Raw genomic sequence first — 112085 nt, 5'->3', positions numbered from 1 at the left:
GGTATGACCCCCGCTGACCGATCCCCGCTAGAGCTCTAGAGCTACGGAGCAGGAGTCCACGTCCCTAGCCGAGGGGACGTGGCGGATACCGCTGGGGCGACACGTTGTCCTGATCTTTGTCCAGTACGCCGGAGGACGTGAATGTCCGTGGCTGTCCGCCCGCCCACTTAAACGACCGCGTGGACGCCTACAGACGTTCATGAACGATGGGGCGGATAGTTGGAAAGCGTGTTGGGGGCAACCCCTCACGAGTTCGAATCTCGTATCCTCCGCCAGTGCCTCACCGGGCACGTTGTCGAAGGGCCCCACCGTTCGCGGTGGGGCCCTTCGACGTTCCGCCGGCCTGACAGCGTGGCCGGGGCCGGGAGAGCTGGATCACACGGGGCAGGGGCGGTACTCCAGGCTCAGTTCGCGGTCGACCGCGTAGCTGGTGCGCATGGAGGCGTCGACGACCTTCGGCCAGGAGCCGTACTTGGCGTGGAGCTGGTCGGCGGTGGGGCCGAGGGGGTTGCCGTACTTCTCCTGGTTCCGGGCCTCCAGGACGCGTACCTCCTCCTCGGTCATCCCCGCGCGGGTGATCGCCTTGGCCTGGTTCCGCATGTCGACCATCTCCCGGGCGATCTCCTCGTCGCTCGCGCCCGCCTCGCGCATGCGGGCCTCGGTGCTGCGCATGTCCTCCAGGAGCCCGTGGTACCGCATCCGGGTCCGCTGGGCCTCCACCTTCTCGTCCATCGGCATCACCCGGATCCGGCACACCACCGGGTCGGTGCTCGGACAGGGGTCGTCCGCGGTGACGGGCCGCTCCAGCGGCGCGGTGATCACGGACCCGCACGCCTCGGCCGCCGAGGCGACGGAGGCGGCGCCCGTGCCGAGGAGGGCGAGGGAGGCGGCGAGGGGGACGAGGGCACGGCGGAGCGTGCGGCGGGGGGCGTGACGGGGAGTGAGGTCGATGCGCATGCGCGCATCCTTGGGGGCGGTGTGGATCACTTCACGCAGGCGCACCGGTGATCACTCCTACGGGCCCGCCGAGGCCCGCCCCTCGCCTGCGGAACCGGCCTGACCTGGCCTTTCGTGGCGCCGACGGCGTCTCCGACGAGATGCTTTTTCGACGTTCCGTTCACCGGATCGGGCGGTGATCGGACGGAGGCACGTTCCTGCGGCACACACCCTGCAGCGGAGGCGCTACTTTCTGTCACGACCAGTCGGCTCTTCAAGCAAACAGGGGCAACTCATGGGGAAGTTGAGGAAGTCGCTCACGGCGGCGGTCGCCGCGGGGCTGTTCTTCGGTGGGGCGGGGGTGGCGGTGGCGGACTCGTGGAAGGGCCTGCAGATGCGCTCTTCGGGCGTCTTCTTCAAGGGCTCCTACAAGTGGGAACCCAGGTTCGTACACCACGGCGGGTTCCACGTCGACGGGAACCTGAAGGACTCCGACCCCGGCGACGGGCACAACGTCTACCTCCGCGCGAGGGTCGAAGCCTACGGCTGGACCCGGGTCAAGGGCGTCCAGAAGAAGACGGTCCACGTCGACCACGTCTTCTTCGACGGCGCGATGCTCGAGACCGGTCAGGCGCGGATCCAGGCGTGCCGGGACCGTGGCTCACTGCGGCCGGACAACTGCTCGAAGCTTCGAGAGTTCCACCGCTGACCTTGACCGACCGGGGGAGCCGCGCTCAGCGGCTCCCCCGTTTTCAGAGAGCCCGGCATCATGGACGTCATCCTCCGCGCTGAGGGCGTGGACTTCTTCTACGGCGAGCAACAGGCGGTCGACAACGCCGATTTCGTGCTCGCGCGCGGCGAGGTCGCCGCCATCATGGGGAGCAGCGGCTCCGGCAAGTCGTCTCTTCTGTACTGCCTCGCCGGCGTACTGCCGCCGGCGCGCGGGACGGTGACGTTCGACGGCGTCGAGCTGTCGTCCCTTCCCGACGTCGAGTTGAGCGCCTTACGCCGGGAGCGCATCGGGTTCGTCTTCCAGTACGGGGAGCTGCTCGACGAGCTGACCGTCGAGGAGAACGCCGCTCTGCCCCTGCGCCTGGCGGGCGTCGCCAAGGACCGGGCCCACGCGGCGGCGGCACGCGTCCTGGGCCGGCTGGGCCTGGGCGACCTGCTCCGCCGCAGGGCCTCGAAACTGTCCGGCGGACAGCGCCAGCGGATCGCCGTCGCGCGGGCGCTCGTGCACCAGCCGGACGTGGTCTTCGCGGACGAGCCGACCGGGGCACTCGACAGTGCCAACGCCTCGGCGGTCCTGGAGGAGTTCCTGCGCCTCGCGAGGGACCAAGACACCGCGGTGGTCATCGTCACCCATGACCCGGATGTCGCCGCCCGCGCCGACTCCCAGTACGCGATGGTGGACGGCGTGCTCACCCAGCGGGTGGCCGTGTGAACCCCTTCCTGCTCGGGCTGCGCCTGCTGTGGGGCAGCGGGCGCCGGGGGCGCCTCCGCTTCCTGCTGATGGCCTTCGGCTCCGGGCTGGGGGTGGCCTGCCTCGCGGCGGTCCTGACCATCCCCACGATCCTCTCGGCCCACGACACCCGGACCACGGCGCGGCAGCCCGTTCCCGCCGAGCGCGGTGCCGTCGCCTTCCAGAAGTTCCTCGATCCGTATGGGTCGAGGCCGCTCCGGCGGGTCTTCCTCGCCCGCACCGGACCGGGTTCGGTTCCGCCTCCCCCGGGCGTCGCCGCGCTCCCCGGGCCGGGCGAGGCCGTCGTGTCGCCGGCGCTGCGGAACATCCTCACGGCGCACCCCGGTGTCTCGGGTCTCGTCCCCGGCCGGGTGACGGCCACCATCGGATCCGAAGGTCTCGGCGGCCCGGACGAGCTCTACGCCTACGTCGGCACCACCCCCGACAAGCTGACCGAGCCACAGGCGCTCGCCCGTTTCGGGGGCGGAAGGCTCCACGACGAGGTCATCGACCCGGAGACGCTGGACATCCTCCGCTTCACCCTCGGGTGCATCGTGCTCCTCCCCCTCGGCATCTTCCTGTCGGTCTGCGCGCGTCTCTCCGGGGAGTCCCGCGCACGACGGCTGGCGGCGCTGCGGTTGGTAGGTCTCAGCATCAAAGACACCGTGCGGGTCAACGCCGGGGAGACCGTCGCGGCGGCGGGCCTCGGGGCGGTGCTCGGACTCGTCGGCTATCTCGGCGTCAACGAGATCGCGGCGCGGATCGGCCTGCCGGGGCTGCGGTGGTATCCGGCGGACGGGCGTCCCGAGTGGTCGACCGTGGCGGTGTGTCTGGTGGGATGCCCCGCGCTGGCCTGGGTCGTCGGGCTGTTCAGCGCCCGGCGGGCCGCGCTCTCGCCGATCGCCGTGCGCCGGACGGCGGAGCGCAGGCCGCCGCGGACATGGGGGGCGCTGCTGCTGGTTCCGGGGCTGGGCGTGATCTGCGGTTACTGCGTGATGAGCGTGATGGGGCGGGACCCGTCCGGCGGATCCGCCAGTTCCACGCTCGTTCCCGGTGCCGTGCTGCTGACCGGCGTCGGGCTCGTCCTCGGGCTGCCGCCCGTCACGGCCTGGCTCGCCCGGCGTCTCGCCGGAGTCCCCAGGTCCCTTCCGCTGACGCTGGCGATGCGGCGTACGGAAGTGGATCCGGGCTCCTCGCTCCGGGTGGTCACCGGGCTCGTCCTGCTGGTGTTCGGGGCGTCGCTCACGCAGGGCGTGCTCATCGAACTGGACCAGGTGAGCCGGCGTACGGCACCGGTGCAGGAGTACCAGCTCCCGCTGAGCGGGCTCAGCGCGGCGCAGCAGCGGGAACTGGCGCGGCTGCCCGGCGTACGGGCCTATCTGGCCTCGTACAGCTCGTGGAGCGCGCCGGACGCTCCGTACAGCACCGGGCTCGACGTGGTCGTCGGCACGTGTGAGCAGGTCGCCGCGTTCGCGGTCTCGGTGCGGGGCTGCGTCGACGACCGGGTCGTGCGACTGGGGGACGGCAACCCGCCGTCCGAGTACGACCCGAAGCCCGGGGACCGCTTCCCCTTCGCGCTCCGGGACGGACGGAAGTCCGTCGTCACCGTGCCGGAGGGCAGCACGGAGATGCTTGCGTACCAGCCTTCCGTCCTCCAGCCCCACAGCGTGCTCGTGCCTCCTTCGATGGCACCGGCCGGACTCGCCGCAGGGGCGGGGACGCTGACGCTGGTCTCGGGGGCCGACGCGGGGACCGTGCGGGCCGTGCTCGACGGGATCGGGACCGTGGCACCGACCGTCGAGGTGGACGCGGTGGGGATCGTCATCGACGCGCTGGCGCAGCTCACCGTCGTCCGGAGCCTGCTGGTCGTCGGCATGGTGCTCGGCCTCGTCGTCGGGGTGGCCGCGTTCGTGGTTTCGGTGGCGGATCGGGCCTTGGAGCGGCGGGGGCAGGTGGCTGCCTTGGGGTTGTTGGGGGCGCGGGGTGGGACCTTGCGGGTGGTGCAGGTGGTGCAGGTCGTGGTGCCGTTGGGGGTGGGGCTGGGTGGGGCCGTCGTCGCGGGGTGGCTGGCCGAGTCCAGTTATCTGATCACCGGGGGCGGGGCCGTGCACTGGGACTGGGCCGGGTTGCCGCTGCTCGTCGGGAGCGCGGTGGGGGTGCTCGTCGTCGCCGGGGTCGCCTCCGTACCGATGGTGCGGCGGCATGTGGATCCCGAGCACATCCGGAGAGATTAGTTTCGGGCGTGGGCGGGGTCTGTACGGGGGGAGACAGGGCGTCTCCCTTGTCGTACCGACTGTCGGAGGTCACCGTGTCCAGCACCCCCAAGGGTCCCGCCAGCTACTTCCCCTCCATCGAGGCGAAGTACGGGCGGCCCGTGTCCGAGTGGTTCGAGATGATCCGCTCCTCGCCGCTCACCCGGCACATGGAGCTCGTCGGATGGCTGAAGGGCGAGTACGGGCTCGGGCACGGGCATGCCAACGCGCTCGTGGCGGCCGTCCGGGCCGAGGACGGCCGGATGGAGGGTTAGTCAGGGGTCAGGAGAACTGGCCCGGGACGTAGTCGCCGGCCGGCATCTGGGTCATGACGTTGATGCGGTTGAAGGCGTTGATGATCGCGATGAGCGAGACCAGCGCGGCGAGCTGCTCCTCGTCGTAGTGCTTCGCCGCGTTCTCCCAGGCGGCGTCGGTGACGCCGGTGTGGTGGTCCGCGAGGCGGGTGCCCTGCTCGGTCAGTTCGAGGGCCGCGCGCTCGGCGTCCGTGTAGACCGTGGCCTCGCGCCAGGCGGCGACCAGGTTCAGGCGCAGGGCGGTCTCGCCGGCCGCGGCGGCGTCCTTGGTGTGCATGTCGAGGCAGAAGCCGCAGCCGTTGAGCTGGCTCGCGCGGATCTTCACCAGCTCCTGGGTGCTGTGCGGGAGCACGGCGTCCGGGATCGCGAAGCCGGCCGAGGCGAGGTGCTTGACGACCTTGCCGGCGACGGGGCTGGCGAAGAGGTTGAGGCGGGGATTCATCCGGTTCTCCCTGAGGGTGTTCGGTGTGGGGTGTTCGGTGGGGGGTGTTCGGTGTCCGTGTGGTTCGTGCGTTCGTTCTTGGCTTTCATGGGACTGACGGAGCCGCGACGGGGTGTGTGACAGGACGGGGGCGGAGATGGGTGTGAGCTGGGTCACTCGGGAGTTCGAGCGGGACGGGACGGCGCTGTCGCTGCGCGACTGGGGCGGGGACGGGCCCGGTGTGCTGCTGCTGCACGGGCTCGCCGGGCACTGCGGAGAGTGGGACGGGCTCGCCCGGCCGCTGAGCGCCGACGGGTACCGGGTGCTCGCGCTCGACCAGCGGGGGCACGGGGCGAGCGAGCGGAAGCCGCGGGACGTCTCCCGGGCCGCGTACGTCGAGGACGTGCTCGCGGTCGTCGAGGCGGAGCCCGGGCGGCCGTTCGTGCTCGTCGGGCAGTCGTACGGCGGGGTCGCCGCGCTGCTCGCCGCCGCACGGCGGCATCCCCGGATCGCCGGGGCCGTACTCGTCGAGGCCGGGCCCGACGCGTCCTCGCCCGAGGACGTGGCACAGGTCGTCGGGTGGCTGAGCGGGTGGCCGGTGCCGTTCGCGGACCGGGCCGCGGCCGTCGCGCACTTCGGCGGCGGGCCGGTCGGCGAGGGGTGGGCGGCGGGCCTGGAGGAGCGGGACGGGGGATGGTGGCCGCGGTTCGACGCCGCCACGCTGGCGCACTCCCTCGCCGAGAACGCCTTCCGCGCCTGGTGGGAGGAGTGGGAGGCGATCGACGTGCCGCTCCTCGCCGTCCTCGGGCAGCACGGGATCATCGGCGACGGGCAGTGGGACGGGATGGTCCGGCGGCAGCCGGGGCTGCGCGGGGTCTCCTTCCCGGGCGCCGGACACGACCTCCATCTGGAGCGGCCGGAGGAGCTGCACGGGGTCGTGGCGCCGTTCCTGCGGGAGACGACGCGGGAGAGGTGACGCGGGGGAGGTCACGCGGGGAGGTCACGCGGGGAGGTCACGCGGGGGATGGGGGGCGCGTACGTGGAGAAAGACGTCTCGCGGGCTTGCGTTGGAGTCCGCTCCACGTCCTAGGGTGCCGGGCATGCGCTATCGGGTACTCGGCGGGACCGGGATCGAAGTCAGCACCTACTGCCTCGGCACCATGATGTTCGGGTCGGTCGGGAACGCCGACCACCAGGACGCCGTACGGATCATCCACTCCGCCCTCGACCGGGGCGTCAACTTCGTCGACACCGCCGACATGTACTCGGCGGGCGAGTCCGAGGAGATCGTCGGGAAGGCGCTGCGCGAGCCGCGCCGCCGGGACGAGACCGTGCTCGCCAGCAAGGTGTACTTCCCCGTCGGCGGGGACGGGCCCGCGCGGGGCGGACTGTCCCGGCGGTGGATCGTCCGGGCCGTGGAGGACAGTCTGGCGCGGCTCGGGACCGACCGGATCGACCTGTACCAGGTCCACCGGCCGGATCACCGGACCGACATCGAGGAGACCCTGGACACCCTCGGCGACCTCGTCTCCCAGGGGAAGATCCGGGCCTTCGGCTGCTCGACCTTCCCCGCCGAGCGGATCGTCGAGGCGCACGCGGTCGCCGAGCGGCGCGGGCTGCGCCGGTTCCGGACCGAGCAGCCGCCGTACTCGCTGCTCGCGCGCGGGGTGGAGACCGCGGTCCTGCCGGTCGCGCAGCGGTACGGGATGGGTGTGCTGACCTGGGCGCCGCTCGCCTCCGGCTATCTCTCGGGGGCGTACCGGAAGGGGCGGGCGGTCGACCTCTCGCGCGGCCGGGCGGCGATCACGCCGCACCGCTTCGACCCGGCCCTGCCGGAGAACGTGGCGAAGCTCGACGCCGTGGAGGAACTGGCCCTGCTCGCCGAGGAGATCGGGTGCTCGCTGCCCGAGCTCGCGGTCGCCTTCGTCGCCGCGCACCCGGCGGTGACCTCGGTGATCCTCGGGCCGCGGACCATGGAGCAGCTGGACGGGCTGCTGAAGGGCGCTCCGCTCGTCCTCGACGACGAGGTGCTCGACCGGATCGACGCGATCGTGCCGCCCGGGACCGACCTCTACCGGGCCGACGGCGTCTGGCGGCCGCCGGCGCTGGTCGAACCGGCGCTGCGGCGGCGGCCGTTGGGCGAGCGGGCCGCGTCCGACGCCTGAGGGCGGGGCGTCCTCAGGGGGTGAGCCGGTCGGCGCCGGCCACCGCGAGCGGGGCCGGCCGGTCGACCGTGTCGGTGCCCGGCGGCGGGGTGGCCCTGGGGAGCTGGTCCAGGAGGTGCACCAGGCCGGGGGCGACGTGGTCGCCGGCGGGTGGTGGTCGGCCGGCCGGCCGGTGGAGGTGGGCGCGCTCGTCGGCGTCCAGGCGGAGGGCGCGGGCGCGGCGCGGGCGGCGAGCATCGGCGGCGAGGGCTGCGGGCCGCGGGCCAGTTCCAGGCGGATGCAGGAGTCGGCCGACATGCCCGCGAGCTGGGCGACCTCCTCGCGGCACGGGCCGGGGTGCGGCGGCGGGGGCCGCGGAGTGCCCGGCGTCGGCGGCATGTCGGGGATCAGCGCCTCGACGCCCCTGCGGCCCTGCGGCCGTGCGCCCCCTGCGGCCGTGCGCCCGTGCGGCCGTGCGCCCGTGCGCCCGTGCGGACAGTGACCGGCTTCCTGGGCGCGTGAGCGCCCGGCCCGGGACTAGCGCTTGGTGAGGCCGGGGACGCCCAGGTCGGAGAGGCCGTCGAGGAGCAGGTCCACGCCGACCGCCGCGAGCAGCAGCCCGAGGAGCCTGCCGAGGAGTTCGATGGTGGCGTGGTGGGTGCGGCGCAGGATCGGGGCGAGCAGCAGGACGCAGATCAGGTCGAGCGCGACGACCGCCACGTACGCCCCGACCACCGTCGAGCGCCAGCTGAACGAGGAGCGGTCGGCGGCCTCGATGAGCAGGGCGGTCATCGCGAGGGGGCTGACGATGTACGGCATGAGGAGTTCGGTGACGCCCCTGCGGACGTCGGGGGCGTCGTCGTGCGGGCCGTCAGAGCCGAGGTGCACGCCGAGGACGAGCCCGACGGCGTAGATGAAGAAGATGACGCCGCCGGCGAGCTGGAGCGCGGGGGTGCTGATGTGGAAGAGCTCGAGCAGCCAGGGGGCCGTGCCGCCGGTGACCATGCCGACGAGGACCGCCGCGCCGGAGGAGGCGAGGGCGATCGTGCGGAGCTGCCGGACGGGGTGGACCTGGGCGAGGCCGCCGAAGGCGAGGAGCACCTTCGGCGGGCCGACGACGGAGAAGAAGGTGATGAAGGCGCCGGCGAAGGTGAAGGTTTCCATGGCGGACATCATGGGTTGTTCGGGTGATTCGTGACGTATTTCACGATTCCGCCCGCGCGGTGTCGAGATCCCGGGGCCGGCCCCGCCCCACCTTCGATACGGGGGAATCCATCGCATCCCCCTCCCCCCACCCCCACACACGACACGGAGACGCCATGAAGTACCTGGTGATGGTGCAGGGCTCGCACGCCGACTACGAGGCGATGTCCGGGCGCGGCTCGGCGCAGAGCCCGGCCTGGGACCAGGAGTCCCTGACCGCGATGTTCGACTTCATGAACACGCTCAACGAGGAGCTGACCGAGAGCGGCGAGATGCTCGACGGGCAGGGCCTGGCCGACCCGGGCGAGACCCGGTTCGTGACGGTGGACGCCGACGGCCGCCCGGTGGTGACGGACGGCCCGTACGCGGCGACCACGGAGGTCCTGGCCGGCTACTGGGTGCTGGAGTGCGCGTCCCTGGACCGCGTCACGGAGATCGCCGCCCGCGTGGCCCGCTGCCCCCAGCCGCCGGGAGCCCCGGAGTACCCGGTGGTGATCCGCCGGATCGACGAGACGGGTCCGTCGCTGGACTGAGGTGCGGCCGGGCAGGTGTCATCCTTGGTGGTCGTAGGCCCCCCGGATCCGGGGAGGTGATGACCCCGCGGGGTCGGTGCTGGAGGAGTGGTTGTGGAACTCGATCTCGCGGGCGCGGAGCTCAAGGCCGTGCTGAACCGGCTGCGCCGGGCGCAGGGCCAGATCTCTGGCGTGATCCGGATGATCGAGGAGGGGCGCGACTGCGAGGAGGTCGTGACCCAGCTGGCCGCCGCCTCGCGGGCGCTGGACCGGGCCGGGTTCGCGATCATCGCGACGGGGCTCCAGCAGTGTCTGGCCGAGATGGAGAACGGGAAGCGGGACGGCGAGGACCCGGACCGGATGCGGGCGCGGCTGGAGAAGCTGTTCCTGTCGCTGGCCTGAGGCGTACGCGGACGCAGGACGAGGACGCAAAACGCAGGACGCAGGACGCAGGACGCAGGACGCAGGACGAGCAGAAAAGCACCCCCGGTGGAATCTCTCCGCCGGGGGTGCTTCGTGTCGTGCTTCGTGTCGTACGGGGGGTCAGTCGACCGCGAGGCCCTTCAGGCGCTTGGCGATCGTGGCGAGGCGGGTGCCCTGGTAGCGGGCGGCGGCCAGGACGTTCTCGGCGGGGGCGCCGTTGGCGCCGGGGTGCGCGGTGCCGTACGGGTTGCCGCCGGCCGCGTAGACGGCCGGGTCGGTGAAGCCGGGGGAGACGATGACCGAGCCCCAGTGGTGGAAGGTGTTGTAGAGGGCGAGCAGCGTGGACTCGTTGCCGCCGTGGACGTTGTGGGCGCTGGTGAAGGCGGTGGCGGGCTTGTCCGCCATGACGCCGCGCTGCCACAGGCCGCCGGTGGTGTCGACGAACTGCTTGAGCTGGGCCGCCACGTTGCCGAAGCGGGTCGGCGAGCCGAGCGCGTACGCGTCCGCCCACTCCAGGTCGTCGAGGGCGGCGACCTCGACGTCGGTGGTGGCGTCGACGTGGGCCCGCCAGGCCGGGTTGGCGTCGATCGCGGCGTCCGGGGCCAGCTCGGGGACGCGGCGGAGGCGCACCTCGGCACCGGCCTTCTCCGCGCCCTCGGCGACGGCCTGGGCGAGCTGGTGGACGGCGCCGGTGGACGAGTAGTAGACGACGGCGACCTTCACGGACATGACGGGCTCCTCGCTGCGTACGACACTCAGGTGGATTGATATCCGGTTAACTGGACACACCTTAAGCGGATAGCAATCCGGATGGCAAGGGAGGCGGGTATGCTCGAAGGACAGGACACCGACGGGCGGGGGCGCGACGAAGGGCAGGGCAGGCCGATGAGCAGCACGAGGACACCGGGGACCGGCGACGGGTCCGCACCGCTGCTCACCGTGCTCCCGACCGCGCCCGGCACCGGCCCGGCGCCCGCCCCCGAGCGCGCCGACGCCGCCCGCAACCGGCGCAAGATCCTCGACGCCGCCGGCCGGATCGTCGCCGAGAAGGGCCCCGACGCGGTCACCATGAACCAGGTCGCCCACGCCAGCGGCATCGGCGTCGGCACCGTCTACCGCCGCTTCGGCGACGTCTCGCAGCTGCTGTGGGCGCTCCTGGACGACCGCGAGCGCCGGTTCCAGGAGGCGTACATGAGCGGTCCGCCGCCGCTCGGGCCCGGCGCCCCCGCCGAGGAACGGCTCGACGCCTTCCTCGACGCGCTGGTCGACCGGGTCGCCGAGCAGCGCGCCATCCTGCTCGCCGCGCACTCCGCCGCGCCCCGCGCCCGCTACCACAGCGGCGCCTACCAGGTCATGCACACGCACGCGGCGATGCTGGTCTCCCGGCTGCGGCCCGACGCCGACGCCGCCCTGCTCGCCCATCTCGTCCTCGCGCCGTTCGCGCCGGACCTGCTGCACCACCTCGCGGTGGAGCAGGCGCTCCCGGCGGACCGGATCAAGGCGGGCGTACGGGAGCTGCTGACCCTCCGGGCCTGAGCGGGCGGGCCGTCCGCCCCTCGAAACGCCCTGGACCCCGGCCCCGGCCGCACTCCACGATGCGGCCCATGACCGCACCGAAGACCTTCCTCATCCTGCACGGCTTCCAGAACCACCGGCCCGTCGGCCACTGGCAGCACTGGCTCGCCGGCGAGCTGCGCGCCCGGGGCCACGAGGTCCGCTACCCGCAGCTGCCCGAGGCGGACGCGCCCGTCCTGGACGACTGGCTGGACGCCCTGGAGGAGCACGGCAAGCGCCCGGCCGAGGGCGAGTTCGTCGTCCTCGCGCACAGCCTCGCCGTGCTGCTCTGGCTGCGGGCGGGCGCGCGCCGGCCCGACGCCGACCGGGTGCTGCTCGTCGCCCCGCCCTCCCCCGGCGTCACCGCCGGCATCCCGGAGATCGCCGCCTTCGCCGACGGCCTCGACCTCGCCGAGGAGGGCGTACGGGCCCGGCTCGTGTACGGGGACGGCGACGCGTACTGCCCCGAGGGCGCCGGCCGTCACTACGGCACCCCCCTCGGCCTCGACACCGACCTGGTGCCGGGCGGCGGCCACCTCACCCCCGACAGCGGGCTCGGCCCCTGGCCGGCCGTGCTGCGCTGGTGCGAAAACCCGGAGACCCGGATCACCGGCACCGAGTAACGTCGGCCGGATGCGATCCGAGACCCCGCCCCCGGCCCCGTACGCCTCCGGTCTGCTCGACGTCGGCGACGGCAACCGCGTCCACTACGAGGTCCACGGCAATCCGGCGGGCAAGCCCGCGCTCGTCGTGCACGGCGGGCCGGGCTCCGGGTCCTCCCCGACCGCGCCCCGGCTGTTCGACCCGGAGAAGTACCGGGTCGTCCAGTTCGACCAGCGCGGCTGCGGGCGCTCGCTCCCGCACGCGAGCGACCCGGCCGCCGACCTCTCCGTGAACACCACCGCCCACCTGGTGGCCGACATGGAGCGGCTCCGCGTCCACCTGGGCATCGACCGCTGGCTGCTGTACGGCGGCTCCTGGGGCTCGACGCTGATCCTGGCGTACGCGGAGGCGCACCCCGAGCGGGTCAGCGAGATCGTCATCACCGCCGTCACCACCACCCGCCGCTCCGAGACGGCCTGGCTGTACGAGGGCGTCGCCCGTTACTTCCCCGAGGCGCACGAGCGGTTCCGGGCCGGGGTGGACCACGCGGAGGACCTGGTGGGGGCCTACGCGGCCCGGATGAACCACCCCGACCGGGCCGTCCGGGAGAAGGCGGCGGCCGACTGGTGCGCCTGGGAGGACGCCGTCCTGTCCGGGGAGGGCATGGGGACCCCGTACACCGACCGGGTCGACGACGCCCGGCTCGGCTTCGTCCGGATCTGCTCCCACTACTTCGCCCACGGCGCCTTCCTGGAGGAGGGCGCCCTGATCAGGGACGCGCACCGGCTGGCCGGCATCCCCGGCGTGCTGGTGCACGGGCGGGCGGACATGGGCGGGCCGCTCGTCACCGCCTGGGAGCTCGCCCGGGCCTGGCCGGACGCCGAGCTCCACGTGGTGGAACAGGCCGGTCACCTCGGCGGGGGCGAGAGCCGACGGCTGGTCGTCGAGGCCCTGGAGCGCTTCGCGGACACGTGAGCCCGGGTGATCCCGCCGGGCGGCCCCGGCCGCCCGGCGGGATCATCGGAACATGAGCCCCGAGATCCACCTCGCCCAGCAGCCCGACGCCGACGCGCTCCTCGGCCGGTCCCCGCTCGCCGCGCTCGTCGGCATGCTGCTCGACCAGCAGGTCCCGATGGAATGGGCCTTCTCCGGCCCGCACACGATCGCCGTCCGCCTGGGGCGGGAGGACCTGGACGCGCACGAGATCGCCGCGGCGGACCCCGAGGCGTTCGCCGCGCTGCTCTCCGAGAAGCCGGCCGTGCACCGCTACCCGGGGTCGATGGCCCAGCGGATCCAGCAGCTGTGCGGGTACCTCGTCGAGGAGTACGACGGCGACGCCGAGGCCGTCTGGCGGACCGCCGCCACCGGCAAGGAGCTGCTCGCCCGGCTCCAGGACCTGCCCGGCTTCGGGAAGCAGAAGGCGCAGATCTTCCTCGCCCTCCTCGGCAAGCAGTACGGCGTCCACCCCGAGGGCTGGCGGGAGGCGGCGGGCCCGTACGGCGAGGAGGGCGCCCACCGCTCGGCCGCCGACATCACCGGCCCGGAATCGCTCGCCAAGGTCCGCGCCCACAAGCAGGAGATGAAGGCCGCCGCCAGAGCAGCGAAAGCGGCGAAACCCGCCAAGGACCGCAAACCGTCCGGGAACTGAGAATTCCAGATGTCAATCCTGTTCGACGTGACAGGAATTGTGCCGAACGTGTTCACAGAAGGCCCTCAAGGTGGCTAACTTCCCCTCAACCTCGTCCCCCTCGGGAAGGACTTCTGTGAACGCATCGCAGCGTCGCGCCGCGGCCATCCTCGCCGCGGCGGCCCTCGCCGCCCCCCTGGTCCTCGCCTCGCCGGCCACCGCCGTCAAGGACCCCGCCGCCGCGCCCGCCCGGGACGCGGCGAAGCTGGCGAAGAAGCTGGTCCGGGAGACCACCGGCCAGGACGCCTTCAAGCACCTGCAGAAGTTCCAGGCGATAGCCGACTCGGCCGGCGGCAACCGCGCGGCCGGCACCCTCGGCCACGACGCCTCGGCCGCGTACGTCTACACGCAGCTCAAGAAGGCCGGATACGACGTCTCGTACGAGAAGTTCGACTTCATCTACACCGAGACGCTCGCCGAGAAGGCGTCCGTCCTCGGCGCCGCGCCCCGCGCCCTCGACATCAAGGCGATGACCTACACCAAGTCCACCCCGGTCGGCGGCATCACCGCCGAGCTGGCGGCCGTCCCCGTGGACGCCGACGGCACCACCGGATGCGAGCCGGGCGACTTCGCCGCCGGCGCCTTCACCGGGAAGATCGCCCTGATCAAGCGCGGCGGCTGCAGCTTCGCGATCAAGCAGCAGAACGCGGGGGCGGCCGGCGCGGCCGGCGCGATCGTCTACAACAACGTCGCGGGCGCGCTCTCCGGCACCCTGAGCGACCCGGCCAACGGGGCGGTCCCGACCGGTGGCATCAGCCTCGCCGAGGGCGAGAAGCTGGCCGCGGACCTCGCCAAGGGGCCGGTGAACCTCTCCTTCGAGATCCGCCAGCTCCAGGAGAAGCGTTCCACCAACAACGTCATCGCGGAGACCCGGGGCGGCAACGCCGCCAACACCGTGATGCTCGGCTCGCACCTCGACTCCGTCACCGCCGGCCCCGGCATCAACGACAACGGCTCCGGCTCCGCCGGCCTCCTGCAGACCGCCCTGGAGCTCGCCGAGTCGAAGGCCAAGGTCCGCAACAAGGTCCGCTTCGCCTGGTGGTCCGCGGAGGAGAACGGCCTCCTCGGCTCCGAGCACTACGTCGCCAACCTGACGGAGCTCGACAAGAAGGAGATCAAGCTCTACCTCAACTTCGACATGATCGCCTCGCCGAACTACGGCCTGTTCGTGTACGACGGCGACAACTCGGACAACGTCGGCGCGGGCGCCGGCCCCGAGGGCTCCGCCCAGCTGGAGCGCGACATCACCGACTTCATGGACAAGCAGGGGCTCCCGCACGAGGGCACCGACTTCACCGGCCGCTCCGACTACGGCCCGTTCATCGAGGTCGGCATCCCCTCCGGCGGCACGTTCACCGGCGCCGAGGGCATCAAGACCGCCGAACAGGCCGCCAAGTTCGGCGGTGAGGCCGGGGTCGCGTACGACGTGAACTACCACGCGGCCGGCGACGACATCGACAACGTCAACATGACGGCCTTCGACGCCAACATCGACGTCATCGCCAACGCCGTCGGCACCTACGCCCACGACATCTCCTCGCTGCGCAAGCCGGTCGTCTCGGTCCCGACCGAGGGCGACGCGGGCAGCGGCGGCGGCCTGCACGACGACCACCACGAGGTCACCGAGTAGACCCCGGTCACCTGCGGCGGCGGGCCGTCCCGAAGATCGAGCGGCCGATCTCCCGGCCCAGCTGGGTGCCGATCGACCGGGCGAGGGACGTGAACATCCCGCTGCCGACGACCTGTTCGACGAGCGAGGGCTCCTCTTCGGGGGCCCTCGCCCGGGTCGTTCTCCCGGCCGCCTTCGCCTCCGCCGCCCGGACCGCCTCCGCCGCCCGGGCCTCCTCGTCCGCGGACAGCCGCTCGTACGCCGACTCCCGGTCCACCGCCCGCGCGTACCGCCCGTACAGCGGCGAGCCCTCGACCGCCGCGTCCAGCGCGGCCGCGTCGACCGGCCCCATCAGCGACTCAGGCGCCCGCAGCCGGGTCGCCGCCACCGGGGTCGGCGCTCCCCGCTCGCCCAGTACGGTGACCACCGCCTCGCCCGTGCCGAGCGTGGTCAGCACCTCCGCCAGGTCGTACGCCGACTCCGGGAAGGTCCGCACCGTCGCCTTCAGGGCCTTGGCGTCGTCCGGGGTGAAGGCGCGCAGCGCGTGCTGGACCCGGCTGCCGAGCTGGGCGAGGACGTCCGCGGGCACGTCCTTCGGGGTCTGGGTCACGAAGAAGACGCCGACGCCCTTGGAGCGGATCAGCCGGACCGTCTGCGTGATCGACTCCAGGAACGCCTTCGAGGCCCCCGTGAAGAGGAGGTGGGCCTCGTCGAAGAAGAAGACCAGCTTCGGCTTCTCCGGGTCGCCGACCTCCGGCAGGTCGTGGAAGAGGTCCGCGAGCAGCCACATCAGGAAGGTCGAGAAGAGCTGCGGCCGCTCCCGCACCGCCGGCAGCTCCAGGACCGAGACGATCCCCCGCCCGTCCTCGGCGGTCCGCAGGAACTCCGCGGTGTCGAACTCGGGCTCCCCGAAGAAGCCGGCCGCGCCCTGCTGCTCGAAGGCGGTCAGGGCGCGCAGGATCACCCCGGCGGTCGCCGTGGACAGACCGCCGATCCCCTTCAGTTCGGGCTTGCCGACGTCCGAGACGAGGAAGGCGACCACCGCCCGCAGGTCCTTCAGGTCCACCAGCTCCAGGCCCTTGGCGTCGGCGTAGTGGAAGATCAGGCCGAGCGACTGCTCCTGGGTCCGGTTCAGCTGGAGCACCCTGGAGAGCAGCACCGGGCCGAAGCTGGTGACCGTGGCGCGGACGGGGATGCCGGGGCCGGTGCCGCCGAGGCCGTAGAACGCGCAGGGGAAGCCGGTGGGGGTCCACTCCTGGCCGGTCTGCGCGGCCCGCTCCCGCACCTTCCCGCCGTCCTCGCCGGGGGCGGAGAGGCCGGAGACGTCGCCCTTGACGTCGGCGAGGAAGACCGGGACGCCGTGGGCGGAGAGCTGTTCGGCGATCAGCTGGAGGGTCTTGGTCTTGCCGGTGCCGGTGGCGCCCGCGACGAGCCCGTGCCGGTTGAGGACGGCCAGCGGGATCCGTACCGGCGCGTCCGGGTGACAGACGCCGTCCCAGAGCGCCGCCCCCAGATCGAGGGCTTCTCCCCCGAAGGCGTACCCGGCGGCGATCTCCGCGACCGGGCCGGGGAGCGCGGGCGCGGACACCGGCGGCTCCGGGGTCGTCGGCTGCTGCTCCGTCTCGGCCATGCGGCACCCCAATGTCGCTTATGTCACGGTCTGCACCAGCATCCCATCGGTTCCGCGTGGCTGCGCCGGGAGCCGCTCGCCCGGTAGGCTTTCCGTGTGATCTTCAAGCGCATCGGAAACGGCCGGCCGTATCCCGACCACGGCCGGGAAAGCACCCGGCAGTGGGCGGACGTCGCCCCGCGCCCGGTCCGCCTCGACCAGCTCGTCACCACCAAGGGCCAGCTGGACCTGGAGACCCTGCTCGCCGAGGACTCCACCTTCTACGGCGACCTCTTCGCGCACGTCGTGAAGTGGCAGGGCGACCTGTACCTCGAGGACGGACTGCACCGCGCCGTCCGCGCGGCCCTCCAGCAGCGCCAGGTGCTCCACGCCCGCGTGCTGGAACTGGACTGACCCCACCGCCGGGACCTCGCGCGCTGATCCTTTCGGGGGCAGTTCGCGCCCATCCGGCCGCGATCACATGATCATCAAGTAGGCATCGCGCACGGGCGGCATTACGCTGCGCCCATGAGCATGCTCACTCCCCCCGGCATGGGCGGAAAGTACCGCATCACGGGGGATGTCTACCCGCGCATGCGCCGACCCCACCGCCGGCGCAGGATCGTCCTGGCCTCCGCCGCCGCCGTGGTCGTGCTCGGCGCGGCCGGCTGGGGCACGCTCCAGCTCGTCGACGTCTTCACCGGCGACGACGGGACGAAGAAGACCACCGCCGGCCGGCAGACCGACTGCAAGCCCGCGCCCACCCCCAGCGCCGCCGCCGCCAAGCCGCCGAAGCCCGCCCAGGTCACGGTCAACGTCTACAACGCGACCCCGCGCAGCGGACTCGCCAAGACCACCGCCGACGAGCTCAAGAAGCGCGGCTTCGTCATCGGCAAGATCGGCAACGCGCCCGCCGCCTACGACAAGAAGGTGAAGGGCTCCGGGCTGCTGCTCGGCGCCCCCGCCGCCGCCAAGGGCGCCTTCGCCGTCCTCGGCACCCAGCTCGCGGGCACCACGACGAAGGTCGACGCCCGCACCACGGCGGACGTCGACCTGATCATCGGTACGGCGTTCAAGACCCTGTCGCCCAAGGCGACGGCGGACGCGGCGCTGGCGGCCCTGAACAAGCCCAAGCCCGCGCCGGCCCGCTGCTGACCCCTTCCGGGAGCTACTCGGCGGCGCCGTACATGCGGTCGCCGGCGTCGCCCAGGCCCGGGACGATGTAGCCGTGCTCGTTGAGCCGCTCGTCGACCGAGGCCGTCACGACCGTCACCGGCGTGCCCGCCAGCTCGCGCTCCATGACCTCGACGCCCTCCGGGGCGGCGAGGAGCACCACGGCCGTCACGTCGTCCGCGCCGCGCCGGATCAGCTCCTGGATCGCCGCGACCAGCGTGCCGCCGGTCGCCAGCATCGGGTCGAGCACGTACACCTGGCGGCCCGAGAGGTCCTCCGGCATCCGGGTGGCGTAGGTCGACGCCTCCAGCGTCTCCTCGTTCCGGATCATGCCCAGGAAGCCGACCTCGGCCGTCGGGAGCAGCCGCACCATGCCGTCCAGCATGCCGAGCCCGGCGCGCAGGATCGGGACGACCAGCGGACGCGGGTACGACAGCTTCACGCCGGTCGTCGGCGTGACGGGGGTCTCGATGTCGACCTGCTCGGTCCGCACGTCCCGGGTCGCCTCGTAGGCGAGCAGGGTGACCAGCTCGTCGGCGAGCCGGCGGAAGGTCGGGGAGTCCGTGCGCTTGTCGCGCAGGGTGGTGAGCTTGTGGGCGACCAGCGGGTGATCGACGACGTGGAGACGCATGACCCAACAGTAGCCCGCCGCGCACTGGCACCGACCCACACCGCTGCGGCAAGGTGGACGCACAGGGACCCAGCGATGGGGTGGTGTGGCCGATGCCCGACCCGCAGAACACATCCGGCCAGGTCCGGGGCGACACGGAGCCCCGGGAGCCGGAGACACAGCCGGAGACCGACGCGGAGCGCCGCAGGCGCCGCGCCCAGTTCCTCCGCGAGCTCGGCGAGGCCAAGGCGCTGCGCGACCGGGTGCAGCCGCGGCGCGCCCGGGCGGCCCGGATGAGACAGGCCATGCGCATGCGCACCTTCCGTTGGTGAGGGCCCCGGCCACGGCCGACGCGCTCCCTCCGTGCGCCGGGGTCGCACGCCCACCCGAACGCGGTGTGGTTCAGACTGATGCACGACGCAAGAGCCGAAGACCTCTCCTGAGGCCGTCGTTTCTGTCACGATGCCGATTGGGCGGGGCTCAGGAGCGCGCCGCCGGATCATCACACCTCTGATCAGTGGGAGAGTCAGGTGTACTTCGCCGCACTGCTCGCGCGCACCGAAGACGGGTGGGAAGCGAGCGATACGGAGCTCGACGACGTGGAGACGCTGGCGGACCTGGCCGATCTGGCCCGCGAGGCGGCGGCCGACGAGGGGGAGACCGTCCTCGTCTTCATCGAGCAGGAGGACGCGTGGTTCGGCATCGTCCGCGTCGACGGGGAGGACGACCCGCGGGTCTACGTCTCCGACGCGGCGGCCGCGGCCCGCTCCTCGTACGGGGAGATCCTCACCTCGGAACTGCTCGGCGACGACGACCCGGACAGCGAGCTCGACGAACTGGTGAACCTGGACGGCACCGAGGACGGTGAGCCGGAGCACGCGGCCGACGAGGACGAGGACGCCGCCGCGGGCAGCGCCGGCATCGCGCCGGCCGGTCCGCTCGGCGAGGGCCGGATCCTCGCCGACCTCGGCATGCCGGAGCGGACCCTGCTCGCCGTGACCGACGACGCCCTGGGGGAGATCGCCGACGCCATCGGCGCCTCCGACATCCTGGAGGCCGTCCGCTAGTGCAGGCCGCGGTACCCGGCCCCGTGCCGGAGCTCTGGCGGGACGCCATGCGCCTCGCCCTCGCCGAGGCGGCCGCGGCCGTGCCGGCCGGTGACGTACCGGTCGGCGCGGTCGTGCTCTCCCCCGTCGGCGAGGTCCTCTCCCGGGGGCACAACGAGCGGGAGGCGACCGGCGATCCGACGGCCCACGCGGAGGTCCTGGCGCTGCGCCGGGCCGCCGCCGCCACCGGCGAGTGGCGGCTGACCGGCTGCACCCTCGTGGTGACCCTGGAGCCCTGTGTGATGTGCGCGGGCGCCCTGGTCCAGTCGCGGGTCGAGCGGGTCGTCTACGGCGCCGACGACGAGAAGGCGGGCGCCGCCGGCTCCCTCTGGGACCTGGTCCGCGACCGCCGGCTCAACCACCGCCCGGAGGTCGTCCGGGGCGTCCTCGGCGAGGAGTGCGCCGAGCAGCTCACCGGCTTCTTCCGGACCCGCTGACCCCCGCCGTGACCTGCGCGGGGATACGGATTTCTTCGCTGGGCCGGTTTGGGCTAAGCTCTCTCTCGGTAGCGTGTCCGAGCGGCCGAAGGAGCTCGCCTCGAAAGCGAGTGTGGCGCAAGTCACCGAGGGTTCAAATCCCTCCGCTACCGCTGAAGACGCCCCTCCCGCCAGGCAACTGGCCGGAGGGGCGTTCTGCATGTCGGACGCGGTGCGCGGGGGTCAGTAGTAGGCGCGCATGATCTCGGTGGCCCACTCCGGCTGGGTGGTGGCGCCGCGCGGGCCGAACTCGGCCATGTAGGGCTTGATGTCGAGCACGGGCGTGCCGTCGACCGCGTCCAGGCCCTCCACGTGGACGTCACGCCCCTCGACGCGCAGCAGCCGGCAGCGGGAGACGCCGAGCCGGTTGGGGCGGTTCTTGCCGCGCTGGGCGAAGATGCCGACGAGCGGCCAGTCGGTGTTGCCGCGCGGATGCCGCGCGCCGGTCTCCACCTTCTCCGCCGGCACCCGGTCGAAGTGGTAGACGACCTCGACGTGCGAGAAGGAGTCCAGGCCGGCCAGGGCCTCCGGCGCGAAGCGGTCGTCCAGCCGGATCACCGCCGCCACCCCGCCCCACTCGTCGTCCCGGACCTCCGCCCGGCCGCCGACCACCCGGCCGACGGGAGCCGAGACGATCTCCACGGGCGTGCTGCTCTCGGACATGCGCTGCGCCTTTCGCGTGACGGAGACGATCACCGGACACCGTACGCCGGACGGTGGGTGACGTTGCGTCATACGGCGGGGAGGGGGCGCGGGGGAAGAGGACGGGGGGAGCGGCATCGGGGGGACAAGCCGCTCCCCCCGATGAGAACCGGTCCGACAAGTCCTGCGCCGCAGTCAGGGGGGAAGCTCGCGGCGCGGACCCCGCAGTGCGGGCCGGTTCCATGTGCCCCGCGGATTCCTGCCAGATCCGCCGGGCTCGCTCTCCATCCTGCTCCCCCCGCACCCGTCCGGGGGACGGCGAAAGACCCCGAAGCACAGGCCCTTGGTCCATAAAGGCTCGGTTAGAGTGGGCCACCGCCGAGGCCGAAACCCGGCGCCGGGAGGGGGAGGACGGATGTCCCAGGCGAGGAAAGTCGCGGTCTACGCGTTCGGGGTCTTCGTGCTGTACGCGATCATCACGTCCCCGGACCGCTCCGCGGACCTGGTCCAGATAGGCTTCGAGGGCCTTTCCAGCGCCGCCAAGGGTGTCGGAGAGTTCATGACAGAACTCATCAACTAGGAGACCCCAGTGATCCGCCATCTGGTCCTCTTCAAGCTGAACGAGGGCGTCGAGCGCGACGACCCGCGCGTGGTCGCCGGCGTCGAGGCGTTCCGCGCGCTCGGCGGGCAGATCGACGAGCTGCGCTTCTGGGAGTGCGACTGGAACGTGTCGGACCGGCCGATCGCGTACGACTTCGCGATCAACTCGGCCGTCGAGGACCTGGACGCGCTCCAGCGCTACCTCGACCACCCGGCGCACCAGGCCGGGGTCGCCCTGTGGCGCGAGTTCTCCACCTGGGTGATCGCGGACTACCCCTTCTAGCCCCTTCCGCGTCCGTATGTCGCCGAGACCCCCCGCCGTCCGGGCGGGGGGTCTCGCGCGTTGCGGCGCCGCGCGCCCCTGGCCTCCGGTTCTTCCTCCACGATGCCTTCAACACGTGGTTATGCGGTGCTTGCACACAGTGGACATGTCTTGTGATGCTATGACCGCTTTTGACGGATGAGTTCACCGTTTGACCGTAGTTGACCCAGTCGACCAGCTACACCAGCCAAAGGGGTGGCGTGAACGTGCCGGCCAGTACAGCGCCTCAGGTCCCGCCCCAGCACGAGGCGGGCGGCGCCGCGGACACCCCGCGCCCCCGGCCGCAGAGCAGCCGGGGCGCCGACACCCGGGCGCTCACCCAGGTGCTCTTCGGGCAGCTCAAGAACCTGGAGCCGGGCACCCCCGAGCACGACCGGGTGCGCGGGGCGCTCATCGAGGCCAACCTCCCGCTCGTCCGGTACGCGGCGGCCCGCTTCCGCTCGCGCAACGAGCCGATGGAGGACGTCGTCCAGGTCGGCACCATCGGCCTGATCAACGCGATCGACCGCTTCGACCCGGACCGGGGCGTGCAGTTCCCGACCTTCGCCATGCCCACCGTGGTCGGCGAGATCAAGCGGTACTTCCGCGACAACGTCCGCACCGTGCACGTGCCGCGCCGGCTGCACGAGCTGTGGGTGCAGGTGAACGGCGCCACCGAGGACCTGACGACGGCTCACGGCCGCTCCCCCACGACCGCCGAGATCGCCGAGCGGCTGCGGATCGGCGAGGACGAGGTGCTCGCCTGCATCGAGGCCGGACGGTCGTACCACGCCACCTCCCTGGAGGCGGCGCAGGAGGGCGACGGGCTGCCCGGGCTGCTCGACCGGCTCGGCTACGAGGACCCGGCGCTGGCCGGCGTGGAGCACCGCGACCTGGTCCGGCACCTGCTCGTCCAGCTGCCCGAACGCGAGCAGCGGATCCTGATGCTGCGCTACTACAGCAACTTGACGCAGTCTCAGATCAGCCAGGAGCTCGGGGTCTCGCAGATGCACGTGTCAAGGCTCCTCGCCCGAAGCTTCGCCCGCCTGAGATCCGCAAACAGAATCGAGGCATGACCGGATCGGGTAGACCGGTTCGGAGGAGTTCCCTGGCGCCCCAATTGCCGTACACCCCTTGTTTCCTGCGGATATGCGGCCTCTCCTTGTCGACAAGTCACTACAGCGTGTTGCCGACATGTGACATTCTGCTGGGGACGCGTTTGCCGCAGCCCCACGGCCGGTATTCAGGTGGAAGCTGCGTTCCTCCGATGGTCGCGGCCCACCGCGACCGTCCGCGACCTCTAGGGGGTGGCATGTCCGCAGATCAGGGCAGCTCGAAGGTGCTCACGCTCACGCCCGTCCCGGTCCACGTGCCCGAGCCCGTGCCCGTGCCCACGCAGACGACGGCGCCGACCGCGGCCGAGAGCGGGGCACTGCCCGCTCCGGAGCCCGCCGTCGCGCCGGCGGCGCTCGACACCCGCACCCTCTCCCGCTCCCTGTTCCTGCGGCTGCGGGCACTGGACGCCGAGGGCGCGGGGGCGGACAGCCCGGAGCGGACCTACGTCCGCGACACCCTCATCGAGCTGAACCTCCCGCTCGTGCGGTACGCGGCGGCCCGCTTCCGCTCGCGCAACGAGCCGATGGAGGACATCGTCCAGGTCGGCACCATCGGCCTGATCAAGGCGATCGACCGCTTCGACTGCGAACGGGGCGTGGAGTTCCCGACGTTCGCGATGCCGACGGTCGTCGGCGAGATCAAGCGCTTCTTCCGCGACACCTCGTGGTCGGTGCGGGTGCCGCGCCGGCTCCAGGAGCTGCGGCTCGCGCTCACCAAGGCCAGCGACGAGCTCGCGCAGAAGCTGGACCGCTCGCCGACCGTGCCCGAACTCGCCGCGGTGCTCGGGGTGTCGGAGGAGGACGTCGTCGACGGCCTCGCGGTGGGCAACGCGTACACGGCCTCCTCGCTCGACTCGCCGTCCCCGGAGGACGACGGCGGCGAGGGCTCCCTCGCGGACCGCCTCGGCTACGAGGACGCGGCTCTGGAAGGCGTCGAGTACCGCGAGTCGCTGAAGCCGCTGCTCGCCAAACTCCCGCCCCGGGAGCGGCAGATCATCATGCTCCGCTTCTTCGCGAACATGACCCAGTCGCAGATCGGCGAGGAGGTCGGCATCTCGCAGATGCACGTCTCGCGGCTGCTCACCCGCACGCTCGCCCAGCTCCGCGAGGGCCTGATCTCGGACTGACTTCCGCAAAGCCGCCCCCTGGTGACAGACCGTCAGCCACACTGGGGCGCATGAGGCGCAGGAAGCAGCCGGTACTCGTGGCGGTGGCGCTCTGCCTCGGCGGAGCGCTCACCGCATGCGGAGGCGGAGGAGACGGCGAGGGGTTCACGGCGGTCGGCGCCGGTCCCTCGCCGGGCGGCGCCGTCGGCCCCTCGGGCGCGGTCACCCTGGTCCCGCTGGAGAGCCCCACGGCGAGCGGCATCACCTCCAGCACCTCCTCCCCACCCCCGGCCCCCGCGTCGGAACCCCCGCCGGGCGCCTCACCGACGCCCACCACCGGTTCGGGAGCCGCGTCCGCACGCCCGAGCGCCACGGGCCGGGCCGACGGTTCCGGAGGGGGTACGGAGTCGGGCGCGCCGCCCGGCGGTGGCTCTTCCGGCGGCGGTGGTTCCGGCGGCGGTGGTTCCGGCGGCGGCTCGCCCTCCGGCGGCCCCGCGCCCGGCGCGACGACGCCCCCGCCGCGTACCCCGGTCCCCACCCCGGCGCCCACCACCTCCTCGCCCCGGCCGACCACGGCCACGCCGCCGCCCGGGCCGGCCGTGCTGACCGTCTCCGAGCCGGTCACCGCCGACGCCGACGAGCGCTGGTGCGAGCGGGTCACGGTGACCTTCCGGAACACCGGCGGCTCCCCCGCCGCCTCCGGCACCGCCACCTTCGAGACCCATGTCATCGGCGCGCTCGGCATCGACTGGGGCACGGTCACCACCAGCCAGCCGCTGCCGGCCCCGATCGCCGCCGGGGCGGCGCGGACGCGGACGTACACGGTGTGCGTGGAGTCCTGGCGGGTGCCGCTGGGCATGCGCGTCGACACCCGCGAGGTGACCGCTACCTGGCGGTGAGCCCGTACCCCCACCCCGGCCCCGGCCTCCGGCGCTGGACGCCGTACAGGGGTGAACGACGGAGGGGGCCGGTTCCGTACGGGTACGGAACCGGCCCCCTCCGTCGTTCCGGGGGACAGCGGGTCAGGCGACGGCGAGCCAGACGACCGCCGCCACCACCGCGATCCCGGCGATCACGGCGGCGATCACGCCGACGCGCGGGCCGCCCTGGACCGCCACCTGCTGCGGCTGGTGCTGCTGGGGGGTGCCCTCGTCGACGAAGGCGCGGAACATCTGGGTGCTGCCGGCGGGGTCGTAGCCCTCGGGGCCCTGGGCGCCCTGGCCGTACGGTGCTTGCGGGTTGTGTGCCATGGGCCAGGACCCTAGCGAAAGCGGGGTGACGGGCCCAAGCCCTGGCACCCCGCCTCCCCCGAGCCTCCCCCGCGCCTCCCCTTTGCCGATTCTTTAGCGCCGTTTGACCGATTTAGTTTGCCTGGAGCAACCATCCATCTCTATGGTTGCCCTAAGCAACAAGTTGGAAGGGGTCCGCCGTGGAACCGAGCAGCCGCTACGAGGACCTCGCCCGCGCCATCAGCGCCTTCGGCGCCGTGAAGCGCGGCCTCGCCCGGGTCCTGCCCGGCGACTGCCAGGGCGGCTCCGCCGCCGTGCTCGCCCTGCTCAAGCACCACGGGTCCATGCGGACGAGTCGGCTGGCCGAGCTCATGGCCGTGGACATGTCGGTGTGCAGCCGCCACGCGGCCCACACCGTCTCCCGCGGCTGGGTCGAGCGCCTGCCCGACCCCGGCGACGGCCGCTCCCGCATCCTGCGGCTGACCGACGAGGGCGTCGCGATGCTCGCCGAACTCGACCGGCGGGTGACCGAAGCCTTCGCCCGCCACCTCGCGGAGTGGTCCGACGACGACGTCGCACTGCTCACCACCCTGCTCGCCCGACTCCGCGACTCCTTCGGGGACTGCCGGGCCACCCACGCCTGACCACGCACGCCCGACCACCCACGCCTGACCCACCGCGCACGAGACCGCTCGGCCACGCCCCACCCCGCCCGAGCGCGCCCCGCCCCCCGCGCGGACACGCTGGAAACCAGAGGAACCTCATGGCTACGACCACACCCGACACCGGTGTGCGGAGCGCCCCGGCCGACACCGGAGACACCGCCGCTCCGATGACACACCGTCAGATCATGGAGGCGCTCTCCGGGCTGCTGCTCGGCATGTTCGTCGCCATCCTGTCCTCGACGATCGTCTCCAACGCCCTCCCCCAGATCATCACCGACCTGGAGGGCACCCAGTCCGCCTACACCTGGGTCGTCACCGCGACCCTGCTCGCGATGACCGCCACCACCCCGCTCTGGGGCAAGCTGGCCGACCTCTTCTCCAAGAAGCTGCTCATCCAGATAGCCCTGACCATCTACGTGGCGGGCTCGATCGTCGCCGGCCTCTCCCAGTCCACCGGCATGCTCATCGCCTGCCGCGTCGTGCAGGGCATCGGCGTGGGCGGCCTCACCGCCCTCTCCCAGATCATCCTCGCCGCGATGATCGCCCCCCGTGAGCGCGGCCGTTACAGCGGCTACCTCGGCGCGGTCTTCGCCGTCGCCACCGTCGGCGGCCCGCTGCTCGGCGGCGTCATCACCGACACCGAGTGGCTCGGCTGGCGCTGGTGCTTCTACGTCGGTGTGCCGTTCGCGATCATCGCCCTCTTCGTCCTCCAGAAGACCCTCAAGCTCCCCGTCGTGAAGCGCGAGGTCAGGGTCGACTGGGCCGGCGCCTTCTTCATCAGCGCCGCCGTCTCGCTGCTCCTCATCTGGGTCACCTTCGCCGGCGACAAGTACGACTGGGTGTCCTGGCAGACCGGCGTCATGGTGGCCGGTTCGGTGCTGCTCGGCGCGCTCTTCGTGCTCGTCGAGTCGAAGGCGTCCGAGCCGATCATCCCGCTGCGCCTCTTCCGCAACCGGACCATCACCCTGGCCTCGCTCGCCTCGCTCTTCGTCGGCGTCGCGATGTTCGCCGGCACGGTCTTCTTCAGCCAGTACTTCCAGCTGGCCCGCAACGAGTCGCCGACGATGTCCGGCGTCCTCACCATCCCGATGATCGCCGGCCTCTTCGTCTCCTCGACGGCCTCCGGCATGATCATCACCAAGACCGGCCGCTGGAAGGCGTGGCTGGTCACCGGCGGCGCGCTCGCCACCGCGGGCCTCGGCCTCCTCGGCACCCTCCGGTACGACACCGAGTACTGGCACATCGCGGTCTTCATGGCGGTCCTCGGCCTCGGCCTCGGCATGATGATGCAGAACCTGGTGCTCTGCACGCAGAACCAGGTGGCCCCCGCCGACCTCGGCGCCGCCTCCTCCGTCGTCACCTTCTTCCGCTCCCTCGGCGGCGCGATCGGCGTCTCGGCGCTCGGCGCGGTCATGGCCCACCGGGTCACCGACTACGTCAAGGAGGGCGTGGCCGAGCTCGGCCCGAAGGCCGCGGCGGCGATGGGCCAGGGCGGCAGCGGGAGCACCATCCCCGACATGGACAAGCTGCCCGCCCCGATCCGCACGGTCATGGAGAGCGCGTACGGGCACGGCGTCGGCGACGTCTTCCTCTACGCGGCGCCGTTCGCGCTGCTCGCCTTCCTGGTGACGCTCTTCATCAAGGAGGTCGCGCTGAAGAGCAACACCGTCACGGCGGACGACGCCTGAGAGGACTCCCGGCCGCGCTTCGAGCGGAGGCGCGGCCGGGTCGGAACGGAGCGGCGGGCAGGGGACGGCCCGCCGCTCCGTCATGTTCCGGGGGTCTACCCGTCCTTCCGGGCCTCGGGAGCCTCGCGGGTCTCGTGGGTCTCGTGGGTCTCGTGGGTCTCGTGGGTCTCGCGGGTCTCGCGGGTCTCGCGGGCCACCATCGCCTCGATGCCGGCGACCAGGATGTCGAGGGCGTAGGCGAAGTCCCGTTCCCAGATGGTGCTGACGGAGCCGTGCGAGGCCCGCTCGTCGAGGATCTCCGTCATCGGCTCCAGCACCTCGCGGAACTGCGGGTCCTCGCGGAAGGCGGCGACGGAATCGGTGTAGAAGGCGTCCTGCGTCATGCCCGCCTCGGCCGCCCGCCGCTCGAACTGCGACTCGATCGTCCCGTAGCCGTACACGAACTGGAAGACCGCCGACATCGCGCCCGGCTGGCCGCTCAGCGGCAGCCCGGTCTCCCGGATCGCCTCCTGGATCTTCGCGCCGACGGCGATCGCGTGCGGCCCGATGTTCAGGTACTGGCCCGCGCACGGCGACATCCACGGGTGGCGGACCAGCATCCGGCGGTAGTGCAGGGCGAGCGTCCGGATCCGCTCCCGCCAGTCGGCCCCCGCGGCGACCGCGTCCAGGTCGATCTCCCCGTACACGGTGTCGATCGCGTACTCGATGATGTCGTCCTTGGTGTCCACGTACCAGTACAGGGACATCGCCGTGACGCCGAGCTCGGCCGCGAGCCGCCGCATCGACAGCTTGGCGAGCCCGTCCCGGTCGAGCATCCGCACCGAGGCGGCCACGATCCGGTCGCGGTCGAGCCCGGCGGGGCCGCCGCCGCTGCGGGCGGCCCGCTGCTCCAGCCAGACGCTGGAGCCCGTCGGGTTCCTGGTCCGGTCCGCGGCCTTGACCATGCTCGTCCTCCGTCCGTCGGCGCTCGTGACCATGCTAGGCAGCGACGACGGGCTCGGCCGCCACGGACTGCTCCGCCCGCTCGGCCCGCTTCAGCAGGAAGGCGGCGAGCAGACCGCCGACGAGGACGGCGACCGCGCCGACCAGCTGGCTGGTCTGCAGCCCGGAGGCGAAGGCGTCGGAGATCCGGGCCCGCTCGGCGTCGTCGCCGGCCGCCGCCAGGGCCGCCGGGAGCGAGGTGGCGGTGACGGTGACGAGGGCGGCGAAGCGGGCGTTGAGGACGGCGCCGAGGACCGCGACGCCGAGGCCGTTGCCGAACTCGGCGAGGGTGCCGTTGACGCCCGCGCCGACGCCCGCCTTCTCCGGCGGGATCGCGCTCATGATCGCGTTCGCCATCGCCGGGTTGGAGACCGCGAGGCCGGTGCCCATCAGGACCAGGCCGAGCAGCATGCCCCAGTAGGTGCCGTCCGCGCCGCCGCCGAGCAGGGCGATCGAGGCCAGACCGGCCGCGACCAGCGTCATGCCGACCGTCACGGTGAGCGGGGTGCCGAGCTTCATCACGATCCTCGGGCCGATGCCGCTGAGGTTGAGGACGACGACCGTCAGCGCCAGCGGCGCCATCCGCAGCCCCGCCTCCAGCGGCTCGTACCCGAGCACGAACTGGAGGTGCTGGGTGAGCAGGAACAGCGAGCCGCCCATCCCGAACATCACCAGGATCGCGCCGGCCACCGCGCCCACGAACTTCTGGTTGCGGAAGAAGTGCATGTCGAGCATCGGGTACGGGGTCCGCAGCTCCCACAGCGCGAAGGCGGCGAGCACCACGACGCCGGTCGCGGCCGGGACCAGCACCTCGGTGGAGGTCCAGCCGTGCTCCGGGCCGGTGATGATCGCGTACACGGCGGCGGTCATGCCGATGGTGGAGAGCAGCGCGCCGAGCAGGTCGGGGCGGTCGCCCTGGGGGTTCTTCGACTCGGGGACCAGCTTGAGGACGGCGACCAGGCCGATCACGGCCACCGGGATGTTGATCAGGAAGATCATCCCCCACCAGTAGTGGTCGAGGATCACGCCGCCGATCAGCGGTCCGGCGGCGAAGCCGAGCGAGCTGACGGTGGCCCAGAGCGCGATGGCCTTCACGCGCTCGGAGTCGTCGAAGATCTGCATGACGACGGCGAGCGTGGTGGTCATCAGGAGCGCCCCGCCGACGCCCATGCCCGCGCGGGCGGCGATCAGCTGGCCGGTCGAGTCGGCGAGTCCGGCGGCGAGCGAGCCGAGGCCGAAGAGCGCGAGGCCGACGGCGAGCAGCTTCTTGCGGCCGTAGCGGTCGGCGGCGTTGCCGGCGGTCAGGAGCAGGCCGGACTGGACGAGCGAGTAGGCGTTGATCATCCACTGGATGTCGCTGGTGGAGGCGTGCAGCTCCGTGGTCAGCGAGGGGATGGCGACGCTGAGGACGGTGTTGTCGAGGAGCACGGTGAGCTGGGCGAGACAGATGACGCCGAGGATCAGCCAGCGCTGGGGGTGGCCGCCTGTGGCCGGCGGCGTGGCCGTGGGCGTGGCCGTCATGGACACTCCTTATACGGTGTACGAGGCTGGGACTCGTACACCGTATAGGAGGTCTCGTACGCTGTATAGGGCTTTTTATTTCGGGCTGGTCAGGTCGTAGAAGGTGGCGTTGCCGACGGTGGTGGAGGTGAAGTTCTCCTGCACCCACGTGCTGATCTGGGAGCCGCTGCCGGCCCCGCCGCCGGGCCCGCCCATGCCGCCGCCTCCGATGAAGTAGTGGATCCTCCCCTCGGCGACGTACCGCTTGAACTGGGCGAGGGTCGGGGACGGGTCGCTGCCGTTGAAGCCGCCGATCGCCATCACGGGCTTCTCGGTGGCGAGCTGGTAGCTCGCCGCGTTCTGCGCGCCGATCGCGGCGGCGGCCCAGGTGTACGCGTCGGCGTCCTGGAGCAGCTTCGCCTTGGCCTCCGTACCGACGCCGGCGCCGTTGAGGAGCCCGCCGAGGCCGCCGCCGCCCAGGCCACCGCGCTCGTCGGCGCCCGGCATCTGGCCCGCCTGGCCGGTGGGGGGTTGCTGGCCGCCCTGGGGCTGGCCGCCTTGTGCCTGGCCGCCGCCGGGGAAGCCGTTGGGGGGCTGCATGCCGTTCGGGGGCTGCGTACCGTTGGGGGGCTGCATGCCGTTCGGGGGCTGCATGCCGCCCACCTGGCCGCCGCCGTCCGTGCCCCGGCCGCCGCCGTCCATCCGCGCCATCCCGGCCGGGAGCTCGCCGCCGCCCGGGAAGCCGCGGCCGCCGCCGCCCGGGCCACGGCCGCCGAAGCCGGCGCCCGCCGGGCCCGCCGTGACGATGGAGCCCTGGTGGCCGGTGGAGAGCGTCTCCAGGGTGTACGCGAACGGGCCCGCGAGTCCCGCCGCCAGGCCGAGGCCCGCCACGGCGAGGCCGAGCCGCCGGTCCGTCCGGCCCGCGGCGAGCAGCCCGAGCGCGGCCACCGCTCCCGCGCCGAGCACGGTCCAGCGCAGCCACGGCAGGTAGTCCGGCGTACGGCCGAGCAGCACCCAGCCCCACCAGGCCGTCACGCCGGCCGCGACCGCGAGGCCGGCGGAGGCGGGCAGCCGGGTCCGCTCCTCCCACAGCACGCCGGCGCCCATGCCGATCAGGGCGGCGAGGTACGGGGCCAGGGCCACCGTGTAGTACTCGTGGAAGATGCCGGCCATGAAGCTGAAGACGGCCAGCGTCATCAGCAGCGACCCGCCCCACACCAGGAACGCGGCCCGGGCCGTGTCCGTGCGCGGCGCCCGCCAAGTGACGACGAGCCCGGCGAGGAGCAGCACCAGCGCGGCCGGCAGCAGCCAGGAGATCTGGCCGCCGACGGAGTCGTCGAACATGCGCATCAGGCCGGTCTCGCCCCAGCCGCCGCCCTGCCCGCCGCCGCGGCCACCGCCGCCGACGCTGCCGACCTCGTTGCCGTTGATCCGGCCGAGGCCGTTGTAGCCGAAGGTCAGCTCCAGGAAGCTGTTGTTCTGCGAGCCGCCGACGTACGGGCGCGAGGCCGCCGGCCAGAGCTCGACGAGCGCCACCCACCAGCCGCCGGAGACGACCAGCGCGAGTCCGGCGAGACCCAGCTGGCCGCACCGCTTCAGCGGCCGGGCCGGGGCGCACACCGCGTACACGAGCGCGAGCGGCGGCAGGATCAGGAACGCCTGGAGGGTCTTCGTCAAGAACGCGAAACCGAACGCGGCGCCCGCCGCGACCAGCCACGTCGTCGAACCCTCGGCGCGCTCCAGGGCCCGCAGCACCGCGTACACGGCCACGGTCATGAGCAGCGCGAGCAGCGCGTCCGGGTTGTTGAAGCGGAACATCAGCGCGGCGACCGGGGTCAGCGCGAGCACGACGCCCGCGAGCAGGCCGGCGCCCGCGCCGAAGCGGCGGCGGACGGCCGCGTACAGCACGGCGACCGTGGCCACGCCCATCAGCACCTCGGGCAGCAGGATCTGCCAGGAGCCGAGGCCGAAGAGGCGGACGGAGAGCGCCATCGGCCAGAGCGCGGCCGGCGGCTTGTCGACGGTGATGGCGTTGGCCGCGTCGAGCGAGCCGAAGAAGAACGCCTTCCAGCTCTCGCCGCCGGCCTGGACGGCCGCCGAGTAGAAGGAGTTGGCGTAGCCGGAGGCGCTCAGGTTCCACAGGTAGAGCGCGGTGGTGGCGGCGAGGAGGCCGAGGAGCGCGGGGCGCACCCAGGGGGCGTCCTCGGGCCGACCGCGCCACAGCCGGGCGAGCCGCCCGGGCCGGGCGGGCACGGCGGGCACGGCGGGCGCCGCGGCGGCGGGCGGCACGGCGGGCGGGGTCGGTGCGGTCATCGGGGGTCCCCCGTGGGGTGTCGGCGGTCCGGGAAGACCCAGAGCCGGAAGAGCAGGAAGCGCAGCACGGTCGCGGCGAGGTTGGCGACGACGAGCACGGCGAGTTCGGTGGAGTGCGCCGGGTCGCCGGTCGCCGCGCCGAGCGCGGCGAGCGAGCCGCTGGTGAGGGCGAGGCCGATGGCGAAGACCACGAGCCCCTGCGCCTGGTGGCGGACGGCCCGGTCGCGGCCGCGGACGCCGAAGGTGAGCCGGCGGTTGGCGGCCGTGTTGGCGACGGCGGAGACGAGCAGGGCGGCGGCGTTGGCGAGCTGGGCGCCGGCGCCGAGCCGGAAGAGCGAGTAGAGCGCGAGGTAGAAGAGCGTGGAGAGCACGCCGACCACGCAGAAGCCGACCAGCTGGCGGGCGAGTCCGCCGGGGACGCCGGTCAGGTCGCGGTCGCGCGGGTCGTCGCCGAAGGGCCGGGCGAGCCGGTCCAGCGGCAGCGAACCGGTGGCGAGGGCCCGGCCCACCCGCCAGACGCCCTTCAGGTCGTCGGTGGCGGTCCGCACGATGTGCACGGTCGAGTCGGGGTCGTCGACCCAGTCGACGGGCACCTCGTGGATCCGCAGCCCGGCCCGCTCGGCGAGCACCAGCATCTCGGTGTCGAAGAACCAGCCGGTGTCCTCGACCATCGGCAGCAGCCGCTCGGCGACATCGCGCCGGATCGCCTTGAAGCCGCACTGGGCGTCGGAGAAGCGGGCGGCGAGCGAGCCGCGCAGGATCAGGTTGTACGCCCGCGAGACGAACTCCCTCTTGGGCCCGCGCACCACCCGCGAGGAGCGGGCCAGCCGGGAGCCTATGGCGAGGTCGGAGTGGCCGGAGATGAGCGGCGCGACGAGCGGGAGGAGCGCGTTGAGGTCGGTGGACAGGTCCACGTCCATGTAGGCGAGGACCGGTGCGTCGGAGGCCGACCACACGGTCCTCAGGGCCCGGCCGCGGCCCTTCTGTTCGAGCCGTACGGACCGCACCTCGGGCACCTCGGCGGCGAGGGCGGCGGCGATGGCGGGGGTGGCGTCGGTGGAGGCGTTGTCGGCGACGGTGACGCGGAAGCCGTACGGGAAGGTGCGCTTCAGGTGCGCGTGGAGCCGGCGGACGCACGGCTCCAGGTCCTTCTCCTCGTTGTAGACGGGGATCACCACGTCCAGAACGGCCCGGCCCGCTTCGCTCACCGGCAGGTGCTCCCGGGCGGGAAGGGTGCCGGGGGCCTGCGTCGCGGGCCCCGCGAGGGTGTGGGTTCGCATGTCCACGACCCTCGCCGGGCCCGCTGTCACGCCTGTGTGATCAGCCTGTGGCGGGCCTGTGAGTCCGTGACCGCCGGCAGCGTGACCGCCGGCAGCGTGACCGAGAAGACGGTCCGTCCGGGGACGGAGTCGACGGCCACCTCGCCGCCGTGGGCGGTGACGACGGCCCGCACGATGGCGAGGCCGAGCCCGGTGGACCCGGCGTGCCGGGAGCGGGAGGCGTCGCCGCGGGCGAACCGTTCGAAGACGGCGGGCAGCAGCTGCGGCGGGATGCCGGGCCCGTCGTCCTGGACCTCGACGACGACGGCCGCGCCCGCGCCCCGGACAAGGGCCGTGACGGTGGTCCCGGGCGGGGTGTGGGCGCGGGCGTTGGCGAGCAGGTTGAGGAGCACCTGCTGGAGCCGTGCGGCGTCGCCGCGGACCGCCGCCGGCCCGCCGTCCCCGGGCAGTTCGAGGCGCCAGTGGTGGTCGGGTCCGGCGGCGCGGGCGTCCCCGAGGGCGTCCACGACGAGGGGGACGAGGTCGGTGGTCTCGTCCGAGAGGGGGCGTCCGGCGTCGAGCCGGGCGAGCAGCAGCAGGTCCTCGACCAGGCCCGTCATCCGGGTGGCCTCGGACTCGATCCGGCCGAGCGCGTGCCGGGTGTCGGGCCCGCACTCCTCGCGTCCGCGCCGGGTGAGTTCGGCGTAGCCGCGGATGGAGGCGAGCGGGGTGCGCAGTTCGTGGCTGGCGTCGGCGACGAACTGCCGGACCCGGGTCTCGCTCTGCTGGCGGGCGTCGAGGGCCGCGTGGACGTGGTCGAGCATCCGGTTGAGCGCGGCGCCGACCTGCCCGACCTCGGTCCGTGGATCGGCCTCGGCCTCCGGAACCCGCTGGTGGAGCGCCACCTCGCCGCTGTGCAGCGGCAGCCGGGCGACCTGGGCGGCGGTGGCGGCGACCCGGCGCAGCGGCCGCAGTGCGATCCGTACCAGCGCCGTCCCGGCGAGGGAGGCGGCGACGAGGGAGGCGCCGGTGAGGCTGAGCTCGACCAGGACGAGGGTGGAGAGGGCGCTCTCGACCTCGTCGAGCGGGATGCCGGTCAGGACGGCGTGGCGATGGCCCTCGGTGTGGACGACCCGGTACGAGCCGAGTCCGCCGGGCAGTTCCACGGTGTGCGCCCGACCGTCGCGGGGCACGGCGGAGAGCGCGCGCACCTGCGCCGCGTCCAGCTTCTCGACCGGGAACGGCTCGCCGGTGTCGTCACCGGCCGTCGGGGTCTCGGTCTCCGTCCGCGTATCCGTCTGAGTATCCGTCTCCGTCTCCGTCGAGCGGCCCGCCTCGGTGATCTCACCGCCCTCGACGACGGCGACCAGCGCGCCGATCGGGGAGCCCGGGTCGCCGAGGACGGCGAGCGGCGGGCGCTCCCGGACCCGGCCGCCCGGCGGCGGACCCGGCGGCCCGGCCGCCCGCTGGCCGAGCGCGGTCAGCTGCTCGTCGGCCCGGTCGTACAGGTAGGAGCGGTACGCGATGGTGGTGACCGTGCCGATGACGGCCGCGACGACGGCGATCAGCGCGACGGCGGAGACCACGAGCCGCGTCCGCAGCGACCAGGGCCGCCGGGAACGGAGACGCATGCGGGGCTACTCCCCCGGCTTGATGAGGTAGCCGGCCCCCCGCCGGGTGTGGATCATCGGCGAGCGGCCGGCGTCGATCTTCCGCCGCAGGTAGGAGATGTACAGCTCGACGACGTTGGCCTGGCCGCCGAAGTCGTACGACCACACGCGGTCGAGGATCTGCGCCTTGCTGAGCACCCGGCGCGGGTTGCGCATGAGGTACCGCAGCAGCTCGAACTCGGTCGCGGTGAGGTGGATGGAGTCGCCGCCCCGGGTGACCTCGTGGCTGTCCTCGTCGAGGGTGAGGTCGCCGACCGTGAGCAGGGACTCGCTGCGGGCCTGGGCGGCCCCGGAGCGCCGGATCAGGCCGCGCAGCCGGGCGACGACCTCCTCCAGGCTGAACGGCTTGGTGACGTAGTCGTCACCGCCGGCCGTGAGCCCGGCGATCCGGTCCTCGACGGCGTCCTTCGCCGTGAGGAAGAGGACCGGCACCTCGGGCAGCTCGCGCCGGATCGAGCCGAGCAGGCTGAGCCCGTCGACGTCCGGGAGCATGATGTCCAGGATGACGACGTCGGGCCGGAACTCCCGCACGGCCCGCAGGGCACCGGCCCCGTCGGCGGCGCTGCGGACCTGCCAGCCCTCGTAGCGCAGGGCCATGGAGAGCAGTTCGGAGAGGGACGCCTCGTCGTCGACGACGAGGACGCGGACGGCGCTGCCGTCGGCACGGAGCAGATCGGCGCGGGTGCCGCGGCGGGCTGACGTGCTGCGAGTGGTGACGGTCATGGCCCCACGCTCGCCGCCGCCGCTGAGATCCCCCTTGCGCTTTCCTGTGAATTCCCTGAGAAACGGGGAGCCGGTCCGGTCAGGGCTCGGTCCGTCAGGGTTTCACGTGAAACATCGCGGCCCCGTTGTCGTGCAGGACCGCCCGGAGCCAGTCGTCGCCGAGCCCGAGCCGTTCGAGGGCGTGGAGCTGGTGGACGTACGGGTAGGGGATGTTGGGGAAGTCGGAGCCGAGGAGCACCCGGTCCTGGAGGTCGGCCAGCCGCTTGAGCGCGTCGCGCGGGAAGGGCGCGAGCCGCTCGCTGAAGTCGGTGAAGGCCATGGTGGTGTCCAGGTGCACGCCCTCGTACCGCTCCGCGAGACCGAGGAAGTCCTCGTACTCCGGCATCCCCATGTGCGCGACGATCATCCGCAGCCGCGGATGCCGGGCGAGCAGCTTCCCGGCATGGCCCGGTCCGGTGTAGGCGCCGGGCGCGGGCCCGGAACCGCAGTGGACGACGACCGGCGTGCCGCTCTCGGCGAGCAGCCCCCACACCTCGTCGAGCTGCGGATCGTTCGGGTCGAAGCCGCCGACCTGGACGTGCACCTTGAAGACCCGGGCCCCGTCGTCGAGGGCCCGCCGCACGTACCCGGCGGCCCCGGGCTCGGGGAAGAAGGTCGCCGTGTGCAGGCAGCCGGGCGTCCGCGCGGCGAACTCCGCGGCCCAGGCGTTGAGCCAGGCGCCCATCCCGGGCCTGTGCGGGTAGAGCATCGAGGTGAAGGCCAGCACGCCGAAGCCGCGCAACAGCTCGACCCGCCGGTCCTCCTCCTCGCGGTAGGTGATGGGCCAGGGCTGCCCGGTGAGCGGTCCGACGGCGTCGAAGTACGCCCAGACCTTGTCGAGGACGTTCTTCGGCATGAAGTGGGTGTGCACGTCGACGAGCCCGGGCAGCCCGAGCCGCGCGGTCATCTCCCTGACGACGTCACTCTCGCTCAAAGCCGTAGCTCCGCTCGACCTTGCCGATGTGGCAGCTGTACGCCTCGTACCAGTGCTCGCGCCCGTGCCTCTTCGCCGCCAGGTGCTCGGTGTCGAGACGCCAGGCGTCGAGGGCCTCCAGGTCACGGAAGTAGGCCACGGTGATGCCGAGGCCGCCGGGGGTGCGGGCGGACTCGTAGCCGAGGAAGCCGGGGACGTCGGCGACCCGCCGGCGCAGCTCGGCGGCGGTCTCGGCGTACCCCTCGGGGGCGTCGGGCCGCAGGGAGGTGAAGACGGCGGTGTAGTAGGGCGGTTCGAGACCGGAGATCGGTTTCTGCGTCATGGGAGCACCCTCGCGGGGCGGACCGGACGCTGTCCACGGCCGCCGCTCAAAGGGATCCAAGACTTTACGATCAGAGGCGCCCGGGACTTCGCGGTCAGAACAGCCCGCCCTGCTCACTCCTGGCGGCGACGACGTCCACGGGCACGCTCCAGGCGTCGTCCGTCTCCCCGCACCGCTCCAGCCCCCAGCCGCCGAGCAGCCGCCCGTCGAGCACGAGGTGGCGTCCGCCGGGGTCGCGCAGGTGCAGATCGGGGCCGGCGGCGGCGAGCACCCGCCCGGTGACGACCCCGCCCTCGACGAGCTCGGTGACGGTCCCGTCGAGCGGCGGCAGCGCCCCCAGGCCGAAGAGCTCCCCGTGGTCGTACGCGGTGAAGGGCAGCGCCTCCAGGGTGTCGCCCCAGCCGCCGACGCCGAGAGCCCGCCCGTACAGCTCCTCGATCTCCGCGGCCCGCGCCCCGGCGTCCGGCAGCCCGACCCGCAGCGCCCGCTTCCGCTCGTACGACACCCGGTCGGGCACGCCGAGGGCCTGCCGCAGCACCTCCTCGGTCCGCCGGGCGGCCATCAGCGGGCCGCGCCCGAGCCAGCAGAAGGCGACGGCGCCCTGCTCGCGCAACCGGGTGTCCCCCCGGTGCTCGCCGGTGATGCCGACCTTGACCGTGCCGGTCCCGAACCAGGCGAGGTAGACCCGGTAGGGCCGGGGGTCGTCGGCGAAGGTGTCGGCGGCGACGGAGTGGGCCCGGTCGAGGCGCGCGCAGTCGGGGCAGAGCCCGCCGGTCGACCGCCCCGGCACCGCGGCGCCGACGGGGCAGGCGTTCCCCCGCGCCCCGGCGCAGGCCCGGCCCCCGACGGCCCGGAAGGCGAGCGGCCGCCCGTACCCGACCGGGCTGACCCGCCCGCCCCACCAGCGCAGTCCGGCCGAGCCCCCGCTCCACCCGACGCCACCACTCCGCCACACGGCCGGACCGCCTCCCATGTCTCTGTCCTCCCCCCATCCTCCTCCTCAGGGCAGCACGTAGATCCGGGTCCCGTCCGGGCCGGGGTCGCCGACCTCGCGCATGCAGCCCCGCTCGATGAGCAGCCGGACGCAGTCGCGGACGCGCTCGCCGGAGAGCCCGGTGCGCCGGGTGACGTCCTGGGGCCGGCAGCGGACGCCGCCGCGGACGAGGGCGGGGGCGAGGAAGCTGGCGACGGCCCGCATGTCGCCGCTGATCTCCCAGGACTCGACGAGCTCCTGCGCGCTGAGCCGGGGCCGGTCCTCGGTGCCGCGCTGCCGGGGGACGGCGAAGGTGCGCTCAAGGGAGTCGGCGACCCTTGAGAGGCTGAGCCGGGTCTCCCGCAGCAGCTCCGCGTACCCGGCGTGCCCGGTGAGGCCCGCGGCGGTCTCGTCGAACCGGCCCTCCAGCCGGACGAGGACGTCGACGAGCTCGGGCGGCAGCACGAACCCGCCGTGCGCCGGGGCCGGTTCGAGTCCGTAGCCGCCGTGCCGCTGCACCTCGGCCACCAGCTCGCCCACCCAGGCCCGGAACGGCTGGGCCTCGGGCGCGCGGCAGGCGGTGACGAGCTGCACGAGACCGGCGAGGCTGACCATCCGCGCGGTGCCGCGGATGCCGCTGCGCGCGAGTATGTCCGGGCTGGGCGCCAGTTCCCGCGCGGGTGCCAGGCACCAGGCGGGCAGCGCCACGCTCCGCAGCGCCTCGCGCGGCCCCGCGTACCCGAGCCGCCGGGCCACGTCCACGACGGGGAACCAGTGCGCCCCGTCGATCGCGGTGAGCCGCCTCAGCCGGCCCCCGGCGGCGGCCCGAACGAAGTCATCGATGTCGATCGCGTCCAACGATCATCACCTCCACCCGCACGTTAGGCCGAAGGCATATTCAACTGACATGCAAATCAGATGGGTTCACCCAAAAGGGGAAGGCCCCGGGCAAACCCGGGGCCTTCGTAGTAATCTCCGCGTCCGCGACCGGACGGTCCGTCAGCGGGCGACGAACTGCGTGAGGATCGCCTGCACCTCGTAGATGTCCACACCCTTGGTGAAGGTCTTGGTGACCGGCAGCGCCTGGCCCGAGATCCAGATCTTCAGCTCGGCGTCGAGGTCGAAGGTGCCGGCCGTCTCGACGGCGAAGTGCGTGATGCTCCGGTACGGGATCGAGTGGTACTCGACCTTCTTGCCGGTGATGCCCTGCTTGTCGACGAGCACGAGCCGCCGGTCGGTGAAGAAGATGACGTCGCGGATCAGCAGGTACGCGGCGTGCACCTGCTCCCCCTGGCCGAGCAGCCGCGCGTAGTCCTGCTGCGCCTGCGCCGGATCGATGGCGTGCGCGTTCCCGAAGAGCGCCATGGCCCCCACCCCCACTTTTCAGTCAAAAAATACGATCATGCGAACCTAACCGCACGCCGCCCGCTCCTGGCAACGCCCGATCACCCGGCGACCGTCAGCTCGTACACGACCCCGACGCCGAACTCCCCGCTGCGCCCGTTGATCTCCAGTACGTGCCGGCCCTCCGCCGGCGCGGGAACCTGCACCCAGATCCCGCAGCCTTGCGCGAGGACGCTGCCCGCCTCCCCGGTCACGGCGTTGCCCTCCAGCCCCGTCACCACGATCGGCGCCGCGTCGATCCGCCGGGCGGCGAGCTCCTTCCCGTCGAGCGTGGCGGAGCCGGCGGCGTCGACCATGAACCCCGCGCAGCCGGACTTGTCCACGGCGTACGAGTTGACCAGCGGAAACGCGAGGGGCACCCCGGCCGGCACCGTGCACCTCCGCTTCGCCTCGGTCCCGAACGTCCCGGCCAGGAACCACACGTCCCCCGGCTGCCGCCGCGCGCAGTCCCGCCCGTCCTCGTCACTCACCGGATTGGTCCCCTCCGGCTCGGAGGCGGCCCAGCTCCACCACCGCCCCTGCAGCTCCGAGTCCCCCAGCGGGGCCACCCCAGAGGCCGAAGCCGAAGCCGAGGCAGAGGCAGAGGCAGAGGCCGAGGCCGAGGCCGACCCAGAAGCCGACCCCGAAGCCACAGCCGAGGCCGACCCAGAAGCCGACGCCGAGACCGAGGTCGACGCACCGCCGGCTCCCCCGCACCCCACCAGCACCGCCCCGACCACTGCCAGCAGCCCCGCACTCCCGTAACGCCTCACGCGCCCACCCCTCCAGAAAAAACGACCCCGGACAACGCAAGAGGCCCGGACTCTCGTCCGGGCCTCTCGTCTGTGTGCACTCGGCAGGATTCGAACCTGCAACCTTCTGATCCGTAGTCAGATGCTCTATCCGTTAAGCTACGAGTGCTTGTTCTTTTGTTCTCGTCTCCGTTTCCCGGCCCTTTCGGCCCGCTGTCCCGGCGACAGGAAGAACATTACATGACTGCCGCCGTCCTGTGAAATCCGATTAGCCCACCCCCTCTGACCTGCGAAAACGCGCCTGGAGGGTGCGGCGGGCGGCGGGGTGGACCCGGGGGTTCCGGGGGTGGAAAGGGGGCTGGAGGGGTGGAAAGAGACCGGGGTCACACTGCGTCACGCGCGCGGGGAGAAGATCAGGGGACCGCGGCCGGAAACGACGGAAGGGGGACCGCGGGGGCGACCCGAAACGGCGGAAGCCCGGGCCGCGGGGGCGATACCGGAAACGGCGGAAGCCGGACCGCGGGGGCGGCCGGAAACGGCGGAAGCCCCGGCCGTGGGGCCGGGGCTTCCGTGAGCGCGGAGGCGGAGGGATTTGAACCCTCGATGGACGATAAAGCCCAAACCGCATTAGCAGTGCGGCGCCATAGACCGGACTAGGCGACGCCTCCTCGCTCCCCGCGCATGCGCGGGGTGCGTGCAGATGATGACACAGGTGAGTCTCGTGTCACCAATCGCTTTCACCGTACTAGGCGGGCGGGGCCCAGGGCAAAGCCCTCGGCGCGTTGGCGCACCACGCACGCCCCCTGCCCGGCGCACCCCGCCCGGTGCCCCGCCCGGCGCACCCCGGTTGCGCAACGCACGCCGGGCCGGAGCGTTAAGAGGGGCGGGGTCGCGCCGGCTCGTCCCGGGACCCGGCCCCGATCGATCCCCGCCGGCACGACACCGCCTTCCACTCCCCGGAGTCCCTCCATGCTGCTGCGCCGTCTCGTCCTCGCCACCGTGCTCGCCACCGGTCTCGCCGGCGCCTCCGCCGGGGCCTCCTCCGCCGTACCGATGCCTCCGCTGCCGCCGCTGCCGCTGCTCTCGTCGCCGGACTCGCTGACGGTGACCGTCTCCGGCAGCGGGATCCCGGAGGCCGACGGCAGCTGGAAGCTGACCTGTGACGGGCGGGCCGGGGGCGACCACCCGGCGGCGGAGCGGGCCTGCGAGCGCCTGGAGGGCTTCGCACGCGCCGGGGAGAACCCCTTCGCGCCGGTCCCGGCCGACCGGATGTGCACCCAGATCTACGGCGGACCGGTCACCGCCCAGGTGACCGGCACCTGGCAGGGGCGCCGGATCGACGCCCGTTTCTCCCGGTCGAACGGCTGTGAGATCGACCGATGGGAGAACGTGGAACCCCTCCTTCCGAGCGTCCGGGCCTGACGGACGGGGGCGCCGTTAGACTCCCTCAGTGACAGGGCCGCCGCCCGAGGGGCAAGATGGGGCCGGCCCGCCGTCACGGCACATGCCGGGCGGCGCACACCGCGGGCACGGCTCGCGGGCAATTGCAGGGCGTCAGGGAGGAAGCGTCGTCGTGAGCAGCAGGCCATCCCGAGGCGCTGCTCGCCTCGCAGCCATACTCGACGCCCTCCCCGACGGTCTCGTGCTCGTCAACTGCAACGGCACGGTCGTCAACGCCAACACCATCGCCCTCGGCATGTTCGAGACCCCCGGCACCGCGCTCGTCGGGCGCGGGCTGCTCGATCTGCTGCCGGAGTTCGACTCGCGCCTGATCCCCGGCTCGATGCGCCGCCCCGACCCGGCGGACGAGCGGGGACGCACCAAGCCGATGCGGATGGTCGCCCGCCGCACCGACGGAAGCGAGTTCCCCGTCGAGGTGACCAGCGCCAGCCTGGAGGACGGGCGCGAGGCGTACGACTCGTACAGCGGCTACACCGGCGACGAGCTGCTGATGCTCGTCGTCCGCGACCTCACCGGCACCCTCGACACCGAGGCCGAGCTGGCCCGCTCGCAGCGGCAGACCGAGATGATCCTGCGGGCCGCCGCCGAGGGCGTCGTCGGTACGGACACCGACGGCCGGGTCGTGCTGGTGAACCCCGCCTTCGCGCAGATCCTCGGCTACCGGGCCGGCGAGCTGGGCGGCGCCGAGCTGCACCCGCTGATCCTCCCCAAGCGCGCCGACGGCACCCCGTTCCCGTACGAGGAGTCCCCGCTCGCCGACACCCTCAAGTCCGGCCGCAAGCACCGGGTGCGCGGCCAGGTGCTGTGGTCGAAGAGCGGCGAGCGCGTGCCCGTCGACCTGACGACCGCGCCGGTGCGCGACGGCGACCAGCTCGTCGGCGCCGTGATGACGTTCACCGACCGCAGGCCGTACGAGGAGCTGGTCGAGAAGCACGCCGTGGAGCTGGCCGACCGGGCCGAGCGGCACGCGGCCGAGCGCGAGGCGCAGGCGGAGAAGTACGCGGCCCTCGCCTCCCGGCACGCCCAGCTGACCGCCGTCCTCGCCGAGTCGCTGCGCGGACCCCTGGAGGAGCTGCGCGGCGAGCTGGGTTCGCTCGCCGCCGACGACGGCGTGCAGTTGTGGCCCGAGGCCAACCAGGTCCTGCACCACCTGGTCGCCGGGTACGCCCGGATGACCGCGCTCGTCGACAACGTCCTCGGCTACCAGCGCCTGGCCGCCGGCGAGGAGGAGCTGGACCGGAAGGTCGCGCTGCTCGACGGGATCGTGGCCGGCGGCATCGACGCGGCCGTGGAGCTGATCGGCCCCGGCCGCGCGCAGTTCGCCGTGCACGCCCCGCCGATCGAGGCCGAGGTCGACGCCGGCCGGCTGACGACCGCGCTCGCCCATCTCATCGCGGACGTGGCCGGTGTCGACGCCACCGGCAAGACCCGCGCCTCGGCGCAGGGTGCCCCCGCCGACTCGACGATCGTGGTGGCCGCGGCGCAGCGCGGCGAGGTCGTCCGCATCGAGGTCCGCGGCCCGTACGCGGGCGGCGACCCGGTGCACGGGCCCATCGTGCGCGGGATCGTGGCGGCGCACGGCGGTGTCGTGCAGACCCATGAGGTGCCGGGGACGAGCGGCGGCGCGTACGTCCTGGAGGTGCCGATCGGCGCGGGCCGGGGAACCGTTCCCGCCGCCGAGCCGAAGCCCGCGCAGGAGCGGGCCGGCTCCGGCGCGAAGGAGCTGGAGTCCCCGAAGGCGGCCGCGGAGGCCCCGGAGCAGGGCGGTGTTCCGGCGCTGCCCGCGCAGGCGTCCGGTCCCGCGCAGGCGTCCGGTCCCGTACAGGCGTCCGGTCCCGTGCAGGCGTCCGGTCCCGCGGACGGCGGGACCTCGGGCGGCGGGACCTCGGGCGGTTCCGGCCGTCGCCGTGCCCGGCGCGCCTCCACCGACGCCTTCCTGGAGAGCGCGACGGCCCCGGAGGGCGGTGCCGGGGCGGTGGCCCTGCCGGCCACCGGTGGCGGACGCCGCCGCGCCCGTACGGAGGAGGCCGCCGGCCCCGCCGAGCTGATCCCCGCCCAGCAGTCCAACGCCCAGCAGTCCACCGGCGTCGGGCCGACCGGCCGTCGCCGGGGCCGCCCGGCGGAGGGCTCCGTGGTGACCGCCGCCGAGGGTGCCCAGGAGCGGGCCGCGCTCGGTGCCGCCGTGCCCCCGCAGGGCGTCGCCGTCGGGCAGGCCGCCCCGGCCCCGGCCCTGCCGGCCGCGCCGCAGGGCACGGTCGCCGTGCCCGGCGAACCGGCCGGGGGCGAGCGGCCGACCGGGCGTCGGCGGCGGGCGCTGGCCGCCGCCCAGGAGCGTGCCGCCGCGGCCGAGGCGGGGCCGCGGACCCCGTTCGCGCTGCCGCCGGCCGGCGCCGACCGCGAGGACGGCCCGGAGGCCGGGTCCGAGGAGAACGCGCACGGGCACGCGGCGGTAGGGGACGTCCCCGCCGGCGCCGACCACACCCCGCCGCAGCCGCACCCCCTGCCGGCCGCGCCGGTCCCGGCCGCCGGTCCCGCACCGATCGCCACCCCCGCCCCCGCACCCGCCCCCGTGGTCGTACCGCCGACGCCTCCGGCGCCCGTGCCCCCCGCGCCGATGCCTCCGGCGCCGCCCGCCGCGACGGCGTCGCCGACGGCGACGCCCGCGAACGGGACCGGAACCGGCTCCGTACCGCTGCCCCCCGAGCTGCCGATGCCGACCCCGGCGCCCGCACCGGCGCCCGCCCCCGCTCCGGCGCCCGCCCCCGCTCCGGCTCCCGTCCGGGTCCCGTCCGCCGGTCCTGCTCCGATTCCTGCTCCCGCGACGCTGCCGAAGGACTCCACGCAGGGGCGGGCGTTCAGCGTGCGCACGCTCGGGCAGGGGGTGCCCTTCGCGCCGCCCGCGCAGGCCGGGACGCCCGTGGCCGCGCCTTCGAGCGGTTCGGGCCGGCGCCGCAAGCTCGCGACCCCGCCGGAGCTCGATCCGCCGGCCACCACCACCCCGCCCGTACCGGCGGCGTCCGTGTCCGCGCCGATGCCGCTGCCGGTGCCCGCCGCGCCTCCCGCCGTCCCGCCCGCCGCCGAGTCCGAGGGACGCGGGCGCGCGTACGCGATAGGGGCGCCGGCCGAGGGTTCCGCCGAGGGACCCGAGCCGCTCGACGGGCCCGGGGGCGCGGTCGAGGTCGTCAACCGGCCCACCCCGCTCCCCATCGACGACGAACTGCCCCCGGAGCCGCTCGACAACCCGCGCCGGCTGCTCGTCTGGCCCGCGCCGGACGTCACCACCCAGCAGGCGCTGAGCGACCGCGGCTACCGGCCGGTGATCGTGCACTCCCGCGAGGAGGTCGACGCGCAGATCGCCGCCTTCCCGGCCGCGCTCTTCGTCGACCCGCTGACCGGGCCCATCACCCGGACCGCGCTCCAGTCGCTGCGCCAGGCGGCCGTCGCCGCCGAGGTGCCGGTGCTGCTCGCGGCCGGACTCGGGCAGGCGGGCCGGGAGGAGGCGTACGGCGCCGATCCCGCCGTCCTGCTCAAGGCGCTCGCGCCGCGCGACAGCGAGCAGCACCCCTCGCGGGTGCTGGTCATCGAGGAGAACGAGCACATCGCCGCCGCGCTCGCCGCCACCCTGGAGCGGCGCGGCATGCAGGTGGTGCTGGCGGCCGCGGACACCGAGGCGGTGGCCCTGGCCGCCGAGACCCGGCCGAACCTGGTGGTCATGGACCTCATGCAGGTACGCCGCAGGCGGGCCGGGATCATCGACTGGCTGCGGGCGAACGGGCAGCTCAACCGCACCCCGCTGGTCGTCTACACCTCGGCCGGCCTCGACGAGGCGAGGCTGCCGGAGCTGTCCTCCGGCGAGACGGTCCTCTTCCTGGCCGAGCGCTCCAACAGCGCCGAGGTGCAGGCCCGGATCGTCGACCTGCTGGCGAAGATCGGCACCAACTGAGCGGAGGGGGAGGGCGCCCACAGCCGCCCTCCCCCTCCTTTTCACCCGCAGGCTCTACAGCTGGGTGACGTCCAGCTCGCCCTCCGCGTACTGCTTGCGGATGACCTTCTTGTCGAACTTGCCGACGCTTGTCTTCGGGACCGCCGGCACGATCGCCCAGCGCTCCGGCAGCTGCCACTTGGCGATGCCGCCCTCGGTGGCGAGGAAGTCCCGCAGGGTCGTGTAGTCGGCGGTCTCGCCCTCCTTGAGGACGACGGTCGCGAGCGGGCGCTCGCCCCACTTCTCGTCCGGGACGGCGACGACGGCGGCCTCGGCGACGGCCGGGTGGGCCATGATCGCGTTCTCCAGCTCGACGCTGGAGATCCACTCGCCGCCGGACTTGATGACGTCCTTGGCCCGGTCGGTGAGGGTGAGGAAGCCGTCGGGGCTGATCACGCCGACGTCGCCGGTCTTCAGCCAGCCGTCCTCGCTGAACTTGTCCTCGGGCCGGAGCGGTTCCGCGCCGACGCCGCCGAAGTACGCGCCCGCGATCCAGGTGCCGCGCACCTCCAGCTCGCCGGCGGACTCGCCGTCCCAGGGCAGGTGCTCGCCGGAGGGCCCGACGAGCCGGGCCTCGACGCCGGCCGGGAACCGGCCCTGCGTGACGCGGTACGGCCACTCCTCCTCGGCCGTCAGCCCGGCCGGCGGGTGCGCCATCGTGCCGAGCGGGGAGGTCTCCGTCATGCCCCAGGCGTGACAGAGGCGGACGCCGAGCCGGTCGTACGCCTCCATGAGGGAGGGCGGGCAGGCGGCGCCGCCGATCGTGACCTGCCGCATCGAGGAGAGGTCGCGCGGGTTGGCGGTGACCTCGGCGAGCAGGCCCTGCCAGATGGTGGGGACGGCGGCGGCGTGGCTCGGCTTCTCGCGCTCGATCATCTCGGCGAGCGGGGCCGGCTGGAGGAACCGGTCCGGCATCAGCATGTTGATGCCGGTCATGAAGGTGGCGTGCGGCAGGCCCCAGGCGTTGACGTGGAACTGGGGGACGACGACCAGGGTCGTGTCGCTGTCGGTGAGGCCCATCGACTCGGCCATGTTCACCTGCATGGAGTGCAGGTAGATGGAGCGGTGGGAGTAGACGACGCCCTTCGGGTCGCCGGTGGTGCCGGAGGTGTAGCACATGGCGGCGGCCGCGCGCTCGTCCAGCTCGGGCCAGTCGTACGTGGTCGGACGGCCGGCGATCAGCTCCTCGTACTCGTGGACGCGCGGGGCGGCGCCGTCCAGGAGGGAGCGGTCGCCGGGGCCGGCGACGACGACGTGCTCGACGGTCGGCAGGTGCGGCAGGAGCGGCGCGAGGAGGGGGAGCAGCGAGCCGTTGACGAGGACGACCCGGTCGGCGGCGTGGTTGACGATGAAGACCAGCTGCTCGGGGGGAAGCCGCAGGTTGAGGGTGTGCAGGACGGCGCCCATGGACGGCAGCGCGAAGTACGCCTCGACATGCTCGGCGTTGTTCCACATCAGCGTCGCCGTCGGCTCGCCCGGCTGGACCCCGAGCTCGTCGCGGAGCGCGTTGGCGAGCTGCGCGGCGCGGTCGCCGATCTCGGCGTAGGTGCGCCGCTGCGGCTCCGGCTCACCGGTCCAGGTCGTGACGGTGGACCCGCCGTGGACCCGCCGGCCGTGCTCGAGGATGCGGCTGATGGTGAGCTGTACGTCCTGCATGGTGCTGTACACGGGGCGTCCTCCCGGTGGGCGCTACGTGGCAGTAAGGATGTGCAGATTCTGCGCACGTACCGCGCGGTATGTCACTACCCGGGAGTACCGAAATTGCCAGTGATCACTGGCGGATGTCAACGACCGGCGGTAACAGCGCCCGTCGGCGGCGGGTCGAAGGGCCCGCCGCCGCCGGCGACGGGGGACGTGCCCTTGCGGCCGGTCGATCAGGCGTGGACGCCCGCGGTCAGTTCCGGGTCCTCGCGGAGGCGGCCCAGGGCGCGGGAGACGGCGCTCTTCACCGTGCCCACGGAGACCCCGAGCAGCTCGGCCGTCTGGGCCTCGCTGAGGTCCTCGTAGTACCGCAGGACGACCATCTGCCGCTGCCGCTCGGGGAGCTTCATCACGGCCCGCCACATGGCGTCGTGCAGCACCTGGCGCTCGGCCGGGTCCGGCTCGGGCAGCCCGGCGGGCTCGGGCAGCTCGTCGCAGACGAACTCCTCGACCTTGCGCTTGCGCCACTGCGAGGTGCGGGTGTTCACCAGCGCCCGGCGGACGTAGCCGTCGAGGGCCCGGTGGTCCTCGATCCGCTCCCAGGCCACGAAGGTCTTGGTGAGCGCGGTCTGGAGCAGGTCCTCGGCGTCGCTCGGGTTCGCGGTGAGCGAGCGGGCGGTCCGCAGCAGCAGCGGCCCGCGCGCCTTCACGAACGAGGAGAACGAGGGGTACGCGAACGGGCGCGGGCCCGTCCGCGGCGAGGTGCGCGGGGCCGTGCGCTCTACGGGCCGGGTGGCGGCCGTCGAGGCGCCGGCGCAGACGGGGCCAGTGGGTGGCGGAGTCATGGCTCCACGCTAGGAGCGGAGGGGTGCCGGGGGGATCGGCCCCAGGTCCCGAACCGTGCTCCCCCTCAGGTCGGAGGCGTCGGGGTGCCCCCACCTCCTCTGGGTGGAGCCGCCGTCACCCCCGGGTCAGGGTCGCCCGGAGGAACCGCACCCTCCGCATCCACGCCGGGCATCCGCCACCGGGCACACGCCGCCAGTCGCCCGCCACCGCCCGCCCGCCCGCCGCCGACCGCCAGCCACCGACCGCCCGCCGCCGACCGCCCGTCGGCGGCCGCCCGCCGCCGACCCGGGCCCGCCACGGCCCGTCAGCCGTCCGCGCCCAGGACCAGGCCCGAGGTCGGCACGCCCGTGCCGGCGGTGACCAGCACCCGGGCCGCGCCGGGTATCTGGTTCACCGAGCTGCCCCGCACCTGCCGTACCGCCTCCGCGATGCCGTTCATGCCGTGCAGGTACGCCTCGCCGAGCTGCCCGCCGTGGGTGTTGAGCGGCAGCGCGTCCGCCGCGACGAAGTCGCCGCCCTCGCCCGGCGCGCAGAAGCCGAACTCCTCCAGCTGCATGAGCACGAACGGGGTGAAGTGGTCGTAGAGGATGCCCACGTCGATGTCGGCCGGCCGCAGCCCCGACGTCCGCCACAGCTGCCGGGCCACCACCCCCATCTCGGGCAGTCCGGTCAGCCCGTCCCGGTAGAAGCTGGTCATGGCCTCCTGTCTGCGGCCCGCGCCCTGGGCCGCGGCGAGCACGACGGCGGGCGCGTGCCGCAGGTCGCGGGCGCGCTCGGGGGTGGTGACGACGATCGCCTGGCCGCCGTCGGTCTCCTGGCAGCAGTCGAGGAGGCGGAGCGGCTCCGCGATCCAGCGGGAGGCCGCGTGGTCGGCGAGGGTGATCGGCTTGCCGTGGAAGTAGGCGGCGGGGTTGTTCGCCGCGTGGCGGCGGTCGGTGACGGCGACGTGTCCGAAGACCTCCGGGGTGAGCCCGTGGACGTGCAGATAGCGCTGGGCGGCCATCGCGACCCAGGAGGCGGGGGTCAGCAGCCCGAACGGCAGCTGCCAGCCGAGCGCCGCGCCCTCGGCGGACGGCTCGCGCTGCTGCACCCCGGAGCCGAAGCGGCGCCCGGAGCGCTCGTTGAAGGCCCGGTAGCAGACGACGACCTCGGCGACGCCGGCGGCGACGGCGAGCGCGGCCTGCTGGACGGTGGCGCAGGCGGCGCCGCCGCCGTAGTGGACCCGGGAGAAGAAGGAGAGCTCGCCGATGCCGGCCGCCTGGGCGACGGTGATCTCGGGGTTGGTGTCCATGGTGAAGGTGACGAGCCCGTCCACGTCCCCGGGGGTGAGCCCGGCGTCGTCGAGGGCGGCCCGCACCGCCTCGACGGCGAGGGAGAGCTCGCTGCGGCCGGAGTCCTTGGAGAACTCGGTCGCGCCGATGCCGGCGACGGCGGCCCGGCCGCCGAGGCCGTCGGGGTGGCGCAGGCTCATCGGGGCACCTCCACGGTGACCGTGCCGGTGACGTGGTGGCCGAGGCCGTTGGCCCCGGCGATCCGGACGAGGGCGGTGGCGGTGCCGTCCGGGCCGTCCGTCACCTCGGCGACGGTGCCGGTCAACACCATGGTGTCGCCCGGGTAGTTGGGGGCGCCGAGCCGGATGGCGACCTTGCGGAGCACCGCGTGCGGGCCGAAGTGGTCGGTGACGTACCGGCCGACGAGGCCGTTGGTCGTGAGGATGTTCATGAAGACGTCCGGGGAACCCTTGGCGCGGGCGGCCTCGGCGTCGTGGTGCACGTCCTGGTAGTCGCGGGAGGCGACGGCCCCGGCGACGACGAGCGTGCGGGTCACCGGGATCTCCAGCGGCGGCAGCGCGTCCCCGGCCCTCATGCGGTCTCTCCCTTCGCAAGCAGATCGCCGAGCTCGGCGAGGAGTTCGGTGCCGGCGCCCAGGTAGGCGTCGAGCTGTCGGCCCCACAGGAAGTGACGGTGGACGGGGTGGTCGAGGTCGGCGCCCATGCCGCCGTGCAGGTGCTGGCCGCTGTGCACGACCCGCTTCCCCGCCTCGGACGCCCACCAGGCGGCCGTCAGGGCGGCCCCGGCGCAGTCGAGTCCCGCGTCGGACCGCCAGGCCGCCTCGTAGGCGGTGACCCGGATGGACTCGGTGTCCATGTGGGCGTCGGCGGCCCGCAGTTGCACCGCCTGCCGGGTGGCCAGCGGCCGCCCGAACTGCTCGCGGACGGAGGTGTACGCGACGGCCCTGGCGAGCGACCCGGCGCAGACGCCCGCCTGGAGCCCGGCGAAGGCGGTCCGGGCGGCGGCGAGCACGTCCTCGTACGCGCCCTCCCCGGCCGCGTCCCCGAGCCGCTCCGCGGGGGTCCCGTCGAGCACCAGCCGCCCCGCCGACCAGGGCGCGGTCAGCTCGACGGGCTCGGCCCCGGCGTCCTCGGCCCGCACCAGCCACAGGGCGCGGTCCGCGTCCGGTACGAGGACGTGGGTGGCGTCCCGCAGCCACGGCACCCAGGTGACCGTCCCGGTGAGCCGCCCGCCCCGCGCCGTGACCGCGCCGGTCGCCGGGAAGGCCCCGGTCGCGACGGCCGTCCCGTCGCGCAGCCCCGGCAGGAGGCGGGCGCGCTGCTCGTCGGTGCCGTGCCGGGCGACGGCGAGGATCCCGTACACCGCGGTCGCGGCGAGCGGCACCTGGGCCGTCACCCGGCCCTGCTCCTCCAGGAGGAGGACGAGGCCGAGCAGGCCGATCTCCTCGACGGCGGCGGGCAGTCCGGCGGCGCACAGCGCCTTCCACAGCTCGGCGTCCGTGCCGCCGCCGGCGGCGGTCAGCCGCTCGTGCGTGGAGAGGTCGCCGAGGATCCGGGCGGCCAGCTCCCGCGCGGCCTCCTGCTCCTCGGTGGGCGTGAAGTCCATGTCAGCGCTCCCCTTCCGCTGTCTCCGGCCCGTCCACGGCGCGGAAGACGGGCAGCTCCTGCTCCTCGTCGACCCGCTGGAACTCCAGCCGGACCGGCATCCCGATCCGGACCTTGTCGTAGGGCACCCCCACCACGTTCGCGATCATCCGGACCCCCTCGGCCAGTTCGATCAGCCCGACCGCGTAGGGCGGGTCGAAGGCGGGGAAGGGCGGGTGGTGCATGACCACGTACGAGAAGACCGTGCCCTCGCCGCTCGCCTCGACGGTCTCCCACCCGGGCGCCCCGCACGCGTGGCACCCCGGCAGCCAGGGGAAGCGGAGCGTCCCGCAGGCCGTGCACCGCTGGATCAGCAGCCGGTGGGCGGCGACGCCCTCCCAGAACCCGGCGTTGTCCCGGTTGATCACCGGGCGGGGCCGCCGGGGGCGCTCCGGCGGCGGCGCGGGGCGGGCGGCGGGGGCGTACTTGAGGATCCGGAAGCGGTGGGTGCCGGCGAGCTCGCCGCCGGCCCGCACGTCCATCCGGGTGGTCACGAAGTGCCCGGTGCCGAGCCTGGTGGTCTTGCGCGGCGACACGGACTCGACGACGGCGTCGAAGGTGATCTCGTCGCCGGGCCTGAGCGGGCGCAGGTACTCCTGCTCGCAGTCGGTGGCGACCACCGAGGTGTACCCGGCCCCGTCGAGGAGGCCGAGCAGCTCCCCGTACGCCTCCGAGCGGTCCTCGTGCCCGGAGAGCCCGCCCATCGTCCACGCCTGGAGCATGGTCGGCGGCGCGACCGCCTCCGGTCCCCGGTACGCCGGGTGCTCGTCCCCCATGGCCTCGCACCAGTGCCGGATCATCGGCAGGTTCACCGGGTCCTTGCCGCGCCCGCCGGTGGCCGCCGGCCGCCCCTCGTACGCCTTCAGCCGCTCGTAGAGCCGGTCCTGTCCCTCCCCGCTCATCGCCGTCCCCTCCCCTTCATGCCGAGCCGTGCCCGCGCGACGATCTCCCGCTGCACCTCGCTCACCCCTCCCCCGAAGGTGTTGATCTGGGCGGCGCGGTTCATGCGCTCCAGCTCGCCGCCGTCCCGCTCCCCCGGCGATCCCGCTCGGACCGTCCCCGTGTCACCCGTGATCTCCTGACATATCCGGTACACCTCCACCGCCGATTCGGTTCCCGCGAACTTCACGCCGCTGGCGTCTCCGGGGGTCAGCCGGCCGGCCCCGACGTCCCCCACCAGACGCCAGTTGAGCAGGCGTGTCGCCGCCAGCCGGGCGTGCGCCTCGGCGGCCCGGATCCGCACCCACGGCTCGTCAATCCGACGCCGCCCGGTCACCGGATCGGGTGTACGGGCGCGGTCGAGGGCGGCGGCGAAGAAGTCCTCGGCCTGCATGCCGATCGCGGCCAGCGCGACCCGCTCGTGGTTGAGCTGCTCGGTGATGAGCCCCCAGCCGCCGTTCTCCTCGCCGACGAGGTTCCCGGCCGGGACCCGGATCCCGTCGTAGTAGGTCGCGGTGGTGGTGAGACCGCCGACGGTCTCGATCGGCGTCCAGGAGAAGCCGGGGGCCCCGGTGGGGACGAGGAGGATGGAGATGCCCCGGTGCGGGGACGCCTCGGGGTCGGTGCGGCAGGCGAGCCAGATCCAGTCGGCGTGCTGTGCGTTGGAGGTGAAGATCTTCTGCCCGTCGACGACCCAGGAGTCGCCGTCGCGCACCGCCCGGGTCCGGAGCGACGCCAGGTCCGTCCCCGCCTCCGGCTCGCTGTAGCCGATCGCGAAGACGCACTCGCCGCGCAGGATCCGGGGCAGGAAGGCGGCCTTCTGCTCCTCGGTGCCGTACCGCATGAGGGTGGGGCCGACGGTGTTGAGGGTGACCATCGAGACGGGGGCGCCGGCCCGGTACGCCTCGTCGAAGAAGACGAACTGCTCGTCGGGGCCGCGGCCCTGGCCGCCGTACTCCTCCGGCCAGCCGAGGCCGAGGAGCCCGTCGGCGCCGATCCGCCGCAGCAGCCGGCGCTGCGCGGCACCGTCGGCCGCCGGGGGCGGCCCGTCGGGCATCGTCTCGCGGAAGTACGCGCGGAGTTCGGCGCGCAGCCGGAGCTGCCGCTCGGTCGGGGCGAGGTGCACGGGACGGCCTCCCGGGGGAACGACGAAGGTTTCTGACTGTCCGTCAGATACGGTCGTCGTGTCAAGGACGCGGCGGATCGGTCCGGCACACGCGAAGGCGGCCTGCGCGGGCGGTACCGAAGTACCGCCGCACAGGCCGCCGTTCACACCGCGGTCACGCCCCCTCGGGCCGGCCCCGTGGGGTCGTCACCACCACGGGAGGAAGTTGACCGTGTTGTTCGCCTGCGAGATGTGGGTGAACGCGGAGCCGTTCACGCTCGCCGTGTTGTTCTGGTTGGAGGCACCGGAGCCGGTCGCCACCTGCTGCGTGGTGGTCGAGTTGCCGTTGTTGTCGCCACCCACGCCGCTGCCGATGATGGTGGCGACGCTCGTGTTCGATCCGTCGTCCGCGAAACCGCCGTTGTCGGCCTGCGCCACTCCGCCGAAGAGGGCGGCGGCGAGCGGCAGGGCGGCGACGGCGGCGACGATGCGGGCGGTACGGATGCTTGCCATGTCTGTTCCTCCGGGAACTGAAGCCAGTCTGCTGTGCACGGAATGATCGGTCTCTGAAGGCAGGCCGTGAACTCCGGCCCTGACCAGGGAAGTTGGCCGACCGCCCCGGTCGTTTTCTGCTCGACGTCGCGAATCCAGAGTTGCCCACCGAATCCCCGGCGAACCACCCCGGAGCGGCTGATTCCCCCGCAAGCGTGAGGACAAGCCGATAAACCCTTCGTAGCCGAGAAACCCCCAGCTCACAGCGGACGACCTCCGCGAAACCACCCCGGATCCGTTATGCCGCAAGGGAGGAAGCGTTCCGCCAGAACCCCCGACAAACCGGACGCGAAGCGGCACCATCCGCCCAGCCGGACTCGAACGGAGACAGGAAAGAGCACAGGGATTTTCGAATCGGGAGGCAGGGGCGAAGAGCCACCCCCGACGACTCCGGCCCGGCGACACCGGCCGGCGACACAGGGGCCCGGGACTCCGGCCCGCCGACACCGGCCCGGCGGCTGCGTCCCGCCGACACCGGGGCCCGCCGGCACCGGCCCGGTTACCCCTCGGCCGCGACCGCGGCCTCGAAGGCGGCGTACGCGGTCGCGTCGAAGAGCACGAACCGCACCTCCTCGACCTCCGTCCCCGCCGCCTCGGCCGCCCGGACCGCCTCGACCGCGATCCGCGCACCGTCGTCGATCGGCCAGCCGTAGATGCCCGTGGAGATGGCCGGGAAGGCGACCGTACGATCCCCCAGCCCGTCGGCCACCGCGAGGGACTCCCGGTAGCAGGAGGCCAGCAGCTCGGAGCGGTCCTCGTCCGCCGACCAGACCGGGCCCACCGTGTGGATCACGTGCCGCGCCGGCAGCCGCCCGGCCGTGGTCGCGACCGCCCGCCCGGTCGGCAGGCCCTTGCCGTAGTGCGAGCGCCGGAGGTCCTGGCAGGCGGCGAGGATCTCGGGTCCGCCCTTCCGGTGGATGGCCCCGTCGACCCCGCCGCCACCGAGCAGCGAGGAGTTCGCCGCGTTGACCACCGCGTCCGCCGCCTCGGCGGTGATGTCCCCCCGGACGAGCACGATCCTGACCACGACACCCTCCTCGGCCGCACGACTCCCGGCCCATCATCCCGCCGCACGCCCCCGGAGGCGCGCGAAATACGCCCGCCCTACCCGCCCGGCGACTCCCCGGCGGCCACGACCACCTGATAGGCGTCCTCGTACAGGATCCGCCCCGGATCCGACGACTCCAGCCGCCGGCACTCGACGCCGTGCGCGGCGAGCAGCTCCAGATACCCGTCCACGCGCGCGATGAGCTCGTGCGCCGACGCCTTGAACCAGGCCACCGCGCCGGGATGCACGGCCGGGTCGTACACGGTCGGGTCGACCCGCGTCGGATTCGGGTAGTGGGCGTCGTACCAGTCGTTCGCGGCCCGCCAGAAGCGGTACTGCTCCTCGCTCAGCCTGCCCTGCGCCGCGAGCTCGTTGGCGAGGACGAAGACCCCGGGGAAGTGCCCCCGCGGATGCCTGACCACACCCTGGAACCTGACGAACGCCCCGCTCTCCCCGGACACACGCCCTCCCCACGACTCTCCGTAGGCCCCGGAACGACCCGAGAGCCCCCGTCCGGGCTTGCCGGACGGGGGCTCTCGCACTGCGGTGGGTGTGGGATTTGAACCCACGGAGACATCGCTGCCTCGACGGTTTTCAAGACCGTTCCCTTAGGCCGCTCGGGCAACCCACCCTCGCTCTCGTCCGCTTGGGGCGGAGCGGGCACCAGCGTACCGGGTGGGACGGGGGCGCGTGCGTCAGCTGTCGCCGGTGCGCTCGCCGAGGACGACCGTGGTCTTCGCCTCCTTGCCGTCGCGCTCGTAGGTGATCTCCACCGAGTCGCCCGGCTTGTGGGTCCAGATCTCGCTGATGAGGGACGGGCCGCTGTCGATCGGGTGGTCCCCGAAGCCCGTGATCACGTCACCGGCCCGCAGACCCGCCTTGGCCGCCGGGCCGTTCGGCGTCACCGACGCCGTGCCGCCCGCGCCCTGCTGGGCGATGGTCGCGCCCTCGCCCTTGTCGTTCATGTTCACGGTCGCGCCGATCACCGGGTAGACCGGCTTGCCGGTCTTGATCAGCTGCTCGGCCACCGCCTTCGCCTGGTTGACCGGGATCGCGAAGCCGAGGCCGATCGAGCCCGCCTGCGACTGGCCGAAGCCGCCGCCGGTGGACTGGATCGCCGAGTTGATGCCGATCACCGCGCCGCCGGCGTCCAGCAGCGGACCGCCCGAGTTGCCCGGGTTGATCGACGCGTCCGTCTGCAGGGCGCTCATGTACGAGTTGCTGCCGCCGCCGTCGCCGGAGGCCACCGGACGGTTCTTGGCGCTGATGATGCCGGTCGTCACCGTGTTGGAGAGGCCGAAGGGCGCGCCGATCGCGATCGTCGAGTCGCCGACCGCCACCTTGTCGGAGTCGCCGAGCGGCAGCGGCTTCAGCCCCTTCGGGGCCTCCTTCAGCTTGAGCACGGCCACGTCGTAGCCCTCGGCCCGGCCGACGACCTCGGCGTCGTACGTCCTGCCGTCCGAGAAGGTCGCGGAGAGCGTGCCGCCCTCCGCCGCCGACGCCACCACGTGGTTGTTGGTGACGATGTGGCCCTCCTGGTCGTAGACGAAGCCGGTGCCGGTGCCGCCGTCGCCCTGCGCGTCGCCCGACTTCGCCTGGATGGTGACCACGCTGGGCAGCGCCTTCGCGGCGACCGCCGCGACGGTGCCCGGCTCCCTCTTGAAGGAGGCCGGGGCCTCACCGGAGGAGACCGTCGTCGACGCCGGGCCGGCGTCCTCGCGCTGGGCCGCCCAGTAGCCGATGCCACCGCCGATGCCGCCCGCCACCAGCGCCGCCACCAGGACGGCCGCGACGAGACCACCGGAGCGCTTGCGCGGGGCGGGCTCCACGGGCGGAGCCGGTACGGGCTCGCCCCAGGCCGGTACGGCCGGCGGAGCCGGCGGCCAGGCACCGCCGCCGGCGGCCGCCACCGCGGGCTCGGGCGCCGGGGCCGCGGCGGCCGGCGTCGGGGGGACGGGCGGCAGCGGCGGCTGGACCTGGGTCGGGGCCTCCGGCGCCGGCGCCACCGGCGGCTGCGGGGCCGGCGCGGCCGGCTGCGCCGCGGGCGGCTGCGGGGCCGGCGCGGCGGGGGCGGGAGGCGTGGCGGGGGCGGACGGGGCAGTCGGGTCCGCCGGAACCTCGGTGCCCTCGTTCTCGGTGCTCACAGCTCGCTCTCCTCGTTCACAGCGCGGGGACGGTGACAGTCGCTCCAGGGTGCTGGACCCAGCTTTTCCCACATGGCGTCAGGCCAGGGTAAGGCGGAGCTGTGCGTCCGCACCCCTTCCTTTATAACCGGGCAGAACGGACAGGTTTCGTGTACCCCGGCCGCCCGCCAATGGCACCATGACGCGGTGACCCACGCACGGCAGCAACCACACCCCGGCCCCGTCCAGGTCGTCGCCCACCGAGGGGCTTCGGAGGACGCGCCGGAACACACCCTGGCCGCCTATGTGAAGGCCATCGAGGACGGCGCCGACGCGCTGGAGTGCGACGTACGGCTCACCGCCGACGGGCACCTGGTCTGCGTCCACGACCGCCGGGTCGACCGCACCTCGAACGGCCGCGGCGCCGTCTCGACGCTGGAACTCGCCGACCTCGCCGCGCTGGACTTCGGCGCCTGGAAGGCGTTCAAGGAGGACCAGGAGTCCGGCGGACCGGCCGAGAGCCCCGACTGGGGCGACCCCGAGTACACCTCGGTCCTCACCCTGGAACGGCTCCTGGAGCTGGTCTCCGACGCCGGACGGAGGGTCGAGCTCGCCATCGAGACCAAGCACCCCACCCGCTGGGCCGGCCAGGTCGAGGACCGGCTCCTCGCGCTCCTGAAGCGTTTCGGCCTGCACGCGCCCGTGGCGCCCGAGGAGTCCCCGGTACGGATCATGAGCTTCTCGGCCCGCTCCCTGCAGCGGATCGCCACCGCCGCGCCGACCCTCCCGACGGTCTCCCTCGCCCAGTTCGTCACCCCCCGCCTGCGCGACGGGCGCCTGCCCGCGGGCGCGCGCGTGGCGGGTCCGTCCATCCGGATCGTCCGTCACCACCCGGCGGTCATCCTGCGCCTCCAGAAGGCCGGCCACCAGGTCCACGTCTGGACGGTGGACGACCCGGAGGACGTCGAACTCTGCCTGCGGCTCGGGGTCGACGCGATCATCACCAACCGCCCCAGGCAGGTCCTCACGCACCTCGGGCGCGCCTGAGTCACGGCCGCCCGCGGCCGCCACGGGGCGGTCGCGGGGCGGCCGTGGGGCGGCCGTGGGGGTGTGCACCGGCGCGTTCGGCGTGTACGCGATCGTCACTTGTGCTCCACCCCACCCGGAACAGGCGGTTTCCGGTCGCGGTCGCCGGGGCATCCACACGGTGGCGTGGGGCGAAGGAGGTCTCGGGGGTGGCGTTGGTGGTGGCACAGAAGGTGCCCACGTCGTCGAGCATGGCCGTACCCCATGGCCCTGCGGGCGTGGGGGAAGCGCGACACCGGATGCGGGACGAGCTGTACCGCGGCGGGGTGTCGGAATCGGTCGTCGACGACGCGGTCCTGATCCTGTCCGAACTGCTCAGCAACGCCTACCGGCACGGCAGGCCGCTGGGACGGGGCGACCGGGGAGAGGGCGACGTGCTGGCGGCCTGGCGGCTGGATCCGTCGGGCGGGCTGACGGTCGAGGTGACGGACGGAGGCGGTCCCACGAGACCCGTCCCGTCGACGCCGTCGGTCACGGCGCGCGGCGGACGCGGGCTCAACATCATCGGCGCCCTGGCCCAGGACTGGGGCGTGCGCGACAGCGCGACGGGCGAGGTGACGGTCTGGGTGGTCGTCACGGAGGGCCATCGCCGCGAGGACTTCGCGGCCCGGGTCGGCGCCGGCGGCTCCGGCCTCGACCTCCTCGACGCCTACGACGACCTGGACTGAGCCGGGGCGCAACCGGTCGGTCACGGCTCCGGTACGGCGGCCGGCGGCGCCGGGCCCGTACCGGACCGGCCACGCCGACCCGTACCCGGCGCGCGCAGGGCGCGCACGCGGCGACCCGTTCCGGACAGGCGCACGGCTGAGCGTTCCGCGGCGCCCGGGCGGCTAGGCTCGCGCCCGACACAGCACCGCGATCGGGAGAAAGCCACACCATGGCCAAGAAGCGCCCCCAGACGAAGGCCGGCAAGAGCGGCCAGGCACAGGTCACGAACGGGGAGATCCCGGTCGTCGGCGCGCGCGAGCCGTGCCCGTGCGGTTCGGGCCGCCGCTACAAGGCGTGCCACGGCCGGGCCGCCGCGCACGCCGCCACCGAGCACGTCCAGCGCCCCTTCGAGGGCCTGCCCGGCGAGTGCGACCTGGTCGCGCTGCGCGAGCTGGTGCCCGCCGCCACCGTGCCGCTCACCCTCAAGGGCGGACTGCCCGAGGGCGTGCCGTCGGTGACGCTCGCGACGGTCCTGCCGATGGCCTGGCCCGCGCTCCGCCGCGACGACGGCTCCGTCCTGCTCGCCCTGCAGAACGACGGCACCTCCGGCGACCTGTCCCGCGACCTCGCCGACACGCTGCAGCGCGCGCTGGAGACCGCGCCCGGCAACCCGGTGCCGCCGCGCCGCGTCGAGCCCGAGGGCCCGCGCCTCCAGGACCTGCTCGACACGGACGCCCCGTTCACGCCCGAGGTCCACACCGGCTTCGAGTTCTGGATCCCGCAGTCGGCGGACGGCGCCGACCCCGAGGTCGCCGCCTCCCTGGAGCGGGCCAACGCGGCCGCGATCCCCACCGTGAAGCTGGCCTCGGTCGACGCCGCCTACTGGTGCGAGACCCCGGACAAGAACCACCTGCGCTGGGTCATGCCGTACCCGGAGGAGAAGCTCCTCGACGCGCTCGCCCGCCTGCAGGCCGCCGGCAGCACCTCGCTCGGCGCCGACACCCGGCTCGTCGGCTCCTTCCGCGCCCACGGCCTGATGGTCCCGGTGTGGGACCTGCCGTCGGCGATGACCGCCGAGCAGTGCGAGAAGCCGGCCGCCGAGTTCGCCGAGCGGCTGACCGAGGCGCTCGCCGTGGACGCCCCGCTGACCGCCGAGGAGCGCCGGGCGCGCGGCGGCCTCACGAACCGTCAGGTCACTCTCAGCTGATACCCCAGGTGGTATCGGTGACTGACAGACCGACCAGTCGGTGACTTCCGCCACAGCGGAACCTACGGAGCGGTAAATCCCTGTCCGAATAACCGAGATCGAATTTGCGAACCGCAGATCTCTTGTTACCGTTCTGGAAGCCCGGTCGCTGGTGCATCCCCCGTCGCCAGCGACCGGGCGTTTCCATGCCCGCCCCGCCGTCGCGCCGGGGCGCTCTCTCAACTCGCTTGGTCGTCGGCCGTGTTGCTGCCCGAGCGCAGCAGCAGCGGCGCGTCGCCGCCCTCGTCCTTCGCCGCGAACTCCGCCACCGCCGTGTGCGAGCGGGCCGCTCCCGCCCCCGGCTCCCTGGGCGTCTCACAGGTGTCCGGCTCGTCCCGCGCGGGCACCGCGCAGCGCACCTGGACGGTCCGTCCGCCGGGCGCCATCAGGGTCAGAATCGCGTCGATCTCCCGGCCGGTGGCGTTGCGGTAGTACGTCCGCGCCCAGACGTCCGGCCCCTCGGAGAGGACACAGGTCTGCGCCTCGACCCCCGCGGGCGAGGCGAGTTCGGGCCCACAGCGGCTGATCCGCTCGGGCGCTCCGGCGGAGGCGGCGGCCCGGTCCTCCGGTGCCGGCGCCGACGGCGAGGCCGGCGCCGGCGCGGGTGTCTGCGCCGCCGGGGCGGACCGGGCGCCCTCCGCCGTACGGGCCTCCCGGCCGAGCCCCAGGCCGCCGAGCAGGTCCCCGGCGACGTCCCCGGCGCCCGTACCCGTACCCGTACCGGCGTCGGGGGAGCCGGCCGGCTTGGCGTCCGCCACGGCTGCCGGGGGTGCGCCGTCGTCCGGGCCGCCGGCCTTCGCGGCGAGGGGGACCAGGACGGCGATCGCGACGGCGGTGCCGAGGCCGGCCATGCGGAGTTGCGCCGGGCTCAGCCGACTCATGCGACCCACCTGCTCTGTTCGGGGAACGGTCCCGGACGGGAACGATCACGGACGGTGGGGCGAACCTACCGGCGCCGGGCGGGCGCCCGGCGGGCCGCGCGCCCGATTCCCGTACGCGTCGGCCCAGGACACACCCGTTCGGGTGAACGGCGGCGGGCGGCCCGGTCACCCGGCACGCGCGCGTACCCGCTGCGTACGCCTTCCCGCTCCGCACCCGTGCCCGCCGCGTAAGCCTCCGCGCTCCGTACCCGTGCCCGCCGCGTACGCCTCCCCGCCCCGTACCCGTGCCCGCCGCGTAAGCCTCCGCGCTCAGTACGCGAGCCGGCTCCCGCCGCCCGGTGTGGTCCTGCTCGCCTCGACGAGGGCGTCCACCACCGCCTCGACGTCCGGCAGCCACGGCCGCGCGGAGCCGGCCAGCGGCTCCCGCTCCCAGCGGACCTGCCCGGTGCCGGTCGTGGACGGCGGCAGCAACAGATAGCCGCCCTCTCCATGGAAGCGCAGCGAACTGGGCACGCTGTCCTTCGCGCACAGCAGCTCGCCGAGCCGTTCGAGGCCGTACGGGGCGACCAGGATCGACCAGCGGGTCGGCGTCGCCACCACCGGGCCGAGCCGCACGTCCATCCCGTCGAGGACCCGCAGGGCCCGCGCGCCCGCGAGGGCGGGGAGGCTCACCGCGCAGGGGGCGCGCCCGCCCGTGGCCAGGACGATCGGGGCGTCCGGGCGCCGGGTCCACCACCAGCGGATCATCCGCTCGTCGGTCGTGGCGGCGAGCAGGCCGGGGTCGAAGGGGTGGGCACCGGGGACGACGCAGTCCGGGTCCGGGCAGGCGCACACCGGCCCGTCGCCGTCGCCGGCGGTCTTCGTCGTAGGGGCGGGCTCTTGGAGTCCCACGCCCGGCAGGACGGGCCAGTCCCACTGGACCGCGAAGGTGACCGCCGCGTCCTGCCGTGCGGCCCTCGCCTTGCGCCGGAACCGGAGCCTGCGTCGCCTTCCGAGGATCTCGCGCATGAGCGCTCGTTCCTTTCCGTTGAACGCCGAATCCACATCACACCACGTGCAGATCTCTTCACCGTGCGTATCAGCGCGTACAGCGTCGGCGGTGCGTCGCCCGCCCGGGGCGGGGCCGGCCGGAACGGGGCCGGGTCACAGTCAGGTCGAAGCCGGTTCAGAACACGATCCCCGCCACGCGGGGAGGGGCTGCGGCCTGCGGCACCTAGGACGCCGGGGTTCCGCTTCTCGATCCCGGGGCGCTGTCAACTGCCCCTGCCTGTCATCGATTACGTACCCCGCACGTTCAGAATGACGCGCTTTCAAACGACGCCAGTCGACCGCGAATGGTGCACACCGGGGGCAATTTTCAGCCAACTTCCAGCCCACTTCAACCCCTGTGCACAAGCTGCCTGATCGCCACCCGGACACCACAAGTCCCACGGGGACAATGCTGGACATCGCTCCCGCGGTGCGTGTACATGTGGAGACATCGAGCGGCGCAATATGACATGGGGGTTTGCGATGCCATGGCGTCAAACGCACCGGTCGGAAAGCCGACCGAGATGAGCTCCCCACACCTGCCGAATCACCTTCCGAAAGTGGCCGGAATCGATTCCACGGTTCCCGCTCCACCGCACACTAAGGCGCCCCTCGCGGGCGTCCCCGCCGCCGCGGCACCGGCCGACGCGGCCCCCGCGCCCGGCGCGCTGATCACGGACCGCCTGGCCGGCTGGGTCTCCGACCTCACCACCCTCCACGAACTCACCGAGCGGCTCATCAGGACCGCCACCCTCGACGAGGCCCTCCACGAGCTCCTCGGCGCCGGAGCCGCCCTCGTCGGCGCCCGCCGCGGCATGGCGGTCCTCGAACCCGCCGACGGCCTCGGCCCCACCGCCACCGTCGGCCTGGGCCTCGCCCACGCCGACCTCGGCACCATCGAGACCGTGCCCCGCGGCGCCACCAGCTACGGCCGCCTCCTCGACGGGCTCCCCGACCCGTCCGACCCGGGCCGCGTCCCGGAGCCCATCGCCATCCACGACGTCCGCACCGAGGAGGGGCTCGACCCCCGCCACCGCGAGGTCGCCGCCCGCCTCGGCTACGCCGCCAGCTACGCCCTCCCCCTCGCCACCGAGGAGGCCGGCCGGATCGGCGCCGGCGTCTGGCTCTACGACGAGCCGGCCGCCCCCACCGACCGCCAGCGCCACCTCGTCGGCCTCTACGGCCGCTTCGCCACCGAGCACCTCGCCCGCCTCCTCCAGGTCGAGCGCGCCCGCGTCCAGGTCGCCACCGTCGCCGAGGAGCTGCTCCCGAGCCGGCTCCCCCGCGTCCCCGGGGTCCGGCTCGCCGCCCGCCACCGCACCGGCCCCCGCGGCGGCGGCGACTGGTACGACGCCCTGCCGCTGCCCGAGGGCGCCCTCGGCCTCGCCGTCGGCTCCGTCTCCGGCACCGGGCCGAGCGCGCTGGCCGCGATGGGACGGCTGCGCGCCTCGCTGCGCGCGTACGCGGTGATGGAGGGCGAGGACCCGGTCGCCGTCCTCTCCGACCTGGAGCTGCTGCTCCGGCTCACCGAGCCGGCCCGCTCGGCCACCGCCCTCTTCGCCTACGCCGAACCGGCCCGCCGCCGGCTCGTCCTCGCCGGCGCCGGCCACGCCCCGCCGCTGCTCGTCGGCGAGCGCCGCACCGAGTACGTGGAGACCTCGCTCTCCGCCCCGCTCGGGATGCTCTCCTGCTGGGAGGCGCCCAGCGTGGAGCTGTCCCCCGCGCCTGGAGAAACGGTGCTGCTGTACACGGACGGGCTGCTCCGGCGTACCGGCGATCCCATCGACCGGGCCTTCGCCCGGCTCCACGCGGCGGCCGCGAGCGTGCCCCGCGCCGACCGGGACGACCCCGGGGCGATCGCCGACCACGTGCTGCGGACCCTCCTCCCGGAGGGGCTCGACCCGGCGGTGGAGGGCGAGGACGTGGTGCTGCTCGCCGCCCGCTTCGACTGATCGCGGCGGTGACCGGTCGGTAACAGGTCTTCCGGCCCTGGGCCCCCTTCCGTACGACCGTACGATGGAGGGGGTTCAGTGTCGTACCAAGAGGAGGCAGACCCGTGGCCGATGAGCTCACTCCGGAGACCCCGGACGAGGCCGAAGAGCCGATCAAGCAGCGGAAGAACGGCCTGTACCCGGGCGTCTCCGACGAGCTCGCCGAGAACATGAAGTCCGGCTGGGCCGACACGGAGCTGACCGGGCTCACGCCGATCCCGCAGGCGGCCGAGACCGCCGCGCGCCGGGCCGCGCTCTCCGCCCGCTTCCCGGGCGAGCGCCTGGTGATCCCGGCCGGCAACCTGAAGACCCGGTCGAACGACACCGAGTACAGCTTCCGCGCCGCCACCGAGTACGCGTACCTCACCGGCGACCAGACCCACGACGGCGTCCTGGTCCTGGAGCCCACGGCCGACGGCCACCAGGCCACGATCTACCTGCTGCCGCGCTCCAACCGCGAGAACGGCGAGTTCTGGCTCGACGGCATGGGCGAGCTGTGGGTCGGCCGCCGCCACTCCCTCGCCGAGGCGGAGCAGCTGCTCGGCATCCCGGCCAAGGACGTGCGCGAGCTCGCCGACGCCCTGAAGGAGGCCACCGGCCCGGTCCGCGTCGTGCGCGGCCACGACGCCGGCATCGAGGCCGCCCTCACCGACAAGGTGACCGCCGAGCGCGACGAGGAGCTGCGGGTCTTCCTCTCCGAGGCCCGTCTCGTCAAGGACGCCTTCGAGGTCGCCGAGCTGGAGAAGGCGTGCGCCGCCACCGCCCGCGGCTTCGAGGACGTCGTGAAGGTCCTCGACAAGGCCGAGGCGACCAGCGAGCGCTACATCGAGGGCACCTTCTTCCTCCGCGCCCGCGTCGAGGGCAACGACGTCGGCTACGGCTCCATCTGCGCCGCCGGCCCGCACGCCTGCACCCTCCACTGGGTCCGCAACGACGGCGCCGTCCGCCCGGGCGACCTGCTCCTCCTCGACGCCGGCGTCGAGACCACCGAGCTGTACACCGCCGACGTCACCCGCACCCTGCCGATCAACGGCCGGTACACGGACATCCAGCGGAAGATCTACGACGCCGTGTACCAGGCGCAGGAGGCCGGCATCGCCGCGGTGAAGCCCGGCGCCGCCTACCGCGACTTCCACGACGCCGCCCAGCGCGTGCTCGCCGAGAAGCTCGTCGAGTGGGGCCTCGTCGAGGGCCCGGTCGACCGCGTCCTGGAGCTGGGCCTCCAGCGCCGCTGGACCCTGCACGGCACCGGCCACATGCTCGGCATGGACGTCCACGACTGCGCCGCCGCGCGCACCGAGGCGTACGTCGACGCCACGCTGGAGCCGGGCATGTGCCTGACCGTCGAGCCCGGGCTCTACTTCCAGGCCGACGACCTGACCGTGCCGGAGGAGTACCGCGGCATCGGCGTCCGGATCGAGGACGACATCCTCGTCACCGAGGACGGCAACCGGAACCTGTCGGACCAGCTGCCGCGCCGCTCCGACGAGGTCGAGGCGTGGATGGCGGCCCTGAAGGGCTGACCCCGTCGCACCGTCGAGAAGGGCTCCCGCCGGGGGCCCTTCTCGACGTTCAGGCCAGCAGCAGGGACGGGCTGTCCTTCCACTTGAGGATCTTGTCGAAGCTGACCACCGCCCCGCCGCGGCCCGAGCGGCCGAAGTGGACGTGGTCGGAGAGCTCCTCGATCAGCCGCAGCCCGCGGCCGTGCTCGGCGTCCGGACCGGCGGCGTGGACCGCCGGGGACGGCGCCCCGGCGAAGCCCGGACCGGCGTCGGCGACCTCGATCCGGCAGGTCTCGCCGTCGAGGAAGGCGGTCACCCGGTACGCCTCCGAACCGCGGCCGGCGGCGGCGCCACCGCCGTGCTCGACCGCGTTCGCACACGCCTCCGTCAGGGCCACCGACAGCTCGTAGGACACGTCGGGATCGACCCCGGCCGTCTCCATGGTGCCGAGGAACAGGCGCCGGGCGAGCGGCACGCTCGCGGCCTCGCGCCGCAGATGGAGTGACCACCAGATGCTCATGCTCCAGCCTCCCGGCAGCGGCTCGACATACCCCTAGCTATTGCCGGAGACGGGCGTCCGTAAGCGCGCGAACCGGTCAAGAGCGCCCGTTCGGCGGATGTGACGGGCCCGGGGGCCGGTGTATGTCCCCCCGAACACCCCCAAGAACGACCTTGCGGACCTGCCGCATGAAGGCGGGTGCCCTGGTGCGATGATGGGGCCGCCATGTCTGCCCCCGCGCTCGCTCCACGGCTGCTGAGGGCCGCGGTGTTCACCGCGGTCTGCGTCGTGCTGTCCGCGCTGGGACACGCCCTCGCCGCCTGTGCGGGCATCGCCCTGTGGACCCTCCTCGCCGGATTCCTCGGCGTCTTCGGGTTCACGCTCCTGCTCACCGGGCGCGAGCGCTCCCTCGGTTTCGTCGTCGCCGCCCTCGCGGGCGGCCAGCTCGGACTCCATCTGCTCTTCGGCCTCGGCCAGCGGCAGCAGCTCGCGCTGGACACCCAGGCCGACGACACCCTGGTACGGATGGCGGCCAAGCTCGTCTGCGGGGCGGGCGCCGCCTCCCTGACGCCGGGCGACGCCGCCGGGATACTGGACCGCGCCGGGATCGACCCGGTCGCCGCGCAGGCCCACGCGGGCATGCACGGGGCGGCCGCGGCGGCCCCTGGCGCGCTGCTGCCGAGCCTGCCGATGGTCCTCGGGCACCTGCTCGCCGCCCTGGTGGCCGGCTGGCTGCTGCGCCGGGGCGACCTCGCCCTGGTCCGGCTCGTCGAACTCTCCGGGCAGGGCGCCGCCGAGCTGGCCGAGAGCACCCTGGTGCGCTCCCTGCGCGCCGCGCTCCGGCTCGTACGGGTCCTGCTCGCCGGTCTGGCGACGCTGGCCCCGGCCGGTCCGCGCGGCCGGCTCCGTACCGCCTCCGACTCCGCGCCGCCGCCGGTGGCCGGGGCACTCCAGCACACGGTGATCCGCCGCGGCCCGCCGGCGGCCGCCGCCTGCGTCCTCGCAGCCTGACGCGGTCCGCTCCACGAGGGAGCGGGGCCGCGCCCGTCCGCGCCCGCCCGCCCGGGTCCGCCCGTGGCCGCCGGGGTGCCGGACCGGACCGCCTTCCTCCTTCCGGGGTCCCTCCGCGGGCCCCTCACCGAGCCGGAGTGTCTTCCATGAACCTGTCCCGCGTCGCCCTCGCCGCCGGCACCGCCGCCGCCTCCGTCGTCCTGCTCTCGGGCACGGCCTTCGCGCACGTCAGCGTGCAGCCCGAGGGCGAGGCCGCCCAGGGCGGCTACGCGACCGTGAACGTCAAGGTCCCGAACGAGCGCGACAACGCCTCCACCGTGAAGCTGGAGGTCAACTTCCCGCTCGACCACCCGCTCGCCTCCGTCATGCCGCAGCCGGTCCCGGGCTGGAAGGCCGTCGTCACCAAGACCAAGCTGGACAAGCCGCTGACGCTGCACGGCAAGCAGATCAACGAGGCCGTCTCCAAGGTCACCTGGACCGCCGACGGCTCGAAGATCGGCCCCGGCCAGTTCCAGCAGTTCCCCCTCTCCCTCGGCCAGCTGCCGCACGACACCGACCAGCTCGTCCTCAAGGCCGTCCAGACGTACGACAACGACGAGGTCGTGCGCTGGATCGAGGAGCAGAAGGGCGCCGAGGAGCCGCAGAACCCGGCCCCCGTCCTGAAGCTCTCGGCCGCCGGCGCGGACCACCACGGCGGCGGCTCCGCCACCACCACGACCGCGCCCAGCGCCTCGGCCTCCGCCTCCGTGGACGCGAAGGCCGGCCACGAGGACGAGGGCGGCCACTCCGGCACCGAGACCGCCTCGGCCTCCTCCACCGACACCACGGCCCGCGCCCTCGGCGTCGCCGGCATCCTCGTCGGCGTCGCCGGCGTCGCCTTCGGCCTCCTCGCCGGACGCCGCCGCTCTGCCTGACGGCACCCGCCCAGCACCTCAGCACTCCGAAAGACAGACCCTCATGTCCACTGAGAAGACGTCCCCGTCGCGGCGCGGCGGGGACGGCACCGAAGGCCGCCCCGGACGGCGCACCCCGCTGATCGTGGCCGCCGTCGCGATCGTCGCCGCCCTCGGCGTCACCGCCGCGGTCGGCCTCGGCGGCGACGACACCAAGGACACCTCCTCCGGTTTCGTCCAGATCGAGGGCGGCACCGCCGAGAAGGCCCGCGCCGCCACCGTCCTCGACCGGCCCTTCACCAAGCCCGACCTCGTCCTCACCGACACCAAGGGCGAGAGCTACGACCTGCGCGAGCGCACCAAGGGCAAGCCGACGCTCATCTACTTCGGCTACACCAACTGCCCCGACGTGTGCCCGCTGACGATGAGCAACATCGCCATCGCCAAGAAGCAGCTCCCCAAGGCCGACCAGGAGAAGCTCCAGGTCGTCTTCGTCACCACCGACCCGGAGCGGGACACCGCCGCCTCGCTGGCCAAGTGGCTGCCCGCGGCCGGCGACCCGTCCTTCACCGGCCTCACCGGCGACTTCGCGAAGATCCAGGCGGGCGCCCGCTCGATCGGCATCGGCATCGACCCGCCGAAGAAGGAGGACGACGGCACCGTCGTCTCCATGCACGGCGCCCAGGTCGTCGCCTTCTCCCCCACCACCGACCAGGGCTACGTCCTGTACGGGGAGGACGCCACCGTCGACGACTACGCCAAGGACCTGCCGAAGATCATCAAGGGGGAGAACCCGTGACCCGCCGCACCACCGCCCTGTCCGCCGCCGTGGCCCTCGCCGCCGCACTCGCGCTCACCGGGTGCTCGTCCGACGACGGCGGGCCCCGGCTGAAGGTCAGCGGCGCGTACATGCCCCAGCCCGTGATGGACATGGCCGGCGGCTTCCTCACCATCGAGAACACCGGTGACACCGCCGACAAGCTGACCTCGGTCACCAGCCCGCTCTCCGACGACGTCACCATGCACGAGACGAAGGACCAGAAGATGCGGGCGGTGACGTCCTTCGACATCCCCGCCAACGGCGAGCTGAAGCTGGCCCGGGGCGGCAACCACCTCATGTTCATGGAACTGAAGTCGAAGCCGAAGCAGGGCGAGAAGGTCAGCGTCGAGCTGCACTTCGAGAAGGCCGACCCGATCACGGTCGACCTGCCCGTCGAGGCCGCCAACCACAACCCGCAGCAGCACTGAGCCGTTGACGGAGTGACACAGTGACGACACCCACCGCCCCGCGCCTCGGCACCGCCCTGACCCGGCTGCTCGTCCTCGCGGCCGCGCTCCTGGGCGTGCTCCTCGCCGGCGCCGCCCCCGCCTCCGCGCACGCGGCCCTGACCGGGAGCGACCCGAAGGACGGGGCGGTGGTCGCCACCGCCCCCGAGGAGGTCGGCCTCACCTTCTCGGAACAGGTCGCGATGAGCGCCGACTCGATCCGGGTCCTCGACCCCTCGGGCCGGCGCGCCGACACCGGCGAGATCATCGACCTGTGCAGCGGCGCCGTCGTCAAGTACGGCGTGGCCCTGCGGGCCGGTCTGCCGGACGGCACCTACACCGTCGCCTGGCAGACCGTCTCCGCCGACAGCCACCCCATCGCCGGGGCCTTCACCTTCTCCATCGGCGCCCCCTCCGCCACCTCGGTCGCCCTGCCCGAGCAGGCGCCCGGCGGAGGGATCGTCGGCGCCCTCTACGGGATCGCGCGCTATCTGTCGTACGCGGGCTTCGCCGTCCTCGTCGGCGGCGGCGCCTTCGTCCTGCTGTGCTGGCCGCGCGGGGCGAGCGTCCGGCCCGTCCAGCAGACCGTCGTCCGGGGCTGGCTCACCCTCACCGGCGCCACCCTGGCCATGCTGCTGCTGCGCGGCCCGTACACCGGCTCCGGGGAGCTCGCCGACGTCTTCGACCTCGCCGGGCTCCAGGCCGTGCTCCAGACCAAGACCGGGGCCGCGCTCACCTCCCGGCTGCTCCTCCTCGGGGCCGCCGCGCTCTTCGTCGCCGTCCTCTTCGGCGCCTACGCCCGGCGCACCGACCCGAAGGAGCGCAAGGACCTCGCCTTCGGCCTGGGCCTCGGCGGCACCGTGGTCGCCGCGGGCATCGCCGGCACCTGGGCGCTGGCCGAGCACGCCTCCACCGGCATCCAGCCGGGCATCGCCATGCCCGTCGACATCCTGCACCTGCTCGCCGTCGCCGCCTGGCTCGGCGGGCTCACCACCCTGCTGGTCGCCCTCTACCGGGCCCCCTCGGTGGAGCGCGCGGCGGTCGAGCGCTTCTCCCGCGTCGCCTTCTCCTCGGTCGCCGTCCTGGTGGCCACCGGCCTCTACCAGTCCTGGCGCCAGGTCGGCTCCTGGTCCGCCCTCACCGGCACCCGGTACGGGCAGCTGCTGCTGGTCAAGATCGGGCTGATGGGCGTGCTCGTCGGCATCGCCTGGATCTCCCGCCGCTGGACCCGGCGACTCGCGGAACGACCCGCCGGAGCGGGGACGACCCCCCAGGCGGAAGCGGACTCGGCCACCGCCGCGGACTCCGAGACGGATCCGGACACCGGCGAAGAGGAGCCTGAGGAGCAGGGCCCGCGGGAGGCGCCGGACCCCGAGCGGGCCGCCCAGCTCGCGCGGCAGCGCGCCGCCATGGCCACCGCCCGGCGGAAGAAGGCGCGGGACGCCGACCCCGAGCGGACCGGACTGCGCCGCTCGGTGCTGACCGAGGCCGCCGTGGCCGTCGTCCTGCTCGCCGTGACCACCGTCCTCACCTCCACCGAACCCGGCCGCACCGAGCAGGAGGCCGCCCGCGCCGGCGGCACGACCGCCGGCTCCGCCGCGGTCCCCGACCGGCCGGTGGACATCCGGCTGCCCTTCGACACCGGCGGCGTGGACGGCCAGGGCGTCGTCCGGATCGGCCTCGACCCGGGCCGCACCGGTGCCAACGCGCTGCACCTCTTCGTGGAGCGCCCCGACGGCAAGCCGCTGGACGTCCCCGAGATCAAGGTGAACCTCACCCTGGAGGAGAAGGGCGTCGGCCCGCTGCCCGTCGCCCCGGACCGGATCCAGGCCGGCCACTGGAGCGCGAGCGGCGTGCAGCTCCCGCTGCCCGGCGAATGGCGCGTCCAGGTGACGGTGCGCACCTCCGAGATCGACCAGACCACCATCGAGAAGAACATCAAGATCGGCTGAGTGCCCGTGAACAACCCCGTGACCGGCCCCGCGTCCGGCAACGCCTCCACCGCCGCGACCGACGACGGCCACCTCGACATCTCCCGGCGCCGACTGCTCGGCACCGTCGGCGCCGCGGGCGCGGCCGGCCTCGTCATCGGCGCCGCCGGCGGTGCCGGGATCGCGTCGGCCGTCTCCGGGGACGACTCCGCGCCCGGTGCCGGCGGCTCCCCGGCCCTCACCACGGTGGGGGCCACCGAGGTGGCGTTCCACGGGCGCCACCAGCCCGGCATCACCACCCCGCTCCAGTCGCGCGGCCATCTGGTCGCCTTCGACCTCGCGCCGGGCGCCGGCCGCAAGGAGGCCGCCGCGCTGCTCCGCCGCTGGTCGGCGACGGCGCGGACGCTGATGGCGGGCGAGGCGCCGTCCGGGGACACCGGGATCGCGCTGGACGCGGGTCCGTCCTCCCTCACCGTCACCTTCGGTTTCGGCCGCACCTTCTTCGACCGGACGGGGCTGACCGCCCGCCGTCCGACGCAGCTGGACCCGCTGCCCGCCTTCTCCTCCGACGCGGTCGACCCCAAGCGCTCGGAGGGCGATCTGTGGGTGCAGATCGGGGCGGACGACGCCCTGGTCGCCTTCCACGCGCTGCGCGCGCTCCAGAAGGACGCCGGGGACGCGGCCCGGGTGCGCTGGCAGATGAACGGCTTCAACCGCTCCGCCGGGGCGACCGCCCGCCCGATGACGGCCCGGAACCTGATGGGCCAGGTCGACGGCACCAACAACCCGAAGCCCACCGACCCCGACTTCGACCGGCGGATCTTCGTCCCGGCCGGGGCCACCGGCGCCCAGGACTGGATGGCCGGCGGCTCGTACGCGGTCGTGCGGCGGATCCGGATGCTCCTGGACGACTGGGAGGGGCTGTCGCCGGAGAAGCAGGAGCGGGTCATCGGCCGCCGCAAGGCGGACGGGGCGCCGCTGTCCGGCGGTTCGGAGACGACCCCGCTGGACCTGGACAAGCGGGGCCCGGACGGGAGGCTCGCCATCCCCGACAACGCCCACGCCCGGATCTCCGCCCCCGAACAGAACGGCGGTGCGGCGATGCTGCGCCGGCCCTTCTCCTTCCACGACGGGATCGGCGCGGACGGCACCCCGGACGCCGGACTCCTCTTCGTCTGCTGGCAGGCCGATCCGCTGCGCGGCTTCGTGCCGGTGCAGCGCAAGCTCGACCGGGGCGACGCGCTGTCCGCGTTCATCCGGCACGAGTCGAGCGGGCTCTTCGCCGCGCCGGGCGGGGCCGCCGAGGGCGAGTACGTCGGCCAGCGGCTGCTGGAGGGCTGAGCCCCGCGGCGGACCGGGGAGCTGGGCCGCCGCCCGTGTGAGAGCCGAGACGAGACGGGCGCCGGCACCGGGGCGCATTAGGGTGACGGTATGTCCGCCACCCGGTACACCTACCTCGGCCCCGAAGGCACGTTCACGGAGGCCGCGCTGCGGAGCCTGCCCGAGGCGGCCACGCGGGAGCTCGTCCCCATGGTCTCCGTCCCGGCCGCGCTCGACGCCGTGCGGAACGGGGAGGCGGCCGCCGCGCTCGTGCCGATCGAGAACTCGGTCGAGGGCGGGGTGACGGCGACCCTCGACGAGCTGGCCTCGGGCGAGCCGCTGATGATCTACCGCGAGGTGCTGCTCCCGATCACCTTCGCGCTGCTGGTGCGCCCCGGGACCGCGCTGTCGGACATCAAGACGGTGACGGGCCACCCGGTGGCCCAGCCGCAGGTGCGCAACTGGCTGCGCAAGCACCTCCCGGAGGCGGCGTGGGAGTCGGCCGCGTCGAACGCGGACGGGGCCCGGCTGGTGCAGGAGGGCCGGTTCGACGCGGCCTTCGCGGGCGAGTTCGCGGCGACGACGTACGGCCTGGAGGCACTGGTCAAGGAGATCCACGACGCGGAGAACGCGGAGACGCGGTTCGTGCTCGTGGGCCGGCCGGCCCGGCCGGCGGCGCCGACCGGCGCGGACAAGACCTCGGTGGTGCTGTGGCTGGGTGACGATCATCCGGGTGCCCTTCTGGAACTCCTCCAGGAGTTCGCGGTGCGTGGGGTGAACCTGATGCTGATCCAGTCCCGGCCGACGGGGGCGGGGATCGGGAACTACTGCTTCGCCGTGGACGCCGAGGGCCATGTCTCGGACCGGCGGGTCGGCGAGGCGCTGATGGGTCTGAAGCGGATCTGTCCGCAGGTGCGCTTCCTCGGCTCGTATCCGCGGGCGGGCGCTTCCCGCGCGGACGTCAGGCCGCTGCGGCGGGGGACCTCGGACGAGGAGTTCACGGCTGCCTCCGACTGGCTGGCGAGGGCCCAGGACGGCAGGGCCTGACCGCGATACTGACCGAGCGGCGCGGATCGTGCGTCCGGTCGTCCACAGGTAGGCATCATTAGTCCTACCTGCATACTTTTCGCTTTCTCCCCACGGTTATCCACAGGCTTGGTCCGCAGGCTGGGGACAAGTCGACACCCGCCTCCGACAAGGTCGACAAATCGGCCCCATCACCCCTCGCGCGGATGCCCTCCGTCCACAGAACCCACAGCGCCCCACGTCAGAGCGGGCCCCCGGCACTCACCCTCCGGGGCGAGCGATTCCCCTCGAAATGAGTGCGTGAATCGTGTTTGATCACGCAATTCGGAGGTGGCGGGGCGGGAATCCACAGAAGTTCCGCACACCCTGTGGATAACTCGATTCCCTGGATTTCCGAAGACCGTCAATTCGGGCATACCAACACGCGCCCGCATATCCGGTGGGGTCGCGCGAGTGCGCACCGGTAGCCTGGTGGGGTGATTGACCTTCGCCTGCTCCGTGAGGACCCCGACCGTGTTCGCGCCTCCCAGCGCGCCCGTGGAGAGGACGTCGGCCTCGTCGACGCCCTGCTCTCCGCCGATGAGCGGCGCAGGTCGTCCGGCGTCCGCTTCGACGAGCTCCGTTCCGAGCAGAAGGCGCTCGGCAAGCTGATCCCCAGGGCCACCCCGGAGGAGCGCGCCGAGCTCCTCCAGCGCGCCGAGCAGCTCAAGACCGACGTCAAGGCCGCCGAGGCCGAGCAGAACGAGGCCGACGAGACGGCCCGTACGCTCCTCCTCCAGCTCGGCAACATCGTCCACCAGGACGTGCCGGTCGGCGGCGAGGAGGACTTCGTCGTCCTGGAGACGCACGGGACCATCCGCGACTTCGCGGCCGAGGGCTTCGAGCCCAAGGACCACCTGGAGTTGGGCGAGGCGCTCGGCGCCATCGACGTCGAGCGGGGCGCCAAGGTCTCCGGCTCGCGCTTCTACTACCTGACCGGCGTCGGCGCCCTCCTGGAGCTCGCCCTGGTCAACGCGGCCATCGCGCAGGCCACCGAGGCCGGCTTCATCCCGATGCTCACCCCCGCGCTGGTCCGCCCGCGCGCCATGGAGGGCACCGGCTTCCTCGGCCAGGCCGCGGAGAACGTGTACCACCTGGAGAAGGACGACTACTACCTGGTCGGCACCTCCGAGGTCCCGCTCGCCGCGTACCACATGGACGAGATCATCGACGCCGACAAGCTGCCGCTGCGGTACGCGGGCTTCTCGCCCTGCTTCCGCCGCGAGGCCGGCACGTACGGCAAGGACACCCGCGGCATCTTCCGCGTCCACCAGTTCGACAAGGTCGAGATGTTCTCGTACGTCGCGCCCGAGGACGCGGAGAACGAGCACAAGCGGCTCCTGGACTGGGAGAAGCAGTGGCTCACCTCCCTGGAGCTGCCCTTCCAGGTGATCGACGTCGCCACCGGTGACCTCGGCGCCTCGGCCTCCCGCAAGTTCGACTGCGAGGCGTGGATCCCCACCCAGGGCAAGTACCGCGAGCTGACCTCGGCCTCCAACTGCGACGGCTTCCAGGCCCGCCGGCTCTCCGTCCGCATGCGCGACGAGCAGGGCGGCAAGAAGACCGTCCAGCCGCTCGCCACGCTGAACGGCACGCTGTGCGCCGTTCCGCGCACCATCGTCGCCATCCTGGAGAACCACCAGCTCGCCGACGGTTCGGTGCGCGTCCCGGAGGTCCTCCGGCCGTACCTGGGCGGGCGCGAGGTCCTGGAGCCGATCGCCAAGTGAGCCCCTTCCCCTACCGCCTGGTCGCGACGGACCTCGACGGCACGCTGCTGCGGGCCGACGAGTCCGTCTCGGCCCGTACGCGGGACGCCCTCGCCGCCGTCACGGCGGCGGGCGCCGCGCACATCGTCGTCACCGGCCGGGCGGTGCCCTGGACCCGGCACATCCTCGACGACCTCGGCTACCAGGGGATCGCGGTGTGCGGACAGGGCGCGCAGGTCTACCACGCCGGCGAGCACCGGCTGCTGACCTCCCTGACGCTGGACCGGCAGCTCGCCGGGCTCGCCCTCTCCAAGATCGAGGCGGAGGTCGGCCCGCTGGCGCTGGCCGCCAGCCGGGACGGTCTGGAGGGCGAGGTCCTGATGGGCCCCGGCTACCGGGCGCATGAGGGTCCGCTGCCGTACGTGCCGTACGAGGATCCGGCCGAGCTGTGGGCGGCCCCGCTCACCAAGCTCTACATCCAGCACCCGGCGATGACCGACGACGAGCTGACCGCGGTCGCGCGGACCACCGTCGGCGGTCTGGTCGACGTGGTCATGGCGGGCCCGGGGATCGTGGAGATCCTGCCGCTCGGGCTGAGCAAGGCCACCGGCCTCTCGCTGGCGGCGCGCCGGCTCGGGGTCAAGGCCGCGGACACCATCGCCTTCGGCGACATGCCCAACGACATCCCGATGTTCGGCTGGGCCGCGCACGGGGTCGCGATGGGCAACGCGCACGAGGAGCTGCGGGCGGTCGCGGACGAGGTGACGGCCTCCAACGAGGAGGACGGCATCGCGCTGGTCCTGGAGCGTCTGCTGGCGGCCTGAGCCGTCCGGAGGTTCCGTGCGAAGGCCCGCTCCCGAGGGGAGCGGGCCTTCGTCGGTCGCGGCCCGCGCGGATCCGTGGATCCGCGCGCTCGAAGCGGCCGCCACCGGGGGATCCCCCGTGTCCCCCGCACAACTAGTGTGCGCCGGGCCGCTGTTCGGGTGCGACCGGTTTTTCGTGCGGCGGATGCCGGGTGAGCGGGTAGCAGGCCAGGCCGGTCGCGAGGGAGAGGGCGTGCCCGAGGTCGGTGTACGTACGGTCGGCGAACAGCGGCACGAGGAAGAAGGACAGCACCGCCGCGAGGTAGAGCCATCGCCGGCGCCGGGCGATCCGGTAGGTGAGGATTCCGGCGGAGGCGGCGAGGCCGTAGCTGACGCCGATGTCGACGACGTGCGCCATGCTGCGGGGCACGTCGTGGTCGCGGATCGCCAGGAGGACGACCTGCTGGCTGACGAGGGTCGCGGTGATGTGCGCGGTGGCGACGGTGAGGAGCCACCGGGCCGTGCCCAGCCAGCGCTCCACGGGGGCGTGCAGGACCTCGAAGAGCACCGCGTAGAGGAGCAGGTCCGCCGGGTCCTCGATCCAGAACGCGCTGCCGAGCAGGGCGCGGACCGGGTGGTGGGCGAGCTGGTGGAGGTTGCTGCTGTTCCGGTGGAGGAAGTACGTGTCCAGTCCCGCCGGGGACAGCGCGAGGGTGAGGCTGGTGACCGCGATGACCGCCAGCCAGAGATGCGTACCGGGTGACGAACGCACCCACGACCTGATCGGTCGGGACGGTTCGCCACCCGGGAAGGTTTCGCTCGGCACCTGTCAGTGCCTATCACCTGAGACCGCGGGTGGCCTATGAGGCCAGGCGGGACTCAGAAGTTGATCATGTGGCCGGCGATGCCGTGGACGGCTTCCTTGACGGCCTCGCCCAGGGTCGGGTGGGCGTGCACGTTCCGCGCGACCTCGTGGACGGTGAGGTCCCACTGCTGGGCCAGCGTCAGCTCGGGCAGGAGCTCGGTGACGTCCGGGCCGATCAGGTGGGCGCCGACGATCTCGCCGTACTTCGCGTCGGCGACGATCTTGACGAAGCCGGTCGAGTCGCCGAGGCCGTGCGCCTTGCCGTTCGCCATGAAGGGGAACTTGGCGACCTTGACGTCGTAGCCCTTCTCGCGGGCCTGCGCCTCGGTGTAGCCGAAGCTCGCGATCTGCGGCTGGCAGTACGTCGCGCGCGGGATCATCGCGTAGTCGAGCTCCATCGTCTCGGCGTCCGCGATGGTCTCGGCGGCGATGACGCCCATGGCCTCGGCGGTGTGCGCGAGCATCAGCTTCGCGGTGACGTCGCCGATGGCGAAGATGTTCGGCACCGAGGTGCGGCAGCGGCCGTCGACGTCGATGGCGCCGCGCTCGGTGAGGGCGACACCGGTGTTCTCCAGGCCGTAGCCGGAGACGTTCGGCGCGAAGCCGATGGCCTGCAGGACCTTGTCGGCCTCCAGGACCTTCTGCGAGCCGTCCTTGCCGGTGACCGTGACGCGGACCTGCGGGCCGGACTCGTCGATCGCGTCGACCCGGGTCGAGGTGAGGACGTCGATGCCGAGCTTGCGGTACTGCTTCGCCAGCTCCTTCGACACCTCCTCGTCCTCCAGCGGCGCCATCCGGTCGAGGAACTCGACGATGGTGACCTTGGTGCCGTAGTTGTTCAGCACGTACGCGAACTCGATGCCGATCGCGCCGGCACCCGCGATGACGATCGACTTCGGGGCGTCCTCGGCGAGGATCTGCTGCTCGTAGGAGACGACGCGGTCGCTCAGGGCGGTGCCCGGGAGCAGGCGCGGGGTGGCGCCGGTGGCGATGATGCAGTTGTCGAAGGTGATCGTCTGCGTCGTGCCGTCGGCCTTCGCGACCTGCAGGGTGTTCGCGTCGACGAACGTGCCCCGGCCGTCGAACTCCGTGATGCCGTTCTTCTTCATCAGGAAGTGGACGCCCTTGACCCGGCCGTCCGCGACCGTGCGGCTGCGGCGGTAGGCGTCGCCGTAGTCGAAGGTCACCGAACCGTCGACCTTGATGCCGAAGGTCTTCGCCTCGTGGTTGAAGATGTGCGCCAGTTCGGCGTTGCGGAGCAGCGCCTTGGTGGGGATGCAGCCGACGTTCAGGCAGACACCGCCCCAGTACTTCTCCTCGACGACCGCGACCCGCTTGCCCAGCTGGGCGGCGCGGATGGCGGCGACGTAGCCGCCGGGGCCAGCTCCGAGTACGACGACGTCGAAGCGGTCTGACATGACTGACTCCCGAAGGTGATGAGGGTGTTCGGTGCACGTACGAGCCCACAGTAGTCCGGTCACCGGGCGCTGCCTCGGTGACTGTGAGCACGTCTGTGGATTACTTGTAGGATGACTGGGCAACCGGGCGAATCGGGTAGGGAGGACGGGGCGGATGGCGGCACTGAGAGCGGCGGGACGCACCTCGCTGGTGGACTCCGCGGTGGAGCAGCTGCGGGCCCAGCTCACCGAGGGCGAGTGGGCCGTCGGCGACCGCATCCCGACCGAGCACGAGCTCGCCCAGCAGCTGGGCGTCGGCCGCAACACCGTCCGCGAGGCGATCCGGGTCCTCGTCCACGCCGGGCTCCTGGAGTCCCGGCAGGGCAACGGCACCTTCGTCCGCTCCACCGCCGACCCGGCCGCCGTGCTGCGCGGGGTCCGGCACGCGGGCGCCCGTGACGTCCTGGAGCTGCGTACCGCCCTGGAGGCGGAGGCGGCCCGGCTCGCGGCGGAGCGGCGGGACACCCATGACCTGCTGCGGCTGCGGGCCGCCCTCACGACCCTGCGCGAGGAGGGCGACCGGGACGCCGACGCGGACCTCGCCTTCCACCTCGCGGTGGTCGCCGCCACCCACAACGCCGCCTTCATCGAGGTCTACCGCTTCTTCTCGGCGCAGGTCCACGAGGTCCTGGTCGAGGCGCTCGGCGACCGCGCGATGCCGCCGGTCGACATCGACCTCCACGAGGCCCTGGTCGCCGCCGTCGAGGCCGGCGACCCGGACGGAGCCGAACACCGGGCCCGTGAGCTGCTGCGGGCCCCGGCGGAGGCGGTGGCGGCGCTGCTGGAGGAGAGCCCGGAGGCGGGCGCGTGAGGGGTACGGAGACGGGCCCCGCGCGCGTGCTGGTCGACGCCGAGGCCGACGTACGCCCCTCGGCCGCCGGGGCCGCCGCGCGGCGGGCGCTGATCGCCCATCCGGTGCTGCTGCTCGCCGGGATCGTGCTCGCCTCGCTCAACATGCGGGTCGCACTGGCGAGCGTGGCGCCGCTGGTCGGCGAGATGACCGGCGCCTTCGGCCTCTCCTCGACCGCCGGATCGCTCATCACCTCGATCCCGGTGCTCTTCCTCGGCCTCGGCGCGCTGGTCGCGCCCTGGCTGGGCCGCCGCTTCGGCGCCGAGCGGACCGTGCTCGCCGCGCTGCTGCTGCTCGCCGGCGGCATCCTGCTGCGGCTGCTGCCGTCGGTCACGGCGCTGTACGGCGGCGGAGTCCTCGTCGGCACCGCGATCGCCCTGCTCAACGTGGTGATGCCGGGCCTGATCAAGCGGGACTTCCCGGACCGGGCGGCCGCCATGACCTCCGTCTACACGGGGGCGATGGTCGCCGGTGCGACGGTCGCCGCCGCGGCCGCCGTCCCGCTGGAGGAGGCCCTCGGCGGGGGCTGGCAGGGCTCGCTCGGCTCCTGGTCGCTGCTCGCCGTGGTGGCGGCGGTGGCCTGGCTGCCGCAGGTGCTGATCGCCCGGGGCCGTACCGGTCACGAGGTACGGGCCGTCCCGGCCGCCGGCGCCGCCCCGGTGCGGGTGTGGCGCTCGGCGCTCGCCTGGCAGGTGACCCTCTTCATGGGCCTGCAGTCGCTCTGGTCGTACGTGCTGATCGCCTGGATGCCGACGATCTTCACCGACCACGGGATGAGCCGCTCCGAGGCCGGCGTGGTCTTCGCCTTCAACAACCTGATCCAGATCGCCGGGGCCTTCGCGGTGCCGCTGCTCGCGGGCCGCAGGCGCAGCCAGCGCCCGCTGGTGGCGCTGGTGACGACGCTGGTCGCGGCCGGTTACGCGGGGCTGCTCGTCGCCCCGGCCGAGGGCGCCTGGCTCTGGTCGGCGGTCCTCGGCATCGGCCAGGGCGGGGCCCTGGGGCTCGCGCTGACCCTGATCGTGCTGCGCACCAAGGACGCCCCGACGGCCGCCCGGCTCTCCGGGATGGCCCAGACGGTCGGCTATCTGATGGCCGCCGCCGGTCCCCTGGCGGCCGGCGCCCTGCACCAGGCGACCGGCTCGTGGACGCTGCCGATCTCGCTGGTGCTCGGGGTCTGCGCGGCGGCCGCGGGCGTCGGCATGCTCGCCGCCCGCGACCGTACCGTCTGACGCCGCGTCCGGGCCGGCCTACTCCTCGCCGGCCAGCGTCAGCGTGCGCAGCTTGTGGCCGGCGAACCAGGTGGCTCCGAGGGTGACGGCGATCAGGAGGACCGTCGCCGTCGGCAGCGCCACGTCGGAGCTGATCAGCCCCTCGCCGGTGACCTTCTCGGCGAGGGCGAGCGACCACTGCTGGACGCTGAGGGTGCGGGCGCCGGCGATCAGGGAGCCGAACAGCGCCTCCCAGACCAGGGCGTAGACCAGGCCGATCACCACGGCGTGCCGGCTGACCGTGCCGAGCAGCAGGAAGAGCGCGCTGTAGGCGATCGAGGCGACCAGCGCGGCGACCGTGTAGGCCACGGCGACCTGCTGTCCGTTCCCGTTCAGGATGAAGCCGGCGATCAGCGTGGGCACGGCGGAGAAGGCCATGGTCACGGCGATGGCCACGATCAGCTTGGTGGTGATGATCGTCGGCCGCTTCACCGGCTTGGAGAGCAGGTAGACGATGGAGCCGTCGTCGATCTCCGGGCCGATCGCGCCCGTGCCGGCGATGACACCGATCAGCGGCACCATCGTGGCGAGGGCGAAGCCGCCGAGGAGGTCGGCCGCGACCTGGTCGTCCGCGCCGTTGATGATGCGGACGGCTGTGGCGATGAGCAGGAGCAGGCCGGGCAGGAGGAAGAGGATCGCCGCCCGGCGGCGGCCGAGGAGGGCCCGGTAGGTGAGCCGGGCGACGGTGGGGTCGTACATCGGGATCGTGCTCCTTTCAGGCCGCGACGAGATACGAGAAGACGGATTCGAGGGACTCGTCGGACGGTGAGACCGTCAGCAGCCGGATCCCACGCGCGCGTGCGACCTGCGGCAGCAGCTCGGTGAACCGTCCGAAGTCGACGGCCTGGATCCGCAGCCCGCCCTCCACCGCGTCGACCTCGATGCCGGCCGTCGACGGGTCGGCGATCAGCGCGGCGGCGAGCGCCCGGTCGTCGCTGGAGCGGACCAGGTAGCGGTGCGGCCGGTCGGTCATCAGGCGGCGGATCCGGCGGAAGTCGCCGGAGGCGGCGTGCCGGCCGGCGACGATCACCTCGATGTGGGAGGCAAGCTGCTCGACCTCCTCCAGGATGTGCGAGGAGAACAGAACCGTGCGCCCGTCGGCGCCCATCCGCCGCAGCAGCTCCATGAGCTGCATCCGCTGGCGCGGGTCCATGCCGTTGAACGGCTCGTCCAGCAGCAGCACCGACGGCTCGTGGACGAGGGCCGAGGCCATCTTCACGCGCTGCCGCATGCCCTTGCTGTACGTGGCGATCTTCCGGTCCTGCGCGTACTCCATCTCCACGGTGGCCAGCGCCCGCTGGGCCTCCGCGGCACCGAGGCCGTGGAGCTCCGCGTTGGCCACCACGAACTCGCGGCCGGTGAGGAAGTCGTACATCGCCTCCCGCTCGGGGACGACGCCGATGGAGCGGTAGACGGACTCGTTGCGCCAGACCGGCTCGCCGTCGAGGGTGACGCTGCCCGTGGAGGGGGCGAGGAAGCCGCCCATCATGTTGATGAGCGTGGACTTCCCGGCGCCGTTCGGGCCGAGCAGGCCGGTCACGCCGGGGCCGATCGACATCGTGACGTCGTTGACCGCGACGACGTTGCCGAACCAGCGCGAGACGTGGTCGATGTGAAGGGTGCTCATGGGCGCAGCCCATTCCTTAGAGGGGTGGTGGCGGGCGACGGGAGGGCACTCACAGTCCGACCTTTCGGTAGCGGCGCATCAGGATGCCGTAGCAGGCGGCGATGAGGCCGAGGACGACGAGGAGGTAGACCACGCCGGTCCCGGCCCCGACGGGCGCCTCACCGGGGAAGGAGGCGGGAGCGCCGAGGAAGGCGTTCTGCAGGCCGATGATCAGGGTGAGGGGGGAGAAGAGGCCGAGCCAGGCGATGGCGTCGGTGTTGTCGGTGGCGTAGGAGATGCCCTGGAGGGTGGAGACGGCGCCGTAGGTGATGGTGAGGACGGCGATCACGGCGGCGACACCGAAGCCGCGGCGCGGCGTGAGCGCGGCCATGACCAGGCCGATGCCGCCGAAGAGCACCGACAGGACGGCGACGGAGACGAGCCCCTGGCCGAACATCTTGGCCTGCTCGGCGAAGTCCATCTTGGCCAGCATCGAGCCGATCCACATGATCAGCAGCGGGGTGGCGGTGAGGACGAAGAGCGCCGAGGCCATCGCCCCGTACTTGGCGAGCACGTAGTCGACCCGCTCGATGGGCCGGGAGAAGTACAGCGGCACCGTCCGGAACCTCAGGTCGCGGGAGACCGACTGAGGGGCCTGGGAGGCCAGGTAGACGGCGATGACGAGCTGGAGGTAGACCACGTACTGGGTGTACTCCATGGGGAGCTTGTCGCTCTTCAGGTACACCGCGATGGCGACGATGATCAGCGCGGGCGCGCACATCACCGCGAAGAGCAGCATCGGCAGCACCTTCGACTTGGCGCTGCGGCCCAGGCCGTACGCCCCGCGCAGGGACTGCGAGAAGAGCGAGCGGCGGGCGTAGGAGCGGCCGAGCCTGGGGCCGTCGTAGGACCGGTATCCGATGTTGTGGATCCGGGTGGTGTCGGGGGCGGCCTCGGGGGCGGGGGTGCTCATCGGGCCTTCACCTCCTCGTGCTGCGCGGCGGCCTCGGGACGGAAGACCTCGGCGATGTGGTGGCGGCGCTGCTCCATGCGGACCAGGCCGAGGCCGAGGTCGGCGACGGTGTCGCGCACCAGGTCGTACGTCTCCTCGCCGGCGGCCTCCAGGAGCAGGATGTGACCGGCACCGGGCAGGCCCTCCTCGACGCCCTCGTGGAGGGTGACGCCGGCGTCGGCGAGGGCGGCGCGGAGCGCGCCGGTGCCGTCCGGGTGCGCGTCCGAGTCGGTGACCTCGACCGCGAGGGTCGTGGTGGTGCGGGTGAAGTCGCTGGTGGAGCTGGACCGCAGCAGCTTGCCGCCGTCGATGACGACGACGTGGTCGCAGGTCCGCTCCAGCTCGCCGAGGAGGTGGGAGGTGACGAGCACGGAGATGCCGAAGTCGGTCCAGACGCGGCGGATGAGGCCGAGCATCTCGTCCCGGCCGACCGGGTCGAGGCCGTTGGTCGGCTCGTCGAGGAGGACCAGCTTGGGGTCGTGGACCAGGGCCTGGGCCAGCTTCACGCGCTGCTTCATGCCGGTCGAGTAGCCGCCGATGGGGCGGTAGCGCTCCTCGTACAGGCCCACGTGGCGCAGGGTGTCGGCCGTCCGCTCGCGGGCGGCGGTGGCCGGCAGTCCCGACATCCGCGCCATGTGGACGACGAACTCGGTGGCCGAGACGTCCGGCGGGAGGCAGTCGTGCTCGGGCATGTACCCGACGCGCTCGCGGATCTCCGGTCCGTGCGTCGAGACGTCGAGGCCCAGGACCTCGGCGCGGCCCTCCGTGGCGGGGGAGAGACCGAGCAGGATCTTGATCATCGTGGACTTGCCGGCTCCGTTGGCACCCACCAGTCCGGTCACACCGGGCCCGATGTCCAGGGAGAGCCGGTCGAGAGCGGTCACCCGGGGGAACCGCTTGCTGAGGCTTTCGGTGGCGATCACAGTCACGCTTCGACGGTAGTGGCGGGCGCCACAGCCGTCGTCAGCCCTACGGATCGAACCCTCTCCGACTTCCGGCGTACGAAACCCCGAGGCAGGTCGCGACGAAAGTCGTCGCGGCCGCGGGGCGGAGTTTTCCACAGGGCCTCGTGCACACCCCTTGACGTAGCCGCCGGGCATTGTCACATTCATCGGTGTCAAGTTACGGACGCGTAGTGCGACCGTACGCTCACACCGGGACGGCGGGTGGCATGACCTCAGCAGTGGCAAGCGAACCGACCGCGGACCTGCGGGGGTTCAGGGAAGTACAGCGGCTCTCCTACGCCTGCGCGGAAGCGGTCGCGGCCCAGCTCAAGCCGGGTGTGACCGAGCGCGAGGCGGCGCGGATGCAGCGCGAGTGGCTGCACGAGCGCGGGGTGAAGGACTGGTTCCACCGCCCGTTCGCCTGGTTCGGCGACCGCACCGCCTTCGTCGACTTCAGGATCCCGCTGCAGTTCTTCCCCACCGACCGGCGGCTGGAGGCGGGGATGCCGTTCATCCTCGACATGGCGCCCGTGTACAAGGGGTACACGGCGGACATCGGCTACAGCGGCTGCCTCGGGCTCAATCCGCTGCACGACAAGCTCCTCGCCGATCTGCGCGACCACCGCGAGCTGATCCTGCGCGAGGTGCGCGAGCGGCGCAGCCTGCGCGAGATATACGAGGACGTGGACCGGCTCATGGTCCGCCAGGGGTACGCCAACCGACACCGCGCCTACCCGTTCGGCGTGATCGCCCACAAGATCGACCGGGTGCGGGAGCGGCGCTTCGCCCCGACCCTGTTCGGCTTCGGCACCCAGTCCCTCAAGGGGCTGCTGAGCGACGCCGTGCACGGCCACCGGGACGGCTGGTCGCCGCTCTGGTCCCCGTACAAGTTCTCCGACCACCCGCCCACGCCGGGCCTCTGGGCGGTCGAGCCGCACCTCGGATTCCGGGGGACGGGCGCGAAGTTCGAGGAGATCCTGGTCGTCACCGACTCCAGGGACCCCGAGCAGAGCGCGTTCTGGCTGGACGACGACCTGCCGCACGTGCGGCGGTGGAACGAAGGAGCGGTGTGATGGCGGGCGCGGGACTGGAGGGGGCGCGGGAGCGCCGGGTCCGGACGGGCGGGATCGAGCTGTGCGTCGCCGAGCTCGGCGACGCCGACCGGCCGACGGTGGTGCTCGTGCACGGCTATCCGGACTCGAAGGAGGTCTGGTCCGAGGTCGCGGTGCGGCTCGCCGAGGAGTTCCACGTCGTGCTGTACGACGTGCGCGGCCACGGCCGTTCGACGGCGCCGACGCCGCTGCGGGGCGGCTTCACGCTGGAGAAGCTGACCGACGACTTCCTGGCCGTCGCCGACGCGGTCAGTCCGGACCGGCCGGTCCACCTCGTCGGGCACGACTGGGGTTCGGTGCAGTCGTGGGAGTTCGTCACCGTGGAGCGCACCGAGGGCCGGATCGCCTCCTTCACCTCCATGTCGGGGCCCTCGCTCGACCACTTCGGGCACTGGATCAAGAGCCGGATGACCCGCCCCACCCCGCGCCGGGTCGGGCAGCTCCTCGGACAGGGCGCCAAGTCCTGGTACGTGTACATGCTGCACACCCCGGTCCTGCCGGAGCTCGCCTGGCGCGGCCCGCTCGGCAAGCGCTGGCCGAAGCTCCTGGAGCGGGTGGAGGGGATCCCGTCCGGCGTCTACCCGACGCCCTCGCTGCCCGGCGACGCCGCCCACGGGGCCTGGCTCTACCGGGACAACATCCGGGCCCGCCTCTCCCGGCCGCGCCCCGACGCCTTCGCGCACGTGCCCGTGCAGCTGATCACGCCGACCGGGGACGCCTTCCTCTCCGAGCGGCTCTACGACGACCTGGCCGCCTGGGTGCCGGAGCTGACCCGGCGCACCCTCCCGGCCAAGCACTGGGTGCCGCGCACCCGGCCGGACCAACTGGCCGCGTGGATCACGGACTTCGTCCGCACCCACGAGGAACCGGAGACGCGGGCGCCGCGGCCGGTGGCGGAGACGGCGGCGAAGAGCGGGGTGCGGCCGGAGTACGCGGAGCGGTTCGGCGGGCAGCTGGTGCTGGTCACCGGCGCCGCCAGCGGCATCGGCCGGGCCACCGCCTTCGCCTTCGCGGAGGCCGGGGCCCGGGTGGTCGCGGTGGACCGGGACGGCGAGGGCGCGGCCCGGACGGCGGAGATGGCGCGGCTGATCGGGGCCCCGGACGCCTGGGGCGAGACGGTGGACGTCTCCGACGAGCAGGCGATGGAGAAGCTGGCCGCCAAGGTGGCCGCCGACTACGGAATCGTCGACGTCCTCGTCAACAACGCGGGGATCGGGCTCACCGGCTCCTTCTTCGAGACCACCAGCGAGGAGTGGAAGCGGGTCCTGGACGTCAATCTGTGGGGCGTGATCCACGGCTGCCGGATATTCGGCGCGCAGATGGCCGCCCGCGGCCAGGGCGGCCACATCGTCAACACCGCCTCGGCAGCGGCCTTCCAGCCCTCACGGGCACTGCCGGCGTACAGCACCTCGAAGGCGGCGGTGCTGATGCTGAGCGAGTGCCTGCGGGCCGAACTGGCCGGGCAGTCCATCGGGGTGAGCGCGATCTGCCCGGGGATCGTGAACACCAACATCACGGCCACCGCCCGGTTCGCCGGGGTCACGGACGCGGCGGAGGAGAAGCGCCGGCAGCGGAAGGCGTCACGGCTGTACGGGCTGCGCAACTACCCGCCGGAGAAGGTCGCGGACGCGATCCTGGGGGCGGTGCTGCACGACCGGGCGGTCGTGCCGGTCACCCCGGAGGCACGGAGCGCCCACGCCCTCTCCCGGCTGGCCCCCGGCGCCCTGCGCGCCCTGGCCCGCTGGCAGCCGCCGGCGTAGCGGGCGGACCCGTCCGTCCGTCCGTCGGTCCGTCCGGGCCGGGTCGCCCGCCGGGTCCCCGGGCGTCCGTCCGGGGGCCGGGGCGGGCGGACGGTCGTACGATCCCTCGCAGGAGGGGCCCCGTGCGGGGTGGAGCGATCGGTCGGTGGGAGCGGGTTTGTCCGAGCAGTCAGCAGTGCGACCGGAGTACCGGATCGAGGATCTCGCCCATCACAGCGGGGCCACGGTCCGGACCATCCGCGCCTACCAGGACCGCGGTCTGCTGCCCCGCCCGGAGCGCCGGGGCAGGTCGAACGTGTACGGGGACAGCCATCTGGCCCGGCTGCGCCAGATCGCGGACCTGCTGGACCGGGGCTACACGCTGGCGTCGATCAAGGAGCTGCTCGACGCCTGGGACACCGGCCGGGGACTGGGCGGGGTGCTCGGGCTCGTCGCCGAGGTGCAGGGGCCGTGGACCGACGAGGAGGCGGCCCGGATCACCCGCGCGGAGCTGGACGCCCGCTTCGGAGGAACCCCCGACGAGGAGGCGGTCCGGGAGGCCGTCGAGCTCGGGGTGCTGGAGCGGATCCCGGGCCGGGACACCGAGGAGTACCTGGTACCGAGCCCCCAAGAGCTGGCGGTGGCCGTGGAGTTGCACGCGGCGGGAGTGCCGCTGTCGGCGATCACCGGGCACCTGAGGGAACTTCGGGAGCAGGTCGAGCACATGGCGGGCCGTTTCCTGGAGTTCACCACCGAGCACGTCTTCGCCCGCTATCTGGAGCACCGGCCGCCGACGGACTCCGACGCGGCCGAGGCGGCGGCGATGGTCCGACGGCTCCGGCCGCTCGCGCAGCAGACCGTGGACGCCGAACTCGCCCGCGCCATGCGGATCCTGGCGACCCGTCACCTCCAGCTCCACCTCTCCCCCGAGCCGCCCCCGGTCAGGGACGACGAGCCGCGCCCGGTGCAGATTCCGGCCGGGACGATCAGGGCCGTACAGGCGCTGGTTGGCGCGGAGGGGGTCGCGGCGTTCGTGACGGCGGCCACCGAACGTGAGCTCAACAAAAGGACATTGGACTCATTGACGATAAATGGCGCTAATTCCCCCAGGGTTCACTAAACCATTTGATTCTTCAGGGGAGTTGTCCACAGAATCGCCAACTGGCCTGTGGATAAACCACTTTGCTTGTGGATCAAACCTGGAGGGAAAAGAACGATGGACGAACGTCGCACGGTGAAGGTGTCGAAGTACCTGTCGAAGCATCTGCGGCATCAGCCCGAGCGGATCGGACTGACGCTGGACGAGCACGGCTGGACCGAGATCGACGCGCTGCTCGCCGCCACGGCCGCGCACGGCTTCCCGATCACCCGCGCGGAGCTGGACCACGTGGTCGCCACCAACGACAAGAAGCGGTTCGCCGTCGAGGGCACCAGGATCCGGGCCAGCCAGGGCCACACGATCACGGTCGACCTGGACCTGCCGGCCGCCGAACCGCCCGCGTACCTGTACCACGGTACGGTCGCCGACCGGCTTCCCGCGATCCGGGCGGAGGGGCTGCGGCCCATGGCCCGCCACGACGTGCACCTCTCCCCCGACCGCGAGACGGCCACCCGGGTCGGGGCGAGACGCGGCCGGCCGGTGGTGCTCAGCGTGGACGCCGGGGCGATGCACCGGGCGGGCCACGAGTTCCGGGTGAGCGCGAACGGGGTCTGGCTGACCGCGGCCGTGCCGGCGGAGTTCATCCGCTTCCCGGGGTGACGGAGGCCCCGGCACGCTCCCGCCCCTGAGGCATGATCGGGTCATGTCTCTTCCGCACCTGCCCAGCACCCAGGCCGCCGTCAACGCCGTCCGCGCGCTCGCCGAGGAGTTCCACCTGGAGATGACGGTCAGCGACGACATCGGCGCGGACCAGACCTCCCGCCGTACGTCCGCCGGTGCCTTCGAGGTGTTCGACGCCGACGGATCGCTGCCGCACGAGGCGTTCGTCGAGCTCGGCGGTTCCCCGTACCTCTCCGTGCAGCTCTACCCCGAGGACGACGCCCGGATCACCGTCGACGGCGTGGAGTTCGCCGATGTGCCGAGGGACGCCGTCCCCGGCTTCGTCCGGGCGATCCACACCGGCCTGGCGCATGTGAAGGGACGGTTCTTCCCGCCCGGACAGTGGCTGATCGTCCCCGTGCCCGGCGGCGAGACCTACAAGGAACTCGTGCCGATGATGACGCTCACCCCGTGGCTGAGCAGCCGCGTCCGCTGACCCGACCACACCCGCTGAGCGGCCGCGCCCGCTGACCCGACCGCTCGCCCCGCTCGCCCCGCTCGCCCCGCTCGCACAGCCCGCACCTTTCGGACCCGGACCGCTCGGCCCGGGGGTCAGCCGAGCCGGCCGAGGGCCTCCGTGGCGATGGTCTCGAAGACGGACCGGTCGGCGGCGAAGACCGAGTCCTCGATCGGCCAGTGGATGACGATCTCGGTGAAGCCCAGGTCGCGGTAGGCACCGGCGAAGTCCACGAACCGCTCCAGGGAGTCGAGCACCGTGTTCTTCTCCGGGGTGAAGCCGGTGAGCAGGACCTTGTCGAGCTCGTCCACGTCCCGGCCGATGTCCGCGCACGCCTTGCCGAGCCGCTCGATCTGGCCGCGCAGCGCCTCCACGGACTGCTCCGCCGTGCCCGTCTCGTACAGCTTGGGGTCGCCGGTGGTCACCCACGCCTGCCCGTGCCGGGCGGCGAGCCGCATGCCGCGCGGGCCGGTCGCCGCGACCGCGAACGGCAGCCGGGGGCGCTGCACACAGCCGGGGATGTTGCGGGCCTCGTCGGCCGAATAGAACGTGCCGCTCTCCGTCACGACGTCCTCGGTGAGCAGTCGGTCGAGCAGCGGGACGAACTCGGCGAAGCGGTCCGCCCGCTCCTTCGGCGTCCACCGTTCCTGACCGAGCGTGGTGGCGTCGAAGCCGTCGCCGCCGGCGCCGATGCCGAGGGTGACCCGGCCGCCGGAGACGTCGTCGAGCGAGATGAGCTCCTTGGCCAGCGTCACCGGGTGGCGGAAGTTGGGCGAGGTGACGAGGGTGCCCAGGCGCAGCCGGTCCGTGGCGGCCGCGGCGGCGGTGAGGGTGGGCAGGGCGCCGAACCACGGGCCGTCCCGGAAGCTGCGCCAGGACAGGTGGTCGTAGGTGTACGCGGCGTGGAAGCCGAGCTCCTCGGCCCGCTGCCAGGTGGCGCGGCCCCCCTCGTGCCAACGGTCGACGGGCAGGATCACGGTGCTCAGACGCAGGCTCATGCCCCGAGCGTACGTCGGAACGCCCCGCGCCCCCTTTCGCACGCAAGCCCCCGCACGCACGCAAGCCGCCTCCCGCACGCGCGCAAGCCCCCTCCCGCACGCGCGCCCCCGCCCGACCGGCCGGCGGCTCCCTCAGAAGTCCGGCCGGCCCGCTGCGCGGAGACCCGGCCGAGGCCGCGGTGCCCGGCACCGGAGACGTACAGCTCGTAGTTCCGGCGGTCCTCGGTGCCGCGCCGCCGCTCCACCAGGCCCCTCTGCTCCAGGCTGTCGACGAGGGCGACGACGCGGCCCGGCACCACGCTCAGGCCCGCGGCGAGCGAGTGCCGGCCGCGGCCCGGATCGGACGGACCCGCCCGGGGAGGAGGCGCCGCCACTCAAATGTGCGGGGACCCGCACGCACGTGCGCGCGGTGCGGCACCATGGGGAGGTGACCTCTCCCCGCCCCTCTTCCCCGGCCCCTGCCCGCCCCGCCGTCCGGCTCATCGCCACCGACCTCGACGGCACCCTCCTGCGCGACGACAAATCCGTCTCCGAGCGCACCGTCGCCGCCCTCGCCGCGGCCGAGCGCGCGGGGATCGAGGTCTTCTTCGTCACCGGCCGCCCGGCCCGCTGGATGGACGTGGTCAGCGACCACGTCCACGGCCACGGCCTGGCCATCTGCGCCAACGGCGCGGCCGTCGTGGACCTGCACGCGGGCGGCGCCTTCCTGGAGGTCCGCCCGCTGCCCCGGCCCACCGCGCTCGACGTCGTACGGGCCCTGCGGGCCGCCGCCCCCGGCACGAGCTTCGCCGTCGAGCTGACCACCGGGATCCACTACGAGCCGCAGTACCCGCCCTTCTTCCTCGACCCCGGCGCCAGCGTCGCCACCGCCGAGAAGCTGCTCTACGAGGAGGCGCCGGGCGCCGCCGCGCCGGTGCTCAAGCTGCTCGCCCAGCACCCGGAACTCGACCCCGACGTCTTCCTCGCGACGGCCCGGGAGGCCGCCGGCGACCTGGCATCCTTCACCCGCTCCAGCCCCAACGCGCTCATCGAGATCAGCGGCCTCGGCGTCTCCAAGGCGTCGACGCTCGAGCTCTGCTGCGCGCAGCGCGGCATCACGGCGGACCAGGTCGCGGCCTTCGGCGACATGCCGAACGACATCGAGATGCTGAGCTGGGCCGGCCGCTCGTACGCGATGGGCAACGCCCACGCCGACGTGATCGCCGCCGCCTCGGGCCGTACCGTCGGCAACAACGAGGACGGCGTCGCCGTCGTCATCGAGCAGCTCGTCGCCGAAGCCCTCGCGACGGACCCGGCGGCCCTGGCCGAAGAGGGCCGGATCCCCGAGGCCGGGAGCCGGTAGGGCACGAGGCCGGGGGCGGTAGGGCACGAGGCCCGGGGGGCGGTAGGACCCACGGACGGCCGGAGGACCGACTGGGCTAGAGCGGTGCCTCCCACACCACCGACGTCCCCCCGCCGTCCTCGGCGAGCCCCGGGCCGCACCAGCTCGCCCCGCCGAGGGACTCGGCGCGGCGGGCGAGGTTGCGCAGGCCGCTGCGCCGGCCGCCCTCCGGCAGGCCGACGCCGTCGTCCGCGACCGTGAGCCGTACCCCCGGCGAACCGTCCGGCAGGGTGACGGTCGCGTCGACGACGACCTCGATCCGGCCCGCCCCGGCGTGCCGGAAGGCGTTGGAGAGCGCCTCGCGCAGCGCGGCGATCAGGTTCTTGCCGGTCAGCTCGCCGACGGTCGCGTCGATCGCGCCGAGGAAGCGGTGCGCGGGCTTGAAGCCCAGCGGCACCGCCGCCATGTTGATCTCCCGCAGCACCCGGGTCCGCAGCCCCGACGGCGCCTCCGCCGGTCCCTGCTGGAGCGCGAAGATCGCCGTACGGATCTCCTGGATGGTCACGTCCAACTCGTCCACGGCCTTGCCGACGCCCTCCTGGACGGCCGGCACGACCGCCTTCCGCTGGGCGCTCTCCAGCATCATCCCGGTGGCGAAGAGCCGCTGGATGACGAGGTCGTGCAGGTCGCGGGCGATCCGGTCGCGGTCCTCGAAGACCGCGAGCCGCTCCCGGTCGCGCTGCGCCTCGGCCATCATCAGCGCGAGCGCCGCCTGCGAGGCGAACTGGGTGGCGAGGGTCCGCTCGGCCTCCGAGAACGGCCGGGCGCCCCGGGCGCGCGGCATCGCGAGCGCGCCCAGCACCCGCCCACCACTCTGCAGCGGCAGCAGCATGCTCGGCCCGTACGGCGAGGTCAGCCGGCTGATCATGCGCGGGTCGGTGGAGGCGTCCTGCACGAAGACCGCCTCGCCCTCCAGGAGCAGCTCCACGACCTGGCTCTCCGGCGGGATCACCACGCCGAGGGACTTGGTGGGCCGGGGCGAGGAGACGGCGACGATCTCCAGGCCGCCCTCCTCGGCCGGGAGCAGCACGATCCCGGCGTCCGCGTCGGCGAGCCGCCGGGCCTGCTCCGCGACGACGGCGAGGGCGTCGTCGGCGTCGCCGCCGGAGAGCAGGGCGGTGGTGACGGCGACCGAGCCGTCGATCCACCGCTCGCGCTGGCGCGCGGCCTCGTAGAGGCGGGCGTTGCCGATGGCGATGCCGGCCTCGGTGGCGAGGACCCGGACCATGTGCTCGTCGTAGTCGTTGAACTGCTCGCCGCCCCGCTTCTCCGCGAGGTAGAGGTTGCCGAAGATCTCGCCCTGGACGCGGATGGGAACGCCGAGGAAGGTCCGCATCACCGGGTGGCCGGGCGGGAAGCCGGCCGACCGCGGATCCGTGGCGAGGTCGGTCAGCCGGATCGTGCGCGGCTCGCGGATGAGCGCGCCGAGCAGCCCGGCGTGCCCGTCGGGGCGGCGCCCGATGCGGCGGGCCACGTCGTCGCCGACGCCGTACGTGACGAAGTCCGAGAGCCCCTTGCCCTCGTCGTCGACGACGCCGATGGCCGCGTAGCGGGCGTCGGCCAGTTCGGCGGCCGTCTCGCAGATCCGGTCGAGGGTGGTGTGCAGCTCCAGACCGCTGCCCACCGACCGCATCGCTTCGAGCAGCTGCGGCACGCGGGCGGTCAGCTCCGTCGACAGCCCCTGGAGGCTGCGGGTGGCCTCGGTGGCGGTGAGCAGGGGGTCCGGGGAGTCGGGCGTGGCGGCGGTCATGGCGTCGAGCCTAGTTAGTCCTATTTAGAGAGAAAAGTCGGACGGTCGGCGCCGGTCGCGGCGGCTCCCGCGAGGAGGAGGTCGGCGGCCCGCTCCTGCTCCAGCATCCGCCGCAGCGGCCCGTCCTCGGCGGCGAGCTCGGCGTACGGTCCGCGCTGCACGGTCCGGCCGCCGTCCAGGACCACCACCTCGTCGACGGCGTCGAGTCCGCGCAGCCGGTGGGTGATGAGGACGGTGGTACGGCCCTCGGTGGCGCGCAGCAGGTCGTCGGTGAGCGCGTCGGCGGTCGCCAGGTCCAGGTGCTCGGCCGGCTCGTCGAGGACGAGGACAGGGAAGTCGGCGAGGAGGGCGCGGGCCAGCGCGAGCCGCTGCCGCTGCCCGCCGGAGAGCTTCGAACCGTGCTCGCCCACGAGGGTGTCGAGCCCGTCGGGGAGGCCGTCCACCCAGTCGAGCAGCCGGGCCCGGCGCAGCGCCTCCCGCAGCTGCTCGTCGCTCGCGTCGGTGCGGGCCAGCCGCAGGTTCTCCCGGAGGGAGCTGTCGAAGAGGTGCGCGTCCTGCGCGCACAGCCCGACGAAGCGGCGTACGGCGTCGCCGTCGAGCTCCCGGGCGGGCACACCGCCGATCCGGTACGTCCCCGCCTCCGCGTCCAGGAACCGCAGCAGCACCTGGGCGAGCGTGGTCTTGCCGGAGCCGGAGGCGCCGACGACGGCGACCCGCCGCCCGGCGTCCAGGGTGAGCGCGAAGCCGTCGAGCGCGGGCCGGTCCTGCCCGGCGTACCGGGCCCCGAGACCGGCCAGTTCCAGCGGGAACGGCCCGGCCGGGGGAGCGGCGGGCACCGCCGGCTCGTGGACGGGGACGGGCGCGTCCAGCACCTCGAAGACCCGCTCGGCGCTGTGCCTGACCCGCTGCCGGTACTGGACGGCCAGCGGCAGCCCGGTCACGGCCTCGAACGCGGCGAGCGGGGTGAGGACGACGACCGCGAGGGCGACCCCGTCGAGCCGCCCGTCCCGGACCGCCTGCACGCCGACGAAGGCCGCGGCGACCACCGTCAGCCCGCACACAAGGGCGGAGAGCCCGGCGCCGAGCGCGGCCGCGGCGGCCTGCCGGGAGGCGATCTGGGTGAGGGTGCCGTCGGCGGCCCGCGCCCGGTCGAGCCGGTCCCGCAGCGCACCCGCCACGGTCAGTTCGGCGCAGCCGCGCAGCGGATCGGCCACGGCAGTCGCGAGCGCCCCGCGCGCCGGGGCGAGCCTTCGCTCGGCCCGCCGGGCCAGCGCGGCGCCCAGCGGCGGCACGAGCACGCCCGCCACGAGCAGGCCCACCGCGAGCACGGCGCCCGCCTCGGGCAGCAGCCAGCCGGTGAAGCCGACCGCGCCGAGCCCGACGACGAGCGCGGCACCGGCCGGGAGCAGCCAGCGCAGCCAGTAGTCCTGGAGGGCGTCGACGTCGTGGACGAGCCGGGCGAGCAGATCGCCGCGGCGGGCGCGGCGCAGCCCCGCGGGGGCGATCCGCTCCAGCCGGGCGTAGACGGAGACGCGGAGTTCGGCGAGCATCCGCAGCACGGCGTCGTGGGAGACCAGCCGCTCGGCGTACCGGAAGACGGCCCGTCCGATGCCGAAGGCGCGGGTGGCGGTCACGGCGACCATCAGGTGCAGCACGGGCGGCTGCTCCGAGGCCCGCGAGATGAGCCACCCGGACACGGCCATGAGCCCCACGGCCGAGCCGAGCGCCAGGCTCCCGAGCAGCAGCGCGAGCCCCATCCGCCCCTTGAGCTCCCCGGCCATTCCGCGCACGCGGGCGAGGACGCCCTGTCCGGACGCGGATACGGGCTCCGCCGCGGCGGGCACCATGTCCGGGACAGGCGCGGCGGCGGGGCCGGTCGGCGTCCGTGCGGCGCCCACCGCCGCACCGGAGCCGACCGCCTCGGCGGCGGTTCCGACCGTCACCACCCGGTCCGCCACGGCCAGCAGCGCCGGCCGGTGCACGACCAGCAGCACGGTCCGCCCCGCGGAGAGCCGCCGCACCGCGTCGACGATCCCCGCCTCGGTCTCGCCGTCCAGCGCCGCCGTCGGCTCGTCGAGCAGCAGCAGCGGCCGGTCCGCGAGGAAGGCCCGTGCCAGCGCGAGCCGCTGGCGCTGACCGGCGGAGAGCCCCGCCCCGTCCTCGCCGAGCACGGTCGCGGCGCCCTCGGGCAGCCCGTCGACGAAGGAGTCCGCCCCGGCGTCCCGCAGCGCCCGCCGCACCTCCTCGTCACCGGCCTCCGGCCGGGCGAGCCGCACGTTCTCGGCGATGGTCCCGGCGAAGAGGTACGGCCGCTGCGGCACCCACGCGATCCGCGACCGCCAGGCGTCCAGGTCCAGCTCCGCCAGGTCCACGCCCCCGACCCGTACGGTTACGCCCTCCTCCGGCTCCGCGAAGCCGAGCACGACGTCGAGCAGGGTCGACTTCCCGGCGCCGCTCGGGCCGACGAGCGCCACCGTCTCCCCCGGCTCCACGGTCAGGCTCGCGGCGTCCAGCGAGGGTGCGGCGCGCCCCGCGTGGCGGACCGTCACCCGGTCCAGCTCCAGCCGCGGCTCGGCCGGCACCGCCCGCGTACCGCCGGAGCGCACCGGCGTCTCCAGGACCTCGAAGATCTCCTCGGCCGCCGCGAGCCCCTCCGCCGCCGCGTGGAACTGGGCGCCGACCTGGCGCAGCGGCAGATACGCCTCGGGGGCGAGGACCAGGATGACGAGGCCGGTGTAGAGGTCGAGGGTGCCGTGGACGAGCCGCATGCCGATGGTGACGGCGACGAGCGCCACCGACAGCGTGGAGAGCAGTTCCAGGGCGAAGGAGGACAGGAAGGCGATCCGCAGGGTGCGCATGGTCGCCCGCCGGTAGTCGGCGGTGATGGCACGGATCGAGGCGGCCTGGGCCTTGGCCCGGCCGAAGACCTTGAGGGTGGGCAGTCCGGCGACGACGTCGAGGAAGTGGCCGGAGAGCCGGGAGAGCAGCTTCCACTGCCGGTCCATCCGGGCCTGGGTGTACCAGCCGATGAGGATCATGAAGACCGGGATGAGCGGCAGGGTGACGACGATGATCGCGGCCGAGACCCAGTCCTCGGTGACGATCCGCGCGAGGACCGCGAGGGGGACGACGACCGCGAGGCCGAGCTGGGGCAGGTAGCGGGCGAAGTAGTCGTCGAGCGCGTCGACGCCGCGGGTGGCGAGCGCGATGAGCGAGCCGGTGCGCTGCCCGCCGAGCCAGCCGGGGCCGAGGGCGGTGGCCCGCTCCAGGAGCCGGCCGCGGAGCTCGGACTTGACCGCCGCGCTCGCCCGGTGGGCGGCGAGCTCGGTCAGCCAGGAGACGAGCCCCCGCCCCAGCGCGACCCCGGCGAGCAGCAGCAGGGGAGTGGTCAGGGCGGAGACCGAGAGGCCCCGCTGGAAGCCGCCGACCACGATCTCGGCGATGAGCATCGCCTGGGCGATGACCAGCGCCGCCCCGACCAGGCCGAGGACGACGACCGCGACGAGGAAGAAGCGGGTCGCCCGGGCGTACCGGAGCAGACGCGGGTCGATCGGTTTCACGTGAAACATGCCCCTCTGATGTGAGCCCTGACGGGAGCCCTGGTGCGAGCTCTGGTGCGAGCTGCGGTGTGACAGCGCCTAGTGGGCGTCGGCGATGTGCTGGGTGCCGATCCGCTTGCGGAAGACCCAGTAGGTCCACCCCTGGTAGAGCAGGACCAGGGGCGTGGCGATGGCCGCGCACCAGGTCATGATCTTGAGCGTGTACGGGCTCGACGACGCGTTCGTCACCGTCAGGCTCCACGCGGGGTCGAGCGAGGACGGCATGACGTTCGGGAAGAGCGCCAGGAACAGCATCGCAACCGCGGCGGCGATCGTCACCCCCGAGAGCGCGAACGACCAGCCCTCGCGTCCCGCCTTGACGGCTCCGATCGCGCCGACCAGGGAGACCGCGGCGATCAGCATCGCCGCGAGGCTCCAGCCGTCGCCCGTGTCGACCTGGGTCCAGATCAGGAAGGCGAGCGCGAGCGCCGCCGTGACCAGGCCCAGCGTCACCGCGAGCGACCGGGCCCGGGTCCGGATGTCGCCCACCGTCTTGAGCGCGACGAAGACCGTGCCGTGGAAGGTGAAGAGGGTGAGCGTCACCAGCCCGCCGAGGAGGGCGTACGGGTTGAGCAGGTCCCAGAAGGTGCCGACGTACTCCATGTTCCCGTCGATCTTCACGCCCCGGACGATGTTGCCGAAGGCCACGCCCCACAGGATCGCGGGGATCAGGGAGGTCCAGAAGATCGCCTGTTCCCAGTTGCGCTGCCAGTTCTCCTCGGGGCGCTTGGCCCGGTACTCGAAGGCGACACCGCGGACGATGAGGCAGACCAGGATGATCAGCAGCGGCAGGTAGAAGCCGGAGAAGAGGGTCGCGTACCACTCGGGGAAGGCGGCGAAGGTAGCGCCGCCGGCGGTCAGCAGCCACACCTCGTTGCCGTCCCAGACGGGTCCGATGGTGTTGATGAGGACCCGCTTCTCGGGCCGGTTCCGGGCGAGCAGCTTGGTGAGGATGCCGACCCCGAAGTCGAAACCCTCCAGGAAGAAGTAGCCGGTCCAGAGGACGGCGATGAGTACGAACCAGACGTCGTGGAGTTCCATGCCTCGATCTCCTGAGCCTCAGTACGAGAAGGCCATGGGCCGGTCGGGGTCACGGGTGTCCCCGCCGATCTTGGTGGGCGGGTTGAGGTCGTCCTCGGTGAGCTCCGGCGGGCCGGCCTTCACGTACTTCACGAGGAGCTTGACCTCGATGACGGCGAGGATCGCGTACAGGGTGGTGAAGACGGTCATCGAGGTGAGCACCTCGCCCTGCGAGACGCCGGGGGAGACGGCGGCGCTGGTGCGCATCACGCCGTAGACGACCCAGGGCTGACGGCCCATCTCGGTGAAGATCCAGCCCCAGGAGTTGGCGATCAGCGGGAAGAGCATGGTCCAGAGGGCCACGATCCAGTACCACTTGCCGATCTTCGGGCTGAGCGCCTTGCTCTTGAAGAGGACGAGGTTCGGCACTTCGTCCTCACCGGTCCTCAGGCCGGGGGCGATGAGGAACTTCTTGCGGGTCAGCCAGAGTCCGACGACGCCGATGGCGAGCGAGGCCATGCCGAAGCCGATCATCCAGCGGAAGCCCCAGTAGGCGACGGGGATGTTGGGCCGGTAGTCGCCGGGGCCGTACTTCTCCTGCTCGGCCTTGTTGACGTCGTTGATGCCGGGGACGTACGAGTCGAAGTCGCCGTTGGCGAGGTAGGACAGTATTCCGGGGATCTCGACGGCGACCTTGTTGTGGCCCTTCTCGACGTCGCCGTAGGCGAAGATCGAGAAGGGTGCGGGCGCCTCGCCGTCCCACAGCGCCTCGGCGGCGGCCATCTTCATCGGCTGCTGCTTGAACATGACCTTGCCGAGCATGTCGCCGCTGATGGCCGTGCCGAGGCCGGCGATGATCAGGGTGATCAGGCCGAGCCGCAGCGAGGTCCGCATCACCGGGATGTGCCGCTTGCGCGCCAGGTGGAAGGCGGAGATGCCGACCATGAAGGCGCCGCCGACGAGGAACGCGGCCGTCATGGTGTGGAAGAACTGGGTGAGGGCGGTGTTCTGGGTGAGCACCGCCCAGAAGTCGGTGAGCTCGGCGCGGGCACCCTGGCCCCGGTCCTCGTTGATGCGGTATCCGACCGGGTGCTGCATCCAGGAGTTGGCGGCCAGGATGAAGTACGCGGAGAGGATGGTGCCGATCGACACCATCCAGATGCAGGCGAGGTGGATCTTCTTCGGCAGCTTGTCCCAGCCGAAGATCCACAGGCCGATGAAGGTCGACTCGAAGAAGAACGCGATGAGCGCCTCGAAGGCGAGCGGGGCGCCGAAGATGTCACCGACGAAGCGGGAGTAGTCCGACCAGTTCATGCCGAACTGGAATTCCTGGACGATGCCGGTGACGACGCCCATCGCGATGTTGATGAGGAAGAGCTTTCCCCAGAACTTCGTCGCCCTGAGGTACTTCTCCTTCTCGGTCCGGACCCAGGCGGTCTGGAGACCGGCGGTGAGTGCGGCGAGGGAGATCGTCAGCGGGACGAAGAGAAAGTGGTAGACGGTGGTGATGCCGAACTGCCAGCGCGCCAGAGTCTCGGGCGCCAAAGCGAGGTCCACGTCGTCTTCTCCTTACGTCGCCGTGGTCACATCGGCAGTTTGCCCCTTTAGTCCCTCCTCTTATGGGACGAACAGGGACACGCTTGTGAACGCGTTCACATTCACAAGCATTATGACTCATACGAAATCCGTACTGGAGGGTGGGGGGCTGTACCGAAGGTCACACCTTCCCAAGACCCTTCAACATATTGTTGAATCCGGGCCGTGACCCTTCGCATACGCCTCAGCTGGCCGGCCGGACACACCACGGCCACCCTCGACGAGACCCCCACGAGCACCGCGCTCCTGGGGGCCCTGCCGATCGTCTCCACCGCCCGCACCTGGGGCGAGGAGGTCTACTTCGACACGCCGGTCTCCGTGCCGCGCGAGGACGGGGCGCGCCAGGTCGTCGATCCCGGCACGGTGGCCTTCTGGACCGACGGCGACGCCCTCGCCCTCCCCTACGGACCCACCCCGATCTCCCGGGGCGAGGAGTGCCGCCTGGCGAGCCCCTGCAATCTGCTGGGCTCGCTCGACGACGACCCGCGGATCCTGGCCACCGTCCGCGACGGCGACCCGATCCGCGTGGAACGCGCCTGACCCGTCAGGGGCCGGCGCCACCGCTGTCGGATCCGTCAGGACCCCTGGCGGAAGCTCTCCGCCACCTTCAGGAACAGGTCGTTCGCCTCGGTCTCGCCGATCGTGACGCGCACGCCCTCCCCCGCGAACGGCCGCACCACCACGCCGTGCCGCTCGCACTCCGCCGCGAAGTCCACGGTCCGCTCGCCGAGCCGCAGCCAGACGAAGTTCGCCTGGGCGTCCGGCACCGTCCAGCCCTGGGCCACCAGCCCCGCGCGGACCCGGTCGCGCTCCGCCACCAGCGAGCCGACCCGCCCGAGCAGCTCGTCCTCGGCGCGCAGCGAGGCCACCGCCGCGTCCTGCGCCAGCTGGCTCACTCCGAACGGCACCGCCGTCTTGCGCAGCGCCGCCGCCACCGGCTCATGGGCGATCGCGAAGCCGACCCGCAGCCCGGCCAGGCCGTACGCCTTGGAGAAGGTGCGCAGCACCGCCACGTTCGGCCGGTCGCGGTAGAGCTCGACGCCGTCCGGGATGTCGGTGTCGCGGACGAACTCCTTGTACGCCTCGTCGATCACCACCAGGACGTCGGAGGGCACCCGGTCCAGGAAGCGCTCCAGCTCCTCGCGGCGCACCGCGGTGCCCGTGGGGTTGTTGGGGTTGCACACGAAGATCAGCCGGGTCCGGTCGGTGATCGCCGCGGCCATCGCGTCGAGGTCGTGCGTCTCGTCGTCGGTCAGCGGCACCTGCACCGAGGTGGCCCCGCTGATCTGCGTGATGATCGGGTACGCCTCGAAGGAGCGCCAGGCGTAGATCACCTCGTCGCCCGGGCCGGAGGTGGCCTGGAGCAGCGACTGGGCGACGCCGACCGAGCCGGTGCCGGTGGCGATGTGGGAGACCGGGACGCCGAAGCGGTCGGCCAGCTCCGCCGACAGCTCGGTGCAGGCCATGTCCGGGTAGCGGTTGAAGCTCGCGGCGGCGGCCAGCGCGCTCTCCATCACACCCGGCAGCGGCGGGTAGGGGTTCTCGTTCGAGGACAGCTTGAAGGCGACCGGGCCGCCCGCGGCGGCCGGCTTGCCCGGCTTGTAGGTGGGGACGCCGTCCAGCTCGGCGCGCAGCTTCGGGGTGGGCTTGCTCGTCCCGCTGGTCTCGCTCACAGGTGGCCTCCTCGACCGTCCGTACCGCCAATGCTTCTCACTTTATGAGGATTCCCGCCCGCTGCGAATGGGCTGTGGACAACAGCCCTGCAACGCTGTGGAAAACCCGCCCGGCGGCCCTCCCGGGCCGAGGGGGCGCGCGCACGGGTGGCGCGCGCTGGTGGCGAGCGCCGTGGCGCGCATCCCCCGTAGAGGTGAGTTGAGACCTCTTCGAGACCTCGCCCCCACGCCAGGCCCATCCCATCGGACGACATCGAGTCGCATGGAAAACCCCTCAACTACCTTGGATTACAGCACCATTGGCACCCCTCGGCCTTGCAGAAACGTGCCTGTCAACGCCCGCATATGCGGCCGTCTCACCCACCCCTCATCGCCCTACTATCGGCTCGCCATGACAGCAGCAGGGAAGCACCAGGTGAGCCGGGCACAGACCCGGGGAAGCCGGCAGGGCCGGGCAGGCATCCGGGACGTGGCCGCCGCCGCCGGGGTCTCCATCACGACTGTCTCCGACGCGCTCAACGGCAAGGGCCGACTCCCGGACGCCACCCGCCGACACGTCCGCGAGGTCGCCGACCGGCTGGGCTACCGCCCCTCCGCGGCGGCCCGCACGCTCCGCACCGGGAAGTCGGGACTCATCGGCCTGACCGTGACCACGTACGGGGATGAACCTTTCACCTTCACGGAGTTCGCCTACTTCGCGGAGATGGCCAGGGCCGCCACCTCGGCCGCGCTCGCCCGCGGCTACGCCCTCGTCATCCTCCCCGCGACCTCACGCCATGACGTCTGGTCGAACGTCGCCCTCGACGGCACCGTCGTCATCGACCCCTCCGACCACGACCCCGTCGTCACCGAGCTCGTCCGCCAGGGCCTCCCCGTCGTCTCCGACGGACGCCCCGCCGGCACGCTCCCGGTGACCGCCTGGGTCGACAACGACCACGAGGCCGCCGTCCTCGACCTCCTCGACCACCTCGCCGACGCCGGCGCCCGCCGCATCGGCCTCCTCACCGGCACCACCACCGACACGTACACCCGCCTCTCCACCACCGCGTACCTCAACTGGTGCGAGCGGGTCGGACAGGACCCCGTCTACGAGGCATACCCGGCGCACGACCCGTGCGCGGGCGCCGTCGCGGCCGACCGGCTGCTCGCCCGCCCGGACCGTCCCGACGCCGTCTACGGCCTCTTCGACCCCAACGGCACCGACCTCCTCGCCGCCGCCCGCCGCTACGGCCTGCGCGTCCCCGACGACCTGCTGATCGTGTGCTGCAGCGAGTCCACCGTCTACGCCACCACCGAACCGCCCATCACCACGCTCTCGCTCAAACCGCGCCGCATCGGCACCGCCGTCGTCCAGCTCCTCATCGACGCCATCGAGGGGATCGAGAGCGACGGCCCGGTCGAGCAGGTGATACCGACCGAACTCATCGTCCGCACCTCCTCGCAGCGCCGCTCGCCGCGGACGACCGTCAGCCCGCCGCGCTCGCCCGCGAAGGACTGACCACCCCGCCGGACTCCGGCCGCGCCGAAGGAGCGGCCGGACGCACACAACCGCACGAACGCACGAACGACTCGCCGTCCCGCCCCTGCCCGTGGGCGGAGACGCCGAAACCGGCCACCCCGCCGTACCCGACCCTGGACTGGACCTTCTCAATTCGGGCGAAACAACCGGTGAACCCGGAGCGAACCCGGATTCACCACCCCTGGTGCGTCACACAGGCGGACCCTCATTCCTATGATGGGCGCACGACACCGCGGACCACCCCGACCAGGCCGGTCCGCGATGTGCAGGGCATCGCGACGGTGGTGGAGGGGTCGATGACTCAGGGGGCCGGTCAGGATCCCGTGGAGCGCACGGCGACATTGCGTGACTTCCGCGTACCCCCGTACGCCCGCGTGCCCGTGCAGGGCCACCCGGCCGAGCCGCCCGCCGCGCCCGTCCCACCCACCGCGCCCGTTCCGCCCGCCGACCCCACGCTGCAGCTGGGCACCCGCCCGGCCGCGTTCCCGGACCCGGTCGGCTTCCCCTCGCCGGGCGCCCGCCAGGAGCCGGTCACCCACCAGGAACCGCCCGCGCGCCCGGAGCCCCTCGCGCGCCCCGAGCCCGCCGCGTACCCCGCCCCCGCCCCGCTCCCCGAGGCGCCGGCCCCGTACGCGGAACCCGGCGTCACCGTGACCGCGGCCCACTCCGGCGGCTACCCCGACGAGTTCCCGGACGGCTACACCCCCACCGCGCGCGACCTCCCGGTCATCCAGCGCGGCGACACCCTCCAGGTCCCCGTCGCCCCGGCCGCCGCGCCGGCGCCCGCCCCCGCCGGGGACGGCCCGGGCCCGCTCTACGTCGTCGGCGACGTCCACGGCTACCTCGACGAACTCGTCGCCGCCCTGCGCGCCCAGGGCCTCGTCGACGAGAACGGCGGCTGGGCCGCGGGCAACGCCCGGCTCTGGTTCCTCGGCGACTTCACCGACCGCGGCCCCGACGGCATCGGCGTCATCGACCTCGTCATGCGGCTCTCCGCCGAGGCCGCCGCCGCCGGCGGCTACTGCAAGGCCCTCATGGGCAACCACGAGCTGCTCCTCATCGGCGCCAAGCGCTTCGGCGACACCCCGGTCAACTCCGGCGCCGGCACCGCCACCTTCCAGGCCGCCTGGCTGCTCAACGGCGGGCAGAAGCACGACATGGACCGCCTCCAGGACGTGCACCTCCAGTGGATGTCCCGGCTCGACGCGGTCGTCCACGAGGACGGCCACCTGCTGCTGCACTCGGACACCACCGCGTACCTCGACTACGGCCAGACCATCGAGGACGTCAACGAGACCGTCCACGAGATCCTCCGGCGCAACGACGCCGACGAGGTCTGGGACCTCTTCCGGAAGTTCACCAAGCGCTTCGCCTTCCGCGACGAGTCGGGCCCCCAGGCCGTCCAGGAGCTGCTCGGCACCTACGGCGGCTCGCGGGTCGTGCACGGCCACAGCCCGATCCCTTACCTCCTCGGCCAGGTGGGCACGGAGGACGGCGAGGAGGACTCCCGCCCGGCCGTCGACGGCCCGCACGTCTACGCCGACGGGCTGGCCATCGCCATGGACGGCGGCGTCACCATGGCCGGAAAACTGCTGGTGGTCCAACTCCCGCTGGGGGACTGACTCTCACCCAGCGCATCCGCGGCAGGCGATTTCCGGAAACCCCCTGTCAGCGCGCCCGGTCACGGCCCTACCATCGTGCTCCCCAGGTAGGCAGGCTCTCCTCCGCTTCCGCCCGGACCGCCCGTGCTCCACGGCCGGTCCCGGCCCACCGAGCATCGGGGGATGCACATGAACGTGGCTCCGCACCTGCTGACCGAGGACCGCGCCGAGTACGAGCGCGTCCTCGACGACGCACTGCGCACCGCACCGGAACGGCCGGAACTCGCCGGAGCCGGCGCCCGACTGACGGCCGCCCAGCTCCGGGTGATGGCGCTGAACGCGACAGCGCTGATCACCGCGGCAGCCGCCAGCGAGTACGAGCACTTCGTCAAGGTCCGCGAGCAGCACCGCGCCGCGTCCAACCGCCCCCGGACCACCGCGCCCGACGAGTCACCGGGCGCCGTCGCGGTCCTCACCGTCCTCGTCCCGGTCCTCGCCGGCACGGCCGCCGGGATCTTCCTGCTGGTCGGCGCCGTGGTCCGGCTGCTCGCCCCGACGGCCGCCCTCGGCACCACGCTGCTCACCGCGGGCCTGGTCTTCGGCGCCCTCGCCGCCGCCGGTCTGCTCTGCGCGGGCGCCGGCCTGCTCCGTACCGCCCTCCGCAACAGCCCCGCCGAGACCCACACCCCCGACGACGAACTCACCCGGGCGCGCGCCGCCTGGCGCCACGCCCTCCTGGAACGCGGCGTCATCCCCTTCCTCCAGGCCGCCCTCACCGCCACCGGCCCCGACCCGGCTCCGCCGCCCCCGTGACACACCCCGGCCCGCGATCCCCCCGTGGACCGCGGGCCGGGGTGTGTCCCGTACGACCGGCCGCTACTCCGCCATCGGCAGGTAGACGCGGTTGCCGGAAGCGGCGAACTCCGCCGACTTCTCGGCCATGCCGGCCTCGATCTCCTCCTTCTTCAGGTCACCGCCGTGCTCCCGGCGGATGTCCTGCGAGATCTTCATCGAGCAGAACTTCGGGCCGCACATCGAGCAGAAGTGGGCCGTCTTCGCGGGCTCCGCCGGCAGCGTCTCGTCGTGGAACTCACGAGCCGTGTCCGGGTCGAGGGCCAGGTTGAACTGGTCCTCCCAGCGGAACTCGAAGCGCGCGTCGGAGAGGGCGTCGTCCCACTCCTGGGCGCCCGGGTGGCCCTTCGCCAGGTCCGCCGCGTGGGCCGCGATCTTGTACGTGATGACGCCGGTCTTCACGTCGTCGCGGTTCGGCAGGCCGAGGTGCTCCTTGGGCGTGACGTAGCAGAGCATCGCCGTGCCCCACCAGGCGATCATCGCGGCGCCGATGCCGGAGGTGATGTGGTCGTACGCGGGCGCGACGTCCGTGGTCAGCGGGCCGAGCGTGTAGAACGGCGCCTCCTCGCAGATCTCCTGCTGGAGGTCGATGTTCTCCTTGATCTTGTGCATCGGGACGTGGCCCGGGCCCTCGATCATCGTCTGCACGTTGTGCCGCTTGGCGATCGTGTTGAGCTCGCCGAGCGTGCGCAGCTCCGCGAACTGGGCGTCGTCGTTGGCGTCCGCGATCGAGCCGGGGCGCAGCCCGTCGCCGAGCGAGTAGGTGACGTCGTACGCCGCCAGGATCTCGCAGAGCTCCTCGAAGTTCGTGTAGAGGAAGTTCTCCTTGTGGTGCGCGAGGCACCAGGCGGCCATGATCGAGCCGCCGCGCGAGACGATGCCGGTCTTGCGGCGCGCGGTGAGCGGCACGTACGGCAGGAGTACGCCGGCGTGCACGGTCATGTAGTCCACGCCCTGCTCGGCCTGCTCGATGACCGTGTCCTTGTAGATCTCCCAGGTCAGCTCCTCGGCCTTGCCGTCGACCTTCTCCAGGGCCTGGTAGAGCGGCACGGTGCCGATCGGCACGGGGGAGTTGCGCAGCACCCACTCGCGGGTGGTGTGGATGTTGCGGCCGGTGGACAGGTCCATGACCGTGTCGGCGCCCCAGCGGGTCGCCCAGGTCATCTTCTCCACCTCCTCCTCGATGGAGGAGGTGACGGCGGAGTTGCCGATGTTGGCGTTGACCTTCACCAGGAAACGCTTGCCGATGATCATCGGCTCGATCTCCGGGTGGTTGACGTTGGCCGGCAGCACCGCGCGGCCCGCCGCGATCTCCTCGCGGACGACCTCGGGGGAGACGTTCTCCCGGATCGCCACGTACTCCATCTCCGGGGTGATCTCGCCCCGGCGGGCGTACGCGAGCTGGGTCACGGCCTGCCCGGCGCGGCCCCGGCGGGGCAGCCGCGGGCGGCCGGGGAAGACCGCGTCGAGGTTCCTGAGCCCGCCGCCGCGCGGCGAGGTGTGCTTGATGCCGTCGTCCTCGGGGCGGACCGGTCGGCCCGGGTACTCCTCCGTGTCGCCGCGCGCGATGATCCAGTTCTCGCGGAGCGGGAGCAGGCCCCGGCGGACGTCGGTGTCGACGGCGGGGTCGGTGTACGGGCCGGACGTGTCGTACAGCGTCACGTCCTTGCCGTTGGTGAGGTGCACCTGACGGACCGGCACCCGGATGTCGGGGCGGGAGCCCTCGACGTACCCCTTGTGCCAGCCCGGCGTGCGCTCGCCCTGGCCGTCGTTCTGGCCGTTGCCCTGGCCGTCGTTCTGGTCGGAGGCAGGCGTGCGTGCATCCTGAATGGTCATGAGACCGAATCTCCCTACGCCGGCATTACCCGGTAACAGGTTCGGCGGTCGGCGCAGCCTCCTCCCGTACGTGCGTACGGTGATCAGCGCCCTCTCAGCCCGGTGCTCCGAGCTCCCGCGTGTGCAAAGGTGTCACGAGGCTAGCGCCATCCCGGGCGTGCTGAACAGTGGGCCCCCACCGTTCTTGCGATGATCGGTCGGTGACTTCCCCCCAGCAGTCCCCCGATCCGCAGGGCCACGAGCACGGCCACGAGCACGGGCACGGTGTCGGCCGGCCCGGACCGGACCACGGTTCCGGCCATGGTCACAGCCACAGCCACGGGCCGGCCGCGCCGGTCTCCCGCCATCTGCGCAGGGTCATCGCGGCCGTCCTGATTCCCTTCGCCACCGCCGTCGTCGTCGGTCTCCTGGTGCTCTGGCCCGGGGGCACGCCGGCGCACGAGCGGACCGGGGTCGGCTTCGACCGGCAGACCGAGCAGGGCAAGGTCGTGGCGGTCGAGCAGGTGGACTGCAGGGACGTGAACGCGGCGCAGGTGCCGCCCACCGGCGACACCTCCACCCCGCAGGGTCGCGAGGCGGTCAACGCCCAGCAGGGCCAGTGCGCGAAGGCGACGATCGAGGTCACCAGCGGTCCGGACAAGGGCCGCCGGTTCACCGAGATCGTGCAGCCGGACGCCCCGCGCCAGCTGGAGGAGGGGCAGGGCGTGGTCGTCGCCTACGCCCCCGACGCCCCGAAGGACCTGCAGTACTCGGTGACGGACGTCAACCGGAAGGTGCCGATGGCGGTCCTCGCCGCCATCTTCGCGCTCGCGGTCGTGCTCGTCGGCCGGATGCGCGGCGTGATGGCGCTGATCGCGCTCGCGGTGAGCTTCCTGGTGCTGACGCTCTTCATCCTGCCCGCGATCCTTGAGGGTTCGAACCCGCTGATCGTGGCGGTGGTGGGATCGAGCGCGATCATGCTGCTCGCGCTCTACATGTGCCACGGCCTGTCGGCCCGCACCTCGGTCGCCGTCCTGGGCACGCTGATCTCGCTGCTGCTGATCGGACTGCTCGGGTCCTTCTTCATCGGCTGGGCCTCGCTCAGCGGCAACACCGACGACTACACCGGGCTCATCCACGGGCTCTACCCGGAGATCGACATGTCCGGCCTGCTGCTCGCCGGTGTGATCATCGGTTCGCTCGGTGTTCTGGACGACGTGACCGTCACCCAGACCTCGGCGGTCTGGGAGCTGCACCAGGCCGACCCCGGCATGGGTCCGCGCGCGCTCTACCGGGCCGGGATCCGGATCGGCCGCGACCACATCGCCTCGGTGGTCAACACCCTGGTCCTGGCCTACGCCGGCGCCTCGCTCCCGCTGCTGCTGCTCTTCACCATCGCGGACAGCAGCATGGGGACGGTGGCCAACAGCGAGCTGGTGGCGGAGGAGATCGTCCGGACCCTGGTGGGATCGATCGGCCTGGTCGCCTCTGTGCCGGTCACGACGGCGCTCGCGGCGCTGGTCGTGTCGGCCGACCGCCCGTCGGAGGAGGCCGGCGGCCGGCCGCCGGGCCGCGGCGGACGCCGGCGCCGCGCCAAGTGACGGGCGCGCGGCGGCCGTACGGAGCGGGGCGGGTCAGGTCGGTCGGATCGGGTCGACCGAGTCGGTCGGCTCGGGCCGGAGTCAGGCCGGGTCGGGTCGGTCGGCTCGGACCGGGTCGGGTCGGGTCGGGTCGGGTCGGGAGCCGTACGGAGGAGGCGCGGGCGACGGCCGTACGGAGGGGGCGCCGGGGTCAGGCCGGGCCGGCGCTCTCCTCGGCGAGGATCCGGCCGAGCGCGGCCTCCAGGCTGTCCTCGAAGTCGCCCAGTGTCTGTTCCTGACCGAGCGGGACCAGCTTGTCCGTACGGTCGAGGAAGGCGACGAGCGGCGGGGCGCTGGCGCGGAAGAGGGCGCGGTCACCGCCCACCTGGAGCCGGATGGAGACGTCCGACAGGCCCTCGGGGTCGGTCGGGGCGATGTGGACGTCGCCGTCCCCGCTCGGGCGGTTGATCCCGTCGAGCAGCAGCTCCCTGCCGAACGCCCAGGTCACCGGCGCGTCTCCGGGAAGGTGGAAGGTCATCCGCACCGCGTAGGGATCCCGGGTCTCGTATCGCAGTTCGACCGGGATCTTGAAGGAGAGCTCCTCCGAGACGAGGAAGCTCATCAGGACCTCGGCCTGAACCGACTCTCGCATCATGTACCCCGCAGTAGATGGAGCAGTTGTGTAAACACAGCTGCTGAAAGCTGTGACCGAAACGGCCAGGAATGATCCCCCGTGGCCCTCTTGACGCAATCGTGCTGTACGCGCTAGCGGATCACAAGGAGTGATTTTTCAGATACTGATAGAGAAGGCGAGCGAACTGAAGAGGCTTCCGATCTCGGTACGTAGCCGCTCGACTGCTGGGAGCAACCGTTCTTCCTGGTGAAGCGGGAGGGAAATGGCCAGAGTGGCCGCCGTGGAGCCCACCGTGATGGGGATGGCCGCGCAAACCGTGCCGAGCGCATATTCCTGACGCTCCACCAGGGGTTCCATTCGCCCCAAACCGGCCAAACGATCCAAAAGCACCTGCCGGTTACGCACCGTGTACGGAGTGATGGCTTCCACCGGGTGGCGGTCGAGGTGGTCTTGACGAGATCTCAGATCGAGTTGGCTGAGCAGACACTGCCCGATCGCGTGGGCGTGGCCGGTCTCCCGGAAGTCGGCCCACTCCTCGACGGCGGGGGAGTTGGGGGTGTCCGCGACGGAGACGAGTTCGATCTCGCCCTCGCGGTAGAGCGCGAAGTAGACCGGCACACCGATCTCGTCCCGCCAGTGGGCGAGGGAGTCCTCGATCTTGGTGCGACGATTCTGCACAGCCCCGCCGCCGGCCAGCCGGGCGGCTGCCTCCCCCAGATAGAAGACGCCCTTGTCGCGGACCAGATAGCCCTCGTGCGTCAGGGTGCGGAGCAGGTGGTACGTCGTGGGCAGCGGAAGGCCCGTCTCCCGGGCGAGCTGCTTGGCGGGGGCACCGTCCGCGTGGGAGGCCACGGCCTCCAGAAGTCTCAGCGCCCGCTGCACCGAGCCGATCAGCGTCGGCGCAGCTGTCTGCATAGCCATGGCCAAAGGTCACCCCCAGGCGTGACAACGGATGCGTCGCACCCGCTCGCGGGGGCCGCCCCCGCGCTCCCGCCGGGCCTGGGACACCGATGGGGTCCGACGGATCGGACCCCTCAGGGACGAGCGGGAAACCGCTGGTCTGCCGGGAGATCTACGCCCGTAGCCCCGACTCGGCGGAGATCTGCCACTCTAGTGGCTCGTCCTCACCCCCCACCCTGTTTCCACCAGCGCGTTCCCCCTGCCGGGCTAACGCCCGGCAGACGCCGAATACCGATGAGTAGCTTGTGCTACCAGTCGCGGTCCGACTTCTTCGGGCTGCCGAACTTCCGTACGGCGTAGATGAGTCCGGCCACGAGCGCGACGAACAGCAGCACCTTGAACAGCAGACTGATCACGAAGGTGAGGACGCTGGTGATGAATCCGCCGAAGACAAGCAGGACCAGAGCGGGTATCGCGACCCACTTCACCCACCACGGCAGTCCCGCGAGCATCTCCTGTACGGCCATGGCTCTCTCCCTCGCTCTCGAAGCCCCGTCCGGAAGCCTGCGTCCCGGACACGGTCAAGGCTAGGCGGCGGACCGGCGCCGCAGGGGCTCCGGGGCCCGGGCTCTCCCCTGATCCACCCCCTAGGGGAATCAGGGAGGATTCACGGTCCCACCCCGAGTCGGCCCCCCGTTCCCCGGGCCGGATCCCGCCTCGCGCCGGCCCGGTTCGGGCCCCGTCGGCCCGGCTCACGCCCTCCCGCCGGCCCGGCTCACGCCTCCGGCGGCGAGAAGACCACCAGGACCCGCAGGTCCTCGCTGATGTGGTGGAAGCGGTGCGGCACCCCGGCCGGCACATAGACCACGCTGCCCCGCGCCACCTGCGTCGTCTCGTCCCCGACGGTGATCGCCGCCCGGCCGGAGACCACGAAGTACACCTCGTCCTGGCCGTGCGGCGACTGCGGGTCCAGCTCGCCCGCGTCGAGCGCGTACAGCCCGACCGACATGTTCCGCTCGCGCAGGAACTGGAGGTACGCCCCCTGGTTGGCGAGGCGTTCCGCCTCCAGATCGTCCAGCCGGAATGCCTTCACTGCCGTTCGCCCCTGCCCTAGGCCCGATCGTCTCTGCCACGATCAGACACATGAAGAATTTCGTAGTCAAGACGCTCGCCAACGCGGGCGCCCTGGGGGTCGCCATCTGGCTCCTCCAGGACATCACCCTGACCGGTGACAGCACGGGCAACAAGGTCGTCACCCTGCTGCTCGTCGCCCTCGTCTTCGGCCTCGTCAACTTCCTGGTCAAGCCGATCGTGAAGCTGCTGACGCTGCCCCTCTTCATTCTGACCCTCGGCCTGATCACCCTGGTGGTCAACGCCCTGATGCTGCTCCTCACCTCGTGGCTGGCCGACCAGTTCGACCTCAGCTTCCACGTCGAGGGCTTCTGGACCGCCGTACTCGGCGGCCTGATCATCTCCGTCGTCTCGTGGGCGCTCAACGTGGTGCTCCCGGACGGGGACTGAGCGGCCGCCATGACCTACCGCGTCTGCTTCGTCTGCACCGGCAACATCTGCCGCTCCCCGATGGCCGAGCACGTCTTCCGCGCGCGCGTGGAGGAGGCCGGCCTCGGCGGTGCGGTCGAGGTGGACAGTGCGGGCACCGGCGGCTGGCACGAGGGCGAAGGGGCGGACCCGCGCACCGTCGCCGTCCTGGCGGAGCACGGCTACACCTCCGCCCACACCGCCCGGCGGTTCCGCGCCTCCTGGTTCTCAGCCCTCGATCTGGTGATCGCGCTCGACGAGGGCCACCTCCGGGAACTCCGCCGCCTCGCCCGTACCCCCGACGAGGCGGCGAAGATCCGGCTGCTCCGCTCGTACGACCCCGCCGCCGGGGACGCGCTCGACGTCCCCGATCCGTACTACGGCGGGCGGGAAGGGTTCGAGGAATGCCTGCGGATGACCGAGGCCGCGAGCGAGGGACTGCTCGACGCGGTCCGGGCCGGACTGCGGGCCGGCACATCGGGGGACGAGATCGAGGAAAGGACCCTGTGAACCCGTGAGCCCCCAGGAACAGCACCACCCCGGCGAGGGCGCCGGCGACGGCACCCTCGCCGTACGGGCCGGCCTGCCCGAGCCCGTCAAGTACGAACCGACCCTGCCCGGACCGGTCTTCGCCGCCCACTTCCACCTCCCCGGCGAGCCCACCGGCCCGTACACCTACGGCCGCGACGAGAACCCGACCT

At 73.0% G+C, this 112085-nt stretch carries 109 protein-coding genes, 4 tRNA genes and 1 riboswitch (1 of these 114 cut by a window edge); of the genes, 58 read left to right on the top strand and 55 right to left on the bottom strand.

The features are described 5' to 3' along the window. Window positions 1-375: 375 nt before the first annotated feature. Window positions 376-957 (bottom strand): hypothetical protein, encoded by a 582-nt coding sequence (locus IF73_RS0103755; protein ID WP_051716503.1) that lies wholly within the window; start codon window positions 955-957, stop codon window positions 376-378. 274 nt (window positions 958-1231) lie between these two features. Between IF73_RS0103755 and IF73_RS0103750 the strand changes: the two genes are divergently transcribed. The 4 genes from IF73_RS0103750 to IF73_RS0103735 all read left to right on the top strand — a co-directional run bounded on the left by IF73_RS0103750 (window position 1232) and on the right by IF73_RS0103735 (window position 4925). Then, entirely contained in the window at window positions 1232-1645 is a 414-nt protein-coding gene (locus IF73_RS0103750; protein ID WP_051716502.1) for a hypothetical protein, read from the top strand. A 60-nt stretch (window positions 1646-1705) separates the two neighbouring features. Beyond that, window positions 1706-2380, top strand: coding sequence for an ABC transporter ATP-binding protein (locus tag IF73_RS0103745; protein WP_031003362.1), 675 nt, complete (start codon window positions 1706-1708; stop codon window positions 2378-2380). Beyond that, window positions 2377-4632: an FtsX-like permease family protein gene (locus IF73_RS0103740; protein WP_031003361.1), complete on the top strand. Its 2256-nt coding sequence runs from the start codon at window positions 2377-2379 to the stop codon at window positions 4630-4632. Before IF73_RS0103745 ends, IF73_RS0103740 begins: the two co-directional genes overlap by 4 nt. 74 nt (window positions 4633-4706) lie before the next feature. Then, on the top strand, window positions 4707-4925 hold the full coding sequence (locus IF73_RS0103735) for a DUF4287 domain-containing protein (RefSeq protein WP_031003360.1): 219 nt from the start codon (window positions 4707-4709) through the stop codon (window positions 4923-4925). Between the two features lie 7 nt (window positions 4926-4932). Here the strand turns inward: IF73_RS0103735 and IF73_RS0103730 are convergent, their stop codons facing one another. Beyond that, window positions 4933-5406 carry a carboxymuconolactone decarboxylase family protein gene (locus tag IF73_RS0103730; protein WP_031003359.1) on the bottom strand — a complete coding sequence of 158 codons (474 nt, stop codon included), beginning with the start codon at window positions 5404-5406 and terminating at the stop codon, window positions 4933-4935. Between the two features lie 142 nt (window positions 5407-5548). Between IF73_RS0103730 and IF73_RS0103725 the strand changes: the two genes are divergently transcribed. After that, on the top strand, window positions 5549-6361 hold the full coding sequence (locus IF73_RS0103725) for an alpha/beta fold hydrolase (RefSeq protein WP_420706536.1): 813 nt from the start codon (window positions 5549-5551) through the stop codon (window positions 6359-6361). Window positions 6362-6485: 124 nt separating this feature from the next. Then, a complete protein-coding gene (locus IF73_RS0103720; RefSeq protein ID WP_031003357.1) occupies window positions 6486-7550 on the top strand; it encodes an aldo/keto reductase in 1065 nt (354 codons plus the stop codon). A 516-nt stretch (window positions 7551-8066) separates the two neighbouring features. Here the strand turns inward: IF73_RS0103720 and IF73_RS0103705 are convergent. Further along, complete coding sequence (locus tag IF73_RS0103705) at window positions 8067-8693, bottom strand: MarC family protein (protein ID WP_031003354.1); 627 nt, start codon at window positions 8691-8693, stop codon at window positions 8067-8069. Between the two features lie 155 nt (window positions 8694-8848). Here IF73_RS0103705 and IF73_RS0103700 point away from each other — a divergent pair, with 155 nt between their 5' ends. After that, window positions 8849-9265, top strand: a complete 417-nt coding sequence (locus IF73_RS0103700; protein ID WP_031003352.1) for a YciI family protein — start codon at window positions 8849-8851, stop codon at window positions 9263-9265. Between the two features lie 93 nt (window positions 9266-9358). Beyond that, window positions 9359-9646, top strand: a complete 288-nt coding sequence (locus tag IF73_RS0103695) for a metal-sensitive transcriptional regulator (RefSeq protein ID WP_031003350.1) — start codon at window positions 9359-9361, stop codon at window positions 9644-9646. A 141-nt stretch (window positions 9647-9787) separates the two neighbouring features. On the opposite strand, the gene wrbA is transcribed toward IF73_RS0103695, so the two are convergent. Beyond that, window positions 9788-10396: an NAD(P)H:quinone oxidoreductase gene (wrbA, locus tag IF73_RS0103690; RefSeq protein ID WP_031003348.1), complete on the bottom strand. Its 609-nt coding sequence runs from the start codon at window positions 10394-10396 to the stop codon at window positions 9788-9790. A gap of 156 nt (window positions 10397-10552) precedes the next feature. Here wrbA and IF73_RS0103685 point away from each other — a divergent pair, with 156 nt between their 5' ends. From IF73_RS0103685 to IF73_RS0103665, 5 genes are all read left to right on the top strand, one after another. Then, window positions 10553-11203 (top strand): TetR/AcrR family transcriptional regulator, encoded by a 651-nt coding sequence (locus IF73_RS0103685; protein WP_031003336.1) that lies wholly within the window; start codon window positions 10553-10555, stop codon window positions 11201-11203. Between the two features lie 68 nt (window positions 11204-11271). Beyond that, window positions 11272-11844 (top strand): RBBP9/YdeN family alpha/beta hydrolase, encoded by a 573-nt coding sequence (locus tag IF73_RS0103680; RefSeq protein ID WP_031003335.1) that lies wholly within the window; start codon window positions 11272-11274, stop codon window positions 11842-11844. Between the two features lie 10 nt (window positions 11845-11854). Then, entirely contained in the window at window positions 11855-12799 is a 945-nt protein-coding gene (gene pip / locus IF73_RS0103675; RefSeq protein WP_031003334.1) for a prolyl aminopeptidase, read from the top strand. A 52-nt stretch (window positions 12800-12851) separates the two neighbouring features. Further along, window positions 12852-13472, top strand: coding sequence for an HhH-GPD-type base excision DNA repair protein (locus IF73_RS0103670; RefSeq protein ID WP_031003333.1), 621 nt, complete (start codon window positions 12852-12854; stop codon window positions 13470-13472). A gap of 115 nt (window positions 13473-13587) precedes the next feature. After that, complete coding sequence (locus IF73_RS0103665; protein ID WP_031003332.1) at window positions 13588-15141, top strand: M28 family metallopeptidase; 1554 nt, start codon at window positions 13588-13590, stop codon at window positions 15139-15141. Between the two features lie 7 nt (window positions 15142-15148). Here the strand turns inward: IF73_RS0103665 and IF73_RS0103660 are convergent, their stop codons facing one another. Further along, on the bottom strand, window positions 15149-16750 hold the full coding sequence (locus IF73_RS0103660) for a helicase HerA-like domain-containing protein (RefSeq protein WP_031003331.1): 1602 nt from the start codon (window positions 16748-16750) through the stop codon (window positions 15149-15151). Window positions 16751-16846: 96 nt separating this feature from the next. Between IF73_RS0103660 and IF73_RS0103655 the strand changes: the two genes are divergently transcribed. Beyond that, window positions 16847-17143, top strand: a complete 297-nt coding sequence (locus IF73_RS0103655; protein ID WP_003999914.1) for a type II toxin-antitoxin system VapB family antitoxin — start codon at window positions 16847-16849, stop codon at window positions 17141-17143. A 114-nt stretch (window positions 17144-17257) separates the two neighbouring features. Beyond that, the gene (locus IF73_RS0103650; RefSeq protein ID WP_037878157.1) at window positions 17258-17884 is read left to right on the top strand and encodes a LytR C-terminal domain-containing protein; all 627 of its coding nucleotides are present in this window, start codon (window positions 17258-17260) and stop codon (window positions 17882-17884) included. Between the two features lie 13 nt (window positions 17885-17897). Here IF73_RS0103650 and upp read toward each other — a convergent pair whose 3' ends face one another. After that, window positions 17898-18533, bottom strand: a complete 636-nt coding sequence (gene upp, locus IF73_RS0103645) for a uracil phosphoribosyltransferase (protein WP_031003326.1) — start codon at window positions 18531-18533, stop codon at window positions 17898-17900. A 92-nt stretch (window positions 18534-18625) separates the two neighbouring features. On the opposite strand from upp, the gene IF73_RS0103640 reads away from it, so the two are divergent. The 4 genes from IF73_RS0103640 to IF73_RS0103625 all read left to right on the top strand — a co-directional run bounded on the left by IF73_RS0103640 (window position 18626) and on the right by IF73_RS0103625 (window position 20207). Continuing rightward, window positions 18626-18844, top strand: coding sequence for a hypothetical protein (locus IF73_RS0103640; protein ID WP_031003324.1), 219 nt, complete (start codon window positions 18626-18628; stop codon window positions 18842-18844). Window positions 18845-19042: 198 nt separating this feature from the next. Further along, window positions 19043-19579, top strand: a complete 537-nt coding sequence (locus IF73_RS0103635; protein WP_031003323.1) for a hypothetical protein — start codon at window positions 19043-19045, stop codon at window positions 19577-19579. A gap of 47 nt (window positions 19580-19626) precedes the next feature. Continuing rightward, window positions 19627-20055, top strand: a complete 429-nt coding sequence (gene tadA, locus IF73_RS0103630; RefSeq protein WP_031003322.1) for a tRNA adenosine(34) deaminase TadA — start codon at window positions 19627-19629, stop codon at window positions 20053-20055. Between the two features lie 67 nt (window positions 20056-20122). Continuing rightward, window positions 20123-20207 (top strand) — tRNA-Ser (locus IF73_RS0103625). Between the two features lie 70 nt (window positions 20208-20277). Here IF73_RS0103625 and IF73_RS0103620 read toward each other — a convergent pair. Next, window positions 20278-20757 (bottom strand): SAM-dependent methyltransferase, encoded by a 480-nt coding sequence (locus IF73_RS0103620; RefSeq protein WP_031003321.1) that lies wholly within the window; start codon window positions 20755-20757, stop codon window positions 20278-20280. Between the two features lie 394 nt (window positions 20758-21151). Here IF73_RS0103620 and IF73_RS41370 point away from each other — a divergent pair, with 394 nt between their 5' ends. From IF73_RS41370 to IF73_RS0103595, 5 genes are all read left to right on the top strand, one after another. After that, on the top strand, window positions 21152-21316 hold the full coding sequence (locus IF73_RS41370) for a hypothetical protein (RefSeq protein ID WP_199806607.1): 165 nt from the start codon (window positions 21152-21154) through the stop codon (window positions 21314-21316). 9 nt (window positions 21317-21325) lie between these two features. Then, window positions 21326-21619 (top strand): Dabb family protein, encoded by a 294-nt coding sequence (locus IF73_RS0103610; protein ID WP_031003320.1) that lies wholly within the window; start codon window positions 21326-21328, stop codon window positions 21617-21619. Between the two features lie 245 nt (window positions 21620-21864). Beyond that, a complete protein-coding gene (locus IF73_RS0103605) occupies window positions 21865-22713 on the top strand; it encodes an RNA polymerase sigma factor SigF (protein WP_031003319.1) in 849 nt (282 codons plus the stop codon). A gap of 236 nt (window positions 22714-22949) precedes the next feature. Next, window positions 22950-23879, top strand: a complete 930-nt coding sequence (locus IF73_RS0103600; RefSeq protein ID WP_031003318.1) for an RNA polymerase sigma factor SigF — start codon at window positions 22950-22952, stop codon at window positions 23877-23879. Window positions 23880-23929: 50 nt separating this feature from the next. Beyond that, on the top strand, window positions 23930-24757 hold the full coding sequence (locus IF73_RS0103595; protein ID WP_031003317.1) for a hypothetical protein: 828 nt from the start codon (window positions 23930-23932) through the stop codon (window positions 24755-24757). A 123-nt stretch (window positions 24758-24880) separates the two neighbouring features. On the opposite strand, the gene IF73_RS0103590 is transcribed toward IF73_RS0103595, so the two are convergent. After that, on the bottom strand, window positions 24881-25108 hold the full coding sequence (locus tag IF73_RS0103590; RefSeq protein ID WP_031003315.1) for a hypothetical protein: 228 nt from the start codon (window positions 25106-25108) through the stop codon (window positions 24881-24883). Between the two features lie 179 nt (window positions 25109-25287). Between IF73_RS0103590 and IF73_RS0103585 the strand changes: the two genes are divergently transcribed. Continuing rightward, window positions 25288-25731: a MarR family winged helix-turn-helix transcriptional regulator gene (locus tag IF73_RS0103585; RefSeq protein ID WP_031003313.1), complete on the top strand. Its 444-nt coding sequence runs from the start codon at window positions 25288-25290 to the stop codon at window positions 25729-25731. Window positions 25732-25850: 119 nt separating this feature from the next. After that, complete coding sequence (locus IF73_RS0103580) at window positions 25851-27440, top strand: MDR family MFS transporter (protein ID WP_037878155.1); 1590 nt, start codon at window positions 25851-25853, stop codon at window positions 27438-27440. Between the two features lie 95 nt (window positions 27441-27535). Here the strand turns inward: IF73_RS0103580 and IF73_RS0103575 are convergent, their stop codons facing one another. From IF73_RS0103575 to IF73_RS0103510, 14 genes are all read right to left on the bottom strand, one after another. After that, window positions 27536-28384: a TetR/AcrR family transcriptional regulator gene (locus tag IF73_RS0103575; RefSeq protein WP_078867924.1), complete on the bottom strand. Its 849-nt coding sequence runs from the start codon at window positions 28382-28384 to the stop codon at window positions 27536-27538. Window positions 28385-28418: 34 nt separating this feature from the next. After that, window positions 28419-29942, bottom strand: a complete 1524-nt coding sequence (locus tag IF73_RS0103570) for an MFS transporter (RefSeq protein WP_031003308.1) — start codon at window positions 29940-29942, stop codon at window positions 28419-28421. Window positions 29943-30017: 75 nt separating this feature from the next. Continuing rightward, window positions 30018-32234, bottom strand: a complete 2217-nt coding sequence (locus IF73_RS0103565; protein WP_031003306.1) for an ArnT family glycosyltransferase — start codon at window positions 32232-32234, stop codon at window positions 30018-30020. Then, window positions 32231-33514, bottom strand: a complete 1284-nt coding sequence (locus IF73_RS0103560; protein WP_078867923.1) for a bifunctional glycosyltransferase family 2/GtrA family protein — start codon at window positions 33512-33514, stop codon at window positions 32231-32233. Before IF73_RS0103560 ends, IF73_RS0103565 begins: the two co-directional genes overlap by 4 nt. 26 nt (window positions 33515-33540) lie before the next feature. Then, a complete protein-coding gene (locus IF73_RS0103555; RefSeq protein ID WP_031003302.1) occupies window positions 33541-35124 on the bottom strand; it encodes a sensor histidine kinase in 1584 nt (527 codons plus the stop codon). 6 nt (window positions 35125-35130) lie between these two features. Next, window positions 35131-35886, bottom strand: coding sequence for a response regulator transcription factor (locus IF73_RS0103550; RefSeq protein WP_031003300.1), 756 nt, complete (start codon window positions 35884-35886; stop codon window positions 35131-35133). Window positions 35887-35980: 94 nt separating this feature from the next. Further along, a complete protein-coding gene (locus IF73_RS0103545; RefSeq protein WP_051716500.1) occupies window positions 35981-36832 on the bottom strand; it encodes an amidohydrolase family protein in 852 nt (283 codons plus the stop codon). Between the two features lie 13 nt (window positions 36833-36845). Continuing rightward, window positions 36846-37181, bottom strand: coding sequence for an antibiotic biosynthesis monooxygenase family protein (locus tag IF73_RS0103540; protein ID WP_031003288.1), 336 nt, complete (start codon window positions 37179-37181; stop codon window positions 36846-36848). Window positions 37182-37275: 94 nt separating this feature from the next. Then, entirely contained in the window at window positions 37276-38154 is an 879-nt protein-coding gene (locus IF73_RS0103535; protein WP_031003286.1) for a DUF2797 domain-containing protein, read from the bottom strand. A 27-nt stretch (window positions 38155-38181) separates the two neighbouring features. Beyond that, on the bottom strand, window positions 38182-39012 hold the full coding sequence (locus tag IF73_RS0103530) for a Bro-N domain-containing protein (RefSeq protein WP_031003285.1): 831 nt from the start codon (window positions 39010-39012) through the stop codon (window positions 38182-38184). A gap of 141 nt (window positions 39013-39153) precedes the next feature. After that, window positions 39154-39519, bottom strand: coding sequence for a PH domain-containing protein (locus IF73_RS0103525; protein ID WP_031003283.1), 366 nt, complete (start codon window positions 39517-39519; stop codon window positions 39154-39156). An 80-nt stretch (window positions 39520-39599) separates the two neighbouring features. Further along, entirely contained in the window at window positions 39600-40028 is a 429-nt protein-coding gene (locus IF73_RS37385; protein ID WP_037878153.1) for a hypothetical protein, read from the bottom strand. 357 nt (window positions 40029-40385) lie between these two features. Next, window positions 40386-40458 (bottom strand) — tRNA-Arg (locus IF73_RS0103515). Window positions 40459-40866: 408 nt separating this feature from the next. After that, a tRNA-Ser gene (locus IF73_RS0103510) sits at window positions 40867-40957 on the bottom strand. A gap of 301 nt (window positions 40958-41258) precedes the next feature. Between IF73_RS0103510 and IF73_RS0103505 the strand changes: the two genes are divergently transcribed. Together IF73_RS0103505 and IF73_RS0103500 are read left to right on the top strand one after the other, a co-directional pair. Next, window positions 41259-41711, top strand: a complete 453-nt coding sequence (locus IF73_RS0103505; protein WP_107049188.1) for an SSI family serine proteinase inhibitor — start codon at window positions 41259-41261, stop codon at window positions 41709-41711. A 151-nt stretch (window positions 41712-41862) separates the two neighbouring features. Beyond that, complete coding sequence (locus tag IF73_RS0103500) at window positions 41863-45693, top strand: PAS domain-containing protein (RefSeq protein ID WP_031003280.1); 3831 nt, start codon at window positions 41863-41865, stop codon at window positions 45691-45693. Between the two features lie 54 nt (window positions 45694-45747). On the opposite strand, the gene IF73_RS0103495 is transcribed toward IF73_RS0103500, so the two are convergent. The 12 genes from IF73_RS0103495 to IF73_RS0103440 form a co-directional block, all read right to left on the bottom strand. Continuing rightward, window positions 45748-47400: a long-chain fatty acid--CoA ligase gene (locus IF73_RS0103495; protein WP_031003279.1), complete on the bottom strand. Its 1653-nt coding sequence runs from the start codon at window positions 47398-47400 to the stop codon at window positions 45748-45750. 206 nt (window positions 47401-47606) lie between these two features. Then, window positions 47607-48218 (bottom strand): SigE family RNA polymerase sigma factor, encoded by a 612-nt coding sequence (locus IF73_RS0103490; RefSeq protein WP_031003277.1) that lies wholly within the window; start codon window positions 48216-48218, stop codon window positions 47607-47609. 305 nt (window positions 48219-48523) lie between these two features. Further along, window positions 48524-49690: a lipid-transfer protein gene (locus IF73_RS0103485; RefSeq protein WP_031003275.1), complete on the bottom strand. Its 1167-nt coding sequence runs from the start codon at window positions 49688-49690 to the stop codon at window positions 48524-48526. Next, a complete protein-coding gene (locus tag IF73_RS0103480; protein WP_031003273.1) occupies window positions 49687-50085 on the bottom strand; it encodes a MaoC family dehydratase in 399 nt (132 codons plus the stop codon). The genes IF73_RS0103485 and IF73_RS0103480 overlap by 4 nt, the downstream gene beginning before the upstream one ends. Next, window positions 50082-51116: an acyl-CoA dehydrogenase family protein gene (locus tag IF73_RS0103475; RefSeq protein ID WP_031003272.1), complete on the bottom strand. Its 1035-nt coding sequence runs from the start codon at window positions 51114-51116 to the stop codon at window positions 50082-50084. Before IF73_RS0103475 ends, IF73_RS0103480 begins: the two co-directional genes overlap by 4 nt. Window position 51117: 1 nt before the next feature. Then, window positions 51118-52056, bottom strand: a complete 939-nt coding sequence (locus IF73_RS0103470; RefSeq protein WP_037878149.1) for a bifunctional MaoC family dehydratase N-terminal/OB-fold nucleic acid binding domain-containing protein — start codon at window positions 52054-52056, stop codon at window positions 51118-51120. Then, window positions 52053-53219 (bottom strand): acyl-CoA dehydrogenase family protein, encoded by a 1167-nt coding sequence (locus tag IF73_RS0103465; RefSeq protein WP_031003270.1) that lies wholly within the window; start codon window positions 53217-53219, stop codon window positions 52053-52055. Before IF73_RS0103465 ends, IF73_RS0103470 begins: the two co-directional genes overlap by 4 nt. Before the next feature lie 186 nt (window positions 53220-53405). Further along, on the bottom strand, window positions 53406-53711 hold the full coding sequence (locus IF73_RS0103460; RefSeq protein WP_031003269.1) for a hypothetical protein: 306 nt from the start codon (window positions 53709-53711) through the stop codon (window positions 53406-53408). Between the two features lie 538 nt (window positions 53712-54249). Next, window positions 54250-54777, bottom strand: a complete 528-nt coding sequence (locus tag IF73_RS0103455; protein ID WP_031003267.1) for an O-acetyl-ADP-ribose deacetylase — start codon at window positions 54775-54777, stop codon at window positions 54250-54252. Window positions 54778-54854: 77 nt separating this feature from the next. Beyond that, the gene (locus tag IF73_RS0103450) at window positions 54855-55220 is read right to left on the bottom strand and encodes a hypothetical protein (protein WP_420706535.1); all 366 of its coding nucleotides are present in this window, start codon (window positions 55218-55220) and stop codon (window positions 54855-54857) included. 122 nt (window positions 55221-55342) lie between these two features. Then, window positions 55343-55429, bottom strand: a tRNA-Ser gene (locus tag IF73_RS0103445). A gap of 64 nt (window positions 55430-55493) precedes the next feature. After that, entirely contained in the window at window positions 55494-56942 is a 1449-nt protein-coding gene (locus IF73_RS0103440; RefSeq protein WP_031003258.1) for a S1C family serine protease, read from the bottom strand. 186 nt (window positions 56943-57128) lie between these two features. Here IF73_RS0103440 and IF73_RS0103435 point away from each other — a divergent pair, with 186 nt between their 5' ends. The 3 genes from IF73_RS0103435 (at window position 57129) to IF73_RS0103425 (ending at window position 59862) form a co-directional block, all read left to right on the top strand. Next, window positions 57129-57968 carry a glycerophosphodiester phosphodiesterase gene (locus IF73_RS0103435; RefSeq protein WP_031003256.1) on the top strand — a complete coding sequence of 280 codons (840 nt, stop codon included), beginning with the start codon at window positions 57129-57131 and terminating at the stop codon, window positions 57966-57968. 188 nt (window positions 57969-58156) lie between these two features. After that, window positions 58157-58675: an ATP-binding protein gene (locus IF73_RS0103430; RefSeq protein WP_324616066.1), complete on the top strand. Its 519-nt coding sequence runs from the start codon at window positions 58157-58159 to the stop codon at window positions 58673-58675. A gap of 209 nt (window positions 58676-58884) precedes the next feature. Beyond that, on the top strand, window positions 58885-59862 hold the full coding sequence (locus IF73_RS0103425) for a DUF5926 family protein (protein WP_031003252.1): 978 nt from the start codon (window positions 58885-58887) through the stop codon (window positions 59860-59862). 218 nt (window positions 59863-60080) lie between these two features. On the opposite strand, the gene IF73_RS0103420 is transcribed toward IF73_RS0103425, so the two are convergent. Both IF73_RS0103420 and IF73_RS0103415 read right to left on the bottom strand, forming a co-directional pair. Continuing rightward, the gene (locus IF73_RS0103420) at window positions 60081-60782 is read right to left on the bottom strand and encodes a hypothetical protein (RefSeq protein ID WP_031003250.1); all 702 of its coding nucleotides are present in this window, start codon (window positions 60780-60782) and stop codon (window positions 60081-60083) included. Between the two features lie 309 nt (window positions 60783-61091). Then, window positions 61092-61790 carry a bifunctional DNA primase/polymerase gene (locus tag IF73_RS0103415; RefSeq protein WP_031003248.1) on the bottom strand — a complete coding sequence of 233 codons (699 nt, stop codon included), beginning with the start codon at window positions 61788-61790 and terminating at the stop codon, window positions 61092-61094. A 491-nt stretch (window positions 61791-62281) separates the two neighbouring features. Here IF73_RS0103415 and IF73_RS0103410 point away from each other — a divergent pair, with 491 nt between their 5' ends. Together IF73_RS0103410 and IF73_RS0103405 are read left to right on the top strand one after the other, a co-directional pair. Next, the gene (locus IF73_RS0103410; protein WP_078867920.1) at window positions 62282-63763 is read left to right on the top strand and encodes a PP2C family protein-serine/threonine phosphatase; all 1482 of its coding nucleotides are present in this window, start codon (window positions 62282-62284) and stop codon (window positions 63761-63763) included. Between the two features lie 104 nt (window positions 63764-63867). Then, the gene (locus IF73_RS0103405) at window positions 63868-65325 is read left to right on the top strand and encodes an aminopeptidase P family protein (RefSeq protein ID WP_031003244.1); all 1458 of its coding nucleotides are present in this window, start codon (window positions 63868-63870) and stop codon (window positions 65323-65325) included. Between the two features lie 49 nt (window positions 65326-65374). Here IF73_RS0103405 and IF73_RS0103400 read toward each other — a convergent pair whose 3' ends face one another. Next, window positions 65375-65824, bottom strand: coding sequence for an ATP-binding protein (locus IF73_RS0103400; RefSeq protein ID WP_031003242.1), 450 nt, complete (start codon window positions 65822-65824; stop codon window positions 65375-65377). Window positions 65825-66028: 204 nt separating this feature from the next. On the opposite strand from IF73_RS0103400, the gene IF73_RS0103395 reads away from it, so the two are divergent. The 9 genes from IF73_RS0103395 (at window position 66029) to IF73_RS0103355 (ending at window position 75819) form a co-directional block, all read left to right on the top strand. Beyond that, window positions 66029-66814 carry a hypothetical protein gene (locus IF73_RS0103395; RefSeq protein ID WP_031003240.1) on the top strand — a complete coding sequence of 262 codons (786 nt, stop codon included), beginning with the start codon at window positions 66029-66031 and terminating at the stop codon, window positions 66812-66814. Between the two features lie 146 nt (window positions 66815-66960). Next, window positions 66961-67728, top strand: a complete 768-nt coding sequence (locus tag IF73_RS0103390; protein ID WP_031003238.1) for a YcnI family protein — start codon at window positions 66961-66963, stop codon at window positions 67726-67728. A gap of 43 nt (window positions 67729-67771) precedes the next feature. Beyond that, window positions 67772-68506, top strand: coding sequence for an SCO family protein (locus tag IF73_RS0103385; protein ID WP_078867919.1), 735 nt, complete (start codon window positions 67772-67774; stop codon window positions 68504-68506). After that, the gene (locus IF73_RS0103380) at window positions 68503-68955 is read left to right on the top strand and encodes a copper chaperone PCu(A)C (protein ID WP_031003234.1); all 453 of its coding nucleotides are present in this window, start codon (window positions 68503-68505) and stop codon (window positions 68953-68955) included. The genes IF73_RS0103385 and IF73_RS0103380 overlap by 4 nt, the downstream gene beginning before the upstream one ends. 20 nt (window positions 68956-68975) lie before the next feature. Then, on the top strand, window positions 68976-70925 hold the full coding sequence (locus IF73_RS0103375; protein WP_031003232.1) for a copper resistance protein CopC: 1950 nt from the start codon (window positions 68976-68978) through the stop codon (window positions 70923-70925). A gap of 18 nt (window positions 70926-70943) precedes the next feature. Beyond that, window positions 70944-72245 (top strand): iron uptake transporter deferrochelatase/peroxidase subunit, encoded by a 1302-nt coding sequence (efeB, locus tag IF73_RS38500; protein ID WP_031003230.1) that lies wholly within the window; start codon window positions 70944-70946, stop codon window positions 72243-72245. Between the two features lie 90 nt (window positions 72246-72335). Further along, complete coding sequence (gene pheA, locus IF73_RS0103365; protein WP_031003227.1) at window positions 72336-73271, top strand: prephenate dehydratase; 936 nt, start codon at window positions 72336-72338, stop codon at window positions 73269-73271. A 455-nt stretch (window positions 73272-73726) separates the two neighbouring features. Next, window positions 73727-75016: a serine--tRNA ligase gene (serS, locus tag IF73_RS0103360; protein ID WP_031003225.1), complete on the top strand. Its 1290-nt coding sequence runs from the start codon at window positions 73727-73729 to the stop codon at window positions 75014-75016. Next, the gene (locus IF73_RS0103355) at window positions 75013-75819 is read left to right on the top strand and encodes an HAD family hydrolase (protein ID WP_031003224.1); all 807 of its coding nucleotides are present in this window, start codon (window positions 75013-75015) and stop codon (window positions 75817-75819) included. Before serS ends, IF73_RS0103355 begins: the two co-directional genes overlap by 4 nt. 133 nt (window positions 75820-75952) lie before the next feature. On the opposite strand, the gene IF73_RS0103350 is transcribed toward IF73_RS0103355, so the two are convergent. Both IF73_RS0103350 and lpdA read right to left on the bottom strand, forming a co-directional pair. After that, complete coding sequence (locus IF73_RS0103350; RefSeq protein ID WP_420706534.1) at window positions 75953-76570, bottom strand: rhomboid-like protein; 618 nt, start codon at window positions 76568-76570, stop codon at window positions 75953-75955. 107 nt (window positions 76571-76677) lie between these two features. Next, window positions 76678-78081: a dihydrolipoyl dehydrogenase gene (lpdA, locus tag IF73_RS0103345; protein ID WP_031003220.1), complete on the bottom strand. Its 1404-nt coding sequence runs from the start codon at window positions 78079-78081 to the stop codon at window positions 76678-76680. A gap of 154 nt (window positions 78082-78235) precedes the next feature. Between lpdA and IF73_RS0103340 the strand changes: the two genes are divergently transcribed. After that, on the top strand, window positions 78236-78931 hold the full coding sequence (locus IF73_RS0103340; RefSeq protein ID WP_031003218.1) for a FadR/GntR family transcriptional regulator: 696 nt from the start codon (window positions 78236-78238) through the stop codon (window positions 78929-78931). Beyond that, window positions 78928-80199: a CynX/NimT family MFS transporter gene (locus IF73_RS0103335; protein ID WP_031003217.1), complete on the top strand. Its 1272-nt coding sequence runs from the start codon at window positions 78928-78930 to the stop codon at window positions 80197-80199. Before IF73_RS0103340 ends, IF73_RS0103335 begins: the two co-directional genes overlap by 4 nt. An 18-nt stretch (window positions 80200-80217) precedes the next feature. On the opposite strand, the gene IF73_RS0103330 is transcribed toward IF73_RS0103335, so the two are convergent. The 4 genes from IF73_RS0103330 to IF73_RS0103315 are packed head-to-tail and all read right to left on the bottom strand — an operon-like array spanning window position 80218 to window position 83779. Then, window positions 80218-80937 (bottom strand): ABC transporter permease subunit, encoded by a 720-nt coding sequence (locus tag IF73_RS0103330; protein WP_031003215.1) that lies wholly within the window; start codon window positions 80935-80937, stop codon window positions 80218-80220. 16 nt (window positions 80938-80953) lie between these two features. Then, entirely contained in the window at window positions 80954-81865 is a 912-nt protein-coding gene (locus IF73_RS0103325; protein ID WP_031003213.1) for an ABC transporter ATP-binding protein, read from the bottom strand. A 49-nt stretch (window positions 81866-81914) separates the two neighbouring features. Then, complete coding sequence (locus IF73_RS0103320; RefSeq protein WP_031003210.1) at window positions 81915-82817, bottom strand: ABC transporter permease; 903 nt, start codon at window positions 82815-82817, stop codon at window positions 81915-81917. Beyond that, entirely contained in the window at window positions 82814-83779 is a 966-nt protein-coding gene (locus IF73_RS0103315; RefSeq protein WP_031003208.1) for an ABC transporter ATP-binding protein, read from the bottom strand. Before IF73_RS0103315 ends, IF73_RS0103320 begins: the two co-directional genes overlap by 4 nt. A 248-nt stretch (window positions 83780-84027) precedes the next feature. On the opposite strand from IF73_RS0103315, the gene IF73_RS0103310 reads away from it, so the two are divergent. The 5 genes from IF73_RS0103310 (at window position 84028) to IF73_RS0103290 (ending at window position 88906) form a co-directional block, all read left to right on the top strand. Further along, the gene (locus IF73_RS0103310; RefSeq protein ID WP_031003206.1) at window positions 84028-84873 is read left to right on the top strand and encodes a M24 family metallopeptidase; all 846 of its coding nucleotides are present in this window, start codon (window positions 84028-84030) and stop codon (window positions 84871-84873) included. Then, on the top strand, window positions 84873-86672 hold the full coding sequence (locus IF73_RS0103305; protein ID WP_031003204.1) for an SDR family oxidoreductase: 1800 nt from the start codon (window positions 84873-84875) through the stop codon (window positions 86670-86672). The genes IF73_RS0103310 and IF73_RS0103305 overlap by 1 nt, the downstream gene beginning before the upstream one ends. A gap of 175 nt (window positions 86673-86847) precedes the next feature. Further along, the gene (locus IF73_RS0103300; protein ID WP_420706533.1) at window positions 86848-87771 is read left to right on the top strand and encodes a MerR family transcriptional regulator; all 924 of its coding nucleotides are present in this window, start codon (window positions 86848-86850) and stop codon (window positions 87769-87771) included. Between the two features lie 96 nt (window positions 87772-87867). Beyond that, window positions 87868-88410, top strand: coding sequence for an RNA 2'-phosphotransferase (locus tag IF73_RS0103295; RefSeq protein WP_031003195.1), 543 nt, complete (start codon window positions 87868-87870; stop codon window positions 88408-88410). A gap of 43 nt (window positions 88411-88453) precedes the next feature. After that, complete coding sequence (locus tag IF73_RS0103290; RefSeq protein WP_031003193.1) at window positions 88454-88906, top strand: hypothetical protein; 453 nt, start codon at window positions 88454-88456, stop codon at window positions 88904-88906. A 116-nt stretch (window positions 88907-89022) separates the two neighbouring features. Here the strand turns inward: IF73_RS0103290 and IF73_RS0103285 are convergent, their stop codons facing one another. Both IF73_RS0103285 and IF73_RS38495 read right to left on the bottom strand, forming a co-directional pair. Then, entirely contained in the window at window positions 89023-89925 is a 903-nt protein-coding gene (locus IF73_RS0103285) for an LLM class flavin-dependent oxidoreductase (RefSeq protein WP_031003191.1), read from the bottom strand. Further along, window positions 89922-90299 (bottom strand): MarR family transcriptional regulator, encoded by a 378-nt coding sequence (locus IF73_RS38495; RefSeq protein WP_078867918.1) that lies wholly within the window; start codon window positions 90297-90299, stop codon window positions 89922-89924. Before IF73_RS38495 ends, IF73_RS0103285 begins: the two co-directional genes overlap by 4 nt. 53 nt (window positions 90300-90352) lie before the next feature. Between IF73_RS38495 and IF73_RS0103275 the strand changes: the two genes are divergently transcribed. Then, window positions 90353-91267 (top strand): Cof-type HAD-IIB family hydrolase, encoded by a 915-nt coding sequence (locus IF73_RS0103275; protein WP_051716497.1) that lies wholly within the window; start codon window positions 90353-90355, stop codon window positions 91265-91267. A 76-nt stretch (window positions 91268-91343) separates the two neighbouring features. Here the strand turns inward: IF73_RS0103275 and IF73_RS0103270 are convergent, their stop codons facing one another. The 4 genes from IF73_RS0103270 to IF73_RS0103255 form a co-directional block, all read right to left on the bottom strand. Further along, window positions 91344-93056 (bottom strand): GAF domain-containing protein, encoded by a 1713-nt coding sequence (locus IF73_RS0103270; protein ID WP_031003187.1) that lies wholly within the window; start codon window positions 93054-93056, stop codon window positions 91344-91346. A gap of 20 nt (window positions 93057-93076) precedes the next feature. Then, on the bottom strand, window positions 93077-96625 hold the full coding sequence (gene cydD / locus IF73_RS0103265) for a thiol reductant ABC exporter subunit CydD (protein WP_031003185.1): 3549 nt from the start codon (window positions 96623-96625) through the stop codon (window positions 93077-93079). A gap of 69 nt (window positions 96626-96694) precedes the next feature. Then, window positions 96695-97696 (bottom strand): cytochrome d ubiquinol oxidase subunit II, encoded by a 1002-nt coding sequence (gene cydB, locus IF73_RS0103260; RefSeq protein ID WP_031003183.1) that lies wholly within the window; start codon window positions 97694-97696, stop codon window positions 96695-96697. Window positions 97697-97714: 18 nt separating this feature from the next. Then, window positions 97715-99232, bottom strand: a complete 1518-nt coding sequence (locus IF73_RS0103255) for a cytochrome ubiquinol oxidase subunit I (protein ID WP_031003182.1) — start codon at window positions 99230-99232, stop codon at window positions 97715-97717. 204 nt (window positions 99233-99436) lie between these two features. On the opposite strand from IF73_RS0103255, the gene IF73_RS0103250 reads away from it, so the two are divergent. Further along, entirely contained in the window at window positions 99437-99811 is a 375-nt protein-coding gene (locus IF73_RS0103250; RefSeq protein WP_031003181.1) for a cyclophilin-like fold protein, read from the top strand. 35 nt (window positions 99812-99846) lie between these two features. Here IF73_RS0103250 and hisC read toward each other — a convergent pair whose 3' ends face one another. After that, window positions 99847-100944 (bottom strand): histidinol-phosphate transaminase, encoded by a 1098-nt coding sequence (gene hisC / locus IF73_RS0103245; protein WP_031003179.1) that lies wholly within the window; start codon window positions 100942-100944, stop codon window positions 99847-99849. A 391-nt stretch (window positions 100945-101335) separates the two neighbouring features. Here hisC and IF73_RS0103240 point away from each other — a divergent pair, with 391 nt between their 5' ends. The 3 genes from IF73_RS0103240 to IF73_RS0103230 all read left to right on the top strand — a co-directional run bounded on the left by IF73_RS0103240 (window position 101336) and on the right by IF73_RS0103230 (window position 104877). Next, window positions 101336-102442 (top strand): LacI family DNA-binding transcriptional regulator, encoded by a 1107-nt coding sequence (locus IF73_RS0103240; protein ID WP_078867917.1) that lies wholly within the window; start codon window positions 101336-101338, stop codon window positions 102440-102442. Window positions 102443-102759: 317 nt separating this feature from the next. Continuing rightward, on the top strand, window positions 102760-104085 hold the full coding sequence (locus IF73_RS0103235; protein ID WP_031003175.1) for a metallophosphoesterase: 1326 nt from the start codon (window positions 102760-102762) through the stop codon (window positions 104083-104085). A 162-nt stretch (window positions 104086-104247) separates the two neighbouring features. Further along, window positions 104248-104877 carry a hypothetical protein gene (locus IF73_RS0103230; RefSeq protein WP_031003173.1) on the top strand — a complete coding sequence of 210 codons (630 nt, stop codon included), beginning with the start codon at window positions 104248-104250 and terminating at the stop codon, window positions 104875-104877. 63 nt (window positions 104878-104940) lie between these two features. Here IF73_RS0103230 and thiC read toward each other — a convergent pair whose 3' ends face one another. Further along, on the bottom strand, window positions 104941-106752 hold the full coding sequence (gene thiC / locus IF73_RS0103225) for a phosphomethylpyrimidine synthase ThiC (RefSeq protein ID WP_031003171.1): 1812 nt from the start codon (window positions 106750-106752) through the stop codon (window positions 104941-104943). Beyond that, window positions 106747-106881: riboswitch (TPP riboswitch) on the bottom strand. (Overlaps the previous gene by 6 nt.) A gap of 71 nt (window positions 106882-106952) precedes the next feature. Between thiC and IF73_RS0103220 the strand changes: the two genes are divergently transcribed. Beyond that, window positions 106953-108332: a YibE/F family protein gene (locus IF73_RS0103220; RefSeq protein ID WP_420706532.1), complete on the top strand. Its 1380-nt coding sequence runs from the start codon at window positions 106953-106955 to the stop codon at window positions 108330-108332. Window positions 108333-108522: 190 nt separating this feature from the next. Here IF73_RS0103220 and IF73_RS0103215 read toward each other — a convergent pair whose 3' ends face one another. The 4 genes from IF73_RS0103215 to IF73_RS0103200 all read right to left on the bottom strand — a co-directional run bounded on the left by IF73_RS0103215 (window position 108523) and on the right by IF73_RS0103200 (window position 110938). Beyond that, window positions 108523-108963 carry an SsgA family sporulation/cell division regulator gene (locus tag IF73_RS0103215; protein WP_030493805.1) on the bottom strand — a complete coding sequence of 147 codons (441 nt, stop codon included), beginning with the start codon at window positions 108961-108963 and terminating at the stop codon, window positions 108523-108525. A 138-nt stretch (window positions 108964-109101) separates the two neighbouring features. Next, window positions 109102-109866, bottom strand: a complete 765-nt coding sequence (locus IF73_RS0103210; RefSeq protein WP_234338140.1) for an IclR family transcriptional regulator — start codon at window positions 109864-109866, stop codon at window positions 109102-109104. Window positions 109867-110153: 287 nt separating this feature from the next. Next, window positions 110154-110372 (bottom strand): DUF5326 family protein, encoded by a 219-nt coding sequence (locus tag IF73_RS0103205; protein WP_031003165.1) that lies wholly within the window; start codon window positions 110370-110372, stop codon window positions 110154-110156. Between the two features lie 248 nt (window positions 110373-110620). Further along, entirely contained in the window at window positions 110621-110938 is a 318-nt protein-coding gene (locus tag IF73_RS0103200; RefSeq protein WP_031003164.1) for a cupin domain-containing protein, read from the bottom strand. Window positions 110939-110988: 50 nt separating this feature from the next. Here IF73_RS0103200 and IF73_RS0103195 point away from each other — a divergent pair, with 50 nt between their 5' ends. The 3 genes in view from IF73_RS0103195 to IF73_RS0103185 are tightly spaced (at most 9 nt apart) and all read left to right on the top strand, a layout consistent with a single transcriptional unit that may run on beyond the window. Further along, window positions 110989-111366: a phage holin family protein gene (locus IF73_RS0103195; RefSeq protein ID WP_031003162.1), complete on the top strand. Its 378-nt coding sequence runs from the start codon at window positions 110989-110991 to the stop codon at window positions 111364-111366. Between the two features lie 9 nt (window positions 111367-111375). After that, window positions 111376-111894: a low molecular weight protein-tyrosine-phosphatase gene (locus IF73_RS0103190; protein WP_031003160.1), complete on the top strand. Its 519-nt coding sequence runs from the start codon at window positions 111376-111378 to the stop codon at window positions 111892-111894. Between the two features lie 4 nt (window positions 111895-111898). Then, window positions 111899-112085, top strand: the start of a protein-coding gene (locus IF73_RS0103185) for a cystathionine gamma-lyase (protein WP_037878144.1). It continues 974 nt past the right edge of the window; the window shows 187 of its 1161 coding nt (coding positions 1-187); the start codon lies at window positions 111899-111901; the stop codon falls past the right edge of the window.

Origin of the sequence: Streptomyces sp. NRRL F-5727 (assembly GCF_000719555.1) — a bacterium.
In the GTDB taxonomy this organism is placed as follows: Bacteria; Actinomycetota; Actinomycetes; order Streptomycetales; family Streptomycetaceae; genus Streptomyces.
This window is presented reverse-complemented; position numbering and strand designations above follow the sequence as displayed.

What these genes read in the sequence shown, in the direction of transcription:
- IF73_RS0103755 (WP_051716503.1), bottom strand. Translation starts at nt 957, where the DNA reads ATGCGCATCGACCTCACTCCCCGTCACGCCCCCCGCCGCACGCTCCGC.
- IF73_RS0103750 (WP_051716502.1), top strand. Translation starts at nt 1,232, where the DNA reads ATGGGGAAGTTGAGGAAGTCGCTCACGGCGGCGGTCGCCGCGGGGCTG.
- IF73_RS0103745 (WP_031003362.1), top strand. Translation starts at nt 1,706, where the DNA reads ATGGACGTCATCCTCCGCGCTGAGGGCGTGGACTTCTTCTACGGCGAG.
- IF73_RS0103730 (WP_031003359.1), bottom strand. Translation starts at nt 5,406, where the DNA reads ATGAATCCCCGCCTCAACCTCTTCGCCAGCCCCGTCGCCGGCAAGGTC.
- IF73_RS0103720 (WP_031003357.1), top strand. Translation starts at nt 6,486, where the DNA reads ATGCGCTATCGGGTACTCGGCGGGACCGGGATCGAAGTCAGCACCTAC.
- IF73_RS0103705 (WP_031003354.1), bottom strand. Translation starts at nt 8,693, where the DNA reads ATGGAAACCTTCACCTTCGCCGGCGCCTTCATCACCTTCTTCTCCGTC.
- IF73_RS0103700 (WP_031003352.1), top strand. Translation starts at nt 8,849, where the DNA reads ATGAAGTACCTGGTGATGGTGCAGGGCTCGCACGCCGACTACGAGGCG.
- wrbA (WP_031003348.1), bottom strand. Translation starts at nt 10,396, where the DNA reads ATGTCCGTGAAGGTCGCCGTCGTCTACTACTCGTCCACCGGCGCCGTC.
- IF73_RS0103685 (WP_031003336.1), top strand. Translation starts at nt 10,553, where the DNA reads ATGAGCAGCACGAGGACACCGGGGACCGGCGACGGGTCCGCACCGCTG.
- IF73_RS0103680 (WP_031003335.1), top strand. Translation starts at nt 11,272, where the DNA reads ATGACCGCACCGAAGACCTTCCTCATCCTGCACGGCTTCCAGAACCAC.
- pip (WP_031003334.1), top strand. Translation starts at nt 11,855, where the DNA reads ATGCGATCCGAGACCCCGCCCCCGGCCCCGTACGCCTCCGGTCTGCTC.
- IF73_RS0103670 (WP_031003333.1), top strand. Translation starts at nt 12,852, where the DNA reads ATGAGCCCCGAGATCCACCTCGCCCAGCAGCCCGACGCCGACGCGCTC.
- IF73_RS0103660 (WP_031003331.1), bottom strand. Translation starts at nt 16,750, where the DNA reads ATGGCCGAGACGGAGCAGCAGCCGACGACCCCGGAGCCGCCGGTGTCC.
- IF73_RS0103650 (WP_037878157.1), top strand. Translation starts at nt 17,258, where the DNA reads ATGAGCATGCTCACTCCCCCCGGCATGGGCGGAAAGTACCGCATCACG.
- upp (WP_031003326.1), bottom strand. Translation starts at nt 18,533, where the DNA reads ATGCGTCTCCACGTCGTCGATCACCCGCTGGTCGCCCACAAGCTCACC.
- IF73_RS0103640 (WP_031003324.1), top strand. Translation starts at nt 18,626, where the DNA reads ATGCCCGACCCGCAGAACACATCCGGCCAGGTCCGGGGCGACACGGAG.
- tadA (WP_031003322.1), top strand. Translation starts at nt 19,627, where the DNA reads ATGCGCCTCGCCCTCGCCGAGGCGGCCGCGGCCGTGCCGGCCGGTGAC.
- IF73_RS0103620 (WP_031003321.1), bottom strand. Translation starts at nt 20,757, where the DNA reads ATGTCCGAGAGCAGCACGCCCGTGGAGATCGTCTCGGCTCCCGTCGGC.
- IF73_RS41370 (WP_199806607.1), top strand. Translation starts at nt 21,152, where the DNA reads ATGTCCCAGGCGAGGAAAGTCGCGGTCTACGCGTTCGGGGTCTTCGTG.
- IF73_RS0103600 (WP_031003318.1), top strand. Translation starts at nt 22,950, where the DNA reads ATGTCCGCAGATCAGGGCAGCTCGAAGGTGCTCACGCTCACGCCCGTC.
- IF73_RS0103595 (WP_031003317.1), top strand. Translation starts at nt 23,930, where the DNA reads ATGAGGCGCAGGAAGCAGCCGGTACTCGTGGCGGTGGCGCTCTGCCTC.
- IF73_RS0103590 (WP_031003315.1), bottom strand. Translation starts at nt 25,108, where the DNA reads ATGGCACACAACCCGCAAGCACCGTACGGCCAGGGCGCCCAGGGCCCC.
- IF73_RS0103580 (WP_037878155.1), top strand. Translation starts at nt 25,851, where the DNA reads ATGGCTACGACCACACCCGACACCGGTGTGCGGAGCGCCCCGGCCGAC.
- IF73_RS0103575 (WP_078867924.1), bottom strand. Translation starts at nt 28,384, where the DNA reads ATGGTCAAGGCCGCGGACCGGACCAGGAACCCGACGGGCTCCAGCGTC.
- IF73_RS0103570 (WP_031003308.1), bottom strand. Translation starts at nt 29,942, where the DNA reads ATGACGGCCACGCCCACGGCCACGCCGCCGGCCACAGGCGGCCACCCC.
- IF73_RS0103565 (WP_031003306.1), bottom strand. Translation starts at nt 32,234, where the DNA reads ATGACCGCACCGACCCCGCCCGCCGTGCCGCCCGCCGCCGCGGCGCCC.
- IF73_RS0103560 (WP_078867923.1), bottom strand. Translation starts at nt 33,514, where the DNA reads ATGCGAACCCACACCCTCGCGGGGCCCGCGACGCAGGCCCCCGGCACC.
- IF73_RS0103555 (WP_031003302.1), bottom strand. Translation starts at nt 35,124, where the DNA reads ATGCGTCTCCGTTCCCGGCGGCCCTGGTCGCTGCGGACGCGGCTCGTG.
- IF73_RS0103550 (WP_031003300.1), bottom strand. Translation starts at nt 35,886, where the DNA reads ATGACCGTCACCACTCGCAGCACGTCAGCCCGCCGCGGCACCCGCGCC.
- IF73_RS0103545 (WP_051716500.1), bottom strand. Translation starts at nt 36,832, where the DNA reads ATGACCGCGCGGCTCGGGCTGCCCGGGCTCGTCGACGTGCACACCCAC.
- IF73_RS0103540 (WP_031003288.1), bottom strand. Translation starts at nt 37,181, where the DNA reads ATGACGCAGAAACCGATCTCCGGTCTCGAACCGCCCTACTACACCGCC.
- IF73_RS0103535 (WP_031003286.1), bottom strand. Translation starts at nt 38,154, where the DNA reads ATGGGAGGCGGTCCGGCCGTGTGGCGGAGTGGTGGCGTCGGGTGGAGC.
- IF73_RS0103525 (WP_031003283.1), bottom strand. Translation starts at nt 39,519, where the DNA reads ATGGCGCTCTTCGGGAACGCGCACGCCATCGATCCGGCGCAGGCGCAG.
- IF73_RS0103505 (WP_107049188.1), top strand. Translation starts at nt 41,259, where the DNA reads ATGCTGCTGCGCCGTCTCGTCCTCGCCACCGTGCTCGCCACCGGTCTC.
- IF73_RS0103490 (WP_031003277.1), bottom strand. Translation starts at nt 48,218, where the DNA reads ATGACTCCGCCACCCACTGGCCCCGTCTGCGCCGGCGCCTCGACGGCC.
- IF73_RS0103485 (WP_031003275.1), bottom strand. Translation starts at nt 49,690, where the DNA reads ATGAGCCTGCGCCACCCCGACGGCCTCGGCGGCCGGGCCGCCGTCGCC.
- IF73_RS0103480 (WP_031003273.1), bottom strand. Translation starts at nt 50,085, where the DNA reads ATGAGGGCCGGGGACGCGCTGCCGCCGCTGGAGATCCCGGTGACCCGC.
- IF73_RS0103475 (WP_031003272.1), bottom strand. Translation starts at nt 51,116, where the DNA reads ATGGACTTCACGCCCACCGAGGAGCAGGAGGCCGCGCGGGAGCTGGCC.
- IF73_RS0103470 (WP_037878149.1), bottom strand. Translation starts at nt 52,056, where the DNA reads ATGAGCGGGGAGGGACAGGACCGGCTCTACGAGCGGCTGAAGGCGTAC.
- IF73_RS0103460 (WP_031003269.1), bottom strand. Translation starts at nt 53,711, where the DNA reads ATGGCAAGCATCCGTACCGCCCGCATCGTCGCCGCCGTCGCCGCCCTG.
- IF73_RS0103425 (WP_031003252.1), top strand. Translation starts at nt 58,885, where the DNA reads ATGGCCAAGAAGCGCCCCCAGACGAAGGCCGGCAAGAGCGGCCAGGCA.
- IF73_RS0103420 (WP_031003250.1), bottom strand. Translation starts at nt 60,782, where the DNA reads ATGAGTCGGCTGAGCCCGGCGCAACTCCGCATGGCCGGCCTCGGCACC.
- IF73_RS0103415 (WP_031003248.1), bottom strand. Translation starts at nt 61,790, where the DNA reads ATGCGCGAGATCCTCGGAAGGCGACGCAGGCTCCGGTTCCGGCGCAAG.
- IF73_RS0103410 (WP_078867920.1), top strand. Translation starts at nt 62,282, where the DNA reads ATGGGGGTTTGCGATGCCATGGCGTCAAACGCACCGGTCGGAAAGCCG.
- IF73_RS0103400 (WP_031003242.1), bottom strand. Translation starts at nt 65,824, where the DNA reads ATGAGCATCTGGTGGTCACTCCATCTGCGGCGCGAGGCCGCGAGCGTG.
- IF73_RS0103395 (WP_031003240.1), top strand. Translation starts at nt 66,029, where the DNA reads ATGTCTGCCCCCGCGCTCGCTCCACGGCTGCTGAGGGCCGCGGTGTTC.
- IF73_RS0103390 (WP_031003238.1), top strand. Translation starts at nt 66,961, where the DNA reads ATGAACCTGTCCCGCGTCGCCCTCGCCGCCGGCACCGCCGCCGCCTCC.
- IF73_RS0103385 (WP_078867919.1), top strand. Translation starts at nt 67,772, where the DNA reads ATGTCCACTGAGAAGACGTCCCCGTCGCGGCGCGGCGGGGACGGCACC.
- pheA (WP_031003227.1), top strand. Translation starts at nt 72,336, where the DNA reads ATGTCCGCCACCCGGTACACCTACCTCGGCCCCGAAGGCACGTTCACG.
- lpdA (WP_031003220.1), bottom strand. Translation starts at nt 78,081, where the DNA reads ATGTCAGACCGCTTCGACGTCGTCGTACTCGGAGCTGGCCCCGGCGGC.
- IF73_RS0103340 (WP_031003218.1), top strand. Translation starts at nt 78,236, where the DNA reads ATGGCGGCACTGAGAGCGGCGGGACGCACCTCGCTGGTGGACTCCGCG.
- IF73_RS0103330 (WP_031003215.1), bottom strand. Translation starts at nt 80,937, where the DNA reads ATGTACGACCCCACCGTCGCCCGGCTCACCTACCGGGCCCTCCTCGGC.
- IF73_RS0103325 (WP_031003213.1), bottom strand. Translation starts at nt 81,865, where the DNA reads ATGAGCACCCTTCACATCGACCACGTCTCGCGCTGGTTCGGCAACGTC.
- IF73_RS0103320 (WP_031003210.1), bottom strand. Translation starts at nt 82,817, where the DNA reads ATGAGCACCCCCGCCCCCGAGGCCGCCCCCGACACCACCCGGATCCAC.
- IF73_RS0103310 (WP_031003206.1), top strand. Translation starts at nt 84,028, where the DNA reads ATGACCTCAGCAGTGGCAAGCGAACCGACCGCGGACCTGCGGGGGTTC.
- IF73_RS0103305 (WP_031003204.1), top strand. Translation starts at nt 84,873, where the DNA reads ATGGCGGGCGCGGGACTGGAGGGGGCGCGGGAGCGCCGGGTCCGGACG.
- IF73_RS0103295 (WP_031003195.1), top strand. Translation starts at nt 87,868, where the DNA reads ATGGACGAACGTCGCACGGTGAAGGTGTCGAAGTACCTGTCGAAGCAT.
- IF73_RS0103290 (WP_031003193.1), top strand. Translation starts at nt 88,454, where the DNA reads ATGTCTCTTCCGCACCTGCCCAGCACCCAGGCCGCCGTCAACGCCGTC.
- IF73_RS0103285 (WP_031003191.1), bottom strand. Translation starts at nt 89,925, where the DNA reads ATGAGCCTGCGTCTGAGCACCGTGATCCTGCCCGTCGACCGTTGGCAC.
- IF73_RS0103270 (WP_031003187.1), bottom strand. Translation starts at nt 93,056, where the DNA reads ATGACCGCCGCCACGCCCGACTCCCCGGACCCCCTGCTCACCGCCACC.
- cydD (WP_031003185.1), bottom strand. Translation starts at nt 96,625, where the DNA reads ATGTTTCACGTGAAACCGATCGACCCGCGTCTGCTCCGGTACGCCCGG.
- cydB (WP_031003183.1), bottom strand. Translation starts at nt 97,696, where the DNA reads ATGGAACTCCACGACGTCTGGTTCGTACTCATCGCCGTCCTCTGGACC.
- IF73_RS0103240 (WP_078867917.1), top strand. Translation starts at nt 101,336, where the DNA reads ATGACAGCAGCAGGGAAGCACCAGGTGAGCCGGGCACAGACCCGGGGA.
- IF73_RS0103235 (WP_031003175.1), top strand. Translation starts at nt 102,760, where the DNA reads ATGACTCAGGGGGCCGGTCAGGATCCCGTGGAGCGCACGGCGACATTG.
- IF73_RS0103230 (WP_031003173.1), top strand. Translation starts at nt 104,248, where the DNA reads ATGCACATGAACGTGGCTCCGCACCTGCTGACCGAGGACCGCGCCGAG.
- thiC (WP_031003171.1), bottom strand. Translation starts at nt 106,752, where the DNA reads ATGACCATTCAGGATGCACGCACGCCTGCCTCCGACCAGAACGACGGC.
- IF73_RS0103215 (WP_030493805.1), bottom strand. Translation starts at nt 108,963, where the DNA reads ATGCGAGAGTCGGTTCAGGCCGAGGTCCTGATGAGCTTCCTCGTCTCG.
- IF73_RS0103210 (WP_234338140.1), bottom strand. Translation starts at nt 109,866, where the DNA reads ATGGCTATGCAGACAGCTGCGCCGACGCTGATCGGCTCGGTGCAGCGG.
- IF73_RS0103205 (WP_031003165.1), bottom strand. Translation starts at nt 110,372, where the DNA reads ATGGCCGTACAGGAGATGCTCGCGGGACTGCCGTGGTGGGTGAAGTGG.
- IF73_RS0103195 (WP_031003162.1), top strand. Translation starts at nt 110,989, where the DNA reads ATGAAGAATTTCGTAGTCAAGACGCTCGCCAACGCGGGCGCCCTGGGG.
- IF73_RS0103190 (WP_031003160.1), top strand. Translation starts at nt 111,376, where the DNA reads ATGACCTACCGCGTCTGCTTCGTCTGCACCGGCAACATCTGCCGCTCC.